Source organism: Stutzerimonas stutzeri (assembly GCF_000935215.1).
In the GTDB taxonomy this organism is placed as follows: Bacteria; Pseudomonadota; Gammaproteobacteria; order Pseudomonadales; family Pseudomonadaceae; genus Stutzerimonas.
Genome location: NZ_JXXD01000240.1, coordinates 1 through 88,723 on the forward strand (window position 1 = coordinate 1; position 88,723 = coordinate 88,723).

Consider the following 88,723-nt stretch of genomic DNA (forward strand, 5'->3'; position numbering starts at 1 on the left):
CCAGCGCCTTGCGCTGGAGCGCAGCCTCAATCAGGTATTCGCCGAAGCACTGAGCGACGGCGCCTTTGACGTGCTTGACGGCCACTGGATGAAGCTCGAAGTCGCCGACCTCGGCCTTGCCTGGTGCCTGACCTGCGAGCGCGAGCAGCTGCGCATTGCGGCGCAGGCACCGGTGGAGGTGACCATTCGCGGCAACTGGCGCGAGTTCCTGCTGTTGGCCAGCCGTCAGGAAGACCCGGATACGCTGTTCTTCCGCCGCCGGCTGGTTATCGAGGGTGATACCGAGCTGGGCCTGGCGATCAAGAATCTGATCGACAGTCTCGACCCCGACACGCTGCCGAGCTGGCTGTGGAAACTGCTGCAGGGTGCCGGCGAGGAGGTGGCGGCGGCCGGCCGGGCACAGGCGGCCAGAGCCTGACCGATTGTTCCGCCCGCAGCCGTCGCAAACTGCCTGCGCCTGCAAGGCTCAGGCTGGCGGACCGCCCCGGCGCGGCGCAGCAGTGCGGGGGGCGCAGGGCGCGCTACCCGCTGGAACGAACTGTTCCGCGATTCCAGCGACACGCTCAGTCCGTGGGTTTCAGGCCGTGCGCAACTGCATCCGGTCACTGGCGATAATGTCTTTCATGTCATCGAACAGCGCGCTGATCTCCTCCTCGCTGCAGTCTTCCCGATAGCGCTTGCGCAAGCCGTAGCTGCTGAGGGTGATGTGCACGTCGGGTGTCACGCCGTGCTGCGCGAGGCAGGCGCGGGCGCAATGCATCGGGCAGCCGTCGATGGCGAGAATGGGGCGGCCGGAGTTGGCTTTCTTCACCAGCGCTGCAACGCGCCCGCCGACGCCGGCGATGCAGGACATTTCCGCCAGCCCGGCGCGATCGAGACGCACCGCCAGGGTGTTGGCCAGCTGCGCGACATTCGAACAACCGGAGCATGAATAGACCAGGGGCGCAGGCGTTGTGGTGATCATCGCGTTTTCCTGACGGTGGCGTGGCGCGGGTCATTTTCCAAGGCGCGCCGGCGACTGGCTTTGACAGCAATCAAGAACACTGGGGCGTTCTGCCGCAGGTCACTCGTCATAGGCGGCGAGCTTGCGGTTGTCGAGAATCTCGATGCGTCGCCGCTGGACCGATATGGTTCCGGCGTCGATCAGCCGATGCAGGATGCGCGAGAAGGTTTCCGGCTGAATGCCCAGTTTCGACGCGATCAAGCGTTTCGGCACATCGAGCACCACCACGCCGCTGTCGTCCTGCTGCGATTGCGCGAGAAAGCGCACCACGCGATGGCTGGCGTTGGCCAGGGTGAGGGTGTCGATCTCGGTCATACGCTGGTGCAGACGAATGCTCAGGGTGGCGAGGATGTCTAGGCAGATATCCGGGTGCTGCTCGAGAATTCGCCGGTAATGCGGCCCGTTCAGGCTCGCCACCAGGCTGGCCTTTAGCGCGGTGGCGCTGACCGGATAGCTCGGCGTGCCCTTGAACAACAGCGCTTCGGCGAACGATTCACCGGCACGCATCACTTCCACCAGCTTCTCCTGCCCGTCGCAGACTACGCGGTGCAGCTTGATCTGGCCGCTGAAGAGGAAATAGAAGCGGTCGGCCTTATCGCCCTGATGAAACAGCGAGGCCCCCGCAGGCAGGCGCTTCAGGTTGGCAGAGGTGCACACCTCCTGTAACGCCGCCTCGGGCAGTCGGCTGAACAGATGGTGGCGGCGCAATTCCGCGACCAGGGTTTTTTCAGTGAGCATGTGTCCTCCCCCGGATTGAACCGGGTTTATCAGCCTGCATCCTAGGAGTCCGGTGTCCGCCGCTTCCTTGATCACGGACAAGAGTGTCGGCCATGAGCCGTCGGCGCCGTCGGGCGATCACTTGCCTGTGCTTGACGATGATCAATTCGGTAATGAGGTTCCACCTCTAAAGTCACACCATATTGTGTTTCTTGCGAATAAATTCACTACATATGGTTATGGAGGCGTTGATGCCCAGGCAGGCAGAGGTGGCGAAACCGGTTTCACTGCGCAAGCGCGATGGCCGACTGGCGGCGTTCGAAGTGGACAAGATCGAGCGCGCCATCGCGGCGGCGGGCGCGGCGACCGGCGAGTTCGAGTTGGCAGTGGCGCAGGCATTGGCCCAGGCCGTTCGTCAGCAACTGGCCCATCGCACGGCGGTGGAGGTGGAGCAGGTGCAGGACGGCGTCGAGCGTGCCCTGATGGCAGCCGGCTACTTCGATACCGCCCGGGCCTACATCGTCTACCGCGAACGCCATGCGCGTCTGCGCCGAGATCGCAAGGTGGTGGTCGACGTCGCCGCCTCGATGAACGAATACCTCTCCCGCGAAGACTGGCGGGTGCGCGCCAACGCCAACCAGGGCTACTCACTCGGCGGGCTGATCCTCAACGTGTCTGGCAAGGTCACCGCCAACTACTGGCTGGACGAGGTCTACAGCCCGGAGATCGGCACGGCGCATCGCGAAGGCGATCTGCATATCCATGACCTGGACATGCTCGCCGGCTATTGCGCTGGCTGGTCACTGCGGACCCTGCTCAATGAGGGCTTCAACGGGATTCCGGGGCGGGTTGAGGCCGGCCCGCCCAAGCACCTGTCCAGCGCGCTGGGGCAGATGGTCAATTTTCTCGGCACGCTGCAGAACGAGTGGGCCGGCGCGCAGGCGTTCAGCAGCTTCGATACCTACCTCGCACCGTTCGTGCGCAAGGACAACCTTGGCTTCGCCGAAATCCGCCAGGCCATTCAGGAGTTCATCTACAACCTCAACGTGCCGTCGCGCTGGGGCACGCAGACCCCGTTCACCAACCTGACCTTCGACTGGGTCTGCCCGGAAGACCTGCGCGAACAGATCCCCTACATCGGCGGCGAGGAGATGCCCTTCGCCTACGGCGAGCTGCAGGCCGAGATGGAGCTGATCAACCGTGCCTATATAGAAGTGATGCAGGCCGGTGACGGCCTCGGCCGGGTTTTCACCTTCCCGATCCCGACCTACAACATCACCCACGACTTCCCCTGGGACAGCGAGAACGCCGAGCGCCTGTTCGAGATGACGGCGCGCTACGGGCTGCCGTACTTCCAGAACTTCCTTAATTCGGACATGCAGCCGAACCAGGTGCGTTCGATGTGCTGCCGCCTGCAGCTGGACGTGCGCGAGCTGCTCAAGCGCGGTGGCGGGCTGTTCGGCTCTGCCGAGCAGACCGGTTCGCTGGGCGTGGTGACGGTCAACTGTGCGCGGCTGGGCTATCTCTACCGTGGTGACAAGGCGGCGCTGCTCGAACAGCTGGATGCGCTGCTGGACATGGCGCGGCAGAGTCTGGAGGTCAAGCGCAAGGTCATCCAGCACCATATGGATGCCGGGCTCTACCCCTACACCAAGCGTTATCTGGGCACGCTGCGCAATCACTTCTCCACCATCGGGGTGAACGGCTTGCACGAGATGGTGCGCAACTTCACCGACGACACCGAGGGGCTGCAGACCGCTGGCGGTCGCGCCCTGGCGATCGAGGTGCTCGACCACGTGCGGGCGCGGCTGGTGCAGTTCCAAGAAGACACTGGGCACCTCTACAACCTCGAGGCGACGCCGGCCGAAGGCACCACCTATCGTTTCGCCAAGGAAGACCGCAAGCGCTTCCCCGACATCCTCCAGGCGGGTTCGGCCGAGGCGCCGTACTACACCAACTCCTCGCAACTGCCGGTCGGCTTCACCGACGACCCCTTCGAGGCCCTGGAGCTGCAGGACGAGCTGCAGTGCAAGTACACCGGCGGCACCGTGCTGCACCTGTACATGGCCGAGCAGATTTCGTCGGCTGAGGCCTGCAAGAAGCTGGTACGCAATGCGCTGTCGCGTTACCGCCTGCCTTACCTGACGGTAACGCCCACCTTCTCGATCTGCCCGGTGCACGGTTATCTCGCTGGCGAGCACGAGTTCTGCCCGAAGTGCGATGAGGCGCTGCTGCACAAGCAGCAAGCCGAAGCGGCCCTGGCGGTCTGATCTGCGATCCCGTGTCACGCCGCTCCAATAGGTGCGGCGCCGCATAATCAACCCTAAGCAAAAGGAGCGTCACCATGAACCCAGCCAGCCAACTGCCCCAGGACCAGCGCCAACGTTGCGAAGTCTGGACCCGCGTGATGGGCTATCACCGCCCGGTTACCGCTTTCAACCCGGGCAAGCAGTCCGAGCATCGCGAGCGCCTGCATTTCACTGAAGCAGCGGCGCGGTGACCGCAGCACTTCGCGTCGGGGGGCTGGTCCCCCTGACCACGCTGGATTTCCCAGACCATCTGGCCTGCGTGCTGTTCTGCCAGGGTTGCGGCTGGCGCTGCCGCTACTGCCACAACCCGCAGCTGATCCCCGCCTGTGGCAGTGAGGAAAAGCCCTGGCCGGAGATTCTCGCCTTTCTCGAACAGCGCGTCGGCCTGCTCGAGGCGGTGGTGTTCAGCGGTGGCGAGCCGACCCTGCAGACCGCGCTGCCCGAGGCCATCGCCCAGGTGCGGGCGCTGGGCTACAAGGTCGGCCTGCACAGCGCCGGCATCAAGCCGAAGCTGTTCGCCAACATCCTGCCGCTGGTGGATTGGGTCGGTTTCGACATCAAGGCGCTACCCGAGCACAGCAGCGCGATCACCGGCGTGGATGGCAGCGGCAAGGCCAACTGGAAGAGTCTCGAACACCTGCTGGAAAGCGGCGTCGAGCATGAGTGCCGGACCACCGTGCACTGGCAACTGTTCGACGCCGACATGCTGTGGGACATGGCTCAGCGCCTGCGCCGGCTGGGTGTCGAACGCTTCGCCGTGCAGTGCGTGCGCACCGCGCGCATGCTCGACGACAGCCTCGCCGAGAGCCGCGCACCCTACGATCAGCAGCGCCTGTGGGAACGGCTGGACCAGCTGTTCCCTTCGTTCGTTTTGCGAGGTTAGGTGTATGTGGGCCGCAGCGGGCGGCCCACTCAATGCCTCATCGACCTCAGCTCCAGCCCCAGAACTGCAGCCACCAGCCATAGCCCACCAGCGCGCAACCGGCGTTGACGCAGGCGAACGCCAGCAGCCGGCGCAGGCCGTTGCCGCCGTGACGGCTGATCACGTTCCAGGCCAGGTACAGACTCCACGCCACGGCGCCGATCAGCAGCGCGGCGCGAGCCGGTTGCGCCCAGGCCAGCAGGAAGCCCTCGTAGCGCAGCAGCTTGACCGTGGTGGCGGACAGGCCGAGAAACAGCCCGGCGCCACCCAGCGGCACCAGTGCCAATGCGAGGTGCTGGAACACATTGTCGCCACGGCGCATCACCCGCACGGCCGCACGCAGCAGCAGCCACAGCGCGCCGCCAACGAGCAACGAGGCACCGAAGATGTAGGTGAGGATCACGGCGCCATCGAGCCAGGTGAAGGCGTCGTTGGCCTGCGGATAATGGGTCAGCAGCCACCAGGGCGCATTGGCTTCCAGCGGCCAGAAGATGTCGCGATCCACCAGCCATTCCGCCGCGGCCTGCTTGAGGGTGATGAACCAGGGACTGACCGTCCACTGGAAGGCGCCCATCGCCAGACCGATCATGCCGAACAGCAACAGGGTGCTGTCCCAGTGATCGCTTTGCTGCTGACCGCCGACGATGAGGATTTCAGAATTGGGCGAACGGGCGCTCAGCTGCACTGCGCCCCGCTGGCTGCTGCAGCGGCCACAGGCATGGCAATCGGCATTACCCTGCATGCGACGGATGTCGATCAGCGGGGCGCAGTTGGGTGTCGGCAGGTGCGGTTCGCGATTTTCCAGCCAGCGCTGTTCGTCGACCTTGTAGTGCACCGGCGCCAAGCGGGCGAGGAGGGCGAACACGCCGCTGACCGGGCACAGATGGCGGCACCAGACCCGCTTGCCGCGGCCGTAGAGAAAGCCCACCAGCATCGCCGCGACGGTGGAGCCGCCGAGGATCAGCAGTGCCGCCTGGGCGTAGTCATAGACGCTGATCAGCTGGCCGTAGACGGTGGTGAGGATAAAGGCGATGGTCGGCCAGCCGCTCCAGCGCACCCAGCGCGGCGTGCGTTTGTTCAGCCCGCGCCAGCTGATCCATTCGCTGAGCGAGCCTTCGGGGCAGAGCACGCCGCACCACAGGCGACCGAAGAAGATCATCGACAGCAGCACGAAGGGCCACCACAGGCCCCAGAAGATGAACTGCGCCAGTACCGTCAGGTTATCGAGCATGCCGGCCTGGGCCGGCGGCAGATCAAGAAAGGCGGGGATCACCAGCAGCGTCAGGTAGAACCCCACCACCAGCCACTGCAGCGCGCGAATGGCTTTCGCATGCTGGCGCAGCAGGTCACCGAGTCGCGCCAGCCACGGCGCCTGGGTGATCATGCTGGCCTCGCAGCGAGCTGCACCTGCGCCCGCGGTTTGAGCCAGGCCCATGCGGCGAGCCAGTACAGGGCAAGTGTCACCACCGCGGCCAGTGACGGCATGGCGCGGTAGCCGGTGAGGCCGGCGAGGGTGCCGCCCAACGCGCTGCCGTCATCCAGCAGGGCGGAGGTGTCCCAGAGCGGATCGCCGAACACCGTATAGAACACTTCCGGCACGTCCATGCCCATCAGCTGGCCGCTGAAGCGATCCAGCGCGGCCATCAGCAGGGCGCCACCGAGCAGCAGCAAAATCACCTCGCTGACCTGGAAGAAACGCCGCCAGCTGAAGTAGCGGCTGCCGGCCTGCAGGGCTGCATAACTGAGCACTGCGAGGACGAAACCGAGTACACCGCCGATGACGAAGCGGGTGAGGTCCATACCCGCCTGCTGGTTACCGATGCCGTAGAGGAACACCACTGTCTCGCTGCCTTCACGGCCCACGGCGAGCATGGCCAGCAGCAACAGGCCGATGCCGCTGCCCTGGCTGAGCTTTTCCGCGGCGCTGTTCTGCAGGCTGGTCTTCAGCGTGCGGCCATGCTGATGCATCCAGCCGACCATGTGCAGGATCAGCAGGCTGGCTACCAGCAACATCGCGCACTGGAACCATTCGCCACCGCTGCCCGCCAGCCAGTCGCCGGCCTGCAGTACGCCCCAGCCCAGCGCAGCGGCCAGACCGAGACCGGCGGCGACACCGGCCCAGAGCATGCGCAACGCATTGCCCGCGCCTGGTTGCTGGCGCAGCCAGGCATGCAGGATGCCGATGACCAGCAGAGCCTCGACGCTTTCGCGCCAGACGATGAACATGGATTGGCCCATGGGACTCTCCTCAGAAAAGCAACTACTTGGCGACGATCTCGCCTTCGGGAAGATCCATATGGAATTCGTCGAAGAATGGGTAGCGGCCCGGCTTCAGCGGGTGGATCACGACGAAGGAGGTCACCCCGGGTGACAGCACCTTCTCGACGCGTAGCGGGGTGCTCTCGAACTCGGTCGGCCCGCTACCGGCGTTGTGCACGATGATCTTGAAGCGCTGGCGGGCAGGGACTTCGATGGTCGCTGGTTCGAAGTGGCCGTCACGTATGGTCAGCTCGTACGTCGGCAGCGCGGCCTGCGCCGGGCTCGCGAGCCCGACCAGTAGCGGCAGCACGCCGAGCAGCGATTGCCCGGCGCGACGCATCAGTAGCCCCCTTTCTTGCCGATGCCGGCGTAGGTGAACTCGTACGTCAGCTCGCAGCCTTCGAACCAGGGGGCGACGCCGGTTTCCTTGTCGGTGTGGCGACCGAACATGTTGTGCCCCGAGCCTGGCGGCAGGATCTTGTAGGTCAACTGGTACTTGCCTGGGCCGAGCAGCTTGACGTTGTCACCGTAGTGCGGGCCGTCGTTTGCCACCATCGGATGGAAATCGCCTTCGACGACTTCGTCGGAACCCTTCTTGCGCAGCGTGTAGTGGATGCTCAGATATGGCACGAAGCTGCCTTCCTGCCAGCCGTTGCGGTTGTCTTCGGTGGCGCTGATATCGGCCTCGAGATGCACGTCGGACTCGGCCGCGGCACGCATCATGCCCGGTGGGTCCATTTCGACCGGCTGTAGATACACCGCGCCGACCTCCATGCCGCCGCACTGCTGCGGTTCGCCGATGGGGTATTCCTTCGCCTGGGCGAGCGGGGCGAGCGGGGTGAGCAGCAGAGTGGTGATGGCCAGTGTGGCGGGGATGCGCATTGGGAATTCTCCGGAAACAGAAAAGGACGGAGCGAAGATTGCACTTGCGCTTCCGAATGATAATGATTCGCGTCAATTTCCCAAGAAATATTTTGTTACCGGTGTCTGAATGCAAAGCTGTATGCCGCTGCAGACGGCTGTTTGCGGGCGCTGCAGGCTAACTGCGACAGGTCGTCACAGTGGCGCTTGGTGTGGGTGTGCGGGGAGCAGCGACCCGAACCGGCGCCGAACGAATCCTCTAAGATGGTGCACCTTTCGTATCCGGGGACTTCATGCAACCGCCCGTCTCACTCGACGCCCGTACCGCGCGGATTTTGCCGTGGCTGGTGGCCATCGCCTTCTTCATGCAGACGCTGGACGGCACCATTCTCAATACCGCGCTGCCCGCCATGGCGCGCGATCTGGCGGAAAACCCGCTGCGTATGCAGGGCGTTGTGATCGCCTACATGCTCACGGTGGCGTTGCTGATTCCGGCATCCGGCTGGATTGCTGACCGCTTCGGTAGCCGGCGCATCTTCGTGACCGCCATCGTGCTGTTTTCCGTGGGCTCGCTGTTGTGCGCGTTGTCTACCAGCTTCAACCAGCTGGTGGCTTCCCGCGTGCTGCAGGCGCTGGGCGGAGCGCTGATGCTGCCGGTGGGGCGGCTGGTGGTGCTGCGGGCATTTCCGCGCAGCGACTTCGTGCGGATCATGGCCTTTATCGCGCTGCCAGGACTGGTCGGCCCGTTGCTCGGGCCAACCCTGGGTGGCTGGCTGGTGGAGTACGCCTCCTGGCACTGGATATTCCTGATCAATCTGCCGGTGGGCGTGATTGGCTGCATCGCCGCGCTGCGCTTCATGCCCGATCTCAAAGGGCCCGAGCGGGTACGCTTCGATACGCTCGGCTTCCTGCTGTTCGGCGCAGCGATGGTGCTGGTCACCATCGCGCTCGAGGGGCTCGGCCAGATGCACATGTCGCATGCCCGCGTGATGCTGCTGCTGTTCGGCGGCGCAGCTTGCATGGCGGCCTACTGGCTGCGCGCCGGGCGCATCGATGCGCCGCTGTTCAGCCCCAAGCTGTTCCATACGCGCAGCTTTGCGGTGGGCATCTTCGGCAACCTGTTTGCCCGGCTGGGTGGTGGCGCGCTGCCGTTCCTGTTGCCATTGCTGCTGCAGGTGGCGCTTGGCTATTCGCCAGCGCAGGCCGGGATGAGCATGATTCCGCTGGCCTTGGGTGCGATGGCGGTCAAATCCCTGGCCAAGCCGATCATCGATCGTCTCGGTTATCGCCGTCTGCTGATCGGCAACACGCTGCTGCTCGGCTGCCTGATCGCCAGTCTGGCGACCATCGATGGACAAACGCCGACGTGGCTGCTGCTGGTGCATCTGGGCCTGATCGGCATGGTCAACTCGATGCAGTTCACCGCGATGAACACCGTCACCCTGGTCGGCCTTAGTCATGCCGACGCCAGTAGCGGCAACAGCCTGCTGTCGGTGGTGGTGCAGCTATCAATGAGCCTTGGCGTCGCCACCGCCGGTGCGCTGCTGGGAGGCTTCACCGTGGACGACGCGCAGGGCAGCGAGGTGCTGCGGGCATTTCAGCTGACGTTTCTCTGCGTCGGCGGTATGGCGATGCTCGCTGCCGCATTGTTCCTGCAGCTGGAACATCGCGACCCTGGCCATGACGACGATGTGCGGCGACCGGTGGACGTCGGCGAGTAATCCTCTGTCGACCTGTAAGGAATCACGACAGGTGGTCGCAGTGGCGCTGCGTCATGCTGGCACATCGCCGGGCGGCCTGCGTGGTCCATAGCCGTCCTTCACTAGCAGATGGCGGCAATGACCTGCTGCAAATGTTTACCTGTGCAAGTAAACATTATCGACCTGTCGTCATAAGCTACATATCGTTGAGCCTCTGGAAGCGGCATTGCGCCGCAAGCAAAGGAGCGAAACGATGAGTGCAATGAGCCTCGCCTGGCTGCTGATCGGCACCTCGCTGTGCGGCGTGATGGTGCTACTGGTACTGCTCTGGCTGCTATGGATGGGCCGGCAGAGCCAATGCCGAGAACTGGAAGTGCTACGCGAACTGCTGGATGGCCTCGGTCAGGTGATCGTGCGCCTGGAGCAGGACAAGGCTGAGTTGACTTCCGGGCTGCGGGCGGAAAAGGCGCAAGCCGCCCAGCTACGTCGTCAGCTAGAACTGCTACGTCGTTGAGGGTGGTGAGTTTGTTGTTTTAATAAACATATTTCTTCGAAATCGTCCCGCTCGTCGTTATGATGCCGCCTGATTGTTTATAAAAACTACAAATCAGGAGGTTTTCATGCATCCCGTAGTGGTCGAAGTTACCGAGCGCCTGATCGAGCGTAGCCGGCCTACGCGCGAAGCCTATCTCGCCATGGTTCGCGGCGCTGCCAGTGCCGGGCCTGCTCGCAACGGCGCGCAATGCGCGAACTTCGCCCATGGCGTTGCCGGTTGCGGCGCGCAGGACAAGCAGCGCCTGCGGCTGCCGGATGCGGCCAACATCGCCATCGTCACGGCCTACAACGACATGCTCTCGGCGCATCAGCCCTATGAGGACTACCCCGAGCGCCTGCGCCAGGCGCTGCGCGATATCGGCTCGGTGGGGCAGGTGGCCGGCGGTGTGCCGGCGATGTGTGACGGTGTCACCCAGGGCGAGCCGGGCATGGAGCTGGCCATTGCCAGTCGCGAGGTGATCGCCATGAGCACCGCGGTGGCGCTGTCGCACAACCTGTTCGATGGGGCGCTGCTGCTCGGCATCTGCGACAAGATCGTTCCCGGGTTGCTGATCGGTGCGCTGCGCTTCGGGCATCTGCCCGCTGTGTTCGTGCCGGCCGGGCCGATGCCGTCCGGCCTGGCCAACAAGGACAAGGCCGCGGTGCGCCAGCGCTACGCCGAAGGCAAGGCAGGTCGCGACGAGCTGCTGGCGGCGGAAATGCAGGCCTATCACAGTCCCGGTACCTGTACCTTCTACGGCACCGCCAATACCAACCAGATGCTGATGGAGGTCATGGGCCTGCACTTGCCGGGCTCTTCCTTCGTCAACCCGGGCACGCTATTGCGCGATGCGCTGACCGCCGAGGCCGCGCGGCAGGTCACTCGACTGACGCCACAGGGCGGCAGCTTCACGCCGCTCGGTGAGCTCGTCGACGAGCGCGTATTGGTCAACGCCATCGTCGCGCTGCATGCCACCGGCGGCTCGACCAATCACACCCTGCACATGCCGGCCATCGCCCAGGCGGCGGGCATCCAGCTGACCTGGCAGGACATGGCCGACCTTTCCGCAGTGGTGCCGACGCTGGCGCGGGTCTATCCCAATGGTTCAGCCGACATCAATCACTTCCATGCCGCGGGCGGCGTCGCGCTGCTGGTGCGCGAGCTGCTCGCGGCCGGCCTGCTGCACGAGGATGTGCATACCGTGATGGGTCGCGGCCTCAATCGCTACACCCAGGAGCCCTTCCTCGAAGACGGTCGGCTGACTTGGCGTGAAGGCGCTGCGGCGAGCCTGGACGAAAGCATCCTGCGGCCGGTCGCGCGGCCGTTCTCGGCTGAAGGCGGGCTGCGGGTGATGAGCGGCAATCTCGGTCGTGGCGTGATGAAGGTGTCCGCCGTGGCGCCCGAGCATCGCGTCGTGGAAGCGCCGGCGCGGGTCTTTGCCGATCAGCTGGAGCTGGTCGAGGCGTTCAAGGCGGGCGAGCTGGAGCGCGACGTCGTTGCAGTGGTGCGCTTCCAGGGGCCGCGTGCCAACGGTATGCCCGAGTTGCACAAGCTGACGCCCTATCTCGGTCTGCTGCAGGACCGCGGTTTCAAGGTCGCGCTGGTCACCGACGGGCGCATGTCCGGTGCGTCGGGCAAGGTGCCGGCGGCGATCCATGTGTGCCCCGAGGCAATCGATGGCGGCCCGCTGGCGCGCGTGCGTGACGGCGATCTGCTGCGTGTGGATGGGCAGAGCGGCGTGCTTGAGGTGCTGGTCGATGCCGCCGAGCTGGCCGATCGTTCCCCGGCAGCAGCGCCTGCGGCACAGGTGCAGGGCTGCGGGCGCGAGCTGTTCGGCTTTATGCGCTCGGCGTTCAGCTCCGCCGAGCAGGGCGCCAGTGTGTTCACGGCCGGGCTGGAGGCGCTGCGATGACACTGGCGCTGGTCGGAGATATCGGCGGAACCAATGCGCGCTTCGCGCTGTGGCGCGACTCGCAGTTGGAGGCGGTGCAAGTGCTGGCTGCGGCGGATTTCGAAACCCCGGAACAGGCAGTCGAACATTACCTGTCAACGCTCGGCCTGGCGCCGGGCAGCATTCGCGCCATGTGCCTGGCCTGCGCCGGGCCGGTCAAGGGCAAGCAGTTCACTTTCACCAACAATCACTGGCGGCTGACGCGCCGCGACTTCTGTGGTGCCCTGCAGTTGGACGAGCTGCTGCTGATCAATGACTTCGCCGCGATGGCGCTGGGCATGACGCGGGTAGGCGAAGCGGGGCGGCGCATGATCTGTGCTGGCGAGGCCGAGCCCGATGCGCCGGCACTGGTCATCGGGCCGGGCACGGGGCTTGGCGTCGCCGCGTTGCTGCCCTTGGGTGGTGGCAGCTGGCGCGCGCTGCCGGGGGAGGGCGGACACGTCGATCTGCCCGTAGCGGATGCGCACGAGGCGGCGCTGTGGCAGATGCTGTTCGCCCAGCTTGGCCATGTGCGTGCCGAAGACGTGCTCAGTGGCGGTGGCCTGTTGCTGCTCTATCGTGCGGTCTGTGCCCTGGCCGGTTTGATGCCGCGACTGGCGTCGCCGGCTGAGGTCACGGCGGCTGCGCTCGCTGGTGATCATGTCGCGGTGGCGACCCTGGAGCAGTTCTGCGTGTGGCTCGGGCGGGTCGCCGGCAACAACGTGCTCACGCTCGGCGCGCGCGGTGGGGTGTATATCGTCGGTGGTGTGGTGCCGCGTTTCGCCGATTTTTTCGCGGCCAGTGGTTTCGCCCGAGGCTTCGCCAGCAAGGGTTCCATGAGCAGCTATCTCGGCGATGTACCGGTGTGGCTGGTCACCGCTGACTATCCGGGGCTGGAGGGCGCCGGGGTGGCGCTGGAGCAGGCGCTGGCATGCTGACGTGGCGGTATTGGGCGTGGTGATGGCGGGATGTTGTTATAGCAACATCCGGCATCTCGCGCCGGCGCGGTTGCCTTAGCTCGGCTCTTCATCCGCCGGGTAGCGGCTGGCATTGAGGCTTTCCTTTACCTTGCGCAGGTGCGGCTGGAAGTCCACGCCGCGGCGCAGGGTCATGCCGGTGGCGAGCACGTCGAGCACGGTGAGCTGGATGATGCGTGAGGTCATCGGCATGTAGATGTCGGTGTCCTCGGGCAGCGGAATGTTCAGGCTCAGCGTGCTGGCCTGCGCCAGTGGTGAGCCGGCGGCAGTCAGGCCGAGTACCGAGGCGCCGTTCTGCCGCGCGATACGCGCCACCTCCACCAGTTCGCGGGTGCGCCCGGTGTAGGAAATGATCACGAACAGCTCGCCGGTATGCGCCACCGAGGCCAGCATACGCTGCATCAGCACGTCCGAATGCGCGGTCACTGCCAGGTTGAAGCGGAAGAATTTGTGCTGCGCATCCAGTGCCACCGAGGCTGAGGCACCGAGGCCGAAGAAGTGGATCTGCCGGGCCTGGATCATCAGGTCGACGGCTCGGCTGACCAGCTGCGGATCGAGGCTCTGGCAGGCGCTGTCCAGCGAGGCGATGGCCGAGCCGAAAATCTTGCGCGTGTATTCCGCCGGGCCGTCGTCGGGCTCCACTGCCTGGCTGACGTAGGCGGCGCCGCTGGCCAGGCTCTGCGCCAGTTGCATCTTCAGTTCCGGATAGCCGCTGACGCCGAACGAGCGACAGAAGCGATTCACTGTCGGTTCGCTGACCTGCGCGGTCTGCGCCAGGGTGGCGATGCTGAAGCGGGTCGCCTGCTGCGGATTGCGCAGGATCACCTCGGCGACCTTGCGCTCGGCCTTGTTGAGGTCTTCGATGCGGCGCTGGATCTGCTCGAGCAGGTTGTGTACGCGGTCCATGTCGGTCCTGATGCGGCTTGCCAAAGGGGTGGCCTATGCTACTGAGCGAGATGCGGAGCGACCATAGGAATCTTGTTTTGCAGTAAATGTTGTTTTTATTACTACATTGAACTTGAATAACAGGGCATCGCCGTGTATTCATAGTGCAGTTTTAGTAGAAGAACAAACATCATGACGCCACTATCTGTCGAACCCTGCACCCTGGCGCTGTTCGGCGCCCTCGGTGATCTGGCCCTGCGCAAGCTGTTCCCCGCGCTCTATCAGCTCGATCGCGCCGGTCTGCTGCCAACCGAAACGCGTCTGCTCGCGCTGGCTCGTGAGAGCGGCGAGGCGGCAAGCCATCTGGCGATGATCGAAGAACATCTGCGCCGCCATGTCGGCGAACGCGACCTCGATGAAGCCGTGCTGCAGCGCTTCATGGCGCGCCTGGACTACCTGAGCATGGATTTCCGCCGCGCCGAGGATTTTGCCGCGCTGGCGGACAAGGCCGGCAACGCGGATAGCATCGTCGCCTTCTTTGCCACGCCTGCATCTGTCTACGGTGCGATCTGCGCCGGGCTGGCCGAGGCGGGCCTGGCCGAGCGCACCCGCGTAGTGCTGGAAAAGCCCATCGGCCACGACCTGGAGTCGTCCCGCGAAGTGAACGACGCGGTGGCGCGCTTCTTCCCGGAAGACCGCACCTATCGCATCGACCATTACCTGGGCAAGGACACGGTGCAGAACCTGATCGCCCTGCGTTTCGCCAACAGCTTGTTCGAAACCCAGTGGAACCAGAACCACATCTCCCACGTGGAGATCACCGTTGCCGAAACCGTCGGTATCGAAGGCCGCTGGGGCTACTTCGATCAGGCCGGCCAGTTGCGCGACATGATTCAGAATCACCTGCTGCAGCTGCTCTGCCTGATCGCCATGGACCCGCCCAGCGACCTCTCGGCCGACAGCATCCGCGACGAGAAGGTCAAGGTGCTCAAGGCGCTGGCGCCGATTGCACCGGAACAGCTCGGCCAGCAGCTGGTGCGCGGCCAGTACGTCGCCGGCAGCATCCTCGGCCGCCACGTACCGGGCTATCTGGAGGAAGAAAACTCCAACACCCAGAGCGACACCGAAACCTTCGTCGCGCTGCGGGCGGAAATCTGTAACTGGCGCTGGGCGGGCGTGCCGTTCTACCTGCGTACCGGCAAGCGAATGCCGCAGAAGCTCTCGCAGATCGTTATCCACTTCAAGGCGCCGCCGCACTACATCTTCGCCCCGGAACAGCGCCAGCTTATCGGCAACAAACTGATCATCCGCCTGCAGCCGCAGGAGGGCATCTCGCTGCTGGTGATGACCAAGGACCAGGGCCTGGACAAGGGCATGCAGCTGCGCAGCGGCCCGTTGCAGCTGAATTTCTCGGAAACCTACAAGAGCCCGCGCATCCCCGACGCCTACGAGCGGCTGTTGCTGGAAGTGATGAAGGGCAACCAGAACCTCTTCGTGCGCAAGGACGAAATCGAATACGCCTGGAAGTGGTGCGACCAGCTGATCGACGGCTGGCAGCGCGTCGGCGCCCCACCCAAACCGTACGCAGCAGGCAGCTGGGGACCGGCTGCTTCGATTGCCCTGATCAGCCGTGATGGCAGGAGTTGGTATGACGATCTCTAATCTCGATCTGCCGGTGCAGACCCTGGGTTTCAGCCTTGGTGACGCCGAGCAGCTGGCCGGCGAACTGGCGCTGACCGTGAGCAACGCCCTGCGCAGCGCGATTGCCGAACGTGGCGCGGCGACGCTGGTGCTTTCCGGCGGCCGCAGCCCGATCGCCTTCTTCGAGCGCCTCGCGCAGCAGGAACTGGACTGGGCCAAGGTCACCGTCAGCCTCGCCGACGAGCGCTGGGTGCCGGTCAGCCATCCCGACAGCAATGAAGGCCTGCTGCGTCGCCACCTGCTGCAGGGGCCGGCCGCCGCGGCGCGCCTGGTCGGCCTCTACCAGAGCGCGACAAGCCTCGAGCAGGCCGCTGATCGTGCCGATGCCGTATTGGCTGAACTGCCGCCAATCGACGTGCTGGTGCTGGGCATGGGTGAAGACGGCCACACCGCCTCGCTGTTCCCCGACAGCCCGAATCTGCAGCAGGCGCTCGACCCGCGTGGCACGCGGCGCTGCCTGCCGATGCAGGCGCCGACTGTGCCGCGCCAGCGCCTGAGCATGACCCTGGCGCTGCTGGCCAGCGCGCGGCTGACGCTGCTCGCCCTGCATGGTCGCGGCAAGCTGGCCACGCTCAATCAGGCCTTGGCTGGCGAGCCCTACGAAGCGATGCCGATTCGCGCCTTCCTCGCCCGTCCCCTCGAAATCTACTGGTGCCCCTGAGGCCGCAAGGAATTTTCCATGACATCTATCCAAACCAGCGTCGACGCCATGACCGACAAGATCGCCCTGATCGACCAGTGGTGCAGCGCCGCGCGCATCCTGCCGGTGATCACCATCGAACGTGAGGCGGACATCCTGCCGCTGGCCGATGCTCTGGCCGCCGGCGGCCTGCGCGTGCTGGAAATCACCCTGCGTTCGGCGCTGGGCCTTGGCGCGATTCGCCTGCTGCGCGAGCAGCGCCCGGAGCTGATGGTCGGCGCCGGCACCGTGCTCGACGCCAACATGCTGGAGCAGGCCGAGGCCGCCGGGGCGCAGTTCATCGTCTCGCCCGGCAGCACCCCGGCGCTGCTCGAGGCCGCGTTGCAAGGGCCGCTGCCGCTGCTGCCGGGCGTCGCCAGTGCTTCGGAAATCATGCTCGGCTACGCCATGGGCTATCGCCGCTTCAAGCTGTTCCCCGCCGAGATCTGCGGCGGCGTGGCAGCACTCAAGGCGCTGGGCGGGCCGTTCGGTGACATCCGCTTCTGCCCGACCGGTGGCGTCAATGCGCGCAACGCGCGGGACTACCTCGCCCTGACCAATGTGATGTGTGTCGGCGGCACCTGGATGGTCGATGCCAAGGCCGTGCGTGCCGGCGACTGGGCCGCCATCGAAAGCGCCACGCGCCAGGCCCTGCAGGCGCTGGACAGTGCGCCGGCGGCCGAGCTGCCACGTGACTTCGACCTGCGCGCCGAGCGTGCCGAGCAGCGCGAGCTGTAACAGTCCCATCCCCTGCGGCGGGCGAAGGGCCGCCGCCTCTTTCACCATCTTCTCGCTACCTGGAGGTTGCATGAGCAACGCGCGCCCGCTTTCCGAGCTTTTCCCCCGTCTGGATGAGATTCCCGAAGCCTATCGTCCGGATGCACCGGTTACGCAGCGCGATTATCTGGTCGATGGCGAGCTGATGAACTGGGACGGTCCTTTGGCCGAGGTACGCAGCCCGGTGTTCCTGCGTGAGGCGGACGGCAGCGAGCGCCAGGTAGTCCTGGGCAGTACGCCGCTGCTGGATGCCGACGCCGCGCTGCGTGCGCTGGACGCCGCTGTCGCCGCCTATGACTACGGTCGCGGTGCCTGGCCGACCATGCGCGTGGCCGAGCGCATTGCCCATGTCGAGAGCTTTCTGGCGCGCATGCGCGAACAGCGCGACGCGGTGGTCAAGCTGCTGATGTGGGAGATCGGCAAGAACCTCAAGGACTCCGAGAAGGAGTTCGATCGCACCTGCGATTACATCGTCGACACCATTCACGCACTGAAGGAGCTGGACCGTAGCTCCAGCCGCTTCGAACTGGAGCAGGGTACGTTGGGGCAGATCCGTCGGGTGCCGATGGGCGTGGCGCTGTGCATGGGGCCGTACAACTATCCACTCAACGAAACCTTCACCACGCTGATCCCGGCGCTGATCATGGGCAACACGGTGGTGTTCAAACCGGCCAAGTTCGGCGTGCTGTTGGTACATCCGCTGCTCGAAGCCTTCCGCGACAGCTTCCCGGCCGGCGTCATCAACGTCATCTACGGCCGTGGTCGCGAGACGGTCAGCGCACTGATGGCCAGCGGCAAGATCGACGTGTTCGCCTTTATCGGCACGCACAAGGGCGCCGCCGATCTGAAGAAACTTCACCCGCGCCCGCACCGCCTGCGCGCCGCGCTGGGGCTGGACGCGAAGAATCCGGGCATCGTCCTGCCGCAGGTCGATCTGGACAATGCGGTGGAAGAGGCGGTGACCGGCGCGCTGTCGTTCAATGGCCAGCGCTGCACTGCGCTGAAGATTCTCTTCGTGCATGAGGCGGTGCTCGATGGCTTCCTCGAACGCCTTGCTGCGCGGGTCAACGCCCTCAAGCCGGGCATGCCCTGGGAGCCGGGCGTGGCGCTGACGCCGCTGCCGGAGCCGGGCAAGACCGATTACCTGCATGCGGTGCTGGAAGACGCCGTGGCCAAGGGCGCGCGGGTGATCAACGCCGGCGGTGGCGAGTCGCACCAGACCTTCTTCCAGCCGGCCGTGCTGAGCCCGGTGGATTCGTCCATGCGTGTCTACCACGAAGAGCAGTTCGGTCCGCTGGTGCCGGTGGTGCCGTATCGCGAGCTGCAGGAGGTGATCGACTACGTCACCGCCTCCGACTACGGCCAGCAGCTGTCGATCTTCGGCAACGACCCGGCGCAGGTCGGCGAGCTGGTCGATGCTTTCGTCAACCAGGTCGGCCGCATCAACATCAACGCCCAGTGCCAGCGCGGACCGGACAGCTATCCGTTCAATGGTCGCAAGAATTCCGCCGAAGGCACGCTGTCGGTACATGACGCCCTGCGCGTGTTCTCCATCCGCACTCTGGTGGCGACCCGCTTCAACGAGGCCAACAAGCAACTGGTCGACCAGATCATTCGTGACCGCCAGTCGAGCTTCCTGACCACCGATTACATCTTCTGACGGAGCCGTGCCATGGCGTCGCCCGTGCTCGCCCAGCCGCTGTTGCTGGGCATGATGCGCCTGCTGGAATACCCCGAGCTGGGTGAACCCCAGGCACTGCTGGCGTTCATCGAACGCTGTGTCGAGCGCGGGCTGAACGGTTTCGACCATGCCGATCTCTATGCTGGCGGGCGCTGCGAGGCGCACTTCGGCGCGGCGCTGCGCCTGGCGCCGGGGCTGCGCCAGCGTCTGCAGATCATCGGCAAGGTCGATATCGTGCCGGCGGAGCAGGATTGCTCGCGCTGGCAGGTCAAGCACTACGACACCAGTGCCCGTTATCTGCGCGAGGCGGTGGACGGCAGCCTGGCGCGTCTGGGTGTCGAGCGGCTCGACGGTTTTCTGCTGCACCGGCCGGACCCGCTGTTGCAGGTCGACGAGGTGGCGGACACGCTGAACGACCTGATCGCCAGCGGCAAGGTCGGCTGGGTAGGGCTGTCAAACGCCGAGGTGTTGCATTGCCAGGCATTGGCGCAACGCGTGCCGCTGCGCTGCAACCAGATCGAGCTCTCGCTGCAGGCCCAGCACTGGGTATGGGATGGCAGCCTGCATGCGCTGCAGGCTGCCGGCCTGCAGGTACTGGCCTGGTCGCCCATGGGCGGAGGACGCTTCGGTGAGCGCTTGTGCAGCGCACTCAGTGAGGTCGCCGCCGAGCTGGGCGCAACGGCCAATCAGGTGGCGCTGGCCTGGCTTCGGGAATTGCCCGGCCGCCCGTTGCCGATCCTCGGCAGCCTGCGCTGGGGACGGATCGAGGAGGCGCTGCTGGGCGCTGAATTAGCGCTGGACCGCCCCGCCTGGTTCTACCTGAGCGAAGCGGCCCGCGGGCATGAGGTGGCGTAGGCAGGGGCTCATCTGTCCGCTATCCAAGGTGGAAAATGCTTCGCAGTTTTCCACCCTACGGGGTGGTTCGTAGGGTGGATGACGCTTCACCCATCCACCGCGTGGCATTCGCGATGGGACCGCATCGGCTACATCTTTGATGACCATACCCACGCTCCGGCGCGGACACGGGAGCTGCTGATGGTTCCACGCTGGAGCATGGGACCAACATCGATCTCCGTTCAGCAATCAGTAAACCTGCGATCGACGGGCGCTGCGAGTGGTCCAAAACAGTGCGCCGCTGTGCTAGGGTCGCGTCCGCCGCGGGACGACCCGCTGGCATGTCGACTCGTGCGGGGACGACCCTGCAGTTGATGGAGTCATCGTCATGCATTCGGCCTGGATCATGCTGATCGTAGCCGGCCTTCTGGAAGTGGGTTGGGCCATTGGCCTCAAGGCTTCCGAAGGCTTCACCCGCCCGCTACCCAGTGTGCTCACCATAGCGGCCATGGCTGGCAGCTTTTTCCTGCTCGCGCGTGCCATGCAGGTTCTGCCGGTGGGCACCGCCTACGGCATCTGGGTCGGTATCGGCGCATTGGGTACCGTGCTGCTGGGCATTCTCATCTTCGGCGAAAGCGCCTCGCCCGCGCGGCTGGTGAGCGTGCTGCTGTTGCTGGCTGGGCTGGTTGGTCTGAAGCTGAGCGCCTGAGGAGTCTCTGCGGCGCTCACTCCCGAACGTGTGCCCGTCAGTCCTGCAGCTTCAGATGCGATATATCCGGCACCACGGCGGTGGTGTCGCGCGGCTTTTCGCCCATGTCGCTGCCCACCGGGGCAAGGCTGAACTGAGAAAGGTCCACGCGCGGCGCCTCTGGCTCGGGCCGGACGTCCTGCAGGTCGACGCCGATCGGCGCAATACCGAAGTCCGGTGCCTCGACGTCGGCGAAGGCTGCCATGTATTCGTCACGCGGCGTCACCTTGAGTGTGGCCGGGGCGTCGCTCGTTTTTCCTGCGCTGCTCTCGGTGCTGGCCGTGCTGGTCGCCGTCGATGCCGGAGGCGGCGCCAGTTCGATTTCCTCCACATCGACGGGCAGCGGTTTGAGTTCTACCTGCGCGCCGGCACGCTCCATCGCCTGGCGATATTTTTCGGCCGCGGCGAAGTCCAGATTCTGCTTGATCACGATGCGCCGGCCGGAGAACAGCAGCGCGATACGCTGGGCGTCGGCCTGGAACAGCTTGGTCAGGTTGGCCTCGACCTGCTCGAGCTTGGCGCCCGGGAGCAGTTGGCCGGAAAAGGCGATCTCGTAGAGACTCATGGTGCGGTTCCTTTTGTAACCGATGCCAGTGATCGTGGAGGCGGCGGGGCGCCTCGGGACGGAAACGTAAGCGAGGTGGCGATGATCTGGCAAAGCGCAAACTGCTGCACTCGCCGGTGTCACAAGTTTGCATGCCGCCATAGCGTCAGGGTAGCGGTGCGAACAGGGCGTCGATGTCGCGTTCGCCAAGCTGCAAGCTGCCGTCGACTGCACCTTCGAGCACACCGGCCGCGAGTTCGGCCTTGCGCGCCTGCAACTCGCGGATGCGCTCCTCGACGGTGCCGCGGCTAATAAGACGATAGACGAAGACCGGCTTGTCCTGGCCGATGCGATAGGCGCGGTCGGTCGCCTGGTTCTCCGCAGCGGGATTCCACCAGGGATCGTAGTGGATCACCGTATCCGCCGCCGTCAGATTGAGCCCGGTGCCACCGGCCTTCAGGCTGATCAGGAACAGCGGCACTTCGCCGGCCTGGAAGCGCTCGACCGGCGTGCGTCGATCATCGGTCTCACCCGTCAGCTTGACGTACTCGATGCCGCGCTTGTGCAGCGCCTGCTCGATCAACGCCAGCATCGAGGTGAACTGGGAAAACAGCAGCACCCGTCGGCCTTCGCTCATCAGCTCGTCGAGCATCTCCAGCAGGCTGTCGAGCTTGCCGGAGCTGCTGCCGCGTGCGGCTCGTGCCGACTCACCCTTCAGCAGGCGCAGGTCGCAGCAGACCTGACGCAGCTTGAGCAGCGCCTCAAGGATGACCATCTGGCTGCGCGCGAGTCCCTTGCGCTCGATCTCGTCGCGCACCTTGCGATCCATTGCCAGCCGCAAGGTCTCGTAGACCTCGCGCTGGACGTCATTCAGTTCGACCCAGTGGACGAACTCGTTCTTGGCCGGCAGCTCAGTGGCTACCTGTTCCTTGGTGCGCCGCAGCAGGAACGGCCGAATGCGAGCGCGCAGATGCGCCAGTCGTGCATCGTCGCCGTGTTTTTCGATCGGGTTGCGGTACTCCTGGGTGAAGCTTTTGGCGTCTCCAAGCCACCCGGGCATGAGGAAGTGGAATAGCGACCAGAGCTCGCCGAGGTGATTCTCCAGCGGTGTGCCGGTCAGGCACAGGCGCTGTCGGGTCTGCATTTCGCGTACGGCCTGGGCCGCTTTGCCGGACGGATTCTTGATGTGCTGCGCCTCATCGAGAATGAGTAGGTGCAGCGGCTGCTCACGCAGTGCGGCTATGTCGCGCGTCAGCAGCGCATAGCTGGTCAGCAGCAGATCGTGCTCGCCAAGTTCGCCGAAGTGTTTCTGCCGGGTGCTGCCCTTGAGCGTCAATACCCGTAGCTGCGGGGCGAAACGGCTGGCCTCGTCCTGCCAGTTGGGAATCAGGCTGGTCGGCATCACCACCAGCGCCGGACGATCGAGCCGTCCTGCCTGCTTTTCGGCGAGGATGTGGGCGAGGCTCTGCAGTGTCTTGCCCAGCCCCATGTCGTCGCCGAGGATGCCGCCTGCGCCCAGCTCACGCAGCGTCTGCATCCAGACCAGGCCCTGCTGCTGGTAGGGCCGCAGTTTGCCAGCGAGCCCGGTTGGGGGCGGGCAGGCCTTGATGTCAGGGTTGCGCAGGCGCCCGGCGAACTCACGCAGTCGTTCACCGCCTTTCCATTGCGGTGCCAGGCTGTCGAGCCCAGCCAGGCGCGCGCCGTCGGCCTTGCTCATACGCAGCGATGGCCCATCCATCTGTTCGCGCATGTAGAGTTCACCGAGGGTCGCCAGAATCGGCTTGATGCGCCCCAGCGGCAGCGTCACCTGCAGCGCCTGCTTGTCGTGTTGTCCCGGCCGGTCCAGTTGCACGCGCAGCTGCTCCTCATCGCTACGCAGCGCGATGGCGCGAGGGCTGAGCAGTTGAGGGTTCTGGCGGATCAGCCGCAACAGGACCGGCAGCATGCCGATGCGCTGCCCGTTGACGATGATGCCGAGATCGAGATCGAACCAGTCGTCATCAGCTGACTCGTCAATCTGCGCGTACCAGCTGTCGATGGCGGTCAGGTCGTAGGCGAAGCCGGGATGGATATCGATCTGCCAGCCTTCTCGGCGCAGTTCGGGCAGTTGCTCCTGAACGAACCTGAGCCAGGCATCTTCGCCGGGCAGCTGGAACATCTCCGCCGACTCCTTCGGCAGCGCCAGGCTCTGGCGCAGCGCCGGCCGGAAGCCCAGTTGTTCAAGTTGTCTGCGCAGTGCCTGTTCGGCCTGAGGGTGGCGTGCGATCAGCTGCAGCTCGTTGCCGACCAGATGACGGACACGTTCGCCGTCGCGTTTGCCATGAATACATGCCTCCCCGTAGAGGAACGACAGGCCGGCGCGATGCTGATGGTCGCTGACCATGCGCTGGTTGCCCGGCTGGTAGTTGATTGCCAGATGACTGCCGAGACTGAGCAGCGGTACGGGCGGCAGATCGTCGATCAGTCGTTCGTCGCGAGGCGCCAGCGGAGGGCTCATCTGCCAGGTCCTCTGTGTCGGGATGCGGCAAGGCAGGTCAGCCTACTGTGGGCCGGATATCGGTGCGAAGTGCTCATAGTGGCTTCATTTCGATAAGCAGCCCGAGGCTGTCATGGTCGATGTAGGTCAGCCGGCCAGGGATCAGGCGAACCCGCTGCGTCAGGCGCTCGCTGGTGAGCAGTTGGCCGTACTCGCCGAAGCGGTTCACCCAGAAGGTCATGTCGGTCTGCATATAGCGCCCGGGTCTGACCCTCAGCAGACCCTGAATCGGGTAGTGCTCGAAATGGCGTTGCCCCTGGTGCAGTGCAATGGTCGGCGCATCTTCGCTGACTGCTTGCTGCCAGGCCCGTTGCAACAGTACCTGGTAGCCCTGGTCCGGCGTAAGCCTGGCGGCGACATGCTCGAGGGTTGGTTGGCGTTCGGCGCGCCTGTCCAGCACCTGCGCACTATCGGCCCAGTCGTAGGGCGCGTGCTGGCTGGCTTCCAGTGGCGGGGCGTGGCGAAACAGGATCAGCTCGACGCGATATAGCGCCTCGGCGTGAGCCTGAGGCGCCAGCAGCGTCAGCAGCAAGACCAGATAGCGAAGTGGCATCTACGATCCTTGCTCATTGGGCGCCAGCCGCTCGAGCAGCGCTTCCAGCGTATTGAAGCGTTCCTCCGGGCGTTCCATCGGCACCTGGAATTTGAACAGCGTGGCGCCTTCGAACTTGTAGCGATTCGGCTGACTCTGGATCAGCTTGATCAGCACCATCGGGTCGACCGAGGTGTCGGCCGAGAACTCGATGCGCCCACCCTGCGGGCCTGCGTCGATCTTGGTAATGCCGAGCTTTTCCGCCTGCAGCTTGAGCAGCGTCAGGCGCACCAGGTTCTTCGTCGGTTCCGGTAGCAGGCCGAAGCGGTCGATCATCTCCACCTGCAGTTCTTTCAGCCCGTCTTCGTCGGCCGCATTGGCAATGCGCTTGTAGAGGATCAGGCGGGCATGCACATCCGGCAGGTAGTCTTCCGGGATCAGGGCTGCCAGGCGCAGGTTGATTTCCGGCCCGCCGCCGAGCGGCTGCTCCAGATTCGGCTGCTCGCCCTTGCGGATCGCCTTGACCGCGCGCTCGAGCATTTCCATATAAAGGGTGAAGCCAACCGCCTGGATCTGCCCGCTCTGACCCTCGCCGAGCAGCTCGCCGGCGCCGCGGATTTCCAGGTCGTGGGTGGCGAGGACAAAGCCTGCACCGAGGTCCTGGGCATTGGCGATGGCTTCCAGGCGCTTCTGCGCGTCATCGGTCATTGCCTTGCGGGTCGGGGTCAGCAGATAGGCATAGGCTTGGTGGTGGCTACGGCCTACCCGGCCACGCAGCTGGTGCAGCTGCGCCAGGCCGAACTTGTCGGCGCGCTCGATGATGATGGTGTTGGCGCTGGGCACGTCGATGCCGGTTTCGATAATGGTCGAGGCCACCAGCACGTTGAAACGCTTGTGGTAGAAGTCGCTCATGACCTGTTCGAGGTCACGCTCGCGCATTTGCCCGTGGCCGATCGCGACGCGTGCCTCCGGCACCAGTGCCTGCAGGTCGGCGGCGCATTTCTCGATGGTCTTCACATCGTTGTGCAGGTAATAGACCTGGCCGCCGCGCAACAGCTCGCGCAGCAGCGCCTCCTTGATCACGGTGTTCTGCTGTTCCATGACGAAGGTGCGAACCGACAGCCGGCGCGCCGGCGGCGTGGCGATGATCGACAGGTCGCGCATGCCGGCGATGGACATGTTCAGCGTGCGTGGAATCGGCGTGGCGGTCAGCGTGAGAATGTCCACCTCGCTGCGCAGCGCCTTGAGCTGTTCCTTCTGACGCACGCCGAAACGGTGTTCCTCATCGATGATGACCAGGCCCAGGTTGCTGAACTTGACGTCATCCTGCAGCAGCTTGTGGGTGCCGATGAGAATGTCGATCTTGCCCTCGGCAAGCTCGGCGATAGCGTTCTGCACTTCCTTGGCGGACTTGAAGCGGCTCATCACCTCGACCCGCACCGGCCAGTCGGCGAAGCGGTCGCGGAAGCTGTTGTAGTGCTGCTGAGCGAGCAGGGTGGTCGGCACCAGTACGCCAACCTGCCGGCCGCCATGGACGGCGATGAAGGCGGCACGCATGGCTACCTCGGTCTTGCCAAAGCCGACGTCACCACAGACCAGACGATCCATCGGCTTGGCCGACAGCAGGTCCTCGCGTACCGCGTCGATGGCGGCCTGCTGATCGGGCGTTTCTTCGAACGGAAAGCCTGCGGCGAACGTTTCGTAGTCGACCTGCGGGTCCTTGAAGGCATAACCCTCGCGTGCGGCGCGGCGGGCGTAAATATCCAGCAGCTCGGCCGCGACATCGCGGACCTGCTCGGCCGCCTTACGCTTGGCTTTCTGCCAGGTTTCCGAGCCGAGCCGGTGCAGTGGCGCGAGCGCGTCGTCGCTGCCTGTATAGCGGGCGATCAGGTGCAGGCTGGCGACCGGTACGTAGAGCTTGGCGTCCTCGGCGTACTGCAGCAGCAGGAATTCCTGCGCCTGGCCTTCGATCTCCAGGGTGACCAGGCCCTGGTAGCGACCGACACCGTGATCGATGTGCACCACCGGCGAGCCTTCGCGCAGCTCGGTGAGGTTCTTGATGACGTTCTCGCCACCGTCGCGACTCTTCTCGCGTCGCCGGCGCTGCATGACGCGCTGACCGAACAGCGGGCTTTCCGCAACCAGTGCGACGTCGTCCAGTTGCAGGCCTTCGTCGAGCGGGGCGATGGTGATCGCCAGGCGCTCCTGGCTGGCGAGGAATTCCTCCCAGCCTTCGACTTCTTGCGGGCGCAGCTTCAGACGGGCGAGCAGCTCGAGCAATACTTCGCGGCGGCCGGCTGATTCGGCAGTAAACAGCACACGCCCGGCATATTCGTCGAGGAAGCGTCGCAGCTTGCCCAGCGGTTCGCTCGCCTTGGCCTCGATTGCCAGTTCCGGCAGGGCCTGCGCGGTGAAGCGTTCGCGGCCGATGCCAGGCTCGACATCCTGTTGGCTGGCGACCACACGCGGCCAGAGCTTGAGCCGAGCGAAGCAATCCTCCACCGGCATGAACAGTTCGGCCGGCGGCAGCAGCGGTCGCTCGGGGTCGACGCGGCGTTCTTCGTAGCGATTGCGAACGTCGCTCCAGAACTGCTCGGCGGCCTGCTCGATGCCGGGCAGGGAGAACACCTGGCTGTCTTCAGGCAGGTAGTCGAAAAGCGTCGCGGTTTCTTCGTAGAACAGCGGTAGGTAATACTCGATGCCCGCTGGGGTGATGCCGGTAGAGAGGTCCTGGTAGATCGGGCAGCGGCGGAAGTCGACGTCGAAACGCTCGCGGAAACGCGCGCGGAAGCCGGTGACTGCCTCCTTCTTCAGGGGGAACTCGCGTGCTGGCAACAGGCGGATCGACTCGACCTTGTCGATCGAGCGCTGGTTCTCCGGATCGAAGGTGCGCAGTGTCTCGATCTCGTCATCGAACAGGTCGATGCGGTAGGGCAGGGGGCTGCCCATGGGGAACAGGTCGATCAACGCGCCGCGCACGGCGAACTCGCCGTGCTCGTACACGGTGTCCACGCAGCGATAGCCGGCTGCTTCCAGGCGCAGGCGCATCTGCTCCACATCCAGCTTCTGCCCGACGTCCAGCACCAGGCTCGAACCCAGCAGGAAGCGCTTTGGCGCCAGCCTGTGTAGGGCGGTGGTGATCGGCACTACCAGCACGCCGTGGCTCAGCTCCGGTAGCTGGTAGAGGGCGGCAATGCGCTGGGAGACGATGTCCTGGTGCGGCGAGAAGATGTCGTAGGGCAGCGTTTCCCAGTCAGGAAAATGCAATACCGCCAGCTGTGGCGCGAAGAAGGCGAGTTCTTCCTGCAGGCGCTCGGCGCTTTGGCTGTCGGCAGTGAGCAGGAGCGTGAAGCGTTTGGCGTTGCTGGCTGCTTCGGCAATCGCCAGGCTTAGCGCAGCTCCTGGAAGATTGCCCCAATGTTGCTTGCCGCTGGCGGCAGGCAGGGGGGGAAGGCGCAAGACGGACACGAGTGGGCGTGGCTCCGATCAAAAAATAGGCCGCCGGGATTGTAACTATCGAGGCGGTTGGCTGTCAGTGTTTCGTCCGCTGCAGATTGCCGGCGCTAGGGTGCGCCGTCATAATGTAGCCCCTTTTCTCAGCCCCTACATGTTGGAAGGAACTGCCCGTGACTCAGAAGCCCGACCAGTGTCTTGGTGAATGGATTGACCGCGAAGCGCTCGCCGAAGCGATGATTCCGCTGATTGGTCAGCTGTATCGCAACAATAACGTGGTGACTTCGATCTACGGCCGTGGCCTGATCAATCGTTCGGTGATCGCCATCCTCAAGGCACACCGTTTCGCCCGTCACCGCATCGCCGACGAAACCGAGCTGTCGGTGCACGACACCTTCCAGATCCTCAAGACGATGAGCGAAATGAACCTGGGCGCCGCTTCGGTGGACCTGGGCAAGCTGGTCGCCAAGTACAAGGAAGCGGGCAACGGTCGCAATCTCGAGCAGTTCGTCCGTGAAGAGCTGGCTGAGGTGGCCGACAAGCGTCACGCTGCAGCTGGTCACAAGGGCACTGACGTGGTTCTCTACGGTTTCGGCCGTATCGGCCGTCTGCTGGCGCGTATCCTGATCGAGAAAACCGGTGGTGGCGACGGCCTGCGCCTGCGCGCCATCGTCGTGCGCAAGGGCGCGGACAACGATCTGGTCAAGCGTGCCAGCCTGCTGCGTCGCGACTCGGTGCATGGTCCTTTCGATGGCACCATCACCATCGACGAAGAGAACAGCACCATCACCGCCAACGGCAACCTGATCCAGGTGATCTACTCCAACGATCCGTCCTCGGTGGATTACACCCAGTACGGCATCGAGAACGCGCTGCTGGTCGACAACACTGGCAAGTGGCGTGACGCCGAAGGCCTGGGTCAGCACCTCAAGTGCCCGGGTGTTGCTCGCGTCGTATTGACCGCGCCGGGCAAGGGTGAGCTGAAGAACATCGTGCATGGCATCAACCATGGCGACATCACCGCCGATGACAAGATCATCTCCGCTGCATCCTGCACAACCAACGCCATCGTGCCGGTGCTCAAGGCGGTGAACGATCAGTACGGCATCGTCAACGGTCACGTGGAAACGGTGCATTCGTACACCAACGACCAGAACCTGATCGACAACTTCCACAAGGGCAGTCGTCGTGGTCGCAGCGCTGCGCTGAACATGGTGATCACCGAAACGGGTGCCGCCACCGCTGCAGCCAAGGCGCTGCCGGTGCTCAAAGGCAAGCTGACTGGCAACGCGATCCGCGTCCCTACGCCGAACGTGTCCATGGCAATTCTCAACCTGAACCTGGAGAAGGCCACCAGTCGCGAAGAGATCAACGAGTACCTGCGCCAGATGGCCATGCACTCGGATCTGCAGAAACAGATCGACTTCGTCAACTCGCAGGAAGTTGTATCCACTGATTTCGTCGGATCGCGCCATGCCGGCGTGGTGGATGCCGAAGCGACCATTTGCAACGACAACCGTGTCGTGCTTTACGTCTGGTACGACAACGAGTTCGGCTACAGCTGTCAGGTCGTGCGGGTGATGGAAGACATGGCAGGGGTTAACCCGCCAGCCTTCCCGCGCTAAACGCTGCGGACGGTGAAATCGAAACGGGAGCCTCGGCTCCCGTTTCGCTTTTCTGGGCGGTAAGTAATAGCGCGAGCTGCCGGGGTTGAGCGGCCGAGCGGTGGGCTCGATTTCGTGCGCCGCTAATTTTGCTTCTCTTGTTTCGAGTCAAAAATCCGCAATGCTTGGGTGGTCAGTCAAGGTCCGCGACCTCTATAATCGGGCGGATTTTTTACCTGGGTCCGCGACATGGTGTCGCGTCAATAACGTATTGGCGCGCGCGGCGCAATCCTACTTTGCGCCATGCCGCTGGGCCTGCAAAAAAAGCTTTCTAAAATCAGTGGTTAGGCAAACCGATGATCAATATAAAACGAGGGCTTGATTTGCCCATAGCCGGTGCGCCGGCGCAGCGTATCGAGGCCGGCAGGCCCGTGCGCAGCGTCGCCGTCGTCGGCTTCGACTATCCGACCATGAAGCCAACCATGGCTGTTCAGGTCGGTGATCGGGTTAAGCTGGGGCAGATCCTTTTTTCCGACAAGAAGTCCGAAGGCGTGCATTACACCGCGCCCGGCGCCGGTGTCGTCAGTGCAGTTCACCGCGGCGAAAAGCGCGTGCTGCAATCGGTGGTCATCGACCTCGAGGGCGATGAAGAGGTCACCTTCACGAGCTATTCGCCAGCCCAGCTGGATGGTCTGAGCGGCGAGCAGGTGCGTGAAAACCTGCAGCAGTCAGGCCTGTGGACCGCGCTGCGCACGCGCCCGTTCAGCAAGGTGCCGGCCGTCGATGCCACGCCTGCCTCGATTTTCGTGACCGCGATCGACACGCATCCGCTGGCAGCCGATCCGGCGATCATCATCGCTGAACAGCCTGAAGCCTTTGAAGCCGGACTCAAGGTCCTGACTAATCTGGCCAAGGTGTTCCTGTGCAAGGCGCCAAATGCCTCGTTGCCAGGCGAGTCCCTGGCCAAGGTTCAGGTCGAAAGCTTCAACGGTCCGCATCCTGCCGGGCTGGCTGGTACCCACATCCATTTCCTTGACCCGGTAAGCGCCAGCAAAAGCGTCTGGACCATCGGTTATCAGGACGTGATTGCCGTGGGCAAGCTGTTCACCAGTGGGCGTTTGTCGGTGGAGCGCGTTGTCGCACTGGCCGGCCCGGTGGTCGAGCAGCCACGTCTGGTACGTGCCCGTCTCGGTGCCAACCTCGACGAACTGACCGCTGGTGAGTTGCAACCCGGAGCCAATCGCGTCGTTTCCGGCTCGCTGCTGGGTGGTCGTACCGCCCATGGTGCGTTCGCCTACCTTGGTCGCTACCACCAGCAGGTTTCCTGCCTGCGTGAGGGCAAGGAGCGCGAAATGCTCCATTACATGCGCCCGGGCGTCGACAAGCATTCGATCCTCAACATCTATATCTCCAAGCTGATGGCCGGCAAGAAGTTCGCCTTCTCTACCTCCACCAACGGCAGCCCACGGGCGATGGTGCCGGTAGGTAACTACGAAGAGGTCATGCCGCTGGACGTCCTGCCGACCCAGTTGCTGCGTGCACTGATCGTGGGTGACACCGAAGTGGCGCAGAAACTCGGTTGCCTGGAGCTGGATGAAGAAGATCTGGCGCTGTGCAGCTATGTCTGTGCCGGGAAATACGAATACGGCCCGATCCTGCGGGACAATCTGACCCGCATCGAGAAGGAGGGTTAAGGCATGGGCATTCGCGCATTCCTCGACAAGATCGAGCATCATTTCGAAAAAGGCGGCAAGTACGAGAAGTGGTACGCGCTTTACGAAGCGGCCGACACTTTCCTCTATCGTCCCGGCAGCGTCACCAAGACCACGGCCCACGTGCGCGACGGCATCGACCTCAAGCGCATGATGATCACCGTCTGGATGTGTACCTTCCCGGCGATGTTCTTCGGCATGTGGAACACCGGCTACCAGGCCAACCTGATCTTCGCGCAGAGCCCTGATCTGCTCGCAGCTCAAGAAGGCTGGCGCTTCGGTCTGATCGGCGCACTGGCGGGCTTCGATCCGAACAGTCTCTGGGATAACTTCATCCAGGGCGCAGCCTACTTCCTTCCGATCTACGCGGTGACCTTCATCGTCGGTGGGTTCTGGGAAGTGCTGTTCGCTTCGATCCGCAAGCACGAGGTCAACGAGGGCTTCTTCGTTACATCCGTGCTGTTTGCCCTGATCCTGCCGCCGAGCATTCCGCTGTGGCAGGTCGCGCTGGGTATCAGCTTCGGCGTGGTAATCGGCAAGGAAATCTTCGGTGGTACCGGCAAGAACTTCCTGAACCCGGCGCTGACTGCGCGGGCGTTCCTGTTCTTTGCCTACCCGGCACAGATGTCCGGTGACGGCGTCTGGACTGCGGTCGATGGCTATGCCGGCGCAACTGCGCTGAGCCTCGGCTTCGTCGGCGGTATCGAAAACGTGATCGACAACGGCATCACCTGGATGGACGCCTTCGTCGGTACCATTCATGGCTCGATCGGTGAAACCAGCACGCTGGCGATCTTTATCGGCGGCGTTATCCTGATCGGTAGCAAGATTGCCTCCTGGCGCATCGTTTCCGGTGTGATGCTCGGCATGATCGGTCTGAGCTTCCTGTTCAACCTGATCGGTTCGGACACCAACCCGCTGTTCGGCATGCCCTGGTACTGGCACATGGTCGTCGGTGGCTTCGCCTTCGGCATGATCTTCATGGCGACCGACCCGGTGTCGGCCTCCATGACCAATACCGGCAAGTGGGTGTTCGGCATCCTGATCGGTGTGATGGTCGTGCTGATCCGCGTGGTCAACCCCGCCTTCCCGGAAGGCATGATGCTGGCGATCCTGTTCGCCAACCTGTGTGCGCCGCTGATTGACCATTTCGTCATTCAGGCCAATATCAAGCGGAGGCTGGCACGTAATGTCTAGTCAGAAAGAATCCACCGTTCGCACGCTGACGGTAGCCCTGTTGGTCTGCCTGGTGTGCTCCATCTTCGTGGCTGGCGCCGCCGTGGCGCTTCGCCCGACTCAGCAGGAAAACCGTCTGCTGGACAAGCAGCGCAGCATCCTGGCGATCGCCGGTCTGGGCGAGGCGGGCATGTCCGGTAATCAGGTCAAGCAGTTGTTCAACGAGCGCATCGTCGCCCGTCTGGTCGATCTGGAAACCGGCAAGTTCAGCGATGAATTCGAAGCCAAGACCTTCGATCCGCTCGCCGCTGCCAAGGACCCTGCGCTGTCCCAGGCGCTGCCTGGGGAGCAGGATATTGCCTCGATCAAGCGTCGCGAGCGTTACAGCACCGTTTATATCGTCGAAGGGCAGGGCGAGGGCGAGATCGATACGCTGATCCTGCCGGTTCGTGGCTACGGTCTCTGGTCGACGCTCTATGGCTTCATGGCAGTCGAGGGTGACCTGAATACCGTTGCCGGCTTCGGCTTCTACCAGCACGGTGAAACCCCGGGCCTTGGCGGTGAGGTCGACAATCCGAAGTGGCGCGGCATGTGGCCCGGCAAGGAACTGTACGACGACAACGGCAAACTGGCGGTGCAGATCGTCAAGGGCGGTGTCGACCCTCAGAGCCCGAAAGCCGACCACCAGGTCGATGCCCTGGCCGGTGCGACCCTGACCAGCAACGGCGTCAACTCGCTGTTGCACTTCTGGTTGGGCGAGAACGGCTTCGGTCCATTTATCGCTAATCTGCGCGCTGGGGAGGCTTGATCATGTCGCAACCCACTGTCAAAGAAGTTCTGCTCAATCCGATCTTCAATAACAACCCCATTGGCCTGCAGATTCTCGGAATCTGCTCGGCGCTGGCGGTCACGTCCAACCTGAACACGGCGCTGGTGATGTCAGTGGCGCTGACGCTGGTCACGGCGTTCTCCAACCTGTTCATCTCGATGATCCGCAGTCAGATCCCCAACTCGATCCGCATGATCGTGCAGATGGTGATCATCGCCTCGCTGGTGATCGTGGTTGATCAGATCCTCAAGGCCTATGCCTTCTCGTTGTCCAAGCAGTTGTCGGTGTTCGTCGGTCTGATCATCACCAACTGTATCGTGATGGGACGTGCGGAAGCCTTCGCCATGCAGAACCCGCCAATGCTGTCGTTCTTCGACGGTATCGGCAACGGTCTGGGCTACAGCGCCATGCTCATTGCGCTCGGCATCGTTCGCGAACTGTTCGGAGCTGGCAAGCTGATGGGTTACACCATTATTCCAGTTGTGAACGACGGTGGTTGGTATCAGCCCAACGGCTTGCTGCTGCTGCCACCTTCGGCGTTCTTCCTGATCGGTCTGTTCATCTGGGGCATTCGCACCTGGAAGAAGGAACAGGTCGAGAAGCCTGCCTTCAAGATGGCGCCGCAAGTCTCGAACAAGGAGGCTTACTAATGGAGCACTACATCAGCTTGTTCGTCCGTGCGGTGTTCATCGAGAACATGGCGCTGGCGTTCTTCCTCGGCATGTGTACCTTCATCGCGATTTCCAAAAAGGTGGAAACCGCCATCGGCCTGGGTATCGCGGTCATCGTGGTGCAGGCCATTACCGTGCCTGCCAACAACCTGATCTACACCTACCTGCTGAAAGCCGGTGCGTTGTCCTGGGCAGGATTGCCAGATGTGGACCTGAGCTTTCTCGGTCTGCTCAGCTATATCGGCGTGATCGCGGCCATTGTGCAAATCTTGGAAATGCTGCTGGATAAGTACGTACCTAGCCTCTACAACGCACTGGGCGTATTCCTGCCGCTGATCACCGTGAACTGCGCCATCATGGGCGGCACTTTGTTCATGGTCGAGCGTGACTACAACCTGGGCGAGAGTGTCGTCTACGGGTTCGGCTCCGGCGCATCCTGGGCGCTGGCCATTGCTTTGCTGGCCGGTATTCGCGAGAAACTGAAATACAGCGATGTTCCGGATGGGTTGCAGGGGTTGGGTATCACCTTCATCACCATCGGACTGATGTCGCTGGGCTTCATGTCTTTCTCTGGCGTACAGCTGTAAGGACGGAACGAACTGATGAGTTACGAAATTTTCCTCGCCATCGGTATGTTCACCGCCATCGTGCTTGCGCTGGTGGTGATCATCCTGGCTGCACGCGCCAAGCTGGTATCCAGCGGTGACGTGTCAATCGAAATCAACGGTGAGCGTACGATTACCGTGCCCGCCGGTGGCAAGTTGCTGCAGACCCTGGCCGCCAACAACATCTTCCTCTCGTCAGCCTGTGGTGGCGGCGGTACCTGCGCGCAGTGCAAGTGCATCGTCGAGAGCGGTGGTGGCGAGATGCTGCCTACCGAGGAGTCGCACTTCACCCGTCGTGAGGCGGGCGAGGGCTGGCGCCTGTCCTGCCAGACTCCGGTCAAGGCGGACATGAAGATCGAAGTGCCGGAAGAAGTCTTCGGCGTGAAGAAGTGGGAATGCACCGTCGAGTCCAACCCCAACGTCGCGACCTTCATCAAGGAACTGACACTCAAGCTGCCGGAAGGCGAGAACGTCGACTTCCGCGCTGGTGGTTATGTGCAGCTCGAGTGCCCGCCGCATGAAGTGCGTTACCGGGACTTCGACATTCAGGAAGAGTATCGCGGCGACTGGGACAAGTTCGACCAGTGGAAGTACGTGTCGAAGTGCGACGAGACCGTTATTCGCGCCTACTCCATGGCGAACTATCCGGAAGAGCGTGGCCTGGTGAAGTTCAACATCCGTATCGCCTCACCGCCGCCAGGCCGTGACGATATTCCGCCGGGCAAGATGTCATCCTATGTCTTCAGCCTGAAGCCGGGCGACAAGATCACCGTTTACGGACCGTTCGGCGAGTTCTTCGCCAAGGACACCGACGCCGAGATGGTGTTCATCGGCGGTGGTGCGGGGATGGCACCGATGCGCTCGCACATCTTCGACCAGCTCAAGCGCCTGAAGTCCAAGCGCAAGATGAGCTTCTGGTATGGCGCGCGCTCCATGCGCGAGGCCTTCTACGTGGAAGAGTACGACCAGTTGCAGGCGGAGAATCCGAACTTCCAATGGCATCTGGCCCTGTCCGATCCGCTGCCGGAAGATAACTGGGATGGCCCGACCGGCTTTATCCACAACGTGCTGTACGAGAACTATCTGAAGGATCATCCGGCTCCGGAAGATTGCGAGTTCTACATGTGTGGCCCGCCCATGATGAATGCATCGGTGATCAAGATGCTCACCGACCTCGGCGTCGAGCCGGAGAATATTCTGCTCGACGACTTCGGCGGCTAGCATGACCCGAGCGTCACTGCAGGCTCTCCATGCTGTCGTGTACCTCCGGCCCGTCATCGCTGTCGCTCTCGCGGCAGCCCTGACGGGCTGTCTGTTTCAGGACAGGGTCGAGGTCATCAGCGGCCCAACGATGGGCAGCACCTATACCGTCAAGTACGTAAGCAGCGGCGACGTCCCCTCCAGGGAAGAGCTGCACGGTGAGGTCGAGGCCATTCTCGGTGACATCGATAAACAGCTGTCCACCTACCGTAGCGATTCCGACGTCGAGCGCTTCAATGCGCTGCCCGCCGGAAGCTGCGAGCCGATGCCGGATACGGTGCGCGAATTGGTCGCAGCGGGCGATCAGCTATCGGCCGACAGCGATGGCGCGTTCGATCTTACACTCGAGCCATTGCTGAACCTTTGGGGCTTCGGTCCGCAAGGTCGTGGCGAACAGGTTCCATCCGCGGCGGATATCGAGGCGGCGCGGGCGTTGACCGGCCATCGGCATCTACGTATCGATGGCGATCAGTTGTGCAAGACGGTGGCGCTGCAGCTGGACTTCAACAGTATTGCTGCCGGTTATGCGGTTGATCGCGTTGTCGATCGTTTGAAGGCGCTCGGCGTAGAGAGTTACCTCGTTGAGATCACTGGCGAGCTCAAGGCTGAGGGCCGCAAGCCCGATGATTCACCGTGGCGCATAGCCATTGAAGCGCCCAGGGATGACCAGCGGGTTGCGCAGAAGATCGTCGAACTCGATGGTCTGGGCGTATCCACCTCCGGCGACTATCGAAACTATTTCGAGCAGGACGGCCGGCGTTATTCACATACCCTGGACCCGCAAAGCGGCAGACCGATCGAGCATCACCTCGCTGCGGTGACGGTCATCGATAAATCGACTTTGCGTGCTGACGGGTTGTCTACCGCGTTGATGGTGCTCGGCCCCGAGCGGGGGCTGGCACTGGCAGAGCGTAATGCGATCGCCGCGTTCTTCGTCGTGCGCGAGGGGCAAGGCTTCGTAACAACGAGCACCAAGGCTTTTGACGAGCTGTTCGGTGCGGGAGTAGAGCAATGACTTGGTTACTGGTTTTTCTGGTGATGCTGCTTGTGGTATTCGGCATGGCCATCGGCGTGATCATGGGCCGCAAGCCCATCGCGGGTTCCTGCGGGGGTATCGCCAATCTGGGCATCGAGAAGGAGTGCTCCATCTGTGGCGGTAGCCGCGAGAAGTGCGAAGAAGTGAACGAGGCGAAGAACGCGGGTAACGCCGATCTCGCCTACGACGCCACCAAGCGTTGATGTGAACCTTTGCGCGTCCAGGCAGCCCTGAGCGGGCTTGCCTGACCGGGCTCCTGATGGGCACGGCGCGCGCAGAGCTTGAAAGAAGTGGCTGGTTTGCGTCCTTGGACATCGGCGAATTCGTTGACAGCAGCGGCGTCTCCCGCTGCGTTTTCAGGAGTGTATATGGCGGTCTATAACTACGATTTGGTGGTATTGGGTTCCGGTCCAGCCGGGGAGGGCGCGGCAATAAATGCCGTCAAGGCGGGACGCAAGGTCGCCGTGGTAGATAACCGTCCGCTGGTTGGAGGCAACTGCACACACCTGGGCACCATTCCGTCCAAGGCCTTGCGCCATTCGGTACGGCAGATCATGCAGTACAACACCAACCCGCTGTTCCGCCAGATCGGCGAACCACGGTGGTTCTCCTTTCCGGACGTGCTGAAGAGTGCCGAGAAGGTCATCAGCAAGCAGGTCACTTCCCGCACGAGTTACTACGCGCGTAACCGCATCGATACCTTCTTCGGGACTGCCAGCTTCTCCGATGAGCAGAGCGTCGAAGTGGTTTGCCTCAATGGCATGGTGGAAAAGCTGGTTGCCAGCCAGTTCGTCATCGCCACCGGCTCGCGCCCGTATCGACCGGCTGATATCGACTTTAATCACCCGCGTATCTACGACAGCGACACCATTCTTACTCTCAGTCACACGCCGCGCCGGATGATCATATACGGGGCCGGCGTCATCGGTTGCGAATATGCATCGATCTTCAGCGGTCTGGGCGTGCTGGTCGACCTGATCGACAACCGCGAGCAGCTGCTCAGCTTCCTCGATGATGAGATTTCCGATGCGCTCAGCTATCACCTGCGCAACAACAACGTGCTGATTCGCCACAACGAAGAGTACGAGCGGGTCGAGGGGCTGGAGAACGGCGTCATCCTGCATCTCAAGTCGGGCAAGAAGATCAAGGCAGACGCATTCCTCTGGAGCAACGGACGTACCGGCAATACCGACAAGCTCGGGCTGGAGAACATCGGGCTCAAGGCCAACAGTCGTGGTCAGGTCCAGGTTGATGAGCACTACCGCACCGAGATCGGCAATATCTACGCTGCCGGCGATGTGATCGGTTGGCCGTCGCTGGCCAGTGCCGCTTATGACCAAGGCCGTTCGGCAGCGGGCAGCATCGTCGAGAATGACTCCTGGCGTTTCGTCGATGACGTACCGACCGGTATCTACACCATTCCCGAGATCAGCTCGATCGGCAAGAATGAGCGCGAACTGACCCAGGCGAAGATTCCCTATGAAGTCGGCAAGGCGTTCTTCAAAAGCATGGCGCGGGCGCAGATTTCGTTCGAGCCAGTGGGCATGCTGAAGATTCTCTTCCACCGCGAAACGCTGGAAGTGCTCGGTGTGCACTGCTTCGGTTATCAGGCTTCGGAGATCGTGCACATTGGCCAGGCGATCATGAACCAGAAGGGGCCGGCGAACAGCATCAAGTACTTCGTCAACACCACCTTCAACTACCCGACAATGGCCGAAGCCTATCGCGTCGCTGCGTTCGACGGGCTCAACCGGCTTTTTTGAGAAGCTCCGGCCGCTGGCCTGAGGCGGCTGGAGAGGGCGGCGACTCCCGTGATTGGCATTGGCCTAACCGGGAGAGCTTCTGATCAGGTGAGGGCGAATCCGGCAGCGACCTGCGCTGCCGGATCGTGCCGCGGTGTGTTGGCTGTCAGGATCGCGATAGCGTACTGACAGCCAGGCCGGGGTAGTCGGTGATCAGGCTGTCGACGCCGAAGTCGGTCAGGCGGCGCATCAGGGCTGGTTCATTGACTGTCCACACCGATACATGCAGGCCCTGTTTACGCGCTTTTTCCAGACGCTCCGGGGTGCACAGCGTCCACTTCAATGCCAGCAGGCTGCAGCCATATTGACGGGCGACCTTCAGTGGGTCTAGCCAGTTGTACTCGGCTACCAGCCCGCGTGATATCTCCGGCGCCAGCCGGTTCAGCGCACGCAGGACTTCACGAGAACTCGACGTGACGGTGATGCGATCGAGCAACCGATGCTGTTCGGCCAGCTCCTTGATTGCCATGACCGTACGCGCGGCGCGCACCCGTGAAGCACTCTTGACCTCAAGCTGCCAGTGCTCGAAATCGCATTTTTCGAACAGCTCGCTCAGCCTCGGAATAGGGCAGGGTGTCTTCCAGCCAGGCCCGCCTTCCCGGGCGTCGTAGTTCACAAGCTCGTCGGCATCATGTTGCACGACTTTTCCCCGGTGACCGGTGGTGCGCTTGAGTGTCGGGTCGTGGATGACCATCAATTCGCCGTCGCGGGAAAGATGCAGATCCAGCTCGCAGCGGCGCACGCCGTGCTGGAGGCATTGCTCGAAGCTCACCAGGGTGTTTTCTGGCGCTTCGCCCTTGGCGCCGCGATGGCCGTAGATGAGTGTCACGGTTGCAAGTCTTCCTTAGGGGGTGATGGGGTGCGTTGATGATGGCGCACGCTGTTGATCACCCGGTCGCCTTCGAAGTACACGGAAAACTCCCGGTAATCCCAGCGGGTGATCGGCGGCTGGCCGACGGCGGGTCGCTCTTCATCGGCCAGGCCGAAGCGGTCCAGAACCTGGTTCTTCGAGTCGCCACGACTAGGCATGGTCATTTCCGGCAGGCCTTGTTGACCAACAGGTATCCGAATGTCTTCGGCGAACAGGGGTGGACTGAATGTCAGTACGAGCAGCAGAGTCGCCAGGCGGCGCATCGGTCAATCTCCTTGCAGGCTTTCCAGGGCCAGGCGCCGCTCCAGCGCCTGTTTCTGCAGGATATGTCGTGCGAGCAACTGTCGCTGTGCATCAGTCAACGCTTCGAACTCTGTGCCGATATCGTAACGCCCGTCATCCATCGGCGTGCAGTAGATGACCCGCGCGGCCAGCACAAGGCCAAGCCCCTGGGGCAGCAGAATCAGCTTCAGTGTGAGCCCCTCTCCTTCAGCCTTGGGCTGCTCGCTGGCGAAGCTGATACCGCCTTCGGACAATATCACCGGCTGCGGTGCGCCCTGATCCTTCAGCAGATCCTGCGCCAGTGCCTGGCCCAGGAGTTCGATTCGTTTGTTCTGCACCTTCAGGTAATTGGCCAGCGTGCGATTGCTCTCGGCAATCTGCCGCAACAAATGCTGCGCTTCGAAATCAAGTTGGTGCAGCTCGCCGAGCAGGCTGAAAAGCGGCGGTAGGGGCGCTGCGTCGGCCTCCTGGCCTTGGTCGGCCGGGATGATTTCCAGTGCCACACGATCCTCGATACGGTAGTATTCGCGGCGTTCTTCAGTGTCTTGTGTCGGCATGGCGATACCCGGGATGCAGTAATGGCCAGAGTGTATCAGGCCCCGCGGTGACGTCAGCTGCATGTTGTTTTTTCCCCCGCCAGCGAACCCGTCGATCTTATGTTCAGACCGCTGTCCGTCTTTATCGGCGCGCGTTACACCCGCGCCAGACGTCGTAGCCTCTTCGTCTCCTTCATCTCCCTGACATCCATGATCGGTCTCGCCCTGGGTGTGCTGGTGATGATCGTCGTGCTTTCCGTGATGAACGGCTTTGATCACGAGATGCGTACCCGCGTCTTGGGCATGGTGCCGCATGCGACGATCGAAAGCCCGACGCCAATTGGCGACTGGCAGACACTTGGGAAGCGCCTCAAAGGGCACTCCCAGGTCGCGGCGACGGCACCTTTCATTCAAAGCCAGGGGTTGCTGACCCATCAGGGGCAGGTGACCAAAATCCTGATCAACGCAGTGGACCCCGAGGCTGAACGGCGGGTTTCGATCATCGATCAGTTTTTCCGCGAGGGTTCGCTGGACGATCTCGCCGCAGGCGAGTTCGGCATCGTCATCGGTGACAAGGCTGCGACCAAGCTCGGTGTCGGCGTGGGGGACAAGATCACCTTCGTGGCGCCCGAAGTCATCGTGACTCCAGCTGGGGTGTTCCCGCGCATGAAGCGTTTTACCGTGACCGGAATCTTTCATGTCGGAGCCGGCGAGATCGATGGCTACGTTGCGCTGGCGAACATCGCTGACATAGCACGGCTGCAGCGCTGGAAGCCGGACCAGGTCCAGGGAGTTCGTCTGCGTTTCGACGACCTGTTCCAGGCGCCCCGCATTGCCTGGGAGCTGGCCGGCCAGCTCGGCGATGATTTCTATTCCCGTGACTGGACCCGCACCCATGGCAACCTGTACCAGGCGATTCGCATGGAGAAGGCCATGATCGGACTGTTGTTGCTGCTGATCGTGGCGGTGGCGGCGTTCAACATCATTTCGACGCTGGTGATGGTAGTAACCGACAAGCGCGGCGATATCGCCATTCTTCGCACGCTGGGCGCGACGCCGAAACAGATCATGGCGATATTCATGGTCCAGGGTACGGTGATCGGCGTCGTCGGCACCTTGGTCGGGGCGCTGCTGGGCATGTTCGCGGCAGTCAATGTCAGCAGCTGGATCGCTGCCCTGGAACGCCTGATCGGACATAAGTTTCTCAGCGCCGACGTCTATTTCATCGACTATCTGCCGTCACGGCTGATGGCGGCCGACGTCATCCAGGTCTGTGTTGCCGCGCTGGTCCTGAGTTTCCTCGCGACCCTGTATCCGGCCTGGCGCGCTGCGCGCACCCAGCCGGCAGAGGCGCTACGTTATGAGTGAACAGGTTATGAACGAGCTTTCTTCGCAAAAGCACGCGGTGCTGAGCTGCCGCAATCTTGGCAAACGCTACGAGCAGGGTCCGGAGTCGGTGGAAGTGCTGTCCGGCCTGCAACTCGAGTTGTTCCCGGGGCAGCGCGTCGCCATCGTCGGCAGTTCCGGCTCGGGCAAGAGCACCCTGTTGAACCTGCTTGGCGGGCTGGATACGCCCAGTGAGGGCAGTGTCTGGCTGGCCGGTGAAGAGCTTTCGGCGCTCAACGAAAAGGATCGCGGGTTATTGCGTAACCGCGCGCTGGGCTTCGTTTACCAGTTCCATCACCTGCTCGCCGAATTCACTGCACTGGAGAACGTCTGCATGCCGTTGCTGATCGGCCGGACGCCGATCCCGGAAGCGCGGCAGAAGGCCGCTGCGCTGTTGACGCGTGTCGGACTCGGGCATCGCCTCGAGCACAAGCCGGCGGAGCTCTCGGGCGGTGAACGCCAGCGTGTGGCGATTGCACGGGCGCTGGTGAACGAGCCGGCGCTGGTACTGCTCGACGAACCTACCGGAAATCTTGACCATCACACGGCGCAAGGCATCCAGGACCTCATGCTGGAGCTCAGCAAGTCGTTGCAGACCGCCTTCCTGGTGGTTACCCATGACCGTCAGCTTGCCGCGCAGATGGATCAGATCCTGCGGTTGGAAGACGGACGTCTGGTGGTCGAATGATGTTCAGGCCTCTGAGTGTCTTTATCGGCAGCCGCTACACCCGTGCCAAGCGGCGCAACCATTTCATCTCGTTCATCTCCCTGACCTCGCTGATCGGCCTGGCACTTGGCGTGTTGGCGATGATCATGGTCCTGTCCGTGATGAACGGATTTCAGCGCGAGATGAGCTCGCGCATTCTCGGGATGGTGTCCCACGCCACCGTCATCGGTGATCAGCCATTGGACGACTGGCAGGCCGTCGCGTCGCGCCTGTCGGCGCATCCTCAGATTGTCGGCAGCGCACCCGTCACCCAGCTCGAAGGCATGCTGTCATTCAAGGGCAGCATGCAGCCGATTCAGATCAGCGGTATCGATCCGCAGGCTGAGGCGGATGTTTCCATCGTCGGTGATCGGTTGGTCGGAGGCAGACTGGATGCGCTGAAACCGGGTGAGTTCGGCGTCATCATCGGCTTGATGACCGCCCGGCGCTTCGGTCTGAAGCTGGGCGACAAGTTGACGCTGATCGTGCCGGAAGTGAGCTCCTCGCCCGGTGGAGTCACGCCTCGCATGCAGAGGCTGAATGTGGTTGGCGTTTTCAAGGTGGGCGCCGATCTGGACGGCAGCCTGGGGATGATCCACCGCGCCGATGCTGCGCAGATACATCGTTGGGCGCCGCAGCAGGTGCAGGGCGTGCGGCTCAAGCTGAGCGACCTGTATCGGGCGCCGGAAGTGGCAGCGCAGGTGGCTGAAATGCTCGGTGATGGCTACCGCGTGGAGGACTGGTCTTATACGCAGGGCAGCCTATTTAACGCGATGAAGATGGAAAAGACCATGATTGGCCTGTTGTTGATGCTGATCGTTGCGGTGGCGGCCTTCAATATCATTGCGACGCTGATCATGGTCGTTGCCGACAAGCGGGCCGATATCGCGATTCTGCGCACGCTTGGCGCGACTCCACGGCAGATCATGGCGATCTTCATGGTTCAGGGCAGCATCATTGGCTTCAGTGGCACCGTGATAGGCGTGATTCTGGGCGTACTCGGTGCGCTGAACGTAAGTGCTCTGGTGGCATGGCTGGAAAAAGTGTCAGGCCAGCATATCTTTAGTTCCGACGTCTACTTCATCAGCACCCTGCCATCGGAGCTGCGTCTGGAGGACGTCGTGCTGGTATCGGTCGCGGCGCTGACCTTGAGCTTCTTGGCTACGCTCTATCCGGCATGGCGAGCCGCGCAGACCCAGCCGGCCGAGGCACTGCGCTACGAGTGATGGCCGTTAGCGCCGGCCGTTCTGTCGCCGGCGCCAGCTGCGCCCGACCCACCAGCGCCAGTAGGCCTGAGTTAGAACGTAGCCGAGAATGGCGAAAACGACGCCCGAAACCAGCGAGCCCAGATACAGCGGCTGCCAGTTGTGCTGCAGCATGTGACTTACCCAGGCCAGGCTCAATTCTGCCGGCATGTCAGAGGCCGGTGTATCCAGCAGCCAGGTTCCGACCTTGTAATTGCAATAGAACACCGGAGGCATGGTCAGCGGGTTGGTCAGCCAGACCAAACCTACCGCGATGGGCAGATTGGCTCTCGCGGGAAGCGCACAGACGGCCGCCGCGAGCATCTGCATGGGCATCGGAATCATCGCCCAAAACAGGCCGATAGCCATGGCTCGCGCCACCGAGTGCCTATTGAGATGCCAGAGATTGGGATCGTGAATCAGCGCGCCGAGAAAACGCAGGGACTTGTTAGTCTTGATGCGATCGGGGTGCGGCATGTAGCGTTTGAAAAAGCGACGCGGCATGAAGGTTCTCTGGCAGGCTGCAGCCCGGCGATTATGCCTCGAATCGCGATGCGGCGCTGACAGGAGTTTTGTGACATTAGGTCTACGCCCGCGACAAATTGACCATCCGCCCACAGCGGTCCCGGAATGGATTCCAGGAGTCGAAAAAGCATGCGCACATGGATGTTGGCGCTCGCGGCAGGCCTCGTCTTGCCCCGTTTCTTACCGGCGTTGCCCTCTGTCTGGATCTTGTGCGTGCTTGGCATGCTGGGGGGCTTGCTGCTTTCGCGTCGGCGCTGGGCGTCGTCCGGGTTGCTTCTCCTCGGGTTCGCCTGGGCATGCTGGCAGTGCCAGAGTGCCATTGATGATCGCCTGCCCGTTTCGCAAGATGGCCGGACATACTGGATCCAGGGGACGGTCAGTGGATTGCCCACCAGCACGGGCGATGTCGTGCGCTTCGAGTTGGAGGATATCGAGTCGAGGCATGCTGGGCTGCCGTCGAAGGTGCGTCTGTCCTGGTACGGCGGCCGGCAAGTGCGGGCCGGCGAGCGCTGGCGGCTTGCGGCTCGACTGAAACGTCCGCGTGGCCTGGTCAATCCGCATGCGTTCGACTACGAAGCCTGGTTGCTGGCGCGTCGCATTGGCGCGACTGGTTCGGTCAAGGCGGGAGAGCGCCTCTTCGCGCCGTACTCCGTGAATAGTTGGCGCGACCGCTTGAGGCTCCGTCTGATGGAGGTCTCCGCGTCCGGTCGACAAGGCGCGATCGCGGCACTGGTGGTCGGTGATGACTCCGGCCTGAGTCGTGAGGATTGGCAGGTGTTGCAGGACACCGGCACGGTGCACCTGATGGTCATATCCGGACAGCACATCGGCATGCTGGCTGGCTTGCTATACGGACTGGTTGCGCTAGCAGCTCGATGGGGCTTCTGGCCCAGCCGTTGGCCCTGGCTTCCATGCGCATGCGCGTTGGCTCTCGCTGGTGCGCTTTCCTATGGATGGCTCGCGGGGTTCGATGTGCCGGTGCGTCGTGCGTGTCTCATGGTCGCCGTGGTCCTGCTCTGGCGCTTGCGCTTTCGTCATCTGGGTGTCTGGCAGCCGCTGTTGCTGGCGCTGAATGGTGTCCTGCTGGTCGATCCCCTGGTCTCGTTGCAGCCGGGGTTTTGGCTCTCATTCGGGGCCGTTGCGGTGCTCGCGCTGGCGTTCTCCGGTCGGCTCGGCCGATGGAAGTGGTGGGCGACGCTGACGCGCGCCCAATGGGCAGCTTCCCTCGGCCTGCTGCCTCTGTTACTGACGCTGGGACTGCCGGTCAGCGCCAGCGGGCCTTTGGCCAATCTGATTGCCGTACCCTGGATAAGCCTCACCGTTCCCTTCGCGCTGCTCGGTACGTTGCTTCTGCCGTTGGGCGCTATCGGCGAGGCGCTACTCTGGTTGGTCGGCACCTCGCTGGCGCTGCTGTTCGAGCTGCTGTCCGCCATGGCTACCTGGCAACCCGCCTGGCTGGCGGTCGATATACCCATCTGGGCCTTGCTGATGATTGGGCTGGGTGTGCTGTTGATGTTATTGCCGTCAGGTGTGCCGGTGCGTGCGCTCGGACTGGTGCTCCTGGCGCCGTTGGTGTATCCCCCGTATTCCGAAGTAGCCGAAGGACGGGCGCGGGTCTCGGTGCTGGATGTGGGGCAGGGGCTTTCGGTACTGGTGCGGACCCGGGAGCACGCGTTGCTCTACGATGCGGGACCGAGGCAGGGTGATTTCGATACCGGCGAGCGTGTCGTGTTCCCGTCGCTGCGAAGCCTGGGCGTGAAGAGGCTGGACATACTGCTGCTGAGCCATGCGGATAACGATCATTCCGGTGGCGCTCAGGCGATCCGTCGACTGCTTCCGGTCGCGCGGACCGTCAGTGGGGAGCCGCAACGACATGCGACCGATCTGAATGCCAAGCCCTGTGAAAACGGTGCCGAGTGGCGGTGGAACGGCGTGCGTTTCAGTCTCTGGCAATGGCAGGCGGCCCGGGAGAGCAATCAGACGTCATGCGTTCTGCTGGTCGAGGCCAATGGCGAACGGGTGCTGCTTACCGGCGATATCGATCAGGCCGCGGAGCAGGCGTTGCTGCTCAGCGGACAGGACGTAAAGGCGCAGTGGTTGCTATTGCCTCATCACGGCAGCCGCAGCTCATCGTCGGAGCCATTCCTGCGAGCGGTGGAACCGAGCGCCGCGCTGATCTCGCGCAGCCTGCACAACGCTTTCGGTCATCCTCATCCGACTGTGACCGCTCGCCTCGAAGCGTCCGCGATCGACATTTACGACACCGCCTTGCACGGCGCGATCCGCATCGATCTCGGCGATTTCTCGGGGGCGGAGATACAACGTGCGGAACGTCGGTTCTGGCGGGAAAAATGAGAACGGCGGCCGTCGGCGACCCCTCGACCCTATGCTAGAGTGGCGCCACTTTTTCGAGGGGGATTCATCTCGTGTGGGAGCTGGTCAAAGCAGGCGGCTGGATAATGCTGCCAATCATCCTGTGTTCCATCGCCGCCGCCGGCATCGTTGCTGAGCGCCTGTGGACGCTGCGCCCGAGTCGTGTCACGCCGCCGCATCTGCTTGGCCAGGTGTGGAAGTGGATCAAGGACAAAAAACTCAGCAACCAGAAACTCAAGGAACTGCGCGCGGATTCGCCTTTGGGTGAGATTCTTGCCGCCGGCCTCAGCAACTCCAAGCGTGGTCGCGAGATCATGAAGGAATGCATCGAGGAAGCCGCGGCCAGGGTCGTTCACGACCTCGAGCGTTACCTCAACGCGCTGGGCACCATTGCCGGCATCGCGCCCTTGCTCGGGCTGCTGGGTACGGTGCTGGGCATGATCGAAATCTTCAGTGCCTTCATGGACTCGGGCATGGCCAATGCGCCCCTGCTCGCCGGCGGCATCGCCAAAGCGCTGATCACCACCGCGGCGGGCCTGATGGTCGGTATCCCAGCGCTGTTCTTCCATCGTTTCCTGCAGCGTCGCGTCGACGAGCTGGTCGTTGGCATGGAGCAGGAAGCGATCAAGCTGGTGGAGGTGGTGCAGGGTGACCGCGATGTCGATCTCGGTGAGGACAAGGCGTGAAATTCCGTCGCAAACCCCGGGAGAACGTGGAGATTGGGCTGGCACCGCTGATCGACGTGGTGTTCATCCTGCTGTTGTTCTTCGTGGTCACCACGACCTTCACCCGTGAAACGCAGCTCAAGGTCGATCTTCCGGAAGCCGCCAGCGGTACGCCGCCGCAGGATGCCGAGGTCCGCCAGCTGGAAGTGCTGATCGACGTGGCCGGCAATTATTCGCTCAACGGCAAAGCGCTCTTGAAGAGCGACCTCAATTCGCTGATGGCGGCGTTGAGCAAGGAATCAGGGGGCGACAATCGGCTGCCGATGGTCATCAGCGCCGATGGCAAGACCCCGCATCAGGCGGTGATCACCGCGATGGATGCCGCCGGCAAGCTGGGCTTCGGCCAACTGCGCATCACCACGGTCGAGGCGCAGGCCTCTCCCTGATGTCATTCGCCGATCGCCTGCAACGCGCCTGGTATCAGGGGCATCCGGCCCTATGTGTGCTGGCTCCGCTGGAGCTACTCTATCGGCGCGTGGTCGAGGCAAAGCGACGGCGTTTTCTCAAAGGTGAAAGCGCTGCCTATCGCGCACCAGTGCCGGTCATCGTGGTGGGTAACATCACCGTAGGTGGAACAGGCAAGACTCCACTGATTCTCTGGCTGATCGAACATTGCCGTAGCCGCGGGCTGCGCGTCGGCGTCGTCAGCCGTGGCTACGGTGCCAAGCCGTCGGCGCTGCCCTGGCGCGTTCAACCCGAACACTCGGCGGAGCAATCAGGCGACGAGCCGCTGTTGATCGTGCAGCGTACCGGCGTACCGCTGATGATAGATCCCGACCGATCACGCGCGGTACGGTGCCTGCTGGAGACCGAATCGCTTGACCTGATCCTTTCCGACGATGGCCTGCAGCACTATCGGCTGGCCAGGGACCTCGAACTCGTACTGATCGACGCGGCACGCGGGCTGGGCAACAGGCGCTGCCTGCCGGCTGGCCCCTTGCGCGAACCGGCCGAACGCCTGAATAGCGTGGATGCTGTGCTGGTCAACGGCACCGATTCGGATACCGCCGACGGCTATGCGTTCAGCCTCAAGCCGGTCGCGCTGGTCGAACTGTGCTCCGGCGAGCGCTGGCCACTCGATCACTTTCCCGCCGGCCAGCTGCTGCACGCGGTGGCTGGCATCGGCAACCCGCAGCGTTTCTTCACCACGCTCGAAACGCTACACTGGCGTCCGATTCCGCACCCCTTCGCCGATCACGCCGCCTACAGCCAGGAGCAGCTGGAGTTCAGCCCAGCCCTGCCGTTGGTGATGACCGAGAAGGATGCGGTGAAATGCCGGGCATTCGCACCGCCGGGTTGGTCATATCTTCAGGTGCACGCCGTACCTTCTGCGGCTTTCGTCACCTGGTTCGACGGCCAGTTGGCGCGATTGCTGCCCGATCACTCTTAAGCCGCTCGCACTGCCATCGCAGTCGAACGCTTCCAAGGACTGCGCATGGATACCAAACTGCTCGACATACTGGCCTGCCCACTATGCAAGGGGCCGCTGAAGCTGACCGATGACAAGTCGGAACTGATCTGCAAGGCCGACGCCCTGGCGTTTCCCGTGCGCGATGGCATCCCGGTGATGCTCGAGAGCGAGGCCCGTACGCTGGACGTGGATGAGCGCCTCGACAAATGAGCACTGCCTACACTGTCGTGATTCCCGCCCGCTATGCCTCGACCCGCCTGCCTGGCAAGCCGTTGCAGGACATTGCCGGCAAGCCGATGATCCAGCACGTGTGGGAGCAGGCAAGCAAGAGCACGGCTCAGCGCGCGGTCATCGCCACCGACGACTCACGCATCGTCGATGCCTGCTCGGCATTCGGTGCGCAGGTTGTTTTGACCCGCCCCGACCACAACTCCGGCACCGACCGGCTGGCTGAGGTGTGCGAGCAGCTTGGTCTGCCGAGTGACGCCATCGTGGTCAACGTGCAGGGCGACGAGCCGCTGATTCCCCCGGCAGTCATTGATCAGGTTGCCGCCAATCTGGCTGCGCACCCCGAGGCGGCCATCGCCACGCTCGCCGAACCATTGAGCGATGTGCAGGCGCTGTTCAATCCAAACGTGGTAAAGGTGCTCTCGGACACCAATGGCCTGGCGCTGACCTTCAGCCGGGCGCCGCTGCCCTGGGCAAGAGATGCGTTTGCCGCCGATCGCAGCGTACTGCCTGTTGGCGTGCCGTACCGCCGGCATATTGGTATCTACGCCTATCGCGCCGGTTTCCTCGCTGATTTCGTTTCCTGGGGTCCTTGCTGGCTGGAGGACACCGAGTGTCTGGAGCAGTTGCGCGCGCTCTGGCACGGCCAGCGTATTCATGTTGCAGACGCGGTACAGGCACCGCCTGCGGGGGTGGATACCGCGGAAGACCTGGAGCGGGTCCGTCGTCTGCTGGGCGGCTGAGATGAGAATCCTGTTCGTCTGCATGGGCAACATCTGCCGCTCGCCCACCGCCGAAGGCGTGTTTCGCCAGCGCGTCGAGCAGGCTGGGCTCGGCAGTCGGATCGAGATCGATTCTGCTGGGACCGGCGATTGGCATGTGGGCAAGGCTCCGGACTCGCGTGCTTGCGCCGCAGCCGGCAAACGCGGCTATCGGCTGACAGCGCTGCGCGCGCGCCAGGTGCAGCCGGAAGACTTCCTGCGTTTCGACCTTATTCTGGCGATGGATCACGACAACCTGGCTCGACTGGAGGCCTTGCGCCCCGAAGCGAGCAGGGCGGAGCTTGATCTGTTGCTACGCCGTTACGACCTGGCGCGTGGCGTGGTGCCAGACCCTTACTACGGCGAGACAGATGGCTTCGAGGAAGTACTGGATCTCCTCGAGGAGGCCTGTGATGCGCTGCTCGTGGAATTGAAGGGACGACTGTGAGCCTGACCCTAGAATCAAACCGATCACTCAAGGCATTCAACACGTTCGCTGTCGATCAGCGTGCGCGCTACTTCGCGGCCGCTCATAACGATGAGGATGTTCGTGACGCGCTCGCCCAGGCGCGTCGGCTCGACGTTCCGCTGCTGCCGATCGGAGGAGGCAGCAACTTGCTGCTGACTCGTGACGTGCCGGCGCTTGTCCTGCATATGGCCAGCCGTGGCAAACGCATCGTCGATGAGTCTGCCGAGCAGGTTCTGGTCGAGGCGGAGGCAGGCGAGCCCTGGCACCCATTCGTGCTCTGGACGCTGGAGCAAGGCTTGGCGGGCCTCGAGAATTTGAGCCTGATACCAGGTACCGTTGGTGCATCACCAATCCAGAACATCGGTGCCTACGGTGTCGAGATCAAGGACGTATTTGCAGGGCTCACTGCACTGGATAGTGAAACTGGGATCATCCGTGAGTTCAGCGAGGACGACTGCGCATTCGGTTATCGCGACAGTCTGTTCAAACAGCAGCCAGGGCGTTTTCTGATTCTGCGAGTGCGTTTCGCGTTGCGTCGCCAGGCAGCGCTGCATCTTGAGTATGGGCCGATCCGCCAGCGTTTGGCGGAGCAGGGGATTACCGTACCTTCCGCGCAGGATGTGAGCCGAGCTGTTTGTGCCATCCGCAGTGAAAAGCTGCCGGATCCACAGCAGCTGGGCAATGCCGGGAGTTTCTTCAAGAATCCGCTGGTGCCGGCTGCCGCTGCTCAGACGCTGCGCGATCGTTACCCCGAGCTGGTCGGTTATCCGCAAGCCGACGGTCAAGTGAAACTGGCGGCTGGCTGGCTGATCGAGAAGGCTGGCTGGAAGGGATTTCGTGACGGCGACGCAGGGGTTCATCGGCTGCAGGCGTTGGTGCTGGTCAATCATGGCCTGGCCACGGGGGTGCAGCTGCTGGACCTGGCGCGACGTATCCAGGTCGATGTGCTGGAGCGCTTCGGCGTCAGCCTTGAGATCGAGCCAAATGTGCTCTGACTACGACTCGTACGGTCAGTTTTGGCTGCTTTAAAGCCAGGCCGTGCGGTGTTGTAGATATCTGGTTCTGGTCGCTCGCGTCCTTCTTGAGTTGTACTGATCGCGCACTTCGGTTCGCCTAGCGCGGGCAACGAAGCAGAATCTGTGATGTGCATCGGATGTAAGCGAGCTCAATTTCGACCTGCAGCCGGTCCGGCTTCTCAAGCTCGCAGTGACGGCTTTTTCGGGGAGAGATGGGGCAGTGAGTAGCCTTGCTGACTGCGCCGCACCCCTTCTGCCATGAGCGTTCTCCCGATGAATAAGACGAAGGTGTAAACCTTATTCAGGACGGGACAGTGCAAAAAAAAAGGGATGCCGAAGCATCCCTTTTTTGGCCAGCGGTGTTTAGCCTTGCGGCTTCTCACGGTTATCTGGCTGGTCACCTTCTGCAGCTTGTTCCGACTCCTGGGGTGATGGCTGAACCACTTCCTCAGTTGTCGGTGCTTCTGGCTTCTGCTCGTCTACTTCAGCGGTCGACACCTGTGCTTGTTCGGCGGACTCGTCAGCCTCGGCGAGCGGCTGCTCGTGGAGGGTGGTGACTGGCTCGGCGAACTGCTCAGGCTGGGCGTCGGCAGGCACCGGCTCCGCAACTTGTTCAACTTGCGCTTCGACGACTGGCTCGCTGGCGACGATCTCCGGGCTGGCCAGAGGTTGCTCCGCTGCGGCCTTGGCGTCGGCTTCTGCCGCTTCCTTGACCAGACGCTCGGCTTCACGCTGACGGCGACGGACCTCGCGCGGATCATTAGGCGCGCGTCCGCTAGGCGTCAGTACTGGCGCCAGGGTCGGTGCGACTTCGACTTTCTCGACCACCGGCTCCGGGGCAGGCTGTGGGGTGTCGTTGGCTTGGACGACCTGTGGTGCTTCGCTCGGCGCAACTTCGGCAGCGTGTGTCGATGTCTCGTCTGCAGCTTCGATAGCTATCGACTGCTCGGCCACAGTGCGCTGCTCGTCCGTACTTTCCACGCTTGGCGCATGCTCGACAATCGTCGCTACACCATCGGTGCTGGTTTGAATCACGGCGTCATCAGCGAGCTTGGCCTGTGGAGCCGCTTCGGTGTCGGCGGTGTTCGCGGCCAAGGCGGCGGCTGTTGCTGCTATGGCGATTTCCTCGGTTTTCACCGGGGCGTTGCTCTCGTCGACCTCGTCGATTTCGTTACCGTTGGCGTCACGCTGACGCTCACGGCGATTGCTGCGACGACGCTGGCCGCGGGAGCGGCGGCGTGGGCGGTCGCCGTCGTTGCCTTCGCTGCCCTCGTTGGAGTCCTGGGTGTCCTCGGCTTCGTTCGCATCCTCGGTTTGCTGCAGCAGCTCATCGGCGGCTACCGGGGCTTGCCGTTCGGCGCGCGGCTTGCGCTCTTCGCGCGGGGCGCGTGGTTGCCGCTCGGCCTGCTCTTCTTCTGCTGCTACAGCGATCGGAGCTTCGTCGATTGGTGCTCGCAGTTCGCGCTTGCGCTCCTCGCGGGGCTTGCGGTCCTCGCGTGGGGCTCGCTCGCGGCGCGGCTGGCTTTCGGCAACTTCGGCCTGTTCACGGGGTTTGCGTTCCTCGCGTGGTGGGCGCGGCTGGCGCTCTTCGCGGGGCTGACGCTCCTCGCGAGCTTGGCGCTCCTCACGGGGCTGACGTTCTTCGCGCGGCTTGCGCTCCTCATCACGGCCACCGCGCGAATCGCGGCGACGGTTCTGCTGGCGTCCGCTGCGGCGCTCGTCATTGCGCTGTGGGCGCGGCGAGGCGGGCTTCTTCTCGACTTCGGCTGTGGCTTGCGGTTCTTTCGTCTCGCCTGCGAACAGTCCGACCAAGGATTTGATCAGGCCCTTGAACAGACTTGGTTCCTGCACCGGCGCGGCAACGGGTGCTTCGGCTGGCGCTGCGGCGGCTGCCGCCGGTGCGGTGCGCTGCGGTGCGGTCTTGACCGCCGCTTCCTGGCGAACCAGGGTGCGTGTGGAGCTGACCGGCTGAGCTTCTTCGGCCTCGGTCGGGCTCATTTCGTAGCTGGCTTGGCCTGCCATGATTTCTGGGCTGTCGTCACGCAGTCGCTGAACTTCGAAGTGCGGCGTTTCCAGGTGATCGTCCGGCAGGATGAAGATGCGCGCACGGGTGCGCAGCTCGATCTTGGTGATCGCGTTGCGTTTCTCGTTGAGCAGGAATGCTGCAACCTGGAACGGCACGCGGGCGCGAACCTCGGCGGTGCGGTCCTTGAGGGCTTCTTCTTCGATCAGGCGCAGAATCGCCAGCGACAGCGATTCGACGTCACGAATGATGCCTTGGCCGTTGCAGCGTGGGCAGACGATGCCGCTGGTCTCGCCCAGAGAGGGGCGCAGACGCTGGCGGGACATTTCCAGCAAACCGAAGCGCGAGATGCGGCCGACCTGGATACGTACACGGTCGGCTTCCAGTGCTTCGCGCATCTTCTCCTCGACTGCGCGCTGGTTCTTGGCCGGGGTCATGTCGATGAAGTCGATGACGATTAGTCCGCCGATGTCGCGCAAACGCAGCTGGCGGGCGATTTCCTCGGCTGCCTCCAGATTGGTCTGCAGGGCGGTTTCTTCGATGTCGCCACCCTTGGTGGCGCGAGCCGAGTTGATGTCGATGGATACCAGTGCTTCGGTCGGATCGATGACGATGGAGCCGCCGGAAGGCAGTTTTACTTCACGCTGGAAGGCCGTCTCGATCTGGCTTTCGATCTGGAAGCGGTTGAACAGCGGTACGGAATCTTCGTACAGCTTGATCTTGCTGGCGTACTGCGGCATCACCTGCTGGATGAAGCTCAATGCCTCGTCCTGTGCTTCGACACTGTCGATCAGCACTTCGCCGATGTCCTGGCGCAGGTAGTCGCGGATGGCGCGGATGATGACGTTGGATTCCTGATAGATCAGGAATGGCGCGGGGCGATCCTGGGACGCATCCTTGACTGCGGTCCAGAGCTGCAACAGATAGTCGAGGTCGCACTGCAGCTCTTCGCTGGAGCGGCCCAGGCCGGCAGTGCGGACGATCAGACCCATGTCAGCGGGGATATCGAGACCATTCAGGGCTTCACGCAGTTCATTGCGTTCTTCACCTTCGATGCGTCGCGAAATGCCACCAGCACGCGGATTGTTCGGCATCAGGACCAGATAACGGCCGGCTAGACTGATGAAGGTGGTCAGTGCAGCGCCTTTGTTACCGCGCTCTTCTTTTTCGACCTGAACGATGACTTCCTGGCCTTCGCGCAGGACGTCCTTGATGTTCACGCGGCCTTCAGGCGACTTGCTGAAGTATTCGCGAGAAATTTCCTTGAGGGGGAGGAAGCCATGGCGCTCGGCGCCGAAGTCGACGAAAGCAGCTTCGAGACTAGGCTCGACGCGGGTGATCTTGCCCTTGTAGATGTTGGCTTTTTTCTGCTCGCGGGCACCTGATTCGATGTCCAGATCGAACAGACGTTGGCCGTCGACCAGTGCGACACGCAACTCTTCGGGCTGAGTTGCGTTAATTAGCATTCTTTTCATGTAGTACCGTCGGTTTCCGTGGCATCCGGAAACGGCGTTCGGCACACACGACTCTCGCGGTCGGTGTCAGGTGAGTCAGGAATGGTTGTAAAGCACTCCAGTGTCCAGCGATGTGCGGCCAAATGGGCCGGCGTCGCGACGACGTCTCCTGCTTGCTGTCGGAACAGAAGCAATGGTTCGGGAGGAGGAATCAGGCATCGGTAGCGGACGGAATGAAGCGTCTGTGAAAGCCTTTGCTACGCAATCCGATGCTGTGCATCTCCACCCAACACGCATACTTTGAAAATCGGGTGCCGCTCGCAGAATCCGGGGAGCGGGTTGTCGATTATCGCGATTCCCATAGGGGGCACGCATCATGTCTTCAAGGCTTGTTTCGCAACTTCTCCGCTACTTGAGGGAAGCTCCGTCGGACGGCCTCACGTCCTAGAACATTTTTTTGCCGGTCTGGGTTGGCGGTATCGCTGGCATCCCTGGACCTGACCGCTTTTGGCGGCGTTCGCGACTATAACAGCAATGTTTAAGTGCTTCAATTCCATGAAAATTGATATGATGCCGCGATGACCAATACCCCCTCCCAGACCTCCGGTGTGCAAATACTCGAGGTCGCGCCGGAACTTGCCGGCCAGCGCATTGATAACTTTCTCCGCAACCAGCTCAAAGGCGTGCCCAAGACGTTGATCTACCGCATCTTGCGCAAGGGCGAGGTGCGTGTGAACAAAGGGCGCATCAAGCCTGAGTACAAGTTGCAAGCCGGTGATCTGGTGCGCGTGCCGCCGCTGCGCCTAGCCGAGCGCGACGAGCCTGAGCCGCTTGCTCAAGGACTGTTGGAAAGGCTGGAAAAGGCCATCGTGCACGAGGACAAGGCGCTCATCGTACTGAATAAACCGGCCGGCATAGCTGTGCATGGTGGTAGCGGGCTCAGCTACGGGGTGATCGAGGCTTTGCGGCAGCTGCGCCCTGACGCCAAGGAGCTTGAATTGGTGCATCGACTGGATCGCGATACCTCCGGTCTGCTGATGGTCGCCAAGAAGCGCAGCATGTTGCGCCACCTGCATCAGGCGTTGCGCGGTGACGGTGTAGACAAGCGTTATATGGCTCTGGTGCGTGGCCGCTGGGAAACCTCGAAGAAGCAGGTCAATGCGCCGTTGCTGAAGAACACGCTGCGCTCTGGTGAGCGAATGGTCGAGGTGACCGAGGATGGCAAGGAAGCGCTGACATTGTTTCGCGTGCTTCGTCGCTTTGGTGACTTCGCAACACTAGTGGAGGCCAAGCCAGTTACCGGTCGCACGCACCAGATTCGTGTGCACGCGCGCCATGCCGGGCACAGCATCGCCGGCGACAGCAAGTACGGTGATGAGGAGTTCACTCGCGAGATTCGCGAGCTAGGCGGCAAGCGATTGTTCCTGCATGCATACGCGCTGAAGGTTCCGCTGCCTGATGGCGGTGAGTTATCCCTGGAGGCGCCCGTCGACGAAATGTGGGCGCGAACGCTGGAGCGTCTCGGTGAGTGAGTACCGGGTTCTGATATTTGATTGGGATGGCACGCTGGTCGACTCGATCGGGCGTATTGTCGAGTCGATACATGTTGCGGCGCAAAATTGTGGTTTGCCGGAGGTCGATGATGCCTCGGTCAAAGGCATCATCGGGTTGGCCTTGCCGGAAGCGATTGGCGTGTTGTATCCGGATCAGGCGGATGTCGCGCTGATCGAGGATTTTCGTCACTGCTATAGCGAGTATTATCTGTCCCTGGAGACCCAGCCTTCAGCTCTTTATCCGGGAGTCGCCAAGGCGCTATCCGAGTTCCGTGACGCCGGGTATATGCTCGCTGTCGCGACTGGAAAGGGGCGTCGCGGCCTTGATCGCGTTTTGGCTGGGCAGGGGTGGGAGGACTTCTTCGATATCACCCGTTGTTCGGACGAGACGGCAAGCAAGCCCGATCCGCTGATGATTCACCAGATTCTTTCTCACTGCGGTGCTCGTCCGGAGCAGGCGCTGATGGTCGGTGATTCGGTGTTTGACCTGCAGATGGCTCATCGCGCGGGTGTGGATGGCGTAGCTGTCGCTTATGGCGCACAACCACTGCACATCCTGCAGCAGTGCAAGCCGCGCACTGTGATCAATCATTTTTCGGAGCTTGGTGATTGGCTGCGCTCCTTGGCGGTTTCTGAGGTGAATGCAAATGTCGGATGAGTGGAAGGCTCCGGTAGACGAGTCCAAGAATGATCGTAACAGCTGGAAGCTGCTGGAGAAGACGCTGCTTGCAGGGGTTCAGGAGCAGCGGCGCGCTAGGCGCTGGGGTATCTTCTTCAAGTTATTGACCTTCATTTACCTGTTCGGCGCGCTGGCCCTGTTTTCCCCGGCGCTGCAGTTTGGTTCCAGCAAGGGCGCGGAGGGTAGTCATACGGCGGTCATCAATGTGCGCGGCATGATCGCGGATGAAGAGCCTGCCAGCGCCGATAACGTCGTCGGTGCCTTGCGGGCGGCCTTCGAGGACGCCAATACCAAGGGTGTGGTGCTGCGAATCAATAGCCCGGGGGGCAGTCCGGTGCAGTCGGGCTATATATATGACGAAATCCGGCGTTTGCGCGGCGAATATCCGACCATCAAGGTCTATGCGGTGATTACCGACCTGGGGGCGTCGGGTGCGTACTACATCGCTAGCGCCGCGGACGAAATTTATGCTGACAAGTCCAGTCTGGTGGGGTCGATCGGTGTAACCGCGGCCACCTTTGGCTTCGTTGAAACCATGGAAAAGCTCGGCGTCGAGCGGCGTGTCTATACGGCGGGTGAGCACAAGGCTTTTCTGGATCCGTTCCAGCCGGAAAAGCCTGAGGAGACCCAGTTCTGGCGAGGCGTGCTGGCTACCACCCATCAGCAGTTCATCGACAGCGTCAAGCGTGGTCGCGGCGATCGCCTTCAGGAGGAGCAGCATCCGGAGTTGTTCTCAGGTTTGATCTGGTCTGGGGAGCAGGCATTGGAGCTCGGGCTGATCGATGGTTTGGGAAGTGCGGCGCATGTCGCGCGCGAGGTGATCGGTGAGCCCGAGCTGGTGGACTTCACTGTCAAAGAGTCGCCGCTGGATCGTTTTACCAAGAAACTTGGTGCTGGCGTCGCCGAACGCTTGGCTGTTCTGGTTGGGGTGCAGGGGCCGGTGTTGCGATAGCAGCCGGCTCGCGCTCACGGAACGTCGTAGCCTGCGTTCAGTAGCATGTCCACCAGGCGGATGAGCGGAAGGCCTACCAGGCTGGTAACGTCCTCGCCTTCGGTGGCGCGGAAAAGACTGATGCCTAATCCTTCAGCCTTGAAACTGCCCGCGCAATCGTAGGGCTTTTCGATTCTCAGATAGCGCTCGATTCGGGCTTCATCTAGTTCTCTGAAGTGTACGGTGAACGGTATGCAGTCGGTCTGAATTCTGCCTGTCGCGCTGTCGAGGAGCGCCAGTCCGGTCAGAAATCGGACGCTGTTGCCGCTGGCGGATTGCAGTTGCTGTTTTGCCCGTTCGAACGTGTGCGGTTTGCCGATAATCTTCGAGTCCAATACTGCAGCCTGATCGGAGCCGATAATCAGGTGATTCGGATACTGCTCGGCAAGTGCTCTGGCCTTCTGCTCGGCGAGTCGGTTTACGAGTTGTTCGGCGCTTTCTCCGGGTAGATAGGTTTCATCGATATCCGGGGCGCAGCTTTCGAACGGTAGTCCCAGCCGGGAGAGCAATTCCTGTCGATAGGGTGAGCTGGATGCAAGCAGCAGGCGGCGCATGATTCCTCCTTTATATATAGGTGCGAGATTGTATGCGTTGCGTCGTGAAGCTGGGCGGAATTCCTTTGACAGGCTGCGGGCGCGTCCCTAGAATGCCGCGCTTATGTTGAAAGGACCGATACCACCGCACGTTGATCCGCGCAAGCTAGCCGACCGAGCGGCCACCCTAGCCGGTGAGCTGCAATTGTCGCAGCTGAAGCGGCTCGCCGATCCTCTTGAGGATGATCAGGGTGTGGTGCGCGCCAGTTTTGCCTTTGGGCGCGACGAGCAGCGTACTGCGGTTATCCGTAGTCAGCTCGACGTTGAAGTCAAAATGATTTGCCAGCGTTGTCTGGAGCCGGTTGTTCTGCCGATTCACAGCGAGTGCGATTACGCGGTTGTGAATGAAGGGGCGAGCAGCCAGCACCTGCCCAAAGGGTATGACGTGCTGGAAGTGGGAGAGGATCCTCTGGATCTGCTGGCGCTGGTCGAAGACGAGCTGTTGCTCGCTCTGCCGATTGTTCCACTCCATGACCCTGAAATTTGCCAGCCGCCGGTTGGGCCAGATGAGCCTGAACCGAGTGAGGACGAGGTAACGCGGTCCAACCCGTTCAGCGTACTGGCGCAGTTAAAGCGTGACCCAAACGTTTAGGAGTTGATCCAAATGGCTGTTCAGCAGAACAAAAAATCCCGTTCCGCCCGTGACATGCGTCGTTCCCATGACGCTCTCGAGCCGAACGCTCTGTCCGTGGAAAAGAGCACCGGTGAAGTTCACCTGCGTCACCACGTGTCCCCGGACGGTTTCTACCGTGGTCGCAAGGTGATCGACAAGGGCGCTGACGAGTAATCCTTGTCCGCTCCGGTCATCGCGATCGATGCAATGGGTGGGGACTTCGGTCCCCACTGCATTGTTCCTGCCAGTCTGTCCTGTCTGGCTGAAAGCCCCTCGCTGCATCTGGTCCTTGTCGGCCAATCTTCCCTTCTCGAACAGCTTGTCGCCCAGCATCCTGGGGTCGATCGTTCGCGCCTGAAAATCGTCGATGCGTCTGAAATCATTGGTATGGCTGAACGCCCGGCTCAGGCTTTGCGTGGCAAGCCACGCTCTTCCATGCGTATTGCCCTCGAGCAGGTTCGCGACGGTAAAGCCAATGCTTGTGTAAGCGCCGGTAACACCGGCGCGCTGATGGCATTGGCGCGCCAGGTTCTGAGAACGCTGCCAGGTATCGATCGGCCGGCGATGGTGACAGCGCTCCCTACGCAGGCTGACCCATGCCTGCTGCTGGACCTGGGCGCAAATGTCGATTGCCCACCCGAGCAGCTTTTCCAGTTTGCTGTCATGGGGGCTGTGGCGGCCGAATCGCTGGGACGACAGCAGCCTAGGGTCGCGCTGCTGAATGTCGGTACCGAAGAGATCAAGGGCAATCAGCAGGTCAAGCAAGCCGCGCTGCTGTTGCAGCAGGCCGCTGATCTCAACTATCAGGGCTTCATCGAGGGGGATGGTCTGTATCGCGGTGAAGCCGACGTGGTCGTATGCGATGGCTTTGTCGGCAACATATTGCTCAAATCCAGCGAGGGCTTGGCTGGGATGCTGGTCGCCAGAGTCGAGGCGCTTTTCAAGCGTTCGCTTGGCGCGCGCATTGTCGGTGCTGTCGTATTGCCGTTGTTGCGCCGTCTGCGGGCGGATCTCAATCCGGCTCAGTACAACGGTGCGAGCTTTCTCGGGCTGCAGGGAATTGTCGTCAAGAGTCATGGTAGTGCCGGCGCGGACGGCTTCAAAGCAGCGATCCGGCGCGCGGCGCAGGATGTCGAGCATGATCTCCCTGGGCAACTGAGGAGCAGGCTGGGGCATTTTCTGCGGCCGCCTCATCCGTACGATGATGTGGATGATGTGACCGCAGGTGGTGGCCAGCCATCCAACTGAAATTCGCGACGCCGGTCCCTGGCGTATTCTTCAGACGAACAGAACCACAAGAGAGTCGTTTCATGTCCGCATCACTTGCTTTCGTCTTTCCCGGTCAGGGGGCTCAGTCCCTTGGCATGCTGGCCGAGCTGGGTGCCCAGCAAAGCGTGGTCGTCGATACTTTTGCCGAGGCATCTTCGGCGCTCGGGTACGACCTTTGGGCGTTGACCCAGACCGGTCCGGAAGAACAGCTGAATCAGACCGACAAGACCCAGCCGGCGATTCTTGCCGCCTCCATCGCAATCTGGCGTTTGTGGCAGACAGAAGGCGGCGCGCAGCCCGCATTCGTTGCCGGACACAGCCTCGGTGAGTACTCCGCTCTGGTGGCGGCGGGCAGCCTGCCGTTCGCTGACGCCATCAAGCTGGTTGAATTGCGCGGTCAATTGATGCAGCAGGCAGTGCCGGCCGGGCAGGGCGGCATGGCCGCCATTCTCGGGCTGGAAGATGCCGATGTATTGGCCGCCTGTGCCGAGGCCGCGCAAGGTGAGGTGGTCAGTGCGGTCAACTTCAACGCTCCGGGTCAGGTGGTGATTGCCGGCAGTGCGGCGGCGGTAGAGCGCGCGATCGAAGCGTGCAAGGCCAAAGGTGCCAAGCGTGCGATGGCTTTGCCGGTGAGTGTCCCCTCTCATTGCGATCTGATGCGTCCGGCTGCCGAACGCTTCGCTTCCTCGGTGGAGTCGATCGAATGGCAAGCGCCGCAGATTCCGTTGGTGCAGAACGTCAGCGCAGCAGTCGTCGCGGATCTGGAAGTGCTCAAGCGTGATCTGCTGGCACAGCTCTACAGTCCGGTGCGCTGGGTCGAGTCCATGGTTGCTCTGGGAGACCGTGGCGTCACCTCGCTGGTCGAGTGCGGACCCGGCAAGGTTCTGTCGGGCCTCAACAAACGCTGCGTCAAGGGCGTCAGCACCTACAATCTGGATACCCCCGAGGCCTTCGCGGCCGCTCGTGCCGCATTGGCTTGAACAAGGAGAATGCTATGAATCTGCAAGGTAAGGTGGCGTTGGTAACCGGCGCGAGCCGCGGTATTGGCCAGGCCATTGCCCTTGAGTTGGGCCGCCAGGGCGCGATCGTAATTGGTACTGCGACCACGCCAACCGGCGCCGAGCGCATCGCCGAGACACTGAAGGAAAACGGTATCGAAGGCGCTGGGCTGGTGCTCGATGTTGGCAACGATGAATCTGTCAGCAGCACTCTTGAGCACATTCAGCAGCATCTCGGACAGCCGGCAATTCTGGTCAACAATGCCGGTATTACCCGCGATAACTTGATGCTGCGCATGAAGGATGATGAGTGGCATGACGTCATCAACACCAACCTGAATAGCCTGTATCGCCTTTCCAAGGCCGTGCTGCGCGGCATGACCAAGGCTCGCTGGGGTCGAATCATCAATATCGGTTCGGTGGTTGGTGCCATGGGCAACGCCGGACAGGTAAACTACGCGGCAGCCAAGGCCGGTCTGGAGGGTTTCAGCCGTGCATTGGCTCGTGAGGTCGGTTCTCGTGGTATCACGGTGAATTCCGTGGCGCCTGGTTTCATCGATACCGACATGACTCGCGAGTTGCCGGAAGCCCAGCGTGATGCGCTCGTGGGGCAGATTCCCCTGGGGCGTCTCGGTCAGGCCGAAGAAATTGCAAAGGTCGTTGCGTTTCTCGCTTCGGACGGCGCTGCCTACGTCACCGGTGCTACCGTTCCGGTGAATGGCGGCATGTACATGAGCTGAGTGTGACGCCCGACGCAGGAGGACAGTCTTAGAGGCTGTCTTTAAATTAGCTATAAAACCGCAGCTGGTTTATAGACAGAAGGTTGAAGGCGGCGTCATGCTTGCCTGCTTCCAGCTTGAAATGCGGAAAACGCTTTCTATACACTACCGCGCAAACCAGCTGCCTGATTTTTCCATAGGAGTGAAAACAAGGTATGAGCACCATCGAAGAACGCGTCAAGAAAATCGTTGCCGAGCAACTTGGCGTTAAAGAAGAGGAAGTAACCAACAGTGCTTCCTTCGTCGAAGACCTGGGTGCCGACTCTCTTGACACCGTTGAGCTGGTGATGGCTCTGGAAGAGGAATTCGAGACCGAGATCCCGGACGAGCAAGCTGAGAAGATCACCACCGTTCAGGAAGCCATCGATTACATCAACGCGCACGCGCAGTAAGTTGTAATCTGCTTCAGAAACAGGAACAGCCGCACTGCCTTTGAACGAGGTAGTGCGGCTTTTCTTTGAGAGGGATTCATCCAGGTCGCGGGGGCTCCATTGCACCCAACCGGGGATGGTTCCTGTCTTGGCGGGAACCGAGCCAAGTACGTTTAGGTATAGGAGTAATCGCTGTGTCGCGTAGACGCGTCGTAGTCACCGGGATGGGCATGCTATCGCCACTGGGTAACGATGTGCCAAGCAGCTGGCAGGGAATTCTCGCCGGCCGCAGTGGTATCGGCCTGATCGAGCACATGGATCTTTCTGCCTATTCCACTCGTTTTGGCGGGTCGATCAAAAGCTTCGATGTCGAGCAGTATCTGCCGGCAAAAGAGGCACGCAAGCTCGACCTCTTCATTCAGTACGGCCTTGCCGCGAGTTTCCAGGCGGTGCGTGATTCCGGGCTGGAGGTCACTGACGCCAATCGGGAGCGCATCGGCGTCGCGATGGGGTCCGGTATCGGCGGCCTGACCAATATCGAAAACAGCTGCAAGGCACTTATCGAGCAAGGTCCGCGGCGTATATCTCCCTTCTTCGTGCCGGGCTCCATCATCAACATGGTGTCTGGTTTCCTGTCGATCCATCTGGGATTGCAGGGCCCCAACTATGCGATCGCTACCGCCTGTACCACGGGCACCCACTGCATTGGCATGGCCGCCCGTAACATTGCCTATGGCGAGGCGGATGTCATGGTGGCCGGCGGTTCCGAGATGGCTGCCAGTGGGCTTGGTATTGGAGGCTTTGCGGCAGCACGCGCACTGTCCACCCGCAACGATGACCCGGCGGCTGCGAGCCGGCCCTGGGACAAGGGGCGCGACGGTTTCGTCCTCTCCGATGGTGCCGGTGCGCTGGTGCTGGAGGAGCTGGAGCATGCCAAGGCCCGGGGGGCGCACATCTACGCCGAACTGATCGGTTTCGGCATGAGCGCCGATGCGTTCCACATGACCTCGCCGCCCGACGACGGCGCCGGTGCTGCGCGCTGCATCCGCAATGCGCTGAAGGACTCCCAGTTGAATGTCGATCAGGTGCATTACATCAATGCACACGGCACCTCGACTCCCGCAGGTGACAAGGCCGAGGCTGCTGCTATTCGCAGCGTATTCGGTGATCACGCCTATGAGCTGTCGGTCAGTTCGACCAAATCAATGGTCGGCCACCTGCTGGGTGCTGCCGGTGCGGTGGAAGCGATCTTCAGTGTTCTGGCTATTCGTGATCAGGTCGCGCCGCCGACCATCAATCTGCATGAGCCGGATGAAGGCTGCGACCTCGATTTCGTTCCGCACGAGGCCAAGCCCCGACCGATCGAAGTGGCGGTGTCCAACTCGTTCGGTTTTGGCGGAACCAACGGTTCGCTGGTATTCCGCCGGTTCGCCGAGTGACATTGAGCTGGCTGAACGGGGAGCCCTGTGATGGGCTGCCCATTCATGATCGAGGACTGGCCTACGGCGATGGGCTGTTCGAGACTATTCGCGTCGCAGGTGGCCAGGCGCGGTTGGTCGAACGCCATCTGCAGCGGCTGCAAGATGGGTGTGAGCGCCTCGCCATTCCCGTTGATGCAAATCTGCTGCGCAATGAGCTGATGCGCTTCTGCCGGGCACTGGGGCAGGGCGTCGCCAAGCTCATCGTCACGCGTGGCGCCGGACAGCGTGGTTATGCAACGCCACAGCCGTGTCAGCCGCAGCGTCTGCTGTTAGGCTCGTCCTCTCCAGCTTATCCGCCACAGCATGCTGAAACCGGCATCAGGCTGTTTCCGTGCGAGACCCGGCTTGCCGAGCAACCGCGACTCGCCGGCATCAAGCATCTGAATCGCCTGGAGCAGGTGTTGGCGCGTGCCGAGTGGCATGATCCGGTCTACGCGGAAGGGTTGATGCGCGATATGTCCGGCCGGGTGGTGGAGGGCGTTTTCAGCAATCTGTTCATCGTGGAAGCCGGCAAACTGCGTACCGCGCCGCTGACGCGTTGCGGAGTCGCTGGGGTCATGCGTGCGGAGATCATTGCGCGCGCAGCACAGCACGGGCTCCCGGTCGTGATCGACGACATCAGCTATGCCGAGCTTGTGCAGGCCGATGAGGTATTCCTCTGCAACAGCCTTTACGGCATCTGGCCCGTGACAGCTTTGGCCGAGTGCGTCTGGCCCGTCGGTCCGCTGACCCGTAAACTGCAGTCCGTTGTCGCCGACCTGTTGAGTGATTCGTGATCCGTAAAATTCTTGTTCTGCTGCTGACAGGGTTGCTGTTGGCGGCGATTGCGCTCGGGCTGTTCACCTGGAAACAGCATGCTGCGCTCGAGCAGCCTCTGGCCGTTACCGACGAGGCCCTGCTGCTCGACGTGCGTCCGGGCGATACGCCCAGTGGCGTGCTTCAGCGGTTGGAGGCCGAAGGCGTACTGGAGGATGCCTTCTGGTTGCGTTTGTATTGGCGATTGAACCTGTCCGGGCAGAGCTTGCACACCGGCGAGTATCGCCTGTCCCCCACTATGACGGCGCGGGACATGATCGGGCTTTGGCAGCGTGGCGAAGTGGTGCAACACAGTCTGACCCTGGTCGAGGGCTGGAACTTCCGGCAGTTGCGTAGCGCCCTGCAGAATCAGCCCAAGCTTGAGCAAACCCTGGATGGTTTGACTGATGCCGAAATCATGTCGCGCATAGGTGCATCTGGCCAGCACCCGGAAGGGCGCTTCTTCCCAGATACCTATCGTTTCACCCGTGGCACATCCGATGCAGACCTCTTGCGCCGTGCCTACGCCCGGCTGGAGCAGGTCCTCGAGGAGGAGTGGCAGCAGCGCGCCGAAGGCCTGCCTTACAAGGACGCCTATCAGGCGCTGATCATGGCCTCGATCATCGAGAAGGAAACCGGCGTGCCCGGCGAGCGTGGAGAGATTGCCGGCGTCTTTGTGCGCAGGCTGGCGCGGGGCATGCTGCTGCAGACCGACCCAACCGTTATCTACGGCATGGGTGAGAAGTACAAGGGCCGGATCACCCGCACCGATCTGCGCACGCCGACACCCTACAATACCTACACCAATGCCGGCCTGCCGCCGACCCCGATCGCGATGGTCGGGCGCGAGGCGATCCACGCCGCGCTGCATCCGGCGGATGGCACCAGTCTCTACTTCGTCGCCCGTGGCGATGGCAGCCATGTTTTCAGCGATACGCTCAATCAGCACAACCGTGCGGTGCGCGAGTATCAGCTCAAGCGCCGTGCCGACTACCGCTCCAGCCCGCCGCCACGGCAGGCACCGGCGGACAACGGAAACGTACAATGAAAGGGCTCTTCGTGACCCTCGAAGGCCCTGAAGGGGCCGGTAAGAGCACCAATCGTGAATATCTCGCCGAGCGCCTGCGCGCATGTGGCGTGGATGTCGTGCTGACCCGTGAGCCCGGCGGGACGCCGCTGGCCGAGCGTATCCGCGAGCTGCTTCTCACCCCGGCCGACGAGCCGATGGCGGTGGATACCGAGTTGCTGCTGGTCTTCGCCGCACGTGCTCAGCATCTCGCGCAGGTCATACGCCCGGCACTGGAGCGCGGGGCGGTGGTGCTCTGCGATCGTTTCACCGATGCCACCTATGCCTATCAGGGCGGGGGTCGAGGGCTCTCTATCGAGCGGATCGCCCAGCTGGAAGCCTTCGTGCAGGGTGAGCTGCGACCTGATCTGACCTTGATCTTCGACCTGCCGGTCGAGGTGGGGCTGGCCCGTGCTGCGGCGCGCGGTCGTCTGGATCGCTTCGAACAGGAAGGCCTCCGCTTTTTCGAATCGGTACGGCGCGCCTATCTGGAGCGCGCCAAGGCTGCGCCGTCGCGCTATCGAATCATCGATGCAGGGCAGCCATTGAATGTCGTGCAGCAGGATGTACAGGCCCTGATTCCCGACCTGATGGGGCGCCTCGATGGCTGACGTCCTCCCCTGGCAGGCGGAGCTCTGGCGGCAGCTGGCAGGTCGTACGCAGCATGCTCACGCTTACCTGCTGCACGGTCCTGGCGGCATCGGCAAGCGGCAGCTAGCCGAGCAATTGATGGCGTTGCTGCTTTGCCAGCGGCCCGTAAACGCCACGGCCTGTGGTGAATGCAAGGCTTGTCAGCTGTTGGCTGCACATACGCACCCCGACCATTACATCCTCGAGCCGGAAGAGGTCGACAAGGCCATACGGGTCGACCAGGTGCGTGATCTGGTCGGCTTCGTCACCCAGACTGCGCAGCTGGGTGGCCGCAAGGTGATACTGCTGGAGCCCGCCGAGGCGATGAATCTCAATGCGGCCAACGCATTGCTCAAGAGCCTTGAGGAGCCCTCCGGCGATACGGTACTGCTGCTCATCAGTCACCAGCCGAGTCGCCTGTTGCCGACCATCAAGAGCCGTTGCGTGCAGCAGGCCTGCCCTCTGCCGGGACGGCAACAGAGTCTCGACTGGCTGGCTGGACAGCTCCCCGAGCTGGCAGCGGAGCTGCGTGAGCAGCTACTGACACTGGCGGCGGGGTCACCTCTGGCCGCCTTGAAGTTGCATGAGCAGAAAGTACTGGACTTGCGCGCGCAGGTTGTCGACAGCGTGAAGAAGCTGCTCAAGCAGCAACAGTCACCCAGTCAGCTGGCTGAGGGCTGGAATGCGCTGCCGCTGATCCTGCTGTTCGACTGGTTTTGCGAGTGGACGCATCTGATCCTGCGGTATCAGATGGCCGGTGATGATGCTGAGCTCGGTGCAGCCGATATGCAGAAGGTGTTGCAGTACCTTGCGCAGAAGTCAGCGCAACACAAAGTGATGGCGCTGCAGGACTGGCTGCTCGAACATCGGCAGAAAGTGCTAGGCAAAGCCAACCTCAACCGTGTATTGCTTCTCGAAGCGCTGCTGGTGCAGTGGGCAACGCTGCCCGGCGCGGGCTAGAATCGACTGGAATTTTCGTTAGGAACACCGCATGAGCCTGCCAGCAAATCTTGGTCCGCGTAATGGCATCCTGTCCCTGACCATCAAGGACAAGTCGGTGCTCTATGCCGCGTTCATGCCCTTTATCAAGCATGGGGGTCTGTTCATCCCGACCAACAAGAGCTACAAGCTTGGCGACGAAGTGTTCATGCTGCTCAACCTGATGGACGAGCCGGAAAAGATTCCCGTTGCCGGCAAGGTCGTCTGGATCACCCCAAAGGGTGCCCAGGGCAGTCGCGCCGCGGGAATTGGCGTGCAGTTCAACGAAGGCGACAGTACCGCACGCAACAAGATCGAAACCTATCTGGCCGGTGCGCTCAAATCCGACCGCCCGACCCACACGATGTAACGCTCTGAGTCACTGAACGTCATCCCTCGCCAGACGGCAGGGTGTTCGTTGGCCTTTCCTGACAACCGGCCATTTGCTCTACAATCGCCCCTTTTTCGCGATAGCAAGTAGTGCATTTCATGCTGGTAGATTCCCACTGTCACCTTGACCGACTCGACCTGACCGCACATGACGGTTCACTGGATGCCGCGTTGGACGCTGCGCGCTCGCGCGGTGTCGGGCATTTCCTCTGCATCGGCGTTAGCGCCGACAACGCAGCGGCGGTCAGATCGCTGTCCGAGCGCTATGCCGACGTGGATTGCTCGATCGGTGTTCATCCTCTGGATCTCGAGCCGACGAGCCAGCCGGTGCTGGACTGGTTGCTTGGCGAGCTCCAGCACCCGCATGTGGTTGCCATTGGTGAAACCGGTCTGGATTACCACTACGAGCCCGAAGCTGCGCAGATGCAGCAGCAGTCCTTCCGGCTGCATCTTGAAGCAGCCAGGCTGACCGGCAAACCGGTCATCGTGCACACCCGGGCTGCCCGCGCCGATACGCTGGATCTGCTGCGTGAGGCGGCGCTGCCGCAGGCGGGTGTATTGCATTGCTTTACCGAGGACTGGGACATGGCCAAGGCTGCGCTTGATCTCGGTTTCTATATCTCTCTGTCGGGGATCGTCACGTTCCGAAATGCCGATGCGCTGCGCGATGTGGCCCGCAGAGTGCCGGCTGATCGCTTGCTGGTCGAAACCGATTCGCCGTATCTGGCGCCGGTTCCCCACCGTGGCAAAGCCAACCTGCCGCAGTATGTGCGGGAGGTCGCCGAGTTTGTTGCGGAGTTGCGTGGCGTTCCGTTCGAGGCGCTGGCTGAGCAAACCACTGCCAACTTCAAGACATTGTTCCCGCTGGCCCGGGTGCGCAGCTGACGTCGCCGCCGCGCAGGATTGATGCTTTCCAGCACGTCCGGTGCGCTGCCTTCTTTCTCGCCGACACGAGCGGCGCTTTTCTTGCCCTGAAGATCCACAAGGTGGCGTATGACCGCTGAAACGCTGCACACCGGACCGCTCCAGCGCGGTCTGAAGAATCGCCATATCCAGCTGATCGCCCTGGGCGGAGCGATTGGAACGGGACTGTTCCTGGGCTCGGCCGGAGTTCTGAGAAGTGCCGGCCCGTCGATGATCCTGGGTTATGCGATCGGTGGCTTCATCGCTTTTCTGATCATGCGCCAGCTGGGGGAGATGATCGTCGAGGAGCCGGTCGCAGGGTCGTTCAGCCATTTCGCACACAAATATGGCGGCGGTTATGCGGGGTTCCTTTCCGGCTGGAACTACTGGGTGCTGTACGTGCTGGTGGGCATGGCCGAGCTGACGGCGGTCGGCAAGTACGTACAGTTCTGGTGGCCTGATATTCCCGCCTGGGCCACAGCCGCTGCGTTCTTCGTGCTGATCAATCTGATCAATCTCAGCAACGTCAAGGCCTTCGGTGAGGCCGAGTTCTGGTTTGCCATCGTCAAGGTCGCCGCCATCGTCGGCATGATCCTGCTCGGGCTTTTCCTGCTGGTCAGTGGCCAGGGGGGCGAGCAGGCAAGCATCAGCAACCTGTGGACGCACGGTGGCTTCTTCCCCAACGGCTTCAGCGGCATGCTGCTGGCGCTGGCGATCATCATGTTCTCCTTCGGTGGACTGGAACTGGTCGGCATCACGGCGGCAGAAGCAGCGGAGCCAAAAACCGTGATTCCCAGGGCGATCAATCAGGTCGTCTATCGCATTCTGATCTTCTACATAGGCGCGCTGACGGTGCTGCTGGCGCTGTATCCCTGGGACGCGCTGTTGCAGACGCTGGGCTCCGCGGGCGACCCCTACAGCGGTAGCCCCTTCGTGCAGATATTTTCGCTGATCGGCAGCGATGCGGCGGCGCATCTGCTGAACTTCGTCGTGCTGACGGCTGCGCTTTCGGTCTACAACAGCGGCGTGTATTGCAACAGCCGCATGCTGTACGGCCTGGCAGAGCAGGGCGATGCGCCGCGCAGCCTGATGAAGATCAATGCCCGCGGTGTCCCGGTGCTAGCGGTGGGCGTCTCGGCCCTGGTTACCCTGCTCTGCGTGGCGGTGAACTACCTGTTTCCGCAGGGCGCGCTCGAACTGCTGATGTCCCTTGCTGTGGCTGCGCTGGTAATCAACTGGGCGATGATCAGCCTTGCGCACCTGAAATTTCGTCGTGCCATGCAGCGCCAGGGCGTTGAGCCGAGCTTCAAGGCGTTCTGGTTCCCGCTGAGCAATTACCTGTGCCTGGCCTTCGTCAGCGGGATCCTGATCATCATGCTGTGGCTACCCGGCATCCGCATGTCGGTGTTCGCGATTCCGGTCTGGGTCGGGTTTCTCTGGCTGTGCTACCGGCTGCGGACTCGTTTGCTGGCGCAGCCCCAGACCTGAGAGCAAAAAAAACCCGGTTTCCAGGGAAGCCGGGCCAAGACCATTAGGAGTATGAAATCGCAATCCTAGCGACCTCATCTGGCTGGGCAGTGGGGGGATTGCCCGGCCAGTTACTCAAGTATTAACGCTGCTCCGCGGGTTTGCCGGCGGATTTCCCTGATTTTTAAACGCATTTGGAATACAAGTCTCGCTGGCTGATCGCCTTCAGTGCGCAGCCAGGTCATGCAAAAGGCCTAGCGTTTCGTCTATGACGTGCTCCGGCGTGTAGAAATGTGGCGAGAAGCGAATGCCGCCGCCGCGTTGTGCACACACCACCTGTTCAGTCTTGAGTCGCTCGAACAGAGCGGCATTGGGCCAGCCGTCGAGGCGGAACGTGACGATGCCGGAGCGTCTCTCCGCTTGGCCTGGCGAGAGGGTTTCTACTCCTTTCAGCTTGCTGATCCCGTGAGTCAGCCACTCGATTCGCTCGTCCAGCGATCGGGCGACTTGCTCCATCCCCACGTCCTCCAGCAGCGACAGGCTGGCTTCGAGTGCCATTGCCCCCAGCATGTTCGGGCTGCCGCACTCGAACCGCCTGGCACTGCGTGCGGGCTCCCAGTCGCTACGGTCGTAGTCGCCGGCGTGCTCCAGCATGTGCCAGCCGTACTCGTGCAGTTTCAGTTGCTCGCGTAGGTCGCTGCGACAATAGAAAACACCGAGTCCTTCCGGGCCGAGCATCCACTTGTGACCATCCGCCATGGCGAAGGCGCAACGGTTCTGCTGGACATCGAAGGGCAAGGCGCCCAATTGCTGGATTGCATCGATGCACAGAAGCACGCCGCGTTGCTCGCAGCCTTCGCCCAGGCGCGGAAGATCCAACCGCATGCCGCTCGCATATTGCACGGCGCTGATCGACATCAGGCGTACCCGAGGACCACACGCTGCAAGGAGGTCAGCCTCGGGATCGACACCCTTGAGACTGACCTGAATGACTTTCACGCCGAGCGGCCGCAATGCCTCCCAGACCACTCGATTGGACGGAAACTCCTCGTCGCTGATCACGATCTGATCACCGCTTTTCCAGTCCAGCCCGAAGGCGACGAATGAGAGCGCTTCGGAGGTGTTCTTGACCAGCGCCACATCGGCACTGCTCGGCGCGTTGAGCAGTCGCGTCAGGCGTTGGCGCAGGCTGCGTTCCACCGTGAGCCATTCGGGGTAGTCTCGCGCGCCCAAGGTTGCATTCTGCTCGGCAAAGGCGCTCACGGCCCGAGCGGCCCGCCTGGGCCAGGGAGCGACGGCAGCATGGTTCAGATATCGCAAACCGACTATTTGCGGGAATTCGTCATTTATTTGAATCATGGTTGGATGTCCCGTGCATTTCATGACCGGTTAGGCATAATGGCTGCCTCGTTTTTCACCTCAAGCAGCCTTCCTATGCAGAATGAACCTCGTAAGGTCCGCGAATTTCGTCGCCGCGAACAGGAAATCCTCGATACCGCGTTGCAGCTTTTTCTCGACCAGGGAGAGGACAGCGTTACTGTCGAGATGATTGCCGATGCGGTCGGTATCGGCAAAGGCACGATCTACAAGCACTTCAAGTCCAAGGCAGAAATCTACCTGCGGCTGATGCTGGACTACGAGCGCGACCTGAACCAGATCCTCCACTCTCCCGACCTGGACCGCGACAAGGAAGCGCTTTCGCGCGCCTACTTCGAGTTCCGCATGCGCGACCCGCAGCGCTATCGGCTGTTCGACCGCCTCGAGGAGAAAGTGGTCAAGGGCAATCAGGTGCCGGAAATGGTCGAGCAGCTGCACAGCATCCGCGCCTCCAACTTCGAACATCTGACCCAGTTGATCAAAGGCCGTATTGCCGAAGGCAAGCTGGAAGACGTGCCGCCGTATTTCCACTATTGCGCCGCCTGGGCGCTGGTGCATGGTGCGGTGGCGCTGTACCACTCGCCGTTCTGGAGCAACGTGCTGGAAGATCAGGACGGCTTCTTCCAGTTCCTCATGGATATCGGCGTACGCATGGGCAACAAGCGCAAGCGTGACTGAATTGGCGGCAGCGTGAAGATTGAACAGGCGTGGACGCAATGAACGTGAGCGAGTTTCCCATCCGCTACATCGAGCCGGTATTTCGGCCGCCCAGCGAGGCGCATTCGCTGATCCTGCCGGTGACCAATGGTTGTTCCTGGAACAGCTGTACCTTCTGTGATTAGTTACCCCGATACGTGGTCCAAAACCTCAACTCAAAAGCCCACATCCAGCATAGATATCCGTGATATTTATTTGGTGAGGGCTTGGTGGTACGAGTTTAAGAGCTAGATTTACCCCAAACGAGTACATAAACCTAAGAAATATCGTAGGGCCGCTCATGCCAACTGTCCTCGAATCGTCTCATCGTGAGTTCAGAACCTTTGTGGCTGATTCGACAGGCATTCAGATTATCCTGCCGGTTATCGTCACCGAGCATGGCGTTCTGGATCAGTTCGCTCGATACATGCACCTGAACCGGATCAAGAGCCGTTCCTGGCAGGAGTCTGCGACTTTCGCGTTGCAGTTGCTGTTGGAATACATGGAGGCCAACCAGGGCTTCTATGACACTCCGAGAGCGCTGTTCACGGCGTTCTCGGACGCGCTTTACACCGGCACGGTGTCCAATAGCTGCGACCCTTCAGGCCTGTGGTGGCAACCAAGGCAACCGGACGATGCCGGTAAGCTGATCGGCCATGTCACGCGATTTAGCGATTGGCTGGCTGTCGTCAACGAAGACGCCAAGCTGCAACTCAATCACTGGCGGCATGCGACTAGGCACGAGGAACGGCTGAATTGGGCTGCCTATTCGCACCGCAGAGATAACGCCTTTCTTACCCACCTCTGGCGTTCCACGTCGCAGACGAAGCAGTCCAGAGCCGTGCGCTCAAGGACGATGCCTGTTGAACGGCAAACGCCCACCAAGGCATTTCCAGAGGAACACTTCGAGCTGCTGGTATGCGAGGGTTTCCGCAGGCGGTCACGAGATTCACGAGGGCCTATAGACCTTCGAAATGTCCTGATTACCTACCTCATGCACTACGGCGGATTGAGGCTGTCCGAAGCGCTCACGCTTTGGAGTGATGACGTTAGCTTAGAGGCCGGGGAGGTCATCGTACGTATTTATCACCCTGAATACGGGCTGGCACCTGGCGGTAAGTCCAACCGCGCTGTTTACCTTCAAAGCCAATACGGCCTGCAACCCCGCAACCGGCTGGTCAAAGCGATCGACCCGCTGTTCCTCGGGTGGAAGAACGGCCTGATAACCGACCCGCACCGACGCTGTTTCGAGGTCTTCTTCTTCCCCCATGAAGCCGGGCAGATTTTTGCCGAGTTGTGGCGTGACTATCACCTGAAACAGCGGTTAAAGCCGAAGGCCAGCGAAGGTCATCCCTATGCCTTTACCAACCGCGACGGTCAGCCTTACTCACACCGAATGTTCCGCAAGGCTCACAAGTTGGGTATTGAGAGAATCGGGTTAGCGTACGAGAAGATCGAGGGCACAACCCCGCACGGCCACCGTCATGCCTATGGCCAGCGCCTGGCTCGGGGTGGCGCCGCCCCGCTGTTGATCAAAAACGCCATGCACCATGCGTCGATCACATCGAGTCAGACCTACACGCAGCCCACGACAGCGCAAATGCGCCAGAGTCTCCGAGACCTGGAGGAGCGGCTGCGCTTGCAGTATGCAGATGATTCCCACGACCCTTGACCAAGGACTGATGCCGATGCCAACCAAGAAGAATTTTTATACCTACGCCGAGGCACAGGTGGCAGCCCAGGCGTTGGGCATCAAGAAGCATTCCGACTACAAAAAACGCTACCGCGAAGACCTGCGACTGCCGTCCAACCCCAGTCAGTTCTATGTCGACGCCGGCTGGATTGACTGGTACGACTTCCTCGGCAATGAACGGCCCGACTTCTACACGACCTACGCGGAGGCCCAGGCGGCAGCCCGGGCGCTGGGCGTCAAGAGGCAGCCCGAGTACACCAAGCGCTACCGTGAAGACCCGCGACTGCCGTCCAGCCCCGATGAGTTCTATGCCGATGCCGGCTGGATTGACTGGTACGACTTCCTCGGCAATGAACGGCCCGACTTCTACACGACCTACGCCCAGGCCCAGGTGGCAGTCCGGGCGCTGGGCATCAAGAACCAGCCCGATTACAAAATACGCTACCGCGAAGACCCGCGGCTGCCGTTCAACCCCAGTCAGTTCTATGCCGACGCCGGCTGGATTGACTGGTACGTCTTCCTCGACAATGAACGGCCCGACTTTTACCCGACCTACGCCGAGGCCCAGGCGGCAGTCCAGGCGCTGGGCATCAAGAGGCAGTCCGAGTACGCAAAGCGCTACCGCGAAGATCCCCGGCTGCCGTACTCCCCCGATGAGGTCTATGCCGACGCTGGATGGATTGACTGGTACGACTTCCTCGGCAATGAACGGCCCGACCTCTATCCGACCTACGCCGAAGCTCAGGCGGCAGCCCAGGCGCTGGGCATTAAGAATCAGCCCGACTATAAAAAGCGCTACCGCGAAGACCCGCGGCTGCCGTCCAGACCCAGCCAAACCTATGCCGATGCCGGCTGGATGGACTGGTACGAGTTCCTAGGTAATGAACGGCCCGACTTTTACCCGACCTACGCCGAGGCCCAGGCGGCAGCCCAGGCGCTGGGCATCAAGAATCAGCCCGACTACAATAGCCGCTACAGCGAAGACCCGCGGCTGCCGGCCAGGCCCGGTAAGATCTATGCCGACGCTGGCTGGGTGGACTGGTACGAGTTCCTCGGTAATGACAATCCTAGCGCTGCGCTAGCCGACTACCCACTTATGTGGGCAAATGTTGAGCGGTGGCTGAAGACCCAAACGAACATCTCCACAAAGAAATCCGCGATCAGGTTTTTTGTGGGCGGTTTCTATCGGGTTCAGAGGTTTCCCGACGAACCCAGGTACCTGCTGCTACGCGCTAATCCATTCCCCATCGAGGCCTATCATCAGTTCATCGAGGCCCAAGCCGAGTCCCTAAAAAGGCCTTATCACGCTGCTATCACGGCCTTTTTCGGCTGGCTTTTGGATGAACACTGCACCGATGCCGACGCGGACGAGCGCATTGTGCTTGCTGAGTTCCGGAACCCCTTTCAAACGTTGCTGGCCGGCTTTGCAGATAGCTTGCAGGCCTACCGGCCCAACCAGTCCACCAAGCCGCCGCTCGGTTATGAATACATTCTCCGGGCGCGCAATTTCCTCGTGCCGAACGGCGAACAGGTATTGCAGACTAGGCCCAGCCTGAGGGATTTGCCGCACCTAGAAGACTTCTTTGCGACCCGCGCCGACTGGATTTATGTGGACGAGTCGCTGATCGACCGCGACGATCCGAACTGCATCTGGCGCGTGGTCAAGGCTGACCGCAAGATGAAAGACAAGCGCGAAGTCGTGAACAGCTATCAGATTTGGTCGCCTGTTCGTTTTGTGGCGCTCTACACGCTGTTGCGTTTTGCGCTGCGCGGCCAACAGATTCTCTGGCTGGACAGCGGCGAGGCAGATAAAGAGATAGCCGTTCTCGATGCTGAGCATGGCGGTGTTCGCTGGGAGAAGAACATCGGCCCCCTGGCTGGGAAAGGGAGCAAGAAGCGTCGCCCGCAGGCTGCGGTACAGCGCGGCGACAAGGGCGCGCCAAAGCTCTATGTGACTACCAACAAGACCGGACGCCAGGAGGGTGGCTACGAAGTTGAGTGGATTCCTGATGATTTGCTCTATTGGTTCCTCTTGCTGCGAGACTGGCAAGCCAAGTACAACCCGCTGAAAGAGCCGACGCGCTGGTCTGATATCAAGCTTCGTGCCGAAACCAATGAGAAGATTTTGCAGGCACGTGGCACCCAATGCTTTCTGTTCCGCACGGACGCCTCGGGTCAGCCGGCATTCACCACAACGGCTTTCACTCATACTTTGCCGGAATTGCTCTACACGATTCAGCGCACTGGCGAAAACCTTGCCAGCGAAAGTCCCGGCTCCAAAGCGAACAATAAGCGCTATATCAGCCCCTACACACCGCACAGCCTGCGTGTCAGTCTGATCACGGCGTTCATCGCAGACGGCGAAGCGCCTATTCACCTTATCTCCAAGCTTGTTGGTCATGCCTCGCTAGTGATGACGATCTACTACATCAGGCTGAACAACGATCAGATGCGCCGCACCATGGGCGAGACTGAGAAGCGGGCCGCACAGATCTCAACTCAGCGCCATGCCGAAGCGGTAAGCACACAGGGATTACAGCCGCTTCGCCATCAACTGATTGCAACGGACGGAAATCGCTTGCTGCTCGAATCTGACGTGCCGAACTCGGCCTGCGTGGTATTCGATCACGGCATCTGTCCCATGTCAGGCGCTGCATGCCAAATCGGCGGCGAGGCTGTGGCCGAGAGAAAAGTTGAAAGTCTTTATGCCCCTGTCGAGGCGGGCTATCTCGGGCAGAAAAATTGCCCGCGATGTCGGTTCTTTGTCACCGGGGTTCCGTTCCTTGGCGGCCTGGTGGCGCTGGCCAACGAACTCGCGTTGGAGATTCACGCGGAAAGCGCACGTTTTCAGAGCTACGCGGCGGAGGTCGGTCGGCTTGAACAGGACTGGTATGACGCCTGCCAGGCCAATCAGCCGGACACTCAGCACTCGATTCGAAAGCAGGCGAGCGCCAACCAGCAACTCAGCGCCGGGAAGCTCGACGGCCTGCTGACTGACTATGCAGCCCTCAATCACTATGTCCAAGGCTGCCTGAAACTCATCAAAGAAGGCGAGCAGAGCGGCGAAGGCGAGAATGGCGTCAGACTAATCGCCGGTGGCGATCTTGCCGAAGTCGGTGTCGCTTTTGAAGAGTCCAAGACCAACTACCATTTGCTGGCCGAAATCTGCCAGAACGCGACTATCTATCGGTCGGCCAATCCCTCGCGCGCCGTGCCGCTGATCGCCCAGGCCATCGACCGTATGGCCGAGAACAACGGCTTGGCACCGACCATGTACAGGCTTGATGACGAACAGAAGCTGGTCGTTGCCAACGAGATGAACCGGATTCTCCTTCAGCGTTTAGGGTCCTGGGAAAAGATCGACGACCTGTTTTCGGGCGACCTGATGCTGCTCGACATCGACGCTCACGAGCCGGAGCTGACGCGCATTTCGACCGAGATCAAACAGCTTCTCTCTAATCCCAATCGCGTGTGCCAGTTGACCCACGAGGCTTCTATTAATGAGTGACCAACTTGTTTCGCCGCAGGACACCTACGGTCGGCTGATGAACGAGGCCAGCGATAGCCGCCGTAAGCGCAGCCTGGAAGCCATCAACGAAGCGTGCCGGCTGCTGCATGAGCGGCATTCCTCGGACTTCTCCTACAAGACCATCATCACCCTTGGCAAAGACCGTGGGCTGCCGGTTCCCGGCGAAAAGTCCATCGTCAATGCGACCGGCGCGCATTACCGGGAACTGATCCAGTCTTGGAGACTCGTGTCGCTTCCCAAGGCCAGTAAGACAAAGGCTGATCCAAATGATTGGATCGAACACATCCAAGACCCAGTACTGCGCATGAGCGTGAGGCTGCTCGCCAAAGAGTTGCGGGCGCTCAAGGCCAAGGAGTCGCGGAAGGCTAAGTACAGTGGCGCACCGATCATCCTGGGAAGCACAGCGGGACAAGCCGTTTCCACTCGGCCGCTCTTGAATGATGCTGAGTTGGCAGCGTTGAAAGCTGCGATTGATCCGGCGTCGCTTGGCCTAGTGGGGCTGTCGATTGGCAGCAGGGGCGAATTGGTGGATGTGAAGAGAAGGACGATCCACAAGCCGGGTTTCCGTGATGCCATTGAAAAAGTTCTGGCTGTGCAGGTGAAGTGAAAACCGCCATCTAAGTTAGACTCGTGTTTTTGCGCGTATTCCAAGGAGCAGTAGCTTGAACACGGAAAACCATTCCCAGACGGCCGCTTTTCTCTGGTCCATCGCAGACCTGCTGCGCGGTGACTTCAAGCAGTCGCAGTACGGCCGCATCATCCTGCCGTTCACTTTGCTGCGCCGGATGGAGTGCGTGCTCGCGCCGACCAAGGATGAGGTCATCAAGCAGACCTTTGCGCAGGAAGGCCGTCCCGATACCGTGCGCGAAATGATCCTGCTACGCGCCGCGGGCCAGCAGTTCTTCAACGCCTCGCCGCTGACCCTCGGCACGCTGTCCGACACCCAAACCGCCGCCGACCTGATGAGCTATGTGCAGGCGTTCAGTAAGGACGCCCGTGAGATCTTCGAGCACTTCCACTTTGAAGACTTCGTTCAGCAGTTGGAAACCGCCAACCTGCTGTATCAGGTGGTGCAGCGCTTCGCCGCCACTGACTTGAGCCCTGAGCGCATCAGCAACTTCGGCATGGGCATCATCTTTGAAGAGCTGATCCGCAAGTTTGCGGAAAGCTCCAACGAAACCGCCGGTGAGCACTTCACCCCGCGCGATATCGTGCACCTCACCACATCCTTGGTTATCACCGATCAGGACCACAAGCTCGCGCCCAACAGCATTGTCACCATCTATGACCCAACCGCCGGCACCGGTGGCTTTCTGTCTGAGGGTGATGAATACATCCAGTCCATCAGCGAGAAGGTCAGCGTGTCGCTGCACGGCCAGGAGCTCAACCCCGAGTCGTATGCCATCTGCAAGGCGGACATGCTGATCAAGGGTCAGGACGTGGCCAGTATCAAGCTCGGCAACACCCTGTCCAACGACCAACTGGCCGACAAGCGCTTCGATTTCATGCTCAGCAACCCGCCGTTTGGCGTGGAATGGAAGAAAGTGCAGAAGCAGATCACCGACGAGCACAGCCACAAAGGCTTCGACGGTCGCTTCGGTCCCGGCCTGCCGCGTGTGTCCGACGGTTCGCTGCTGTTCCTCCTGCACCTGGTCAGCAAGATGCGTGACCCGCGCGACGGTGGCTCGCGCATCGGCGTCATCCTCAACGGCTCACCGCTGTTTACCGGCGGCGCAGGCTCGGGTGAGTCGGAGATTCGCCGCTACCTGCTGCAGAACGATCTGGTCGAAGCCATCGTCGCGTTGCCCACCGACATGTTTTACAACACCGGCATCGCCACCTATGTGTGGATTCTCTCCAACCACAAAGCCGCTGCTCGCCAGGGCAAGGTGCAGTTGATCGACGGCAGCCAGCACTACGCCAAGATGCGCAAGTCGCTGGGCAGCAAGCGCCAGTACATCACCGAGGATCAAATCAGCGAGCTGGTGCGCCTGTATGGCAGCTTCGAGCAAACCGCGCAGAGCAAAATCTTCCCCATCGACGCCTTCGGCTACCGGCGCATCACCGTCGAACGCCCGCTGCGCCTGAACTTCCAAACCAGCGCCGAACGCATCGCCAAGGTGCTGGACGAAAAAGCTATCCAGAAACTCGAACCCGCCGCCCAGCAGCAATTGCTCGCTGCCCTGCAAGCGATGGACGCCAGCCCGTTGCACCGCAATCGCGAGCAGTTCAGCAAGCTGCTGAAAAAAGCCCTCAGCGCGCACAACGTCAGCCTCAGCACGCCGGAGCTAAAAGCCCTGATGAGCGCCCTGAGCGAGCGCGACCCCGAGGCGGATATCTGCACCAGCAAAGGCCAGCCGGAAGCGGATGCTGGCCTGCGCGATAACGAAAACGTGCCGCTGGGCGAATCGGTGTACGAGTACTTTGCGCGCGAAGTCATCCCTCATGTACCGGATGCCTGGATCGACGAAAGCAAAACCGATGCGCTGGATGGCGAAGTCGGCATTGTCGGCTTCGAGATTCCCTTCAACCGCCACTTCTACGTGTTCCAGCCACCGCGCCCGCTGGCCGATATTGACCGCGATCTGAAAGCCTGCACCGACCGCATCAAGCAGATGATTGAGGGGCTGTCGGCATGAGCTTGCTTGCATACCAGCAGATGAAACCGTCAGGTATCGAGTATGTGGGCGACATTCCAAATGACTGGTCATCAAAACGACTCGGCGATCTTGTTAGCTTTGCTCAGGGCAAGGCACACGAGCCATATATTGATGATGATGGCGACTATATTTGCGTTAACTCTAGGTTCGTTTCTACCTCGGGGCAAACCATTAAGACATGCAGTGTTAATCTAACGCCTGCTTCGTTAAACGACATATTGATGGTGATGAGCGACCTGCCTAATGGGCGGGCACTTGCTCGGGCATATTACGTCGGTGATCACGGTAAGTACGCCGTGAATCAGCGGGTGTGCCGAATCACGGCAGAAAGGGCACATCCTCGCTTCTTGTTTTACTTGTTAGATCGTCACCCTGGGCTTATGCAGAATGACGATGGCGTGCATCAAACCCATCTTTCAAATGCCGATTTTCAAAAATTAAAGCTCTGTCTGCCATCAGCTTCCGAGCAATCCCAGATCGCCCGCTTCCTCGACCACGAAACCGCCCGCATCGACGCACTGATCGAAGAGCAGCAGCGCCTGATCGCGTTGCTCAAGGAAAAGCGCCAGGCCGTGATCTCCCACGTCGTCACCAAAGGCCTCGATCCCACGGTGCCGATGAAAGACTCCGGCGTGGAGTGGCTGGGCGAGGTGCCGGCGCATTGGGTGGTAAGCAAGTTTGGGTATATTTCTTCTGTTGTCAGAGGAGGCTCACCACGACCAGCCGGTGATCCAGAACTGTTCAATGGTGATTATTCACCTTGGGTAACAGTTGCAGAAATAACGAAAGACGATGAAATTTATCTGGATGAAACAGAGACGTTTCTGACAAAGAAAGGCAGCGATCAATGCCGGGTTTTTTCTAAGGGCACTTTGCTGCTTTCAAATAGCGGAGCGACCTTGGGTGTTCCGAAAATACTGATGATCGACGCAAATGCTAATGACGGAGTTGTTGGCTTCGAAAATATCTCTCTGGACAAAGAGTATTCATATCTCTATCTGGCGACCCTGACTGAGGGGCTTAGGGATAGGGCTGCTGGCTCGGGGCAGCCGAACTTGAACACTGATATCGTCAAATCAATTGATGTACCTATCCCCCCAAGCAACGAGGTGACTGAGATTGTTGCCGCAGTAAAAAAGCTAAGAGCACAGTTTAATTTCTTAAGCAAAGAAGCTGTAGAGGGCATCAAGTTGCTCCAAGAACGCCGCTCCGCCCTAATCTCCGCGGCCGTTACCGGCAAAATCGACGTGCGCGGTTGGCAGCCACAGTCCAGCGCACCAATTCCCGAATTAGCACAAGAGGCCGTGTAATGGCGGACAGCAAGGAAGCTCAGTTTCAACAAGACATCATCGACGCCCTGGCCGCCCAAGGCTGGCTAGTCGGCACAGCCAGCGGCTACGACCGCCGCACGGCGCTGTATACCGAGGATGTGCTGGGCTATTTCAAAGAAGCCTGGCCGGAGCGTTGGGACAAATTCGCCAAGGCCAACCCGAATAACCCGGATGAAGTGCTGGTGCAAAAGCTGGTGCGCGAACTGGAGCAGAGCGGCACCCTGGATGTGCTGCGTCATGGTTTCAAACATTTGGGGCAACGACTGGAACTGTGCAGCTTTCAGCCCGACCACGGCATGAACCCGGACACCCTCAAGCGCTACCAATGCAACCGCCTGCGTGTGGTGCCGGAGGTGTCCTATTCGCCGCATACGCGCGATGTGGCTAACGGTGGGCAGAGCTACAACCCACGGCTGGACCTGGTGCTGTTCGTCAACGGCATCCCCACCGCCACGCTGGAGCTGAAAAGCGAGTTCAAGCAGTCGGTGGAAAACGCCAAGCGCCAATACCGTTACGACCGCCCGGTAAAAGACCCACTCACGCGTAAACCCGAGCCGCTGCTGACCTTCAAGCGCGGCGCGTTGGTGCACTTTGCCGTGGGCCAGAACGAAGTGGCGATGACCACCAAACTGGCGGGAAAAGACACCTTCTTCCTGCCTTTCAACCTCGGCAGCGCGGAAGGTGGCGCGGGCAACCCAATGCCGGAGGATGACAGCCACTACGCCACCGGCTACCTGTGGCAACGCCTGATGCAGCCGGATGCCTGGCTCAAGGTGCTGGGGCGCTTTTTGCACCTGGACAAGAAAACCAGCGAAGGCTTCGACGGCACGCCGGTGACTAAGGAGACGATGATCTTCCCGCGTTACCACCAGTGGGAAGTGGTCAACCAGCTGATCAACACCACCCGCGCCGAAGGGCCGGGCAAGCGCTATTTGATCCAGCACAGCGCCGGTTCAGGCAAGTCCAATTCCATTGCCTGGACCGCCCATCAACTGGCCTCGCTGTACGACGCTGACGGCCAACGCCTGTTCAACTCGGTGATCGTGATTACCGACCGCACCGTGTTGGATAAGCAGCTGCAGGACACTATCTACCAGTTCGAGCATGCCCAGGGCGTGGTCAAGCAGATCAACCGTGAAACCAGCAGCCAGAGCAAATCCGAGCAACTGGCCGAAGCGCTGGCCGAGCAGACGCGCATCATCATCGTCACCATCCAGACCTTCCCGGCGCTGTTCGATGCCCTGGACAAGTACCCCAAGCTGGCCAGCGGGCGCTATGCGGTGATCGCCGACGAGGCGCATTCCTCGCAAACCGGCTCATCGGCCAGCAAGCTAAAACAGATTCTCGGCAGCGATGCCCTGGAAGGGGAAGAAATCAGCGCAGAAGAGTTGCTCGACGCCGCCGTGCAGGCGCGCCAACCGAATGAGCGCATCAGCTATTACGCCTTCACCGCTACGCCCAAGGCCAAGACCCTGGAGCTGTTCGGTCGTCCGGCCGACCCGACGCTGCCAGCCAGCTCTAGCAATAAGCCGGAGGCGTTTCACCTGTATTCCATGCGCCAGGCCATCGAGGAGGGTTTTATTCTCGATGTGCTGCGCAACTACACCACCTACAGCACCGCCTGGAAGATCGCCCACCCGGATGGCGAAGACGACGAGGTGGACAGCAAGAAGGCGCGGATCAAGCTAGCCCGTTGGGTACGCCTGCACCCGTACAACATCAGCCAGAAGGTCGAGGTGATCGTCGAGCATTTCCGCGCCAATATCCGTGGTCTGCTGGGCGGCCAGGCCAAGGCCATGGTGGTGACCAGCAGCCGTCAGGAAGCGGTGCGTTACCAGTTGGCGCTGAAAGCCTATGTGCAGCAGATGGGTTACAACGATGTGCACCCGCTGGTGGCGTTCTCCGGCAGCGTGTTGCCGGATGAGGTGATCCCCGAAGAGGTAACGGAAAGCAGCAGCCTGCTTAACGCTGGTCTGAATGGCCGCGACCTGGCGCAGGCGTTCGACACCCAAGACTTCAACGTGATGATCGCGGCCAACAAGTACCAGACCGGCTTCGATCAGCCCAAGCTATGCGCCATGTACGTGGACAAAAAGCTGCAAGGCGTGGACTGCGTGCAAACCCTGTCGCGGCTGAACCGCACCTTCGGTGACAGCAAGCAAACCTTCATCCTCGACTTTTTCAACGAGCCGCAGGACATTCTCGACGCCTTCTTGCCGTACTACACCAAGGCCGAGCTGACCGACGTGACCGACCCGCAGATCATCTATGACCTGCAGAAGAAGCTGGACGCCGAGGGTATCTATCACTGGCAGGAGGTCGAGGCGTTCGCCATGGCCTTCTTCGACCCCAAGGCGGCGGCCAGCAAGCTCAGCTACTACTGCACGCCGGCCAAGGAGCGCTTTGCCAAGCGTTATGCCTTCTCCATTGAGTCGCGTCAGCAGGCGCTGGATTACAAGCGCACTGCCGAAGCCAATGGCGACAGTGCCGGCCTGAGAAAAGCCGAACACGCGCTGAAAGAAGCCGGCGAGCAGGTGGACCAACTCGACCTGTTCCGCAAGAACCTGCAGAGCTTCGTGCGCCTGTACGAGTTCCTCTCGCAGATCGTGCCCTATGAGGACCGCGAGCTGGAGCAGCTGTGCGTGTATGCCAAACACCTGCACCCGCTGCTGCGCGTGGATCGCCTGCAACAAGACCACGTGGACGTGGGCGAGCTGCAACTGAGCCACTACCGCCTGAGCAAGCGCGCCGAGCACCAGTTACGACTGAGTGAGGAAGATGGCGAATACACCCTCAAGCCCGGCAGCGACGTAGGCAGCGGTAAACCGCATGACCCGGAGAAGAAACGCCTGTCAGAAATCATCGAAGCGCTGAACGACATCTTCGGTGCCGAGGTGAGCGACGACGACCAACTGCAATTCCTCACCGGCATCGCCCAGCGCATCAGTCGTCAGGAAGATGTGATGGCCCAGGTGAACAACCACTCGGTGGACCAAGTGATGCACGGCCTGTTCCCCAAACGGGTGCTCGACACCGTACTGGACGCCATGACGGACCACGAGAAACTCTCGCTGGAAGTGCTGGATAACGAGACCAAGAGCCGGGCGTTTGCCTTGGTGATTTTGAAGATGCTGACGGCGACTGGCGGTTTGGGACAAGGTAGTAGCGGCGCTGCGGTCTGACCGTATTACGTTCTCGGGTTAGATTTCAGATGGCTGTGGCAGAAGGCTTGAAGGATCGCAGGCGAGTTCGCCTGCGATGCGGTAGAGCTTCTCGACGGTGATGTTGACCTCGCCACGCTCGATCCGTCCAACGTAGCTGCGGTCGATATTGCACGCCAGCGCCAATGCATCCTGGGAAATCCGGCAGGCTTTCCTCTGCACTCGGATGCGTTCCCCTAACGCTTTCGCCAACTTATCCATGACCGTCTCAATTTAACTTGAGGCGGCACTATCGTGCGTTTGCGGATGCACGGGCCACGGACTATAATCCGCATTTTTCTTGCGCTAACTCTTCTGGTGCCTCAATGAAATCGGCCTCGTTTATCTTCGACAGGCGTCTGTATGAGCTGCTTCAGGAGCAAGGGCGTACAACCTTTACGACCCGTGAACTGCGCGATGCCTATGCCGCTCGCCTGAGTGGTACACATTTTCGTATCACCGATGTGCGCCGCTATGTGTATGAGCAGATTCGTCGATTAGTGCGCGCGGGCTGGGTTGCGCAGGATGAGGATCGTCGTGTTCGAGGGCAGGTCTACCACCTGCAGCCGATTCCGGCACATCTGCAACTGGAACTGATCGAAAACGGTTTTGAGAACAGCCTGATGGCTGCCGGAATGCCCGAACCAGACACGGCAGTTTTCGACGTGGAAGCTTTGCCGCTTAAGCCATCAGCCAATACGGATTTGCAGCTGGAGGCGCTCCACAAGGAAATCCGCTTGGACTTTCTCACTTCAATGGGCGAGGCGGAGCGATTCAAGCTGCTTCTGGACGAGATGCCACATTTGCGGGACAAGGTTGAAGGCGATTACCTGGAGGCTAGGGATCGCAGTTCTCGTCTTCTGGGCCATCTACGCGCCATCGAAAAGACCCTCAAAACGCTCGCTACGCCACGATGAGTAGATCGCTACGCAGTTGGCAGAACAACTGCATCACCAAGGCGCTGGAGCACTTCACCGTCACGCCGCACTTCTTTTGCCAGGCAACGCCGGGGGCTGGGAAGACGCGCATGGCCGCTGAGCTGGCCAGCAGACTGATTGAACAGGGCAGAATTGATCTGGTGCTGTGCTTTGCGCCGTCCTGCCAGGTCGTTGAGGGTTTTCGTTCGACCTTTGCCACTGTGCTAGGCCGACGTCTCGACGGCCAGATAGGTGCCGTCGGTGGCGCCTATACCTATCAGGCCATGGAATACCGTGATGAGGGATTCTGGCAGCTGTTTGATGACTACCGAGTGCTGGTGGTCTTCGATGAGATCCACCATTGCGCCGGCCATGATCCCCTGCTCAGTAATGCCTGGGGGCAGCAGATACTGCACCGGATACAGGATCGCGCTGCCTTCACATTAGCCCTGTCTGGTACGCCCTGGCGTTCGGACGACAAGGCCATCGCCCTGGCGCGCTACTCGTCGCCCGAGGGGTATCTGATCTGCGATTACCGTTATGGCTTGAAAGATGCCATTGCGGATGGTGTGTGCCGATCCCCTCGCATTGTTCTGCTCGACAATCAGAAAGTGAAACTCACGGAAGAACTGGGTGCGGACAGTTCCGTAAGGCTGTTTCCCAGCATAGCCAAGCTGTTGGGCGAGTCGCCTGTCACCTATGAAGAACTGCTGCGCCATGACGAGGTGATCAATCCAATCCTCGACCTTGGCCGCAACAAGCTGAACGAGCTACACCAGACCAAACCCGATGCAGCTGGTTTGGTGGTGGCCACCGATATTGAACACGCTCAGCAAGTTGCACTCGCTCTGGAAGCAATGGGGGAAGAGTGCCGTATCGTGACCAACAAAACCCCAGATGCGCAGCAGGTGATCAATGCATTCCGGAGCAGCGGCTGCCGCTGGATTGTCGCCGTGGGAATGATCAGCGAAGGCACCGACATCCCGCGCCTGCAAGTGTGCTGCTATCTCAGTCGTATCCGCACCGAGCTGCATTACCGGCAAGTACTTGGACGGGTGCTTCGGCGCACAGGTGAATCTGATCACCAAGCATGGCTATTCATGCTGGCGGAACCAAAACTGCAGGGCTTTGCGGAGCGAATAGCAAATGACTTGCCGGATGACTTGGCGGTATTGAATGAAGTACGGATTTCGATACCGACCCCGGATTTGGACCCTGACTTGATTGTTACAGCCGGCCATATCGATGGGATGGATGGTGCAGCCTTAGGTCGGGCTGGTCAGGCTATTGAGTCGGGGGCAACGAACACAATTTCGCTAGCTGTTTTTGCAGCTGAGCCAGCTTATCAGGTCAGCTTTTCTCAACATTACAGGCAGCAGTTGTTGGCTTGTTTTTGATGTCGCGCCGCATAGCCCGAGTAGTGGAAGCGTGTGGATTCTGTGTGACCGTTCGCGTCATTGGCTCGGCAAATCATCGACGGCAAGCACGTGGATCAAAGTTCAGGCAAAAGTAATCGTGGTCGCAGGCCGGAGGTCATTAAATGACAGATACACGCATCAAAATAATCAGTGATTTCCTATCAAGTGAAAGCGAGGAAATACATAACGCCTCTGACGATGAGGCAGCTGGCATCGCGCTGGCTCAAGAGCTCTGCCCTGGAAAACCATACTGTTCAGTGAGACGATGGATTCTCGTCGATCTCGATATTTCAGATGACAAAAAAGCGCTGGTTACAGAGCAAGGTTTTCAGCCAATCGTTCTCTATGCCCACACCGTAGTAACAGATAGTGCTCGTCGATTTTCTCCAGGCGATTGGGTCAGAAGCACGCTCCTGGTCGATCGAAAAAGTAACTGCCTTTTTGAAACCCAAAATAGCGTTTACATCCTCTTGGGCACAGGAACCCGGAAGACAGCAGAACCAGCTGTCGTGGCCAGCATATTTTGATGAGCTGCGGAGACACCATGACTATGCCGATCGAACGCACTGCCGCACTTATGGAGGTGCGCCGATTCCTTAACAGCCTGACAACCAGCAGCGAGGTCAGCGATGAGATAAAACGCCAGGCTACGCGCGCTCTGCGTCATTACCTTCTGCAAGAGAGGTGAACATGCTTGCTGAGAAAGAGGGATACATCCGCAGAATGGGTGGAACCGTTCCAGCTCACCTGCTCATTACCGCCAGGCTGGATGAAACTGGTCGTATTCAGAAGCCGATTGAGGAAGATTGTAAAATCAGAACCTGATCTAGCACATGGAACTACTAAGGATGCTCTGAAATAGCCGCCCATTTCTGGCTGACTTCAGACTCCGCTGATTTTCAAAGCAGAAGCTGATCAAAAAGCGATCAGCTCGTCTGTCCGCTGTTGTGTTTCAACCGCTGCGAGCACGCCGCAGCGGTTATTCCCTGCATCACAGACGCACCTCTGCTGCGTTCATCATTAAATGTCGGCGAGCCATCCACAGATTCGACAGGGCAAACAGCGTAACCATCTGAGACGTATTCTTCGCCAGCCCCCGGAAGCGCACCTTGGCGTAGCCAAACTGCCGCTTGATCACCCGGAACGGGTGCTCGACCTTCGCGCGCACCTGGGCCTTGGCTTTCTCGATCTTGCGCTTGGCTTTGTATAGCAGGCTGCACTTATCAAGTTTCTTGTAAGTGCTACGCCGTGCAGCGACCTGCCAAATCACCTGGCGACCCTCATGCTCCGGACGCTTCTCGACACCGGTGTAACCGGCATCGGCACAGACCACGTTCTCGTCGCCGTGCAGCAACTTGTCGACTTGGGTGACATCCGCCACGTTGGCCGCCGTGACCACCACGCTGTGCACCAAGCCCGACTCATCGTCGACACCAATGTGTGCCTTGGCCCCGAAGTAATATTGGTTTCCCTTCTTGGTCTGGTGCATCTCTGGGTCACGTTTGCCGTCCTTGTTCTTGGTCGAACTCGGCGCGTTAATCAGCGTGGCGTCGACAATGGTGCCCTGGCGCAGCGACAGGCCGCGGTCACCCAGGTAGCCATTGATCACGGCCAGGATGCCCACCGCCAGCTCGTGTTTCTCCAGCAGGCGCCGGAAGTTGAGGATGGTCGTTTCATCTGGGATGCGCTCCAGACTCAGCCCCGCAAACTGGCGAAGGATCATGGTCTCGTACAGCGCCTCCTCCATGGCCGGGTCGCTATAGCCGAACCAGTTCTGCATCAGATGAACCCGCAGCATCGCCATCAGCGGATAAGCCGGACGGCCACCTTCACCCCTGGGGTAGTGGGGCTCAATCAGGGCAATCAACCCCTTCCACGGCACCACCTGATCCATCTCGATCAGGAACAACTCCTTGCGGGTCTGCTTGCGCTTGCCGGCGTACTCGGCGTCGGCGAAGGTCATCTGCTTCATGGGGGCGAAAGCTCGGCGGGTGGGGTTGGGCTATTTTGCCAAATCTGGAAGTCTTCTTCAGATGGTATGGACGCCTCCCCCCGGCA

Annotated in this window: 84 protein-coding genes and 1 pseudogene; 65 read left to right on the forward strand and 20 right to left on the reverse strand. The window is 61.4% G+C overall.

Translation table 11 applies throughout. The annotated features are described in order from the left end of the window. The coding region (gene ubiT, locus LO50_RS20230; protein WP_044316165.1) for a ubiquinone anaerobic biosynthesis accessory factor UbiT at positions 1 to 418 on the forward strand (418 nt) is incomplete at its 5' end. A 159-nt stretch (positions 419 to 577) separates the two neighbouring features. Here ubiT and LO50_RS20235 read toward each other — a convergent pair. Both LO50_RS20235 and LO50_RS20240 read right to left on the reverse strand, forming a co-directional pair. After that, the gene (locus LO50_RS20235; protein WP_003299688.1) at positions 578 to 964 is read right to left on the reverse strand and encodes a putative zinc-binding protein; all 387 of its coding nucleotides are present in this window, start codon (positions 962 to 964) and stop codon (positions 578 to 580) included. Between the two features lie 99 nt (positions 965 to 1,063). Continuing rightward, complete coding sequence (locus LO50_RS20240; RefSeq protein ID WP_003299686.1) at positions 1,064 to 1,741, reverse strand: Crp/Fnr family transcriptional regulator; 678 nt, start codon at positions 1,739 to 1,741, stop codon at positions 1,064 to 1,066. 230 nt (positions 1,742 to 1,971) lie between these two features. Between LO50_RS20240 and LO50_RS20245 the strand changes: the two genes are divergently transcribed. From LO50_RS20245 to LO50_RS20255, 3 genes are all read left to right on the forward strand, one after another. Next, on the forward strand, positions 1,972 to 3,990 hold the full coding sequence (locus LO50_RS20245) for a ribonucleoside triphosphate reductase (protein ID WP_044316166.1): 2,019 nt from the start codon (positions 1,972 to 1,974) through the stop codon (positions 3,988 to 3,990). A 74-nt stretch (positions 3,991 to 4,064) separates the two neighbouring features. Beyond that, on the forward strand, positions 4,065 to 4,220 hold the full coding sequence (gene nrdD / locus LO50_RS20250) for an anaerobic ribonucleoside-triphosphate reductase (RefSeq protein WP_003279708.1): 156 nt from the start codon (positions 4,065 to 4,067) through the stop codon (positions 4,218 to 4,220). Beyond that, positions 4,217 to 4,912, forward strand: coding sequence for an anaerobic ribonucleoside-triphosphate reductase activating protein (locus LO50_RS20255; RefSeq protein WP_042926192.1), 696 nt, complete (start codon positions 4,217 to 4,219; stop codon positions 4,910 to 4,912). Before nrdD ends, LO50_RS20255 begins: the two co-directional genes overlap by 4 nt. Positions 4,913 to 4,958: 46 nt before the next feature. Here LO50_RS20255 and LO50_RS20260 read toward each other — a convergent pair whose 3' ends face one another. Genes LO50_RS20260 through LO50_RS20275 form a run of 4 tightly spaced genes read right to left on the reverse strand, consistent with a single transcriptional unit; the run spans position 4,959 to position 8,092 of the window. Next, a complete protein-coding gene (locus tag LO50_RS20260) occupies positions 4,959 to 6,335 on the reverse strand; it encodes a 4Fe-4S binding protein (RefSeq protein ID WP_044316202.1) in 1,377 nt (458 codons plus the stop codon). Further along, positions 6,332 to 7,189 carry an FTR1 family iron permease gene (locus LO50_RS20265; protein WP_044316167.1) on the reverse strand — a complete coding sequence of 286 codons (858 nt, stop codon included), beginning with the start codon at positions 7,187 to 7,189 and terminating at the stop codon, positions 6,332 to 6,334. The genes LO50_RS20260 and LO50_RS20265 overlap by 4 nt, the downstream gene beginning before the upstream one ends. Positions 7,190 to 7,211: 22 nt before the next feature. Beyond that, positions 7,212 to 7,550, reverse strand: coding sequence for a cupredoxin domain-containing protein (locus tag LO50_RS20270; protein ID WP_003299677.1), 339 nt, complete (start codon positions 7,548 to 7,550; stop codon positions 7,212 to 7,214). Then, entirely contained in the window at positions 7,550 to 8,092 is a 543-nt protein-coding gene (locus LO50_RS20275; protein WP_044316168.1) for an iron transporter, read from the reverse strand. Before LO50_RS20275 ends, LO50_RS20270 begins: the two co-directional genes overlap by 1 nt. Positions 8,093 to 8,364: 272 nt before the next feature. Here LO50_RS20275 and mdtD point away from each other — a divergent pair, with 272 nt between their 5' ends. From mdtD to LO50_RS20295, 4 genes are all read left to right on the forward strand, one after another. Continuing rightward, on the forward strand, positions 8,365 to 9,792 hold the full coding sequence (gene mdtD, locus LO50_RS20280; protein ID WP_041014500.1) for a multidrug transporter subunit MdtD: 1,428 nt from the start codon (positions 8,365 to 8,367) through the stop codon (positions 9,790 to 9,792). A gap of 232 nt (positions 9,793 to 10,024) precedes the next feature. After that, positions 10,025 to 10,285, forward strand: a complete 261-nt coding sequence (locus LO50_RS20285; RefSeq protein WP_003299674.1) for a hypothetical protein — start codon at positions 10,025 to 10,027, stop codon at positions 10,283 to 10,285. Positions 10,286 to 10,391: 106 nt separating this feature from the next. Then, on the forward strand, positions 10,392 to 12,218 hold the full coding sequence (gene edd / locus LO50_RS20290; RefSeq protein WP_044316169.1) for a phosphogluconate dehydratase: 1,827 nt from the start codon (positions 10,392 to 10,394) through the stop codon (positions 12,216 to 12,218). Next, positions 12,215 to 13,174 carry a glucokinase gene (locus tag LO50_RS20295; RefSeq protein ID WP_044316170.1) on the forward strand — a complete coding sequence of 320 codons (960 nt, stop codon included), beginning with the start codon at positions 12,215 to 12,217 and terminating at the stop codon, positions 13,172 to 13,174. The genes edd and LO50_RS20295 overlap by 4 nt, the downstream gene beginning before the upstream one ends. A 75-nt stretch (positions 13,175 to 13,249) precedes the next feature. Here LO50_RS20295 and LO50_RS20300 read toward each other — a convergent pair whose 3' ends face one another. After that, positions 13,250 to 14,119, reverse strand: a complete 870-nt coding sequence (locus LO50_RS20300; RefSeq protein WP_014820929.1) for a MurR/RpiR family transcriptional regulator — start codon at positions 14,117 to 14,119, stop codon at positions 13,250 to 13,252. Between the two features lie 171 nt (positions 14,120 to 14,290). Here LO50_RS20300 and zwf point away from each other — a divergent pair, with 171 nt between their 5' ends. From zwf to sugE, 6 genes are all read left to right on the forward strand, one after another. Continuing rightward, positions 14,291 to 15,760, forward strand: coding sequence for a glucose-6-phosphate dehydrogenase (gene zwf, locus LO50_RS20305; protein ID WP_044316171.1), 1,470 nt, complete (start codon positions 14,291 to 14,293; stop codon positions 15,758 to 15,760). Then, on the forward strand, positions 15,747 to 16,460 hold the full coding sequence (pgl, locus tag LO50_RS20310; protein ID WP_044316172.1) for a 6-phosphogluconolactonase: 714 nt from the start codon (positions 15,747 to 15,749) through the stop codon (positions 16,458 to 16,460). The genes zwf and pgl overlap by 14 nt, the downstream gene beginning before the upstream one ends. Before the next feature lie 18 nt (positions 16,461 to 16,478). After that, positions 16,479 to 17,216: a bifunctional 4-hydroxy-2-oxoglutarate aldolase/2-dehydro-3-deoxy-phosphogluconate aldolase gene (locus tag LO50_RS20315; protein ID WP_044316173.1), complete on the forward strand. Its 738-nt coding sequence runs from the start codon at positions 16,479 to 16,481 to the stop codon at positions 17,214 to 17,216. Between the two features lie 70 nt (positions 17,217 to 17,286). Continuing rightward, complete coding sequence (locus LO50_RS20320; RefSeq protein ID WP_044316174.1) at positions 17,287 to 18,915, forward strand: NADP-dependent glyceraldehyde-3-phosphate dehydrogenase; 1,629 nt, start codon at positions 17,287 to 17,289, stop codon at positions 18,913 to 18,915. A gap of 12 nt (positions 18,916 to 18,927) precedes the next feature. Next, positions 18,928 to 19,791, forward strand: coding sequence for an aldo/keto reductase (locus LO50_RS20325; protein WP_044316175.1), 864 nt, complete (start codon positions 18,928 to 18,930; stop codon positions 19,789 to 19,791). A 367-nt stretch (positions 19,792 to 20,158) separates the two neighbouring features. Beyond that, positions 20,159 to 20,479: a quaternary ammonium compound efflux SMR transporter SugE gene (gene sugE / locus LO50_RS20330; protein ID WP_014820923.1), complete on the forward strand. Its 321-nt coding sequence runs from the start codon at positions 20,159 to 20,161 to the stop codon at positions 20,477 to 20,479. Between the two features lie 37 nt (positions 20,480 to 20,516). Here the strand turns inward: sugE and LO50_RS20335 are convergent, their stop codons facing one another. The 4 genes from LO50_RS20335 to mfd form a co-directional block, all read right to left on the reverse strand. After that, positions 20,517 to 21,083 (reverse strand): hypothetical protein, encoded by a 567-nt coding sequence (locus tag LO50_RS20335; protein ID WP_044316176.1) that lies wholly within the window; start codon positions 21,081 to 21,083, stop codon positions 20,517 to 20,519. A gap of 145 nt (positions 21,084 to 21,228) precedes the next feature. Continuing rightward, positions 21,229 to 23,559, reverse strand: a complete 2,331-nt coding sequence (locus LO50_RS20340) for a DEAD/DEAH box helicase (RefSeq protein ID WP_044316177.1) — start codon at positions 23,557 to 23,559, stop codon at positions 21,229 to 21,231. 73 nt (positions 23,560 to 23,632) lie between these two features. Then, on the reverse strand, positions 23,633 to 24,151 hold the full coding sequence (locus LO50_RS20345) for a CsiV family protein (RefSeq protein ID WP_044316178.1): 519 nt from the start codon (positions 24,149 to 24,151) through the stop codon (positions 23,633 to 23,635). Next, positions 24,152 to 27,598, reverse strand: coding sequence for a transcription-repair coupling factor (gene mfd, locus LO50_RS20350; RefSeq protein WP_014820921.1), 3,447 nt, complete (start codon positions 27,596 to 27,598; stop codon positions 24,152 to 24,154). 158 nt (positions 27,599 to 27,756) lie between these two features. On the opposite strand from mfd, the gene LO50_RS20355 reads away from it, so the two are divergent. From LO50_RS20355 to sthA, 10 genes are all read left to right on the forward strand, one after another. Beyond that, positions 27,757 to 29,208 carry a glyceraldehyde-3-phosphate dehydrogenase gene (locus LO50_RS20355; protein WP_014820920.1) on the forward strand — a complete coding sequence of 484 codons (1,452 nt, stop codon included), beginning with the start codon at positions 27,757 to 27,759 and terminating at the stop codon, positions 29,206 to 29,208. Between the two features lie 335 nt (positions 29,209 to 29,543). Further along, positions 29,544 to 30,881 (forward strand): Na(+)-translocating NADH-quinone reductase subunit A, encoded by a 1,338-nt coding sequence (locus tag LO50_RS20360; RefSeq protein WP_003299658.1) that lies wholly within the window; start codon positions 29,544 to 29,546, stop codon positions 30,879 to 30,881. A gap of 3 nt (positions 30,882 to 30,884) precedes the next feature. Then, a complete protein-coding gene (locus LO50_RS20365) occupies positions 30,885 to 32,096 on the forward strand; it encodes an NADH:ubiquinone reductase (Na(+)-transporting) subunit B (RefSeq protein WP_044316179.1) in 1,212 nt (403 codons plus the stop codon). Beyond that, complete coding sequence (locus LO50_RS20370; protein WP_014820917.1) at positions 32,089 to 32,883, forward strand: Na(+)-translocating NADH-quinone reductase subunit C; 795 nt, start codon at positions 32,089 to 32,091, stop codon at positions 32,881 to 32,883. The genes LO50_RS20365 and LO50_RS20370 overlap by 8 nt, the downstream gene beginning before the upstream one ends. Further along, entirely contained in the window at positions 32,880 to 33,554 is a 675-nt protein-coding gene (locus tag LO50_RS20375) for an NADH:ubiquinone reductase (Na(+)-transporting) subunit D (protein WP_173425604.1), read from the forward strand. The genes LO50_RS20370 and LO50_RS20375 overlap by 4 nt, the downstream gene beginning before the upstream one ends. Next, positions 33,554 to 34,162: an NADH:ubiquinone reductase (Na(+)-transporting) subunit E gene (gene nqrE, locus LO50_RS20380; protein WP_003283709.1), complete on the forward strand. Its 609-nt coding sequence runs from the start codon at positions 33,554 to 33,556 to the stop codon at positions 34,160 to 34,162. The genes LO50_RS20375 and nqrE overlap by 1 nt, the downstream gene beginning before the upstream one ends. A gap of 12 nt (positions 34,163 to 34,174) precedes the next feature. Beyond that, complete coding sequence (gene nqrF, locus LO50_RS20385) at positions 34,175 to 35,401, forward strand: NADH:ubiquinone reductase (Na(+)-transporting) subunit F (RefSeq protein WP_172602804.1); 1,227 nt, start codon at positions 34,175 to 34,177, stop codon at positions 35,399 to 35,401. Positions 35,402 to 35,531: 130 nt separating this feature from the next. Continuing rightward, entirely contained in the window at positions 35,532 to 36,455 is a 924-nt protein-coding gene (locus tag LO50_RS20390) for an FAD:protein FMN transferase (protein ID WP_044316203.1), read from the forward strand. After that, positions 36,452 to 36,679, forward strand: coding sequence for a (Na+)-NQR maturation NqrM (nqrM, locus tag LO50_RS20395; RefSeq protein WP_003283705.1), 228 nt, complete (start codon positions 36,452 to 36,454; stop codon positions 36,677 to 36,679). The genes LO50_RS20390 and nqrM overlap by 4 nt, the downstream gene beginning before the upstream one ends. Before the next feature lie 165 nt (positions 36,680 to 36,844). Further along, complete coding sequence (gene sthA, locus LO50_RS20400; protein WP_003299651.1) at positions 36,845 to 38,239, forward strand: Si-specific NAD(P)(+) transhydrogenase; 1,395 nt, start codon at positions 36,845 to 36,847, stop codon at positions 38,237 to 38,239. Positions 38,240 to 38,384: 145 nt separating this feature from the next. On the opposite strand, the gene LO50_RS20405 is transcribed toward sthA, so the two are convergent. The 3 genes from LO50_RS20405 to LO50_RS20415 are packed head-to-tail and all read right to left on the reverse strand — an operon-like array spanning position 38,385 to position 40,051. Beyond that, complete coding sequence (locus tag LO50_RS20405; protein ID WP_044316180.1) at positions 38,385 to 39,107, reverse strand: glycerophosphodiester phosphodiesterase; 723 nt, start codon at positions 39,105 to 39,107, stop codon at positions 38,385 to 38,387. Further along, positions 39,104 to 39,412, reverse strand: coding sequence for a hypothetical protein (locus tag LO50_RS20410; RefSeq protein ID WP_023446735.1), 309 nt, complete (start codon positions 39,410 to 39,412; stop codon positions 39,104 to 39,106). The genes LO50_RS20405 and LO50_RS20410 overlap by 4 nt, the downstream gene beginning before the upstream one ends. Before the next feature lie 3 nt (positions 39,413 to 39,415). Further along, positions 39,416 to 40,051, reverse strand: a complete 636-nt coding sequence (locus tag LO50_RS20415) for a PilZ domain-containing protein (protein WP_080902143.1) — start codon at positions 40,049 to 40,051, stop codon at positions 39,416 to 39,418. A gap of 36 nt (positions 40,052 to 40,087) precedes the next feature. Here LO50_RS20415 and LO50_RS20420 point away from each other — a divergent pair, with 36 nt between their 5' ends. The 3 genes from LO50_RS20420 to LO50_RS20430 are packed head-to-tail and all read left to right on the forward strand — an operon-like array spanning position 40,088 to position 43,285. Further along, the gene (locus LO50_RS20420; RefSeq protein WP_044316181.1) at positions 40,088 to 41,335 is read left to right on the forward strand and encodes a lipoprotein-releasing ABC transporter permease subunit; all 1,248 of its coding nucleotides are present in this window, start codon (positions 40,088 to 40,090) and stop codon (positions 41,333 to 41,335) included. Between the two features lie 7 nt (positions 41,336 to 41,342). After that, entirely contained in the window at positions 41,343 to 42,041 is a 699-nt protein-coding gene (lolD, locus tag LO50_RS20425) for a lipoprotein-releasing ABC transporter ATP-binding protein LolD (protein WP_003299646.1), read from the forward strand. Then, positions 42,041 to 43,285, forward strand: a complete 1,245-nt coding sequence (locus LO50_RS20430; protein WP_044316205.1) for a lipoprotein-releasing ABC transporter permease subunit — start codon at positions 42,041 to 42,043, stop codon at positions 43,283 to 43,285. The genes lolD and LO50_RS20430 overlap by 1 nt, the downstream gene beginning before the upstream one ends. Before the next feature lie 6 nt (positions 43,286 to 43,291). On the opposite strand, the gene LO50_RS20435 is transcribed toward LO50_RS20430, so the two are convergent. Next, on the reverse strand, positions 43,292 to 43,807 hold the full coding sequence (locus LO50_RS20435) for a DUF2062 domain-containing protein (RefSeq protein ID WP_003299644.1): 516 nt from the start codon (positions 43,805 to 43,807) through the stop codon (positions 43,292 to 43,294). A gap of 150 nt (positions 43,808 to 43,957) precedes the next feature. Between LO50_RS20435 and LO50_RS20440 the strand changes: the two genes are divergently transcribed. The 8 genes from LO50_RS20440 to murB all read left to right on the forward strand — a co-directional run bounded on the left by LO50_RS20440 (position 43,958) and on the right by murB (position 50,790). Beyond that, on the forward strand, positions 43,958 to 46,183 hold the full coding sequence (locus tag LO50_RS20440) for a DNA internalization-related competence protein ComEC/Rec2 (RefSeq protein WP_080902144.1): 2,226 nt from the start codon (positions 43,958 to 43,960) through the stop codon (positions 46,181 to 46,183). Between the two features lie 71 nt (positions 46,184 to 46,254). After that, positions 46,255 to 46,887, forward strand: coding sequence for a MotA/TolQ/ExbB proton channel family protein (locus LO50_RS20445; RefSeq protein WP_031298327.1), 633 nt, complete (start codon positions 46,255 to 46,257; stop codon positions 46,885 to 46,887). Further along, on the forward strand, positions 46,884 to 47,312 hold the full coding sequence (locus LO50_RS20450) for an ExbD/TolR family protein (RefSeq protein ID WP_014820907.1): 429 nt from the start codon (positions 46,884 to 46,886) through the stop codon (positions 47,310 to 47,312). The genes LO50_RS20445 and LO50_RS20450 overlap by 4 nt, the downstream gene beginning before the upstream one ends. After that, positions 47,312 to 48,316 carry a tetraacyldisaccharide 4'-kinase gene (lpxK, locus tag LO50_RS20455; RefSeq protein WP_041014487.1) on the forward strand — a complete coding sequence of 335 codons (1,005 nt, stop codon included), beginning with the start codon at positions 47,312 to 47,314 and terminating at the stop codon, positions 48,314 to 48,316. Before LO50_RS20450 ends, lpxK begins: the two co-directional genes overlap by 1 nt. Before the next feature lie 45 nt (positions 48,317 to 48,361). Further along, on the forward strand, positions 48,362 to 48,547 hold the full coding sequence (locus LO50_RS20460; protein ID WP_003299639.1) for a Trm112 family protein: 186 nt from the start codon (positions 48,362 to 48,364) through the stop codon (positions 48,545 to 48,547). Then, positions 48,544 to 49,308 carry a 3-deoxy-manno-octulosonate cytidylyltransferase gene (gene kdsB / locus LO50_RS20465; protein WP_044316182.1) on the forward strand — a complete coding sequence of 255 codons (765 nt, stop codon included), beginning with the start codon at positions 48,544 to 48,546 and terminating at the stop codon, positions 49,306 to 49,308. Before LO50_RS20460 ends, kdsB begins: the two co-directional genes overlap by 4 nt. Position 49,309: 1 nt before the next feature. Further along, a complete protein-coding gene (locus tag LO50_RS20470; RefSeq protein WP_023446727.1) occupies positions 49,310 to 49,774 on the forward strand; it encodes a low molecular weight protein-tyrosine-phosphatase in 465 nt (154 codons plus the stop codon). After that, entirely contained in the window at positions 49,771 to 50,790 is a 1,020-nt protein-coding gene (gene murB / locus LO50_RS20475) for a UDP-N-acetylmuramate dehydrogenase (protein WP_023446726.1), read from the forward strand. The genes LO50_RS20470 and murB overlap by 4 nt, the downstream gene beginning before the upstream one ends. A 384-nt stretch (positions 50,791 to 51,174) precedes the next feature. Here the strand turns inward: murB and rne are convergent, their stop codons facing one another. Continuing rightward, a complete protein-coding gene (gene rne / locus LO50_RS20480) occupies positions 51,175 to 54,309 on the reverse strand; it encodes a ribonuclease E (protein ID WP_201775193.1) in 3,135 nt (1,044 codons plus the stop codon). 557 nt (positions 54,310 to 54,866) lie between these two features. Between rne and rluC the strand changes: the two genes are divergently transcribed. From rluC to sppA, 3 genes are read left to right on the forward strand one after another with little or no spacing between them, the layout of a single operon-like run. Further along, positions 54,867 to 55,820: a 23S rRNA pseudouridine(955/2504/2580) synthase RluC gene (gene rluC, locus LO50_RS20485; RefSeq protein ID WP_014820901.1), complete on the forward strand. Its 954-nt coding sequence runs from the start codon at positions 54,867 to 54,869 to the stop codon at positions 55,818 to 55,820. Next, entirely contained in the window at positions 55,813 to 56,499 is a 687-nt protein-coding gene (locus LO50_RS20490) for an HAD-IA family hydrolase (RefSeq protein ID WP_044316184.1), read from the forward strand. The genes rluC and LO50_RS20490 overlap by 8 nt, the downstream gene beginning before the upstream one ends. Beyond that, the gene (sppA, locus tag LO50_RS20495; RefSeq protein ID WP_044316185.1) at positions 56,489 to 57,472 is read left to right on the forward strand and encodes a signal peptide peptidase SppA; all 984 of its coding nucleotides are present in this window, start codon (positions 56,489 to 56,491) and stop codon (positions 57,470 to 57,472) included. Before LO50_RS20490 ends, sppA begins: the two co-directional genes overlap by 11 nt. Before the next feature lie 14 nt (positions 57,473 to 57,486). On the opposite strand, the gene LO50_RS20500 is transcribed toward sppA, so the two are convergent. Next, positions 57,487 to 58,065, reverse strand: coding sequence for a Maf family protein (locus tag LO50_RS20500; protein ID WP_044316186.1), 579 nt, complete (start codon positions 58,063 to 58,065; stop codon positions 57,487 to 57,489). Positions 58,066 to 58,168: 103 nt separating this feature from the next. Between LO50_RS20500 and LO50_RS24330 the strand changes: the two genes are divergently transcribed. From LO50_RS24330 to LO50_RS20570, 14 genes are all read left to right on the forward strand, one after another. Continuing rightward, positions 58,169 to 58,696, forward strand: coding sequence for a YceD family protein (locus LO50_RS24330; protein ID WP_014820897.1), 528 nt, complete (start codon positions 58,169 to 58,171; stop codon positions 58,694 to 58,696). 12 nt (positions 58,697 to 58,708) lie between these two features. Continuing rightward, positions 58,709 to 58,891, forward strand: a complete 183-nt coding sequence (gene rpmF / locus LO50_RS20510) for a 50S ribosomal protein L32 (RefSeq protein WP_003293518.1) — start codon at positions 58,709 to 58,711, stop codon at positions 58,889 to 58,891. 3 nt (positions 58,892 to 58,894) lie between these two features. Continuing rightward, entirely contained in the window at positions 58,895 to 59,965 is a 1,071-nt protein-coding gene (gene plsX, locus LO50_RS20515) for a phosphate acyltransferase PlsX (protein WP_044316187.1), read from the forward strand. A gap of 62 nt (positions 59,966 to 60,027) precedes the next feature. Then, the gene (gene fabD / locus LO50_RS20520; RefSeq protein ID WP_044316188.1) at positions 60,028 to 60,966 is read left to right on the forward strand and encodes an ACP S-malonyltransferase; all 939 of its coding nucleotides are present in this window, start codon (positions 60,028 to 60,030) and stop codon (positions 60,964 to 60,966) included. Positions 60,967 to 60,980: 14 nt separating this feature from the next. Then, entirely contained in the window at positions 60,981 to 61,724 is a 744-nt protein-coding gene (fabG, locus tag LO50_RS20525) for a 3-oxoacyl-ACP reductase FabG (RefSeq protein ID WP_042922585.1), read from the forward strand. A gap of 194 nt (positions 61,725 to 61,918) precedes the next feature. After that, complete coding sequence (gene acpP / locus LO50_RS20530; protein ID WP_003283670.1) at positions 61,919 to 62,155, forward strand: acyl carrier protein; 237 nt, start codon at positions 61,919 to 61,921, stop codon at positions 62,153 to 62,155. 173 nt (positions 62,156 to 62,328) lie between these two features. Beyond that, positions 62,329 to 63,573: a beta-ketoacyl-ACP synthase II gene (fabF, locus tag LO50_RS20535; RefSeq protein WP_044316189.1), complete on the forward strand. Its 1,245-nt coding sequence runs from the start codon at positions 62,329 to 62,331 to the stop codon at positions 63,571 to 63,573. A 2-nt stretch (positions 63,574 to 63,575) separates the two neighbouring features. Beyond that, positions 63,576 to 64,391, forward strand: coding sequence for an aminodeoxychorismate lyase (pabC, locus tag LO50_RS20540; RefSeq protein ID WP_023446715.1), 816 nt, complete (start codon positions 63,576 to 63,578; stop codon positions 64,389 to 64,391). After that, entirely contained in the window at positions 64,388 to 65,458 is a 1,071-nt protein-coding gene (gene mltG / locus LO50_RS20545) for an endolytic transglycosylase MltG (RefSeq protein ID WP_044316190.1), read from the forward strand. The genes pabC and mltG overlap by 4 nt, the downstream gene beginning before the upstream one ends. Continuing rightward, complete coding sequence (tmk, locus tag LO50_RS20550; protein ID WP_041014478.1) at positions 65,455 to 66,087, forward strand: dTMP kinase; 633 nt, start codon at positions 65,455 to 65,457, stop codon at positions 66,085 to 66,087. Before mltG ends, tmk begins: the two co-directional genes overlap by 4 nt. Further along, positions 66,080 to 67,066, forward strand: coding sequence for a DNA polymerase III subunit delta' (locus LO50_RS20555; RefSeq protein WP_014820889.1), 987 nt, complete (start codon positions 66,080 to 66,082; stop codon positions 67,064 to 67,066). The genes tmk and LO50_RS20555 overlap by 8 nt, the downstream gene beginning before the upstream one ends. Positions 67,067 to 67,097: 31 nt before the next feature. Further along, positions 67,098 to 67,454: a PilZ domain-containing protein gene (locus LO50_RS20560; protein ID WP_003283656.1), complete on the forward strand. Its 357-nt coding sequence runs from the start codon at positions 67,098 to 67,100 to the stop codon at positions 67,452 to 67,454. 119 nt (positions 67,455 to 67,573) lie between these two features. Next, positions 67,574 to 68,359, forward strand: a complete 786-nt coding sequence (locus LO50_RS20565; protein ID WP_042922599.1) for a TatD family hydrolase — start codon at positions 67,574 to 67,576, stop codon at positions 68,357 to 68,359. Between the two features lie 108 nt (positions 68,360 to 68,467). Beyond that, positions 68,468 to 69,865, forward strand: a complete 1,398-nt coding sequence (locus LO50_RS20570) for an amino acid permease (RefSeq protein ID WP_044316191.1) — start codon at positions 68,468 to 68,470, stop codon at positions 69,863 to 69,865. A gap of 204 nt (positions 69,866 to 70,069) precedes the next feature. On the opposite strand, the gene LO50_RS20575 is transcribed toward LO50_RS20570, so the two are convergent. Next, entirely contained in the window at positions 70,070 to 71,203 is a 1,134-nt protein-coding gene (locus tag LO50_RS20575) for an aminotransferase class V-fold PLP-dependent enzyme (protein ID WP_044316192.1), read from the reverse strand. Positions 71,204 to 71,278: 75 nt separating this feature from the next. Between LO50_RS20575 and LO50_RS20580 the strand changes: the two genes are divergently transcribed. The 8 genes and pseudogenes from LO50_RS20580 to LO50_RS20610 all read left to right on the forward strand — a co-directional run bounded on the left by LO50_RS20580 (position 71,279) and on the right by LO50_RS20610 (position 84,312). Continuing rightward, positions 71,279 to 71,899 (forward strand): TetR/AcrR family transcriptional regulator, encoded by a 621-nt coding sequence (locus LO50_RS20580; protein WP_003299617.1) that lies wholly within the window; start codon positions 71,279 to 71,281, stop codon positions 71,897 to 71,899. A 38-nt stretch (positions 71,900 to 71,937) separates the two neighbouring features. Next, positions 71,938 to 72,060 (forward strand): annotated as a pseudogene (locus tag LO50_RS24335) (radical SAM protein); the annotation flags it as partial. 158 nt (positions 72,061 to 72,218) lie between these two features. After that, a complete protein-coding gene (gene gmtY / locus LO50_RS20585; RefSeq protein WP_044316193.1) occupies positions 72,219 to 73,589 on the forward strand; it encodes a gamma-mobile-trio recombinase GmtY in 1,371 nt (456 codons plus the stop codon). Positions 73,590 to 73,605: 16 nt separating this feature from the next. Further along, the gene (gmtZ, locus tag LO50_RS20590; RefSeq protein ID WP_044316207.1) at positions 73,606 to 77,118 is read left to right on the forward strand and encodes a gamma-mobile-trio integrase GmtZ; all 3,513 of its coding nucleotides are present in this window, start codon (positions 73,606 to 73,608) and stop codon (positions 77,116 to 77,118) included. After that, entirely contained in the window at positions 77,111 to 77,746 is a 636-nt protein-coding gene (gene gmtX, locus LO50_RS20595; RefSeq protein ID WP_044316194.1) for a gamma-mobile-trio protein GmtX, read from the forward strand. The genes gmtZ and gmtX overlap by 8 nt, the downstream gene beginning before the upstream one ends. 55 nt (positions 77,747 to 77,801) lie before the next feature. Further along, positions 77,802 to 79,778, forward strand: coding sequence for a type I restriction-modification system subunit M (locus LO50_RS20600; protein WP_044316195.1), 1,977 nt, complete (start codon positions 77,802 to 77,804; stop codon positions 79,776 to 79,778). Then, positions 79,775 to 81,109 carry a restriction endonuclease subunit S gene (locus tag LO50_RS20605; RefSeq protein WP_044316196.1) on the forward strand — a complete coding sequence of 445 codons (1,335 nt, stop codon included), beginning with the start codon at positions 79,775 to 79,777 and terminating at the stop codon, positions 81,107 to 81,109. Before LO50_RS20600 ends, LO50_RS20605 begins: the two co-directional genes overlap by 4 nt. Further along, entirely contained in the window at positions 81,109 to 84,312 is a 3,204-nt protein-coding gene (locus tag LO50_RS20610; protein WP_044316197.1) for a type I restriction endonuclease subunit R, read from the forward strand. The genes LO50_RS20605 and LO50_RS20610 overlap by 1 nt, the downstream gene beginning before the upstream one ends. A gap of 18 nt (positions 84,313 to 84,330) precedes the next feature. On the opposite strand, the gene LO50_RS20615 is transcribed toward LO50_RS20610, so the two are convergent. Further along, positions 84,331 to 84,552, reverse strand: coding sequence for a helix-turn-helix domain-containing protein (locus LO50_RS20615; RefSeq protein WP_044316198.1), 222 nt, complete (start codon positions 84,550 to 84,552; stop codon positions 84,331 to 84,333). Positions 84,553 to 84,656: 104 nt separating this feature from the next. Between LO50_RS20615 and LO50_RS20620 the strand changes: the two genes are divergently transcribed. The 5 genes from LO50_RS20620 (at position 84,657) to LO50_RS25610 (ending at position 87,490) form a co-directional block, all read left to right on the forward strand. Continuing rightward, complete coding sequence (locus tag LO50_RS20620; RefSeq protein WP_044316199.1) at positions 84,657 to 85,247, forward strand: hypothetical protein; 591 nt, start codon at positions 84,657 to 84,659, stop codon at positions 85,245 to 85,247. Beyond that, on the forward strand, positions 85,244 to 86,644 hold the full coding sequence (locus LO50_RS20625; RefSeq protein ID WP_044316200.1) for a DEAD/DEAH box helicase: 1,401 nt from the start codon (positions 85,244 to 85,246) through the stop codon (positions 86,642 to 86,644). The genes LO50_RS20620 and LO50_RS20625 overlap by 4 nt, the downstream gene beginning before the upstream one ends. 143 nt (positions 86,645 to 86,787) lie before the next feature. Beyond that, positions 86,788 to 87,192 (forward strand): DUF6957 family protein, encoded by a 405-nt coding sequence (locus LO50_RS24800; protein ID WP_074861154.1) that lies wholly within the window; start codon positions 86,788 to 86,790, stop codon positions 87,190 to 87,192. Positions 87,193 to 87,215: 23 nt separating this feature from the next. Further along, a complete protein-coding gene (locus tag LO50_RS25710) occupies positions 87,216 to 87,353 on the forward strand; it encodes a BPSL0761 family protein (RefSeq protein ID WP_419187262.1) in 138 nt (45 codons plus the stop codon). A 2-nt stretch (positions 87,354 to 87,355) separates the two neighbouring features. After that, complete coding sequence (locus LO50_RS25610) at positions 87,356 to 87,490, forward strand: hypothetical protein (RefSeq protein WP_269061542.1); 135 nt, start codon at positions 87,356 to 87,358, stop codon at positions 87,488 to 87,490. 166 nt (positions 87,491 to 87,656) lie between these two features. Here the strand turns inward: LO50_RS25610 and LO50_RS20630 are convergent, their stop codons facing one another. Continuing rightward, positions 87,657 to 88,637, reverse strand: coding sequence for an IS5 family transposase (locus tag LO50_RS20630; protein ID WP_044316201.1), 981 nt, complete (start codon positions 88,635 to 88,637; stop codon positions 87,657 to 87,659). Positions 88,638 to 88,723 lie beyond the last annotated feature (86 nt).

Excerpts from the sequence above, each read along its gene's own strand:
- LO50_RS20555 (WP_014820889.1), top strand. The coding sequence starts at position 66,080 with ATGGCTGACGTCCTCCCCTGGCAGGCGGAGCTCTGGCGGCAGCTGGCA.
- acpP (WP_003283670.1), top strand. The coding sequence starts at position 61,919 with ATGAGCACCATCGAAGAACGCGTCAAGAAAATCGTTGCCGAGCAACTT.
- LO50_RS20360 (WP_003299658.1), top strand. The coding sequence starts at position 29,544 with ATGATCAATATAAAACGAGGGCTTGATTTGCCCATAGCCGGTGCGCCG.
- pgl (WP_044316172.1), top strand. The coding sequence starts at position 15,747 with ATGACGATCTCTAATCTCGATCTGCCGGTGCAGACCCTGGGTTTCAGC.
- LO50_RS20345 (WP_044316178.1), bottom strand. The coding sequence starts at position 24,151 with ATGCCACTTCGCTATCTGGTCTTGCTGCTGACGCTGCTGGCGCCTCAG.
- LO50_RS20235 (WP_003299688.1), bottom strand. The coding sequence starts at position 964 with ATGATCACCACAACGCCTGCGCCCCTGGTCTATTCATGCTCCGGTTGT.
- sugE (WP_014820923.1), top strand. The coding sequence starts at position 20,159 with ATGCATTCGGCCTGGATCATGCTGATCGTAGCCGGCCTTCTGGAAGTG.
- LO50_RS20470 (WP_023446727.1), top strand. The coding sequence starts at position 49,310 with ATGAGAATCCTGTTCGTCTGCATGGGCAACATCTGCCGCTCGCCCACC.
- fabG (WP_042922585.1), top strand. The coding sequence starts at position 60,981 with ATGAATCTGCAAGGTAAGGTGGCGTTGGTAACCGGCGCGAGCCGCGGT.
- nqrM (WP_003283705.1), top strand. The coding sequence starts at position 36,452 with ATGACTTGGTTACTGGTTTTTCTGGTGATGCTGCTTGTGGTATTCGGC.
- zwf (WP_044316171.1), top strand. The coding sequence starts at position 14,291 with ATGACGCCACTATCTGTCGAACCCTGCACCCTGGCGCTGTTCGGCGCC.
- LO50_RS20275 (WP_044316168.1), bottom strand. The coding sequence starts at position 8,092 with ATGCGCATCCCCGCCACACTGGCCATCACCACTCTGCTGCTCACCCCG.
- gmtZ (WP_044316207.1), top strand. The coding sequence starts at position 73,606 with ATGCCAACCAAGAAGAATTTTTATACCTACGCCGAGGCACAGGTGGCA.
- LO50_RS20260 (WP_044316202.1), bottom strand. The coding sequence starts at position 6,335 with ATGATCACCCAGGCGCCGTGGCTGGCGCGACTCGGTGACCTGCTGCGC.
- LO50_RS20560 (WP_003283656.1), top strand. The coding sequence starts at position 67,098 with ATGAGCCTGCCAGCAAATCTTGGTCCGCGTAATGGCATCCTGTCCCTG.
- tmk (WP_041014478.1), top strand. The coding sequence starts at position 65,455 with ATGAAAGGGCTCTTCGTGACCCTCGAAGGCCCTGAAGGGGCCGGTAAG.
- LO50_RS20270 (WP_003299677.1), bottom strand. The coding sequence starts at position 7,550 with ATGCGTCGCGCCGGGCAATCGCTGCTCGGCGTGCTGCCGCTACTGGTC.
- LO50_RS24330 (WP_014820897.1), top strand. The coding sequence starts at position 58,169 with ATGTTGAAAGGACCGATACCACCGCACGTTGATCCGCGCAAGCTAGCC.
- sthA (WP_003299651.1), top strand. The coding sequence starts at position 36,845 with ATGGCGGTCTATAACTACGATTTGGTGGTATTGGGTTCCGGTCCAGCC.
- LO50_RS20620 (WP_044316199.1), top strand. The coding sequence starts at position 84,657 with ATGAAATCGGCCTCGTTTATCTTCGACAGGCGTCTGTATGAGCTGCTT.
- LO50_RS20320 (WP_044316174.1), top strand. The coding sequence starts at position 17,287 with ATGAGCAACGCGCGCCCGCTTTCCGAGCTTTTCCCCCGTCTGGATGAG.
- LO50_RS20390 (WP_044316203.1), top strand. The coding sequence starts at position 35,532 with ATGGGCAGCACCTATACCGTCAAGTACGTAAGCAGCGGCGACGTCCCC.
- LO50_RS20605 (WP_044316196.1), top strand. The coding sequence starts at position 79,775 with ATGAGCTTGCTTGCATACCAGCAGATGAAACCGTCAGGTATCGAGTAT.
- LO50_RS20440 (WP_080902144.1), top strand. The coding sequence starts at position 43,958 with ATGCGCACATGGATGTTGGCGCTCGCGGCAGGCCTCGTCTTGCCCCGT.
- LO50_RS25710 (WP_419187262.1), top strand. The coding sequence starts at position 87,216 with ATGCCGATCGAACGCACTGCCGCACTTATGGAGGTGCGCCGATTCCTT.
- mdtD (WP_041014500.1), top strand. The coding sequence starts at position 8,365 with ATGCAACCGCCCGTCTCACTCGACGCCCGTACCGCGCGGATTTTGCCG.
- LO50_RS20285 (WP_003299674.1), top strand. The coding sequence starts at position 10,025 with ATGAGTGCAATGAGCCTCGCCTGGCTGCTGATCGGCACCTCGCTGTGC.
- LO50_RS24800 (WP_074861154.1), top strand. The coding sequence starts at position 86,788 with ATGACAGATACACGCATCAAAATAATCAGTGATTTCCTATCAAGTGAA.
- LO50_RS20295 (WP_044316170.1), top strand. The coding sequence starts at position 12,215 with ATGACACTGGCGCTGGTCGGAGATATCGGCGGAACCAATGCGCGCTTC.
- LO50_RS20335 (WP_044316176.1), bottom strand. The coding sequence starts at position 21,083 with ATGAGTCTCTACGAGATCGCCTTTTCCGGCCAACTGCTCCCGGGCGCC.
- LO50_RS20460 (WP_003299639.1), top strand. The coding sequence starts at position 48,362 with ATGGATACCAAACTGCTCGACATACTGGCCTGCCCACTATGCAAGGGG.
- LO50_RS20565 (WP_042922599.1), top strand. The coding sequence starts at position 67,574 with ATGCTGGTAGATTCCCACTGTCACCTTGACCGACTCGACCTGACCGCA.
- lpxK (WP_041014487.1), top strand. The coding sequence starts at position 47,312 with ATGTCATTCGCCGATCGCCTGCAACGCGCCTGGTATCAGGGGCATCCG.
- LO50_RS20420 (WP_044316181.1), top strand. The coding sequence starts at position 40,088 with ATGTTCAGACCGCTGTCCGTCTTTATCGGCGCGCGTTACACCCGCGCC.
- LO50_RS20580 (WP_003299617.1), top strand. The coding sequence starts at position 71,279 with ATGCAGAATGAACCTCGTAAGGTCCGCGAATTTCGTCGCCGCGAACAG.
- kdsB (WP_044316182.1), top strand. The coding sequence starts at position 48,544 with ATGAGCACTGCCTACACTGTCGTGATTCCCGCCCGCTATGCCTCGACC.
- rne (WP_201775193.1), bottom strand. The coding sequence starts at position 54,309 with ATGAAAAGAATGCTAATTAACGCAACTCAGCCCGAAGAGTTGCGTGTC.
- LO50_RS20265 (WP_044316167.1), bottom strand. The coding sequence starts at position 7,189 with ATGGGCCAATCCATGTTCATCGTCTGGCGCGAAAGCGTCGAGGCTCTG.
- fabD (WP_044316188.1), top strand. The coding sequence starts at position 60,028 with ATGTCCGCATCACTTGCTTTCGTCTTTCCCGGTCAGGGGGCTCAGTCC.
- LO50_RS20300 (WP_014820929.1), bottom strand. The coding sequence starts at position 14,119 with ATGGACCGCGTACACAACCTGCTCGAGCAGATCCAGCGCCGCATCGAA.
- LO50_RS20610 (WP_044316197.1), top strand. The coding sequence starts at position 81,109 with ATGGCGGACAGCAAGGAAGCTCAGTTTCAACAAGACATCATCGACGCC.
- LO50_RS20575 (WP_044316192.1), bottom strand. The coding sequence starts at position 71,203 with ATGATTCAAATAAATGACGAATTCCCGCAAATAGTCGGTTTGCGATAT.
- LO50_RS20625 (WP_044316200.1), top strand. The coding sequence starts at position 85,244 with ATGAGTAGATCGCTACGCAGTTGGCAGAACAACTGCATCACCAAGGCG.
- LO50_RS20630 (WP_044316201.1), bottom strand. The coding sequence starts at position 88,637 with ATGAAGCAGATGACCTTCGCCGACGCCGAGTACGCCGGCAAGCGCAAG.
- rluC (WP_014820901.1), top strand. The coding sequence starts at position 54,867 with ATGACCAATACCCCCTCCCAGACCTCCGGTGTGCAAATACTCGAGGTC.
- LO50_RS20500 (WP_044316186.1), bottom strand. The coding sequence starts at position 58,065 with ATGCGCCGCCTGCTGCTTGCATCCAGCTCACCCTATCGACAGGAATTG.
- LO50_RS20365 (WP_044316179.1), top strand. The coding sequence starts at position 30,885 with ATGGGCATTCGCGCATTCCTCGACAAGATCGAGCATCATTTCGAAAAA.
- lolD (WP_003299646.1), top strand. The coding sequence starts at position 41,343 with ATGAACGAGCTTTCTTCGCAAAAGCACGCGGTGCTGAGCTGCCGCAAT.
- nrdD (WP_003279708.1), top strand. The coding sequence starts at position 4,065 with ATGAACCCAGCCAGCCAACTGCCCCAGGACCAGCGCCAACGTTGCGAA.
- sppA (WP_044316185.1), top strand. The coding sequence starts at position 56,489 with ATGTCGGATGAGTGGAAGGCTCCGGTAGACGAGTCCAAGAATGATCGT.
- gmtY (WP_044316193.1), top strand. The coding sequence starts at position 72,219 with ATGCCAACTGTCCTCGAATCGTCTCATCGTGAGTTCAGAACCTTTGTG.
- LO50_RS20340 (WP_044316177.1), bottom strand. The coding sequence starts at position 23,559 with ATGAGCCCTCCGCTGGCGCCTCGCGACGAACGACTGATCGACGATCTG.
- LO50_RS20615 (WP_044316198.1), bottom strand. The coding sequence starts at position 84,552 with ATGGATAAGTTGGCGAAAGCGTTAGGGGAACGCATCCGAGTGCAGAGG.
- LO50_RS20245 (WP_044316166.1), top strand. The coding sequence starts at position 1,972 with ATGCCCAGGCAGGCAGAGGTGGCGAAACCGGTTTCACTGCGCAAGCGC.
- edd (WP_044316169.1), top strand. The coding sequence starts at position 10,392 with ATGCATCCCGTAGTGGTCGAAGTTACCGAGCGCCTGATCGAGCGTAGC.
- LO50_RS25610 (WP_269061542.1), top strand. The coding sequence starts at position 87,356 with ATGCTTGCTGAGAAAGAGGGATACATCCGCAGAATGGGTGGAACCGTT.
- LO50_RS20415 (WP_080902143.1), bottom strand. The coding sequence starts at position 40,051 with ATGCAGCTGACGTCACCGCGGGGCCTGATACACTCTGGCCATTACTGC.
- LO50_RS20430 (WP_044316205.1), top strand. The coding sequence starts at position 42,041 with ATGTTCAGGCCTCTGAGTGTCTTTATCGGCAGCCGCTACACCCGTGCC.
- gmtX (WP_044316194.1), top strand. The coding sequence starts at position 77,111 with ATGAGTGACCAACTTGTTTCGCCGCAGGACACCTACGGTCGGCTGATG.
- rpmF (WP_003293518.1), top strand. The coding sequence starts at position 58,709 with ATGGCTGTTCAGCAGAACAAAAAATCCCGTTCCGCCCGTGACATGCGT.
- LO50_RS20325 (WP_044316175.1), top strand. The coding sequence starts at position 18,928 with ATGGCGTCGCCCGTGCTCGCCCAGCCGCTGTTGCTGGGCATGATGCGC.
- nqrE (WP_003283709.1), top strand. The coding sequence starts at position 33,554 with ATGGAGCACTACATCAGCTTGTTCGTCCGTGCGGTGTTCATCGAGAAC.
- LO50_RS20410 (WP_023446735.1), bottom strand. The coding sequence starts at position 39,412 with ATGCGCCGCCTGGCGACTCTGCTGCTCGTACTGACATTCAGTCCACCC.
- LO50_RS20570 (WP_044316191.1), top strand. The coding sequence starts at position 68,468 with ATGACCGCTGAAACGCTGCACACCGGACCGCTCCAGCGCGGTCTGAAG.
- LO50_RS20240 (WP_003299686.1), bottom strand. The coding sequence starts at position 1,741 with ATGCTCACTGAAAAAACCCTGGTCGCGGAATTGCGCCGCCACCATCTG.
- LO50_RS20370 (WP_014820917.1), top strand. The coding sequence starts at position 32,089 with ATGTCTAGTCAGAAAGAATCCACCGTTCGCACGCTGACGGTAGCCCTG.
- LO50_RS20315 (WP_044316173.1), top strand. The coding sequence starts at position 16,479 with ATGACATCTATCCAAACCAGCGTCGACGCCATGACCGACAAGATCGCC.
- LO50_RS20435 (WP_003299644.1), bottom strand. The coding sequence starts at position 43,807 with ATGCCGCGTCGCTTTTTCAAACGCTACATGCCGCACCCCGATCGCATC.